The following is a 115,343-nucleotide window of genomic DNA, read 5'->3' as shown; positions in this document are numbered from 1 at the left end:
GACCAGGCCAGCCTCGAACTGCAACGCTCACCGGTACGGCGCATCCTGTGGGCCGACGGCAGCCACCCGGCGCGGGGGCAGAGCGCCGCGAGCCTCGAAGCCGACCTCATCGGCGCGCTCCACCGCGAGGAAATCGCGGTCCTGTTCCAGCCGCAGTTCGACGTCGCCACGGGCGCGCTGTGCGGCGCCGAGGCGCTGGCGCGCTGGGAGCATCCCAAGTTCGGCCGGATCGGCGCGGAGACGCTGTTCGCGATCGCCGAGCGCGGCGACCTCGTGACGCAGATGACCGAGCACGTGGCGACGCTGGCGCTCGATGCGGCCTGCGCCTGGCCCGATACGATGCGCCTTTCGCTCAACGTCACGCCAGAGGACTTCGCCCTCGGCCGCTTTGCAGAGACAATGCGGCGGCTTATCGGCGAGACCCGCTTTTCCGCGCGGCGGCTGACGCTCGAGATCACCGAACGCACGCTGATCTCCGATTTCGACGACTGCGCCGCGGCGATCGAGGACCTCGCGCTCGACGGCGTGCGCGTCGCGCTCGATGACTTCGGCACCGGCTTTTCCAATTTCCGCGCGCTCAAGGCGCTGCCGCTCGATGCGCTCAAGGTCGATCGCTCGCTGGTCCGCGACATTGCCCGCGACCGGCGCGATCGCGCGATCGTCACCGCGATGATAGCGATGGCGCGCGCGCTCGGCATGAGCGTCGTCGCCGAAGGGGTTGAGACCGAAGCCCAGCTTGCCATCCTGCAGGAGGAAGGCTGCGACACCTTCCAGGGCTTCCTGCGCGCCGGGCCGGTTTCGGCCAAGGACATGGCCGCGCTCGCCGAATTCGCCTGAAGCGCTTCAGGCCGCCTTCTTCGCCGCCTTGCGCGCGATCGCCGAGAGCCCCTTGGTCAGCTGCACCAGCCCGTTCAGCCGGCTCTCCGGGTTGCCCCAGGCGCGCTGGATCACGAGCTTGTTGTCGGGCCGCAGCTTGGCAACGCCGTTCAGCCGCTCGACATAGCCGATCAGACCCAGCGGATCGGGGAAGTCGTCGTTGTGGAACGAGACCAGCGCCCCCTTCGCCCCGACGTCGATCTTGGCGATGCGCGCCTCGATCGCCTGGCGCTTGATCTCGATCAGCCGCAGCAGGTTCTGCGTCGGGCCGGGCAGGGGGCCGAAGCGGTCGATCATCTCGGCGGCGAGCGCTTCCACCGCATCCGCCCCTTCGGCATCGTTCATCCGGCGATAGAGCGCCATGCGCACGGCCAGATCCGGCACGTAGTCCTCGGGGATCAGGATCGGCGCGTCGACGGTGATCTGGGGGCTGAGCGTGTCGCGCTCCTTCATCGCCGCAAGGTCGCCCGCCTTGGCCGCGAGGATCGCGTCCTCGAGCATCGACTGGTAGAGTTCGAAGCCCACTTCCTTGATGTGCCCCGATTGCTCGTCGCCCAGGAGGTTGCCCGCGCCGCGCAAGTCGAGGTCGTGGGTCGCGAGCTGGAACCCCGCGCCGAGCGAATCGAGGTCTCCCAGCACCTTCAGCCGCTTCTCGGCGATCTCCGACAGCGCCTGGTCCTCGGGGAACGTCAGGTAGGCGTAAGCGCGTAGCTTGCCGCGCCCGACGCGCCCGCGCAGCTGGTAGAGCTGGGCGAGGCCGAACCGGTCGGCGCGGTGGAGGATGATCGTGTTCGCGCTCGGAATGTCGATGCCGCTCTCGACGATCGTGGTCGAGAGCAGCACCTCGTACTTCTTCTCGTAGAACGCGCCCATGCGGTCCTCGACCTCGGTCGGAGTCATCTGCCCGTGCGCCGTCACGAAGCGGACCTCGGGCACGTTCAGCCGCAGCCATTCCTCCAGCTCGGGCATGTCGGCGATGCGCGGCACGACGATGAAGCTCTGCCCGCCGCGCTGGTGCTCGCGCATCAGCGCCTCGCGCATCACCACGTCGTCCCACGGCATCACGTAGGTGCGCACCGCCAGACGGTCGACCGGCGGGGTCTGGATCGTCGACAGCTCGCGCAGGCCCGACATCGCCATCTGCAGCGTGCGCGGGATCGGCGTCGCGGTCAGCGTCAGGACGTGGACGTCGGCCTTCAGCTCTTTCAGCTTCTCCTTGTGCGTCACGCCGAAGCGCTGCTCCTCGTCGACGATGACGAGGCCGAGCCGCTTGAACTCGACCGACTTCGACAGCAGCGCATGCGTGCCGATGACGATGTCCATCGTCCCGTCGGCAAGGCCCGCCTTGGTCGCCGCCGCTTCCTTGGCCGGCACGAGGCGCGAGAGGCGGCCGATGTTCAATGGGAAGCCGTTGAAGCGCTCGACGAAGCCCGCATAGTGCTGGCGCGCGAGCAGCGTCGTCGGCGCGATCACCGCCACCTGCTTGCCAGCCATCGCCGCGACGAAGGCGGCGCGCAGCGCGACCTCGGTCTTGCCGAAGCCGACGTCGCCGCAGACCAGCCGGTCCATCGGCTTGCCTTCGACCATGTCGCCCAGCACGTCCTCGATCGCACGCTCCTGGTCCTCGGTCTCGTCCCAGGGGAAGCGGTCGACAAAGGGACCGAAGCTGGCCGGATCGGCGGCGAGCACGTCGGCCTGGCGCAGCGCGCGCTGCGCCGCGGTGGCCATCAGCCCGCCCGCCATTTCGAGGATGCGCTCGCGCATCCGCGCCTTGCGCCGCTGCCAGGCCTCGCCACCGAGCTTGTCGAGCGCAACGCCCTCGTTCTCCGCGCCATAGCGCGACAGCACGTCGAGGTTCTCGACCGGGATGTAGAGCTTGTCGCCGCCCGCATATTCGAGCTGGACGCAATCGTGCGGGCTGTCGCCCACGCCCACGGCTTCGAGGCCGAGGTAGCGCCCGATCCCGTGCTCCATGTGGACGACGAGGTCGCCCGGATTGAGCGCCGACAGCTCGGCAAGGAAGGCGTCGGCGTCCTTGCGCTTCTTCTTGCGGCGGACCAGCCGGTCACCAAGGATGTCCTGCTCGGTCAGCAGCTCCAGCTCGGCGTTGGCGAAGCCCTGCTCGAGCGGCAGCACCACTGCGACCGGCTTGCCCTTGGCGGCAAGGCCGAGCGCTTCCTGCCAGCTGTCCGCCAGCGCCAGCGGTCCTTTTCCGGCATCGCCGAGGATCGCGGCGAGCCGCGCGCGCGAACCGTTGGTGTAGGCCGCGACGATCGGCTTCAAACCCCGCGTGCCGAGCGCCGCGAGATGCTTGACCGCCGCTTCGTAGACGTTCGCGCCCTGCGCGCGCTCGGGGGTGAAGTCGCGGCTGCTGGTAAAGCCGAAGTCGACCGTGGTCTTCGACTCCGGCTCGGCGAAGATGGTCGCGCGGTGCACCGGCCAGCCGGCGAGCGCGCGCTCGAACTCGTCGCGGGCGAGGTAGAGCGCATTCTCGCGCAACGGGCGATAGCTCGCGCCGCCGCGGCTCACGCTCTCGATCCGCGCCTGATGGTAGTCGGCGATGTCCGACAGCCGCGAGTCCGCCGCCTTGAGCGCGCCGGCGTCGATCACCACCAGGTCGTCGTCGGCGGACAAGTGGTCGAACAGCGTGACCAGCCGGTCCTCGAACAGCGGCAGCCAGTGCTCCATGCCGGCGAGGCGACGCCCGTCGCTCACCGCCTGGTAGAGCGGGTCGCCGGTCGCATTGGCGCCGAACATCTCGCGATAGCGGCTGCGGAAGCGCTTGATGCTGTCCTCGTCGAGCAGCGCCTCGCTCGCGGGGATCAGCAGGTGCGTCTCGACCGGCTGCACCGAGCGCTGCGTGGCCGGATCGAACAGCCGCAGCGTTTCCAGCTCGTCGCCGAAGAAGTCGAGCCTGAGGCCATGGTCGAGCCCGGTCGGGTAGATGTCGAAGATCGACCCGCGCACGGCATATTCGCCCGCGTCGACCACGGTGTCGGTGCGGGTGTAGCCCTGGCGCTGGAGCAGCGCGATCAGGCTCTCGCGCCCGATCTCCACGCCCGGCGTCAACAGGCGCGTCGATTCGCGGATGCGGAACGGCGTCAGCACGCGCTGCAGCAGCGCGTTGATCGTGGTGACCAGCAACTGCGGCCTGTCCCGCTTGTGCTGCAGCTTCTGCAAGGCCGCGAGCCGGCGCGCGCTGATCGACAGGGCAGGGCTGGCGCGGTCGAAGGGCAGGCAGTCCCACGCCGGGAAGTCGATCACCTCGAGCTCGGGCGCGAAGAAGGCGGCGCTCTCGACGATCGCGCGGGCGGCCCCGTCGTCGGGCGCGACGAACACCGCGCGGCCCTTTGCCGCGCGCGCAAGGTCGGCCAGCACCAGCGGCTGCGCGCCGCGGGCGATCGAGGACAGTATTAGCGGAGTCTTGGCCGAAAGGACCTTGGCGATGTCGGACATTGGTCAGGAAATGCTCGCGCTGTGCGATGGCTCCCGCTTCAGCGCGGGATATCCACGTAATCGAGCTTGCGCATCGCGTCCATCATCGCGCCCTGATACGCCTCCGGAACGGAGATTGTGCCCAGCGCCCAGCCCATGATGTCGACGTCTTCCTCGTCGATCAGCGCCTCGAACCAGGCGACCTGCGCCTCGTCCCAGCCGTCGTGGAAGCGGTCGAAATAGCAGCCGATCATGTAGTCCGCCTCGCGCGTGCCGCGGTGCCAGGCGCGGAATTTCAGGCGGCGAAGACGGTCGGGGTCGATCATGCCGGCGGGTTAGGCCAAGCCGCCCGGCGACTCAAGTGGGGCCATCGGGCAATCGCGGCCCTTGGCAGCGCTCGCGCGTTCCGCCTATGTCCCGCCGATGCGCCCGGACCTGCTCAACCCGCTCTTCGCCGAGACCGGCAGCCTCAAGGGCGTCGGGCCGGGGCTCGCGCGCCCGCTCGACAAGCTGGGCCTCACCCGCGTGCGCGATCTCGCCTATCACCTGCCCGATCGCTTCGTCGCCCGCCGCGCCGTCGCCAATCTCGACGAGGCGAGCGTCGGCGAGCAGATCGTCGTCGCGCTGACGGTGCGCGAACATCGCGGCGCTTCGGGGCGCGGCCCCTATCGCATCCTCGCCGACGACGCGCTCGGCAACGTGGTGGCGCTGGTCTATTTCGGCCGCGCTTCCTACTCGGCCAAGAAGCAGCTCCCCGTCGGCGAGAAGCGCTGGGTGGCGGGACGGCTCGACCAGTTCGGCCAGTTTCTCCAGATCGTCCACCCCGACCATGTCGCCGAGGACGGGGCGGGGCTGATGGGCCAGCTCAACGAACCGGTCTATCCGCTGTCCGAAGGCCTGACGCAGAGCCGCATCCAGGCGCTCGCCCACCAGGCGCTCGGCCTCCTGCCCGAGCTTCCCGAATGGATCGAGCCGGGCCTCCTCGCCAAACAGGGCTGGCCCGCCTGGAAGGACGCGCTCACCGAGTGCCACCGCGCCCTGCATCCTTCGGCGCGCGACCGGCTCGCCTACGACGAACTGCTCGCCAATGCCCTTGCGCTGATGCTGGTGCGCGCGTCCAACCGCCAGCGCAGCGGCACCCCGCTCGTGGGCGACGGCCGCTTGCGCGCGAAGCTGAACCTGCCCTTCGCGCTGACCGGAGCGCAGGCGCGCGCCATCGCCGAGATCGAGGGCGACCTTGCCCAAGGCGCGCCGATGCTCCGCCTGCTGCAGGGCGACGTCGGCTCGGGCAAGACCGCGGTCGCGCTCCACGCGATGTTGATCGCGGTCGAGGCGGGCGCCCAGGCCGCGCTGCTCGCGCCGACCGAAATCCTCGCCCGCCAGCATGCCGAGACGCTGGCGCGGATGGCGGCGGGCACCGGCGTCACCGTGCAACTGCTCACCGGGCGCGACAAGGGCCGTGCGCGCGAATCGATCCTGATGGGGCTGCTCGACGGCTCGATCCAGATCTGCGTCGGCACCCACGCAATCTTCCAGGACGCGGTCGCCTACCGCAACCTCGGACTCGTGGTGATCGACGAGCAGCACCGCTTCGGCGTTGGCCAGCGGCTGATGCTGACGCAGAAGGCGCGCCGCACGCCGCACTGCCTCGCCATGACCGCCACCCCGATCCCGCGCACGCTGACGCTCGCCCAGTATGGCGAGATGGACGTCTCGCGACTGGACGAGATGCCGCCGGGCCGCCAGGCGATCGACACCCGCGTCGTCTCGCAGGAACGGCTCGCCGACGTGATCGACGGGATCGGCCGCCACATCGCCGGTGGCGCGCAGGCCTACTGGGTCTGCCCGATGGTCCGCGAGCAGGAGAGCGAGGACCTCGCCGCGGCCGAGGCGCGCCATGCGATGCTGCGCGAACGCTTCGGCGATACCGTCGAGCTCGTCCACGGCCAGCTCCGGCCCGAGCAGAAGGACGCGGCGATGGAGCGCTTCGCCGGCGGCGAGGCGAAGCTGCTGGTGGCGACCACGGTCATCGAAGTCGGCGTCGATGTTCCCAACGCGACGCTGATGGTGATCGAGCAGGCCGAACGCTTCGGGCTCGCCCAGCTCCACCAGCTGCGCGGCCGCGTCGGGCGCGGCAGCCAGAAGTCCACCTGCCTGCTGCTGCGCGGCGAAGCGCTATCCGAAGTCGGGCGCGAGCGGCTGGCCTTGATGCGCGAGACGCAGGACGGCTTCCGCCTGGCCGAGGAGGACCTGCGCCTGCGCGGCGGCGGCGAACTGCTCGGCACGCGCCAGTCGGGCGATACCCCGTTCCGCGTCGCCGATTTCGAGCAGATCGCCCGCCTGCTGCCGCTCGCGCACGACGATGCGCGCCTGCTGATGGAGCGCGACGGTGGTCTCACCTCGCCGCGCGGAGAGGCGGCGCGGGTGCTGCTCTACCTGTTCGAGCGCGACTGGGGCGTGCAACTGCTGCGCGGCGGCTGATGCGTGCGGGCCGCGTCGCGCGGTGCGCCGTGCATGCGCTCAGCCGATCGCGAAGCGGACCGCCGCCCGGGCCTCGCAAGTCCACGCCGCGCCCATCCGCGCCGCCCGCGCCGGCGGGGCGAAGATCCAGTCGCGATGGGTGTGCGAGCGGTCGCCGAAGATCTCGGCCTCGCGGCTCCAGCGCTCGCCGTCGAAGCGGTAGGGCGTGTATCCCAGCGACGCGACGATCGCGTTCAGCGCCGCTTCGGTGCGGCCGGCCAGCACTTCGCAGATGATCAGCGGCTGGTGCCTGGCGATGAAGCCGCGCGCCCCTTCCAGCACCGCCGGCTCGTGGGTCTCGACATCGACCAGCAGCAGCACCTGCGCGTCCTCGCGCGTCACCAGCCCGCTCTGGTGGTCGAGTGTGGTCACGCCGACCTCGAGCACTTCGCGCGCAGGCCGGAAGCCCGCGACCAGTGAATTGGAGGCATCCGAGCGCGCCGACACATAGAAGTCCGCGGTCCCCGCGCGGTCGCTCACCGCTTCTTCGTGCAGGACATAGGCGACGCCATTGTCCGCAGCGAGCCTGCGGGCCTTGTCCTGCAGCGCGGGCAGCGGCTCGAACGCATGGACGTCGATCGTCTTGCCGAGCCGCGCCGCGAGCGAGGCCGCGATCAGCGGATAGACCCCGATGTTCGAGCCGACGTCGATGAACACCGGCACCGGCTCTGCTTCGCAGAACGCACAGACCACCGTCACGATCTCGGGCTCGAACGCCCCGCCGTTCTTGGATATTGCCGTCACCACGTTCGACGGACGCGCCGATGAAAGATCAAGCTCGATCAGCACTTCGCAACGCTCCCCCGGGTGGTTGCAACGATTGCCAGTACGGGGGAGCGCGCAGCGATTGTCAACGCAGTTCTGACGACGCCTGGCGCCGGTTCAGGCCGCGGCCTTGACCACGCTGGTCCTGGCGGGCGGCAGTTCGCCGGTCTTGGCCTGCGCCATCAGTTCGTTCTTGCGCGCCAGCATCTGGTCGCGCAGCGCGACGAGATCGACGCCCGAGGCCCTGGCTTGCGAGAACATGCCCTCCGAGCGGGCTTCCTCCTCGTGGACGTGGTGCCGGATCTCCTCGGACAGGACCTTGACCTTGGCGTCGAAAAACTCGTCCTGCGGGTCGGTCGCCATGATGTCGTTGATCAGCACCTTGGCGCCGTCGTGCTCGACATAGGCCTCGGTCCAGGTGTCCTGCTCGATCTTGCCCTTGAGCACGGGGTAGAAGATTTCTTCCTCGATGATCGTGTGGATCTTCAGTTCGTTGCAGATCTGGCGCGCCAGATCGGGCTTCTTGGCGTCGGAGGCCGCTTCGAACTTGGTGAACAAGTCTTCGACCTTGCGGTGATCGGCCTTGAGCAGGGCGATCGCATCCGAATAGGCAGGGGTTGTCGGCACGGGGGGTCTCCTGTTCGGGCGGGCGCATGGCAAGCGCCGTTCGCCGTGACAGTGCGCAAGACTGCGCATGGTTCCGAAGTAGCTGACGGGCCAATAAAAAAGCCGCCCCGAAGGGCGGCTTTTCGATACCTGCCGGTATGTAAGTGGTCGGGGAAAGAGGATTCGAACCTCCGGCCCCTGCCTCCCGAAGACAGTGCTCTACCAGGCTGAGCTATTCCCCGACCGATCTGCTGCCGGTCACCCGGCTGCAAGGCAGGCGCGCCCTATACGGGGGCGTTTGCCAGTGTGCAAGCGGGCAGGGCAGAATTTTTGCCAAAGGCCCCGCCCGCCCCGATTTGTCCCGGTTTCACGCCGCCCGGCGCAGCGCAACCGCGGTCGCGCCACCGTCGGTGCGGAAGCGCGACACCAGCGCCTTGAGGTTCTCGGCCTCGCGCGCAAGGTTGTGCGCGGCGGCGTTGCTTTCCTCGACCATCGCCGCGTTCTGCTGCGTCACGCGGTCGAGATCGCCGAAGGCGCGGCCGACATCGTGCAGATCGCGCGCCTGCGCCTGCGCGGCGCTGGCGATGTCGCCGATGGCGCTGCCGATGCTGGTGATCTGGTCGACGATGGTGCGCAGCACCGTGCCCGTCTCGCCCACCAGGGCAACCCCCTGGCTGACCTGCTCGCTCGACACGGTGATCAGGTTCTTGATGGTCTGCGCGGCATCGGCGGTGCGCTGCGCCAGCGCGCGCACCTCGTTGGCGACCACCGCGAAGCCCTTGCCGGCATCGCCGGCGCGCGCGGCCTCGACCCCGGCGTTGAGCGCGAGCAGGTTGGTCTGGAAGGCGATGCCGTCGATCAGGGTGATGATCTGGCCGATCTCGCCCGCCGACTGTTCGATCGCGTTCATCGCGCCGATCGCGCGTTCGACCACTTCGCCGCCGTTGCGGGCATCGGCCTGCGCGGTGCTGATCGAAAGGTTGACCTCGCCCGCGCGGCTGGCGGTCGATTCGATGTCGCCCGTCAGCTTGCGCGTGGCCGAGCTGTTCTGTTCGACCGCGCTCGCCTGCTGCTCGGTCCGGCGCGAGAGATCGTCGGAGGCAACGCGGATTTCGCCGGAGTTGTTGGTGATCTGCATCGCCGTCTCGCTGACCGAGCGGACCAGCCGCGCCAGGTCGGTGGTCGCGGCGTTCAGCGTGGTGCGCAGCGGTTCGTAGGTATCGGGGAATGCCCGGTCGATGCGCGCGGCGAGATCGCCCTGCGCGAGCGCGACCAGCCGTGCCTCGAGCGCGTCGATGACCGATTGTTGTTCGCGTGCGACCCGCTCGCGCTCCCGCTCGCCCGCAGCTGCCATCTCGCTCGCCGCTTGGCGCGCCGCGGCCTGGCGGACCACCTGCATCTCGAGCTGGCTGGCGAGGAACACGAGCGCGCCGCTCTCGATCACGACGATCACGGCGTGGAGCAGCACGCGGGCAAAGTCGCTGCCGTCGGGAAAGACCAGGCTCGGCGCGAGGAAGTTGGTCGCAATATGATGGACCGCGGTCACCGCCGCGGCGACCACGATCGGGCGCCAGTCCGCCAGCATGGCAAGCGTGGCGATCACCGCGAAGAAGATCATGTGCTGGTCGAGCAGCCAGCCGGTCCCCGACCACTGCGCAAGGAACAGCGCAGGGTAGAGCGGCAGCGTCAGGCCGAGCGACACCCGCACCGGCGTGTCGCAGCGGCCCGACATCGCGAACATGGTTGGCAGGACCGAGATCGCCGCCGCGATCACCGCGGGCAGGTAGCCCCCGCCGGCAAGGGCGCGGGCGAGCGCGATGGCGGTGCACAGCCACCCGATCGCCGCCAGCGCGCGGACGCCGCGGCGGCGCAGGTCTTCGAGATCATCCATTCGAGGTATTCCTTGAGGTGACGGACGAGGTCCGAATCCGGTTTCCGCACAGCAGCGATGGCACCGCCAGCAACAGCCATCCGCGCCGCAGCGCGGCAAGGCCGGCGCGCTCGTCGGGCGTGCGCACGATCGCAAGGCCGTTCACGTCCGAGCGGCCGAGGATCGCGACGCCGGTCGATGCGGCGGGCAGTCCCTCGCGCGATGCCGCCGCGGACAGCGGGATCGCCAGCGCGGCGCGCCCGGCAAAGGGATAGGCGATCGCCGCGACCAGGATCGCAAGGCCGAGCCCTGCCTGCACGAAAGCGGCGGGTGCGGCCACAGGCGCCGCCTTTGTGGCAGTGTGACGCACCGGCCGGGAGCCGGAGCGCGCGCGCGGGCGTGGCGGCGTGGCAGGAGGGGCGGGAAGACGGGCGGACATTGCCCGCCTATCCCACTATCCCCTTGATACTTGGACGGTCGTGCGCAGCGGGATTCTACGTAGGGTGGTTGAGCAAGGCGGTTGGCGGGAGGCGGCGACGCGATCCCTCTTCCTAGATCCGGGCAAGGTGCCTAGACTCCGTGGCATGGCAACGCCGATGGCCCGTCCCGATTCCCTGCGCGATCATCCCGAGTGGCAGTACCTCGAGCTCATGCGCAGGATCTGGGAGCATGGCGACGAGCGGGTCGACCGCACCGGCGTCGGCACCCGCTCGGTCTTCGGCGCCCAGTTGCGCTTCGATCTGTCCGACGGGCGGATGCCGCTGCTCACGACCAAGCGGGTCTACTGGAAGACCGCCACGCGCGAATTCCTGTGGTTCCTGACCGGCGACACCAACATCCGCGCGCTCTGTGCGCAGGGGGTGGAAATCTGGACCGACTGGCCGCTCGATCGCTACCGCCGCGAGACCGGCGATCCGATCGAACGCGCGGCCTTCTCGCGCCGCATCGTCGAGGACGCGGACTTCGCCGCGCGCTGGGGCGATCTCGGCCCGGTCTACGGCAAGCAGTGGGTCGACTGGCCGGTCTTCGAGCCGGCCGGGGACGGCCTGTTTCGCCAGCGCGCCACCGGCGTCAACCAGGTCGCGCAGGTGGTCGAGAGCCTGCGCGCCAATCCCGGCGGCCGGCGCCACATCGTCGAAGGCTGGAACGTCGCCGAGCTCGACGCGATGGCGCTGCCGCCGTGCCACAAGACCTACCAGTTCCATGTCGCCGGCAACCGGCTCAACGGGCTGCTCTACCAGCGCAGCTGCGACGTGGCGCTCGGCCTGCCGTTCAACCTGTGGGGCGCGGCGCTGTTCATCCGCATGCTGGCGCAGCAGTGCGACCTCGAACCCGGCGAACTGGTGTGGATGGGGGGCGATACGCACCTCTACCGCAACCACGCCGAACTGGTCGAGCAGCAGCTCGCCCGCGCGCCTGCGGGAGAGCCCCGGCTCGAGCTGATTCGAAGGCCGCCGACGATCTTCGACTACGCCATCGAGGATTTCGTCGTGCACGGCTACGAACCGCAGAAAGCCTTGTCCGCGCCGGTCGCCGTCTAGGACGAGCCCTGATTGACTCGAAAAGCGTCGCGTAATAAAATAACAACACGCTAAAATTTTGCGAGTGTCGGTGCGAGGCGGTTTCTCGCGCGTCCAGCTCGCGGGAGAGTCCATAGATGCGGATTTGCGCAGCATGACCGCGAAGGCGCCCGGCAATCTGCCGCCCCTTTCGCTCCACGTGCCCGAGCCGAAATTCCGGCCCGGCGATGCGGTGGACTATTCGCACATCGCGGTGCCGCCGGCCGGCGCGCAGCCGCGCCCCGACGAGACCTGCGCGGCTGCGGAAACGCACCCGCTGTGCATGGACCTGATCCGCGTGCTGGGCGACGACGATGCCGCGCACGGGCCCTGGGATCCGCGTCTCGACGCCGAAACCCTGCGCCGCATGCTGCGCACGATGGCGCTGACGCGCGCGTTCGACGATCGCATGTACCGCGGCCAGCGCCAGGGCAAGACCAGCTTCTACATGAAGTGCACGGGCGAGGAGGCGACCTCGGTCGCCCCGGCCATGGCGCTCGCGAACGACGACATGGTGTTTCCCAGCTATCGCCAGCAGGGCATCCTGATCGCGCGCGGCTATCCGATGGTCGAGATGATCAACCAGATCTACTCGAACCGCGCCGACAAGCTGAAGGGCCGCCAGCTGCCGATCATGTATTCGGCGCGCGAAGCCTCGTTCTTTACGATCAGCGGCAACCTTGCGACGCAGTACCCGCAGGCCGTCGGCTGGGCGATGGCGAGCGCGATCAAGGGCGACACCCGCATCGCCGCGACCTGGGTGGGCGAAGGCTCGACCGCGGAAGGCGACTTCCACTCGGCGATGACTTTCGCCACCGTCTACAACGCCCCGGTGATCTTCAACGTCGTCAACAACCAGTGGGCGATCTCGAGCTTTTCGGGCTTCGCGGGGGCCGAGCGCACGACCTTTGCCGCGCGCGCCATCGGTTATGGCATGGCCGGCCTGCGCGTCGACGGCAACGATCCGCTCGCGGTCTATGCCGCGACGCAATGGGCCGCCAACCGCGCCCGCGCCAATGGCGGGCCGACGCTGATCGAGCACTTCACCTAGCGCGCCGAAGGGCATTCGACCTCGGACGATCCAGGCCAGTACCGCTCGGCGCAGGAGCGCGACGAGTGGCCGCTGGGCGATCCGATCAACCGCCTCAAGAAGCACCTGATCGCGGCTGGCGAATGGTCGGAGGACAGCCACGCCGCGATGGACCGCGAACTGATGGAGCAGGTCAAGGCCGCCACCAAGGACGCCGAGAAGAACGGCGTGCTCGGCCACGGCCTGCACCATCCCTTCCACACCATGTTCGAGGACGTGTTCGAGGACCTGCCCTGGCACCTCAAGGAACAGAGCGAACAGGCGATCCGCGAGCGGCGGATCAAGTGGCCCGAATGGTCCGAACCGGCGAAGGAGGCATGACCATGATCGAGGAAGCCCCGGTCAGCCTCGCTGACGCTCCCACCCGCCGCCTCAACATGATCGAGGCGATCAACGACGCACTCGACATCATGATGGAGCGCGATCCCAACGTCGTCGTCATGGGCGAGGACGTCGGCTACTTCGGCGGCGTGTTCCGCGCGACGGCCGGCCTGCAGAAGAAGTACGGCAAGACCCGCGTGTTCGACACGCCGATCTCCGAATGCGGCATCATCGGCGTGGCGGTCGGCATGGGCGCCTATGGCCTGCGCCCCGTGCCGGAAATCCAGTTCGCCGACTACATCTACCCCGGGCTCGACCAGCTCGTTTCGGAAGCGGCGCGGCTGCGCTACCGCTCGGCGGGCGAATTCGTCGCGCCGCTGACGGTGCGCTCGCCCTTCGGCGGCGGCATCTTCGGCGGCCAGACCCACAGCCAGAGCCCCGAGGCCCTGTTCACCCACGTGGCGGGCCTCAAGACCGTCGTGCCGTCGACGCCGCACGACGCAAAGGGCCTGCTGATCGCCGCGATCGAGGACAACGATCCGGTGATCTTCTTCGAACCCAAGCGCATCTACAACGGCCCGTTCAACGGCTACTACGACAAGCCGGTCGAGCCGTGGAACAAGCACCCCGACAGCGTGGTGCCCGAAGGCTACTATTCGATCCCGCTGGGCAAGGCGCGGATCGTGCGCCCGGGCCAGGCCTTCACCGTGCTCGCCTATGGCACGATGGTCCACGTCGCCGCCGCGGTCTGCGCCGAGAAGCAAGTCGATGCAGAGATCATCGACCTGCGCACGCTGGTGCCGCTCGACATCGAAACCATCGAGGCGTCCGTGGAAAAGACCGGCAAGTGCCTGATCGTCCACGAGGCGACCCGCACCGGCGGCTTCGGCGCAGAGCTTTCCGCGCTGGTGCAGGAACGCTGCTTCTACCACCTCGAAGCGCCGATCGAGCGCGTGACGGGCTTCGACACGCCCTATCCGCACAGCCTCGAATGGGCATATTTCCCGGGTCCCGTCCGCATCGGCGAGGCCGTCGACCGTTTGATGAAGGCTTGATCGCCATGGGCAAGTTCACGTTCCGCCTGCCGGACATCGGCGAAGGCATCGCCGAGGCCGAAATCGTCGCCTGGCACGTGCAAGTGGGCGACCGCGTCGAGGAAGACGCCCGCGTCGCCGACATGATGACCGACAAGGCCACGGTCGAGATGGAAAGCCCGGTTTCGGGCGTGGTCGTCGAGGTCGCGGGCGAGGTCGGCGATGTCGTCGCGATCGGCTCGCCGCTGGTGGTGATCGAAACCGACGGGGAAGGGGAGGCGAGCGAGGCCGCGCCCGCGCCCGTCGCTGCGCCCGCGCCGAAGGCCGAAGTCGTCGAGCAGCGGATCGAGGCGGAGACGCCCGAACCGCCTGCGCCCGCGACACCCGAACCGTTCGTGTCGAGCGTAGTCGAGACACCGACTGCGCCACCCCCGATCCCGGCTGCTTCGCCATCTCCTGCGCGTGTCTCGACTTCGCTCGACACGAACGGGAAGGGGAAGGGCAGCGCCAAGGTCCTTGCCAGCCCCGCAGTGCGCCAGCGCGCGCACGATCTCGGCATCGACCTGTCCGAAGTGCGCCCGTCCGAGGAAGGCCGCATCCGCCACGCCGATCTCGACCAGTTCCTCGCCTACAGCGCTGCCGGCGGCTACCGTGCGGCCGGCGCCGAGCGCGGCGACGAGGTGATCAAGGTGATCGGCCTGCGCCGTCGCATCGCCGAGAACATGGCCGCTTCCAAGCGCAACATCCCGCATTTCTCCTATGTCGAGGAATGCGACGTGACCGCGCTCGAAGCGATGCGCGAACAGCTCAACGCCCATCGCGGCGACAAGCCCAAGCTGACCATGCTGCCGCTGCTGATCACCGCGTTCTGCCGGCTGCTGCCGCAGTTCCCGATGCTCAATGCGCGCTACGACGACGAAGCCGGCGTGGTCACCCGCTACGGCGCGGTGCACATGGGCATGGCCGCACAAACGCCCGCCGGGCTGATGGTGCCGGTGATCCGCAACGCGCAGAGTCTCAACCTGTGGCAGCTCGCGCGCGAGATTGCGCGCCTTGCCGAAGCCGCGCGCAACGGCACCGCGAAGTCCGAGGAGCTTTCGGGCTCGACCCTGACGGTCACCTCGCTCGGGCCGCTCGGCGGCGTCGCCACGACGCCGGTCATCAACCGCCCCGAAGTCGCGATCATCGGTCCCAACCGGATCATCGAGCGCCCGATGTTCGTGCCCGACGGCATGGGGGGCGAGCGCATCGAGAAGCGCAAGCTGATGAACATCTCGATCAGCTGCGACCACCGCGTGGTCGATGGCTGGGATGCGGCGAGCTTCGTCCAGGCGGTCAAGAAGCTGATCGAGGCGCCGGTCCTGCTGCTCGCCGACTGAGGTTCAGCGAACGATCCCGCGATAGGTCATCTGACCGGCGCCGAGCGCGGCCATCGCGCCCGGCACCCGCCAGCGCACATGGGTGACGTCCTCGCCGGTGGCGGGGCGCAGGCGGCCGTCGCGGGTCCGCACGGACAGCTGATCGAGCGCGCCCCAGGTGCGCCCGCCGTCGACCGAGACCTGCGCGTCCTCGCGTGCGCTGCCCTCGAACGCGATCGCCTGCGGCATCGGGTTGGTCAGGGTGAACTGCTGCGCGCGACTGGCCTGCCAATTGACCACGAACACCACCCGGTCGCCCGGCCGCAGCACGGCCGCGCGTTCGAGCACGCGCGCGACGCGGCCCTCGCCGGCCGGCGCGAAACGTTCGACGAAGACGTCGCTGGCAAGGCGCACGCGCGCGCTTGCGGCATCGGGCGCCCCGACCGGCGCCGCCTTCGCCGCGGCTGCCGTTGCCGTTGCTGCTGCCGCTGCCGCGAGCCCTGCCGCCAGCAGCCCCGCGCTCCTTGTTCTCCGACCGATCGTCCCCGTCGCCGTCCCCGTTGCCGCCATCGCCGTGTCCCCCCGTCGGGCGCGCCCCCCGGCGCGCCGTCCCGGGACGCTGTCACGGCAGCGGTAAAAACAGGGTTAACGTTGCGGAAACCATGTTTTTGCGGTGCTTTTCCGCAAGGGTCGGCGGAGCGGGGGCGGCGTCGCGAAAAATTGTCGTGTCGGTTTATTGACAGGGCACCGTGGCTGCCATAGAGGCGCGGCTCCCAAGCGGAAACGCGGGTGTAGCTCAGTTGGTTAGAGTGCCGGCCTGTCACGCCGGAGGTCGCGGGTTCGAGCCCCGTCACTCGCGCCATTCGCTTCGGGAGATGAAAAGGGGCGCTTGCGGGCGCCTTTTTTTGACGATGAGCGGGTGTAGCTCAGTTGGTTAGAGTGCCGGCCTGTCACGCCGGAGGTCGCGGGTTCGAGCCCCGTCACTCGCGCCATCGTCGAAAACGGAAAAAGGCGCCGTTCGCGGCGCCTTTTTCGTTTGCGGATCCCGAGCGGTCGCTCAGGCAGGGGCGCTCGGGAACGGTCGTTCAGGCGGACCAGCGCCCGGTCTCCATCCAGATCAGGAAACGCCGCAGCGGCAGCAGCCACGCCACGCCGAGCACCAGGTAGATCGCGGTCTGCACCAGCACCGGCAGCTGCCCGATCCAGCCCGACAGCGTCGCCACCAGCACGCCGTAGGCGATGAGGCCGGCAAACAGCGCCAGGATGCCGACCGGCTTGCGCCAGGTAGGCTTTGCGTCCCTGAATTCACCCATGCTCATGCGTCGAACGGTCCATAGAGGCGCGTCGGCGTTACCACGGCGCGCAAGCGGCGGTCATGCGCCTCGAGGGGCAGGCTTTCGACCAGTTGCGCGTCCCAGGCAAGCCCGATCGCGGGCACGGCGGGATGCTCTGCCAGCCAGCGGTCGTAGTGGCCGCCGCCCTGGCCCAGCCGGTGACCTTCCGCGGTGAAGCCGACCAGCGGCACGAACAGCACGTCGGGCGCGACCTCGGCCGCCTGCGCAAAGGGCTGCGCGGTGCCGAACGGACCTTCGCCGAGCAATTCGTCGAGGTGCGGTGAATCCCAGGCGCGGAACGTCATCGGCGCACTGCGCGAGGCGAACCAGGGCAGCGCCACGCGGTGCCCGGCTTCGTGGAAGAAGCGGGCGTAGGACAGCGCCGGGGCCTCGTCGGGCGTGGCGGCGTAGAGCCCGATGGTCGCGCCGTGCGGCAAGATCGGCAGAAGCGGGGCAGGGGGACGCATGAACAGCAGTGCCTTCACCCGGGGGTCGAGCGCGGCGACGTGCGCGCGGCGCGCGGCGCGCAGGGCCTTGCGCAAGTCGGCCTTGCTGTGGGGCATGGGGTCTCCTGCAGAGCCTTCGGGAACCGGGTGGGTGACGGGACCACCATGGGTCGTTTGCTCGGAAAATCCACCGACGCCTCAACGTCAGGTGGGGACCATGTACCCAGGACCCCAATGGAAACAGAGTGGCCTCGGGCAGGGACAGCCCCCGTGGATTGCTTATAGCCTCAGGGATGTTTCAAACGGCTCGTGCCGGGCAGTACCCGTCGCCCTCCGATCTAGGACGCCGGCTCCTGATGCTCAAGGTGCAGCGCCAGTTTTTCGACACGCGCGGCGATCGCCTCGATCCGCGCCATGATCGCCGCGCTCGGGCCGGGCGGCGGCGCGGGCGGCGATACCGGTTCGGGAGCAGGCGGCGGCGGGGCAGGCGGCGGCGGGGGCGCGGCGTCGTGCGCTTCGTGCAGTTCGTCGGCCAGGACCAGCGCGGCGAACAGCAGCATCCGCGGTTCGGACTGGGTATGGGCCCCGATCCGGCGCGCGCGCTCGTCGATCATCCGGCCGAGCATCTCGATGTGGCTTTCCTCGCCGTCGCTGGCCGAGACGGCGAAGTTGCGACCGCCGATCGAGAGAGTGACATTGCTCATCTGGCTATCCGCGCGGGTTCGGAAGATTGGCGAGCAGCAGGTCCAGCTGGCGCAGTTCCTGCGCCACGGTGTCCTTCAGCTTGCGGTGGCGCGAGCGCAGCTCGCCCAGCTCGACCACGGCGGCGCCGCCGTGTTCGGCCTGCTCGACCTTTTCGGCCGCCGCGGCCTCGAGGCGGGACAGGGCCTGTTCGATCCGGTCGAGGGCCGCTTCGAGATCGTGTTCGCTCGCCATGATTCCAACCGCTAGCATAGAGCGACATGGCTTGTAACGCCGATGCGCGCGGCGGCAACCGCGCAGCTGTTGATAAGCGCCAGCGGCGACGGCTGCTGCGGGGCGGCCGCGGGGCTGCCGCGGGGATGTCGCGGTGCGGGCTTGCGAATCGGCTCGCGCATTCGTATGCGCCCGGCCAACGGGAACGTATGCGCCGGCTCGACATGCAGGGGTGATGCCGTCACCCTCGCGACCTTGACGCTTCGGGGTGCGGTCACCAAAGAGGCCGCGCTCCGAATCACCGGTAATGCGCGCGCCTTCGCGCGCTGGAAGGGTTTTCTCAGGTTATGACTCGTGATCCCGCCGCGCTCGGTCCCATGGCCAACGCGATCCGTGCGATCGCCATGGACGCGGTCCAGGCAGCCAACTCCGGCCACCCCGGCATGCCGATGGGCATGGCCGACGTCGCCACGGTGCTCTGGTCGCAGTTCCTGAAGTTCGATCCTTCCGCGCCCAGGTGGTCGGACCGCGATCGCTTCGTGCTCTCGGCCGGCCACGGCTCGATGCTGATCTACGCGCTGCTCCACCTCTCGGGCTACGAAAGCCCGACGATGGAGGACATCCGCAAGTTCCGCCAGATGGGCTCGGTCTGCGCCGGCCACCCGGAGAACTTCCTGATCGACGGCGTCGAATGCACCACCGGCCCGCTCGGCCAGGGCATCGCGATGGCGGTCGGCATGGCGATGGCCGAACGCCACCTCAACGCGCAGTTCGGCGACGAGCTGGTCGACCACAAGACCTGGGTGATCGCCGGCGACGGCTGCCTGATGGAAGGCGTCAACCACGAAGCCATCGGCCTTGCCGGCACGCTGAAGCTCGGCCGCCTCAACGTGCTGTGGGACGACAACAAGATCACCATCGACGGCGACACCTCGCTCTCGACCAGCGAGGACATCCTCGCCCGCTACGCCGCTACCGGCTGGCACACCACCTCGTGCGACGGGCATGACTTCGCCGACATCGCCCGCGCGCTCGCCGAAGCGGCCGCCGATCCGCGTCCGTCGATCGTCGCCTGCCGCACCGTGATCGGCAAGGGCGCGCCCAACAAGCAGGGCGGCCACAGCGTCCACGGCGCGCCGCTGGGCGCCGACGAGATCGCCGCCGCGCGCGAATACCTCGGCTGGACTTCGGCCCCGTTCGAGATCCCCGGGGAGATTCTTGGCCACTGGCGCGCGACGGGTGAAGCCGGCAAGGCCGCCCACGCCGAATGGCAGGCGCGCGCCGCCGCCAGCGACAAGGCCGCCGAGCTTGCCCGCCGCATGGCCGGGGACCTGCCCGCCGACACCGGCTTCGATGCCTATGTCCAGTCGCTGATCGCCAACCCGCCCAAGGTCGCGACCCGCAAGGCGAGCGAGATGGCGCTCGAAGCCTTCACCGCCGCGATCCCCGAGATGGTCGGCGGCTCGGCCGACCTGACGGGCTCGAACCTCACCAAGACCAAGTCGACCCTGCCGTTCGGCCCCGGCAGCTACGACGGGCGCTACGTCTACTACGGCATCCGTGAATTCGGCATGGCCGCGGCGATGAACGGCATGGCGCTGCACGGCGGGATCATCCCCTACGGCGGCACCTTCCTCGTCTTCGCCGACTACTGCCGCAACGCGATCCGCATGTCGGCGCTGCAGCACACCCGCGCGATCTACGTGCTCAGCCACGATTCGATCGGCCTTGGCGAAGACGGCCCGACCCACCAGCCGGTCGAGCACGTGATGAGCCTGCGCATGATCCCGAACCTGCGCGTGTTCCGCCCGGCCGACGCGATCGAGACCGCCGAGGCCTGGGCGCTCGCGCTGGCGGACAAGCACGCCTCCTCGGTGCTCGCGCTGTCGCGCCAGAACCTGCCGCCGGTCCGCTTCGATGCCGAGATGAAGAGCGCCAGGGGCGCCTATCGCCTGGTCAGCGCCCAGGCCGACCGCAAGGTCGTGCTCGTCGCCACCGGTTCGGAAGTGGCGCTCGCCAAGGACGTCGCGGTCGCGCTCGAAGCCAAGGGCATCGGCGCGGACGTGGTTTCGGCCCCGTGCCTCGAACTGTTCGACGGACAGGACGCCGCCTACAAGGCCGACGTGCTACCGGCCGGCGTGCTCAAGGTCTCGATCGAGGCGGGCGTCACCTTCGGCTGGCAGAAGTATGTCGGCGATGGCCTGACCATCGGCCTGGATACCTTCGGCGCATCGGCCCCGGCCGACGTCCTGTTCGATCACTTCGGGTTCAGCGTGGACAAGATCGTCCCGCAGGTCCTCGAACGTCTTTCGTGATTTAAAGGGAGTTTTTGACATGGCGATCAAGGTTGCGATCAACGGTTTCGGACGTATCGGGCGCAACGTCGCGCGCGCCATCCTCGAACGCCCGGAAGCCGGGCTCGAGCTGGTCTCGATCAACGACCTCGCCGACGCCAAGGCCAACGCCCTGCTGTTCAAGCGCGACAGCGTCCACGGCGCCTTCGCCGGCGACGTCTCGGTCGACGGCAACGACCTGATCGTCGATGGCAAGCGCATCCAGGTGACGGCCGAGAAGGATCCGGCCAACCTGCCGCACGCCGCCAACGGCATCGACATCGCGCTTGAATGCACCGGCTTCTTCACCGACCGCGCCGGCGGCCAGAAGCACCTCGACGCGGGCGCCAAGCGCGTGCTGATCTCGGCGCCGGCCAAGGGCGTCGACCTCACCGTCGTCTACGGCGTCAACCACGACAAGCTGACCGGCGACCACCTGATCGTCTCGAACGCCTCGTGCACCACCAACTGCCTCGCCCCGCTCGCCAAGGTCCTGCACGAAGCGATCGGCATCGAGCGCGGCCTGATGACCACGATCCACTCGTACACCAACGACCAGAAGATCCTCGACCAGATCCACAAGGACCCGCGCCGCGCCCGCGCCGCGGCGATGAACATGATCCCGACCAGCACCGGCGCCGCCGTCGCGGTGGGTGAAGTGCTGCCCGACCTCAAGGGCAAACTCGACGGTTCGTCGATCCGCGTGCCGACCCCGAACGTCTCGGTCGTCGACCTGACCTTCACGCCCAAGCGCGACACCAGCGTCGAGGAAGTCAACGGCCTGCTCAAGGCCGCCGCCGAAGGCGCGCTCAAGGGCGTGCTCGGCTACACCGAGGAGCCGCTGGTCTCGATCGACTTCAACCACGATCCGCACTCGTCGACCATCGACAGCCTCGAGACCGCCGTGCTCGAAGGTAAGCTAGTGCGCGTGCTGTCGTGGTACGACAACGAATGGGGCTTCTCGAACCGCATGCTCGATACCGCGGGCGCGATGGCGAAGTTCCTCTAAGCCGCGATGGACGCGGGACATCTCCAGGGCATAGCGCGGCACGATCGGCCGCGCGGTCCCATCGAGACGCTGTCCCGCGTCCAGGTGACCGAAGGCGAGGGCGTCCACGGCGATCTGCGTGGCGCCCTCCGCCCCGGCAAGACCGGAAAACGACAGATCACCGTCATGGAGGCGGAAAGCTGGGCCGCCGCGCTCGCCGATCTCAAGATCGACCTGCCCTGGCATGTGCGCCGCGCTAACCTGCTGGTTTCCGGCCTGCGCCTGCCACGCCAACCCGGCGCGATCATCCGCATCGGCGAGACTTTGCGCATCCGCATCACCTGTGAATGCGACCCGTGCAGCCGCATGGACGAAATTGCCCCCGGCCTGAAAGCCGCGCTGCTGCCCGATTGGCGCGGCGGCGTGTGCGGCAAGGTCATCAGCGATGGCGCCATCGCCATCGGCGACGAAGTGAGGATCGAGACATGAGCTTCAAGACGCTGGACGATATCGGCGATGTGCAGGGCAAGGCCGTGCTGGTCCGCGAAGACCTCAACGTGCCGATGGCCGATGGCCGGGTGACCGACGACACCCGCCTGCGCGCCACCGTCGCGACGCTCAACGAGCTGGCCGACAAGGGCGCCAAGGTGCTCGTCCTCGCCCATTTCGGCCGCCCCAAGGGCCAGCCGTCCGAGGAGTTCTCGCTGAGGAAGCTCGCCGATCCGCTCGCCCACGTGCTCGGCCGCCCGGTCGCCTACATCGACTGGGAGGGCGACAAGGCCGCGGTCGCGGCGCTCGCGCCCGGCAGCATCGCGGTGCTGGAAAACACCCGCTTCTTCGGCGGCGAGGAAAAGAACGATCCCGCCGTGATCGCGCGCTTCGCCGGCCTCGGCGATCTCTACGTCAATGACGCCTTCTCCGCCGCGCACCGCGCGCACGCGTCGACCGAGGGGCTGGCCCGCGCGCTCCCCGCCTATGCCGGTCGCGCCATGGAGGCCGAGCTCAAGGCGCTCGAAAAGGCGCTCGGCGCGCCCGAGCGCCCGGTGGCCGCGGTCGTCGGCGGCGCCAAGGTCTCGACCAAGCTCGATGTGCTCAAGCACCTCGTCAGCAAGGTCGATCACCTGATCATCGGCGGCGGCATGGCCAACACCTTCCTCGCCGCGCGCGGGGTCGATGTCGGCAAGTCGCTGTGCGAGCACGACCTCAAGGCCACCGCCGAGGAGATCCTCGACAATGCCGACAAGGCCGGGTGCACCGTGCACCTGCCCTACGACGTTGTCGTGTCGAAGGAATTCGCCGCCAACCCGGCCTCGTTGCGCACCTGCAACGTCCACGAGGTCGCCGCCGACGAGATGATCCTCGACGTCGGCCGGCAGGCCGTCGAAGCGCTCGGCGACGTGCTCAAGACCTGCCGCACGCTGGTCTGGAACGGCCCGCTCGGCGCCTTCGAGATCGAACCGTTCGACGCCGCCACGGTCGCGCTCGCGCGCACCGCCGCCGCGCTGACCAAGGAAGGCTCGCTGATCTCGGTCGCGGGCGGGGGCGATACCGTCGCCGCATTGAACCACGCGGGCGTCGCAGCGGATTTCTCGTACATCTCGACCGCCGGCGGCGCCTTCCTCGAATGGATGGAAGGCAAGGAACTGCCGGGCGTCGCCGCGCTCGGCTAAAAAATCGATCCATCCGACAGGCGCGTTGTTGCACTGCAACCCGCGCCTGTTTATGGAGCGTTTGCGCATAGGTATGCACGTGGGCGCTTCGGGACCTGCTCGGGCAGGTCCGGCCCAGGTGCGCACCGGCGCCACCGGACCTTCGGTCCGACTTCACTTCCACAGCACGGGAACCGCCATGAACTACGCCGAAATGACCGAGAAGATGGCCGCGGGTAACGGATTCATCGCGGCGCTCGACCAGAGCGGCGGTTCGACGCCCAAGGCGCTCGCCGGATACGGCGTCGCCGCCGATGCGTGGTCGAGCGAAGAGGAAATGTTCGGCCTGATCCACGCCATGCGCAGCCGGATCATCAAGTCGCCCGCCTTCACCGGCGACAAGGTCATCGGCGCGATCCTGTTCGAACGCACCATGGACGGCACCGTCGATGGCAAGGGCGTGCCTGCCGCGCTGATCGAGAAGGGCGTCGTGCCCTTCATCAAGATCGACAAGGGCCTGGAAGACGAAGCGAACGGCGTCCAGCTGATGAAGCCGATGCCCACGCTCGATGCGCTGCTCGAACGCTCGAAGGCGCTCGGCGTCTATGGCACCAAGGAGCGTTCGGTGATCAACTCGGCCAATGCCGAAGGCATCGCCGCGGTGGTCCGGCAGCAGTTCGAAGTCGGCCGCCAGGTGCTTTCGCACGGGATGATGCCGATCATCGAACCCGAAGTGAACATCAAGAGCGAGACCCGCGCCGACTGCGACAAGATCCTGCTCGCCGAGATTCTCAAGGCCCTCGATGAACTGCCCGAAGGCCAGCAGGTCATGCTCAAGCTGTCGCTGCCGATCGTGCCGGGCACGTTCGATCCGCTCGTCTCGCACCCCAAGGTGCTGCGCGTCGTCGCGCTGTCGGGTGGCTACAAGCGCCCCGAGGCCTGCGTCGAGCTGGCGAAGAACACGGGCATCATCGCCAGCTTCAGCCGCGCGCTGCTCGAAGACCTGCGCTTCCAGATGAGCGATGCTGAATTCGACGCCGCGCTCGGCGCGGCGATCGACGAAATCTACACCGGTTCGACGCAGAAGACCGCCGCCGTCGCGGCCTGATGCGGGAAGGGGCAAGGCCCCCTTCCACAAGTTGCCTGAGGATGGAGAAAGGCCGCCCCGCACCCCGCACAACCGGGGGCGGGGCGTCTCCGTTTCTGCCACGGGATGCCGCCATGACCTTTTCCTATCATCGCAGCGTCGCGCCAATGGTCTGGGCGCTGTTCGGCCTCGCGGTTCTCGAAATGCTCGCCGTGCACCTGGTCGTTTCGCTCAAGTGGCCCGTGCTCGCCTGGCCGCTGACGATCCTGACCTTCGTGTCGCTGGTCTGGCTGGTCGGCTGGATCCGCTCTTTCGCGCGACTGCCGCATCGGCTGGAGGGCGACGTGCTGGTCCTGCACATGGGCTCGCTGCGCAAGGTCGAGCTGCGGCTGGACCAGATCGCCGGCATCCGGCGCGATTGGCCCGCGGGCACGCTTGGCGCGCCGGATGTGCGCAAGCTGGTGCCCGTTGCCCATCCCAACCGCATCATCGAAGTCGCCGAAGGGGCGATCGCGGGCAAGCGCCGCCGCCTCGCCATACGCCTCGACGACCCGGCACCCTTCGATGCCGCCATGGCGCAACGCGGAATTGCCGTTTCGGGCTGAGGCGCTGCTGCCTCAGCGATCCGTCCAGCCGAAGTGAAAGCGATAGTCCTGCGCGCGGATCGGCGTGTCGGTGCGGGTCGCGGGCTCGACCGTGTCGAGCATGATGCTGCCGCTGGCCAGCAGCGACTCCTCGCCCAGCACCAGCTTGCGCTCCTGCGGGCGGCCATCCTCGGTGACCACCGCCGAGACGACCACGCGCCCGGCCTGGATGCAGCGCGCGTTCATCGGGCAGCGGCTGTCCTCGATCACTGCCAGCGGACGGACGGTGACCGGTCCCGCCCGGGTCGCTTCGTTCAGCCGGGCAAATCCGTCCGCCCGGACATCGGCGGGAATCGTCGCGCAGGCGGCGAGCGGGAGGGTGGCGAGCAGGGGCAGCAGCGTCTTCATGCCCGCGACAATGGCACGATGCGCTGAACGGTTCCGGAACGGCCGATTGCGCGGGGGCTGCGGGAAGGGTAGGGCGCTCGACCCATGGCCACACCCACCTGCTCGATCTACCTGATCTCGCCGCTCGATGTCTCGGGCGCCTTTGCCGACCAGCTCGCCCGGGCGCTCGATGCCTCCGATCCCGCAGCGCCGGTCGCGGCGTTCCAGTTCCGGGTCAAGGGCCTCGACGAGCACGCGGCGGCGCGGCTGGCCGAACCGCTGCAGCGGATCTGCGCCGATCGCGAGGTGGCGTTCATCGTCAACGATTCGATCGCGCTCGCCAAGCGTCTCGGCGCCGACGGCGTCCATCTCGGCCAGGACGACGGCACCGTCGCCGAAGCGCGCCAGCGGCTCGGGCGCGAGGCGCAGATCGGCGTCACCTGCCACGACAGCCGCCACCTCGCGATGGAAGCGGGCGAGGCGGGGGCCGACTACGTCGCGTTCGGCGCCTTCTTCCCCAGCAGCACCAAGGAGACCAAGCACCGGCCCGAGCCCGAGCTGCTCACCTGGTGGTCGACGCTGTTCGAGCTGCCCTGCGTCGCCATCGGAGGGATCACTGCGGACAATTGCGCAGGGCTGGTGCAGGCCGGCGCCGACTTCCTCGCGGTAAGCCAGGCGGTGTGGGGCGGCGATCCCGCCGAGCGGGTCCGCGGGCTTGCCAAGGCGATCCTTTCCGCCTCGGAGTGAGCCGGGAACCTGTTGTATTGTTATGAGTTTCCGGTCGACACGTCACCGGGATCACCAATGCATCGCTTGTTCTTGAGTACCTGCCTCGCCCTCGCAGCGGGCGCCTGCAACTCGAATGGTTCGCAAATCGGCCCGGGCACAAGCGATAGTCCGACCTCCTCCGAAGCCGCCGCCAGGCGCCCCGCCATCACCGCCGACAGCATGGCCTCGAGCGATCCCGGTCCGGGCCAGCCGCCCGATCCGGCGATGGCCGATGACGTGCCGCGCACAGTGATGAAGGCGCAGGTCATTCTCGAGCGGCTCGGCTTCGCGCCGGGCATCGTCGATGGCGAACTGGGCCTGTCGACGCGCAATGCGCTGCGCGGCTTCCAGGAGGCGAACGGGCTGCCGGTCACCGGCGAGCTCGACGATCCCTCGCAGTCGGTGCTGGCGCGCTGGTCGCAGATCGCGGCCACCCGGCTGGTGACGATCCCCGCGGACTTCGCCGCCGGCCCCTTCGCGCCGCTGCCGCCCGATCCCGAGGCACAGGCGCGGCTGCCGGTGCTGGGCTACGCCTCGCTCGACGAGAAGCTGGCCGAACGCTTCCACACCACCGCCGCGGTGCTCCACGCGCTCAACCCCGCGCCGGCCGGCGGCGCTGCCGCGCCCTTTGCCTCGGGGCAGAAGATCCGCGTGCCCAATGTCGGCGCCGATGCGATTTCCGCGCTCGGCGACCAGGACGAGGACTGGCTGCGCACGCTGGTCGCGCTCGGCGTCGGGACAGACCAGCCGGCGCTCGATCGCGTGGTGGTCAGCCGCGGCGCGGGCACGCTCAGGGGCTATGGCGCCGACGGCAAGCTGCTCGCCGTGTTCACCGTCACCACCGGCTCGAGCCACGATCCGCTGCCGCTCGGCAAGTGGAAGATCAACGGGATCGATCACAATCCCGAGTTCCACTACAATCCCGAGCTGTTCTGGGACGTCTCCGACAAGAAGCCCAAGGTCCTGCTGCCGCCGGGCCCCAACGGGCCGGTCGGCGTGGTCTGGATCGACCTGTCGAAGCCGCACTACGGCATCCACGGCACCCCCGAGCCCGAGACGATCGGCCGCAGCGAGAGCCACGGTTGCGTCCGCCTGACCAACTGGGATGCCGCGCGCCTCGCCCAGATGGTCACCACCGCGACCCGGGTGGAGTTCGTGGCATGACCCGGGCGCGGCCTTGAGCAGCGGGCAGGGCTGGCGCGAAAAGGCGCGGCTGGTCTTGTCCACCGCGGCGGTGACATCGGCGGCGTGGGTGGTGGTCGGCGCCCTGTGGATCGCCCACCGCGATGCGCCCGGCCCGGTCCGGCTGTCGGCGCCCGCCGTCCTGTCCCCCGCCGCCCCCTCTTCTGCCGCCCCGTCCTCTGCTGCCCCGTCCCCCGCCGTCGAGCGGCCCGCCGCGCCGCTGCCGCGCCTCGTCATGCCCGTCGCGGGCGTCGCGCCGGGGCAGCTCGTCGATACCTACGAAGCGCCGCGCGGCGACGGCACGCGCGCGCACCATGCGATCGACATCGCAGCGCCGGTGGGCACGCCGGTGCGCGCCGCGCTCGCCGGGCGGATCGACAAGCTGTTCCTGTCGAAGGACGGGGGCAACACGATCTACATCCGCAGCGTCGACGGCGCGACGATGACCTACTACGCGCACCTTTCGGCCTATGCGCCTGCGCTGGCCGAAGGGCAGCCGGTCGCCGCCGGGCAGGTGATCGGCGCGGTGGGCGCGACCGGCAACGCCGATCCGGCCGCGCCGCACCTGCATTTCGAAGTGCTGCGCACGCGGGCCGGCGCCCCCTGGAACGAAGGTGATCCGGTCGACCCTTACTATTTGCTCAAGAATCTTCCCTAACGCAGCGGTCCATGCCAGAACCCGCCGCGAGGAGGAGCGCGCCCGAATGCCCGATCTGTCACCAAGCCGCGAACTCACGGTCCGGGGCGTGGCCCTCGGAGCGGCACTGACGCTCGTCTTCACCGCGGCCAACGTCTATCTGGGCTTGCGCATCGGATTGACCTTCGCCACCTCGATCCCGGCGGCGGTGATCTCGATGGCGGTGCTGCGGCTCCTGCCCGGCGCCACGATCCAGGAAAACAACATCGTCCAGACGATCGCGAGTTCGGCCGGCACGCTGTCGGCGATCGTGTTCGTCCTGCCCGGGCTGGTCATGGTCGGCTGGTGGAACGGCTTTCCCTACTGGCAGTCGGTGTGCCTGATCGCGATCGGCGGGACGCTCGGCGTGATGTATTCGGTGCCCTTGCGCCGCGCGCTGGTGACCGGCTCCGATCTGCCCTACCCCGAAGGCGTCGCCGCCGCCGAAGTGCTCAAGGTCGGCGCCGGCGTGGGCGGGGTCGAGGAGAACCGCAAGGGCCTCGCCGCGGTCGCCCGCGGCGCCTCGCTCGGCGCGAGCTTCCCGCTCATCGCCAAGACCGGCCTCGTCGCCGAGGAAGCCTCGCTGACGCTGCGGGTGGGCTCGGGCGCGACCTCGCTCGCCGGCGGGCTGTCGCTCGCGCTGGTCGCGGTCGGGCATCTCGTCGGGCTCGCGGTCGGCGTCGCCATGCTGGTCGGCATCGTCGTCAGCTTCGGCCTGCTGCTGCCCGCCTATACCGCCGGCGGGGCGCCCGGCGGGGTCGAGCTTGCCGATTTCGTCGCGCAGGTGTTCCGCCAGAAGGTGCGCTTCATCGGCGCGGGCACGATCGGCATCGCCGCGATCTGGACCTTGCTGCGGGTCATCGGCCCGATCGTCAGGGGCATCGCCGCCTCGATCGCGGCCGGCCGCGCGCGCGCCGATGGCGGCATGGCGAGCCTGCCGCTGACCGAGCGCGACATCCCGATCGGGATCGTCGGGGCCATGATCCTCGCGCTGATGGTGCCGGTCGCGCTGCTGCTCGCCGATTTCGCGGGCGGCGGGCCGATCGCGGACCGGCTCGGCCCGACCATCGCCGCCGCGGTGCTCTACGTCGCCGTCGCCGGGATCGTCATCGCCGCGGTCTGCGGCTACATGGCGGGGCTGATCGGCGCCTCGAACAGCCCGATCTCGGGGGTCGGCATCCTTGCCGTGCTGGGCGTGTCGCTGCTGCTCCTGCTGCTCTACGGGCGCGGCCATTCCCCGGCCGACACCCGCGCGCTAGTCGCCTTCGCGCTGTTCGTCACCGCGATCGTGTTCGGCGTGGCGACGATCTCGAACGACAACCTCCAGGATCTCAAGACCGGCCAGCTGGTCGGCGCGACGCCGTGGCGCCAGCAGGTCGCGCTGATCCTCGGGGTCGTGTTCGGGGCCTCGGTGATCCCGCCGATCCTCGATCTGCTCAACACCACCTTCGGCTTCGAAGGGATGCCCGGCGCGGGCCCCGGCGCGCTGTCGGCGCCGCAGGCGGCGCTGATCTCGGCGATCGCGCAAGGGGTGCTGGGCGGCAATCTCGACTGGGGACTGATCGGCCTCGGCGCAGGCATCGGCGCGGCGGCGATCGTGGCGGACGAGCTGTTGCGCAAGTCGGGCCGCGGCAGCCTGCCGCCGCTCGCGGTCGGCATGGGCATGTACCTGCCGATGCAGGTCACCGCGCTGGTGGTTCTCGGCGCGGTCCTCGGCCATCTCTACAACCGCTGGGCGGCGCGCCAGAAGGACCGCGAATTCGCCGAGCGCATGGGCGTGCTCGCCGCCACCGGGCTGATCGTCGGCGACGGCCTGTTCAACATCGCCTTCGCCGCGCTGGTCGCCGCCACCGACGATCCCGAGGCGCTGTCGTTCGCGGGCGACACCGGCGTTGCGGTGCCGCTCGGCCTCGTCGTGTTCGGGACGATCGTCGCCTTCGCCTACGCCACGATGCAGCGCGATTCGGTGCGCACGGACCACTACTAGGCCGCTTCGGCCAGGCCGCTTTACCGCCGGTTCGTCGCCTGGTTGCGCGGCGCTGCCGCGTCGGCCGGCGCCGTGGCCGGCGCGCCCGGGTCGCCGGGCATCTCGACGTAGGCCGAAGGCGTGCCCGATTTGACGCAGCGCGCGGCAAGCGCAGCGCCGTCCTCGCCCAGCGGGCGCACCGTCGCTGCGCTCTCGAGCGCATAGACGCGCCCTTCGAACGGGCCCGAGGTCATCACCAGCCGGTCGGCGAGCAGCAGGTAGCTGCCGCGCGCGCCGTCGCTCAGGCGATAGCTCGAATCCTGGACCGCCCAGAAATCGTCGGCCGCCAGCCGCACCGGCGGGGCGGTCGCGTCGCCGGGGCGCTCGCAGACCCAGTGGCCGACGATCAGCGTGTGCAGTTCGCCGCCCGGGACCGCGCGGGCCGCGCCCGCCGGAAGCAGCGTCGCGGCAAGGGCCAGCGACAGGACAAGGGCGTGCGACTTCATGACCGCCGTCCGCTAGCACGACGCGCGTGCTTGAAGCAATCGCCGCTAGGCGCTAAGGGCCGCGCTTCCCCATCTCTGGCAGGGTTCTTTCCATCATGAAGATCAGCGGCGTGGACATTCGTCCGGGCAACATCCTGGAATACGAAGGCGGCATCTGGAAGGTCGCCAAGACCCAGCACACCCAGCCCGGCAAGGGCGGCGCGTTCATGCAGGTCGAAATGAAGAACCTGATCGACGGCCGCAAGACCAACGTCCGCTTCCGCAGCGCCGACACCGTCGAGCGCGTGCGGCTCGACACCAAGGACTTCCAGTTCCTCTATGCCGAGGGCGACGACCTCGTGTTCATGGACGTCGAGACCTACGACCAGATCACCCTGCCCAAGGACCTCCTCGGCGGCGCCGACGCCTTCCTCCAGGACGGCATGACCGCCGTGCTCGAAATGTACGACGAGCGCCCGATCTCGGTGCAGTTGCCCGAACAGGTGGAAGCCACCATCGTCGAGGCCGACGCGGTGGTGAAGGGCCAGACCGCTTCGTCGAGCTACAAGCCCGCGATCCTCGACAACGGCGTTCGCGTGATGGTGCCGCCGCACATCGAAAGCGGCACGCGCATCGTCGTCGACGTGTACGAGCGCACCTACGTCGGCAAGGCGGGCTGATCCGCCATGGCGATGTCCGGCCTGATGCGCGTGATGGAGAAGGCTGCCCGCAAGGCCGGGCAGCGTCTCCGTCGGGATTTCGGCGAAGTCGAACACCTCCAGGTCAGCCGCAAGGGGCCGTCCGACTTCGTTTCGAAGGCGGATCAGGCGGCCGAGCGGACGATCTGGGACGAACTGCGCGCGGCGCGCCCCGAATGGGGCTTCCTGATGGAGGAGGCGGGCGAGCTGGCCGGCGATCCCAACAAGCCGCGCTTCATCGTCGATCCACTCGACGGCACCACCAATTTCCTCCACGGCATCCCGCACTTCGCGATCTCGATCGCGGTGCAGGAGCCCAAGCTCGATGGCTCGGGCTGGGGCGAAGTCACCGCCGGGATCGTCTACCAGCCGGTCACCGACGAAAGCTTCTGGGCCGAAAAGAGCCGCGGCGCCTGGTTGCAGGACCGTCGCCTGCGCGTCTCGGCGCGCCGCAACCTCGATGAAGCGGTGATCGGCACCGGCATTCCCTTCGCCAATCGCGGCGACATGGGCGAATGGATCCGCATCTACCAGGAACTGGGGCCGCGCGTCGCCGGGATCCGTCGCTTCGGCGCGGCCTCGCTCGATCTCGCCTGGGTGGCGGCGGGGCGCTTCGACGGGTTCTGGGAATCGGCGCTGCAGCCCTACGACACCGCCGCCGGCTGCCTGCTGGTGCGCGAGGCGGGCGGCTTCGTGTCCGACTTCCGCGGCCGCTCGCTGCCGATCTGCGACGAGACCGTGCTCGCCGGCAACGATGCGCTCCATTCGCGGCTGCACAAGCTGCTGGCCGGCGCGATCAAGGCCGGTTGAACCTTTGCGCGCCGGCGGCTAAGCCGTCGGCGCTGCGTGCCCCTGTGGTGGAATGGTAGACGCGACCGACTCAAAATCGGTTGGAGAGATCCGTGCCAGTTCGAGTCTGGCCAGGGGCACCACCTTCCTGTCCGGCCCGGCCTGTTTGGTCCGGCCTGCCTGATCCGGCCTGCCTTATCCCGCCTGCCTGATCTGCCCTTTCCGATCCCCCCTTTCCGATCCCATTGTTCGCGCCTGTTGCGGGGCCGTCCTGCGCCCCTCCGCAAGGCGGCGCTCTCCACGTTGCGGCGACCTTGCATATGCAAGTTGCAGGGCAGGCCTGTCCTACACGCGCGAAATGGCGTAAGGCACCGCCAACCGTTCTTTCAAGCCGTTGAAGCCAATCGGGATTTCGCGTGTCGCCGGGTGGGCGGCGGGGGCTCGCGATTGTTTCCCTGGACTGTGTAAACCCCGTCAACCTTTCGCGCGTTTTCGAAGCGCGAATCGGGCCTGCGGGTGGGGGCGGGGTCGCTCAGTCCGCCCCGTCCGAGCCCGAGCGGATGGCCGATGCGGCGCGCAGGGCGTGCAGCTCCATCGGCGAAGGACGATAGGGTCCGGCCGCCTCGCGCCGCCTGCGTTCCTCGGCCAGCTGCCTCAGCGCGGCGTCGCGCTGCGCCGGGGTCATCCGCGCCAGCTCGCGCGGGTCGATCTCGATAGCGATCTGCTGGCCCGCCGGGGCCGCAGGCGCGACCGGCGTTAGCGAGGTGTCGATGGTGTCGACCGGGTCGGGGCCGATGTCCATCGTCGCCGAGCCGGGCGGCGGGCCGTGGCGCGCATCGATCAGCGTGCCGTTGCGGCTCGTCGTCACCACGCCCGCGGCGCGGGGCGCGGCGCCCGGTGCGGCCTCGGGCGCGGGGCCGGCCGGGGCAGGGGGCGCGGAAGCGGCGTCGGGGGTGGCGGCGCCATTGGTGAAGATCGCCACGGCGCTCGACAGGACCAGCGTGATCGCGGCGAAGTGGCGATACATCTTCGGCTCGATGCCGAGCAGCGGAGCGGTCTGGGGCATGGCGCGCTCGTGATGAACGCAATGCCTTAACGAGCCGTTCGCCACACGCTCCGTAGATCGCCAATGTGGCGGCAACGGGCGCTTGCGTTCGCATTATGTTCGCATTAGGTGGAGCGGCATGGCCAAACCGAAACGCCGATTTGTCTGCCAGGCCTGCGGCAGCGTGTCGAACCGCTGGCAGGGGCAATGCCCCGATTGCGCGGAATGGAACACGCTCGTCGAAGAAGCGCCCGAAACGGTGTTCTCGGCGCGGCACGACTTGTCGAGCGGCGGGCGCGCGGTGCGCTTCGTCTCGCTCGACGCGCCGGTCGAACTGCCGCAGCGGCGCCGCACCGGTCTTGCCGAATTCGACCGCGCGCTGGGCGGCGGGCTGGTGCCGGGCTCGGCCATCCTGATGGGCGGCGACCCCGGCATCGGCAAGTCGACCCTGCTGCTCCAGGCCTCGGCCAGCATCGCCAATGCCGGGGGCCTGTCGGTCTACATCAGCGGCGAGGAAGCCTCCGACCAGGTCCGCCTGCGCGCCGACCGGCTCGGGCTCGGCAAGGCGCCGATCCGGCTCGCCTCGGCCACCTCGGTGCGCGACATCCTGACCACGCTCGGGACGATGGACCCGCCCGCGCTGCTGGTGATCGATTCGATCCAGACGATGCATTCCGACCAGATCGAGGGCGCGCCCGGCACCGTCAGCCAGGTGCGCGGCTGCGCCTTCGAACTGATCCGCTACGCCAAGGAGAACGGCGTCGCGATGGTCCTCGTCGGCCACGTCACCAAGGACGGCGCCATCGCCGGCCCCCGCGTGCTCGAGCACATGGTCGACGTGGTGATGAGCTTCGAGGGCGAGCGCAGCCACCAGTACCGCATCCTGCGCGCGCTCAAGAACCGCTTCGGCCCGGTGGACGAGATCGGCGTCTTCGCCATGGCCGGGGCGGGGCTCGAGGAAGTCGCCAATCCCTCGATGCTGTTCCTCTCGGGCCGCGAACAGCCGGTCGCCGGCAGCGCGGTGTTCCCCGCGCTCGAAGGCACCCGGCCGGTGCTGGTCGAGATCCAGGCGCTGACCGTCCGCCTTGCGAGCGGCGCCACGCCGCGCCGGGCGGTGGTCGGCTGGGATTCGGGCCGGCTCGCCATGCTGCTGGCGGTGCTCGAATCGCGCTGCGGCCTCTCGTTCTCCTCGGCCGAGGTCTACCTCAACGTCGCCGGCGGCTACCGCCTGACCGACCCGGCGGCCGATCTCGCGGTGGCGGCGGCGCTGGTCTCGGCGCTGTCCGATCGTCCGCTGCCGTCGGGCTGCGCCTGGTTCGGCGAAGTCTCGCTCGCCGGCGAGGTGCGCCCGGTGGCGCATGGCGGCATCCGGCTCAAGGAAGCGGCCAAGCTCGGCTTCACCCGCGCCTACGGGCCCGACAGCCCGGCCGAGAAAGTATCCCATCTGAGCTACGGCGCGCTCAAGCTCCTGCCAAATCTCGTTGACCGGATCATGGCCGGCTCGTAGCAGGCAGGGCAATGACCGGCTTCGATTATGTCGTGCTCCTCGTCGTCGCGATCGGCGCGATCGGCGGCTTCTTCCGCGGTTTCGTCGAGGAGGTGCTGAGCCTCCTCGCCTGGGGCGCCGCCGTCGTCGCGGTGCGCTACCTGCACGCGCCGCTGACTCTCTGGCTCGAGCCGCACCTGTCGACCGAGACCGGCGCCGGCATCCTCGCCTTCGCGCTGCTGATGGTCGGGCCGGTCTTCGCCACCCGGTTCATCGCCCGCCGCATGGGCCAGGCGAGCCGCGGCTCGACGCTCGGTCCGATCGACCGCCTGCTCGGCTTCGGCTTCGGCGCGCTCAAGGCGTTCGTCGTCGTCGTGCTCGGCTTCTCGGTCCTGGTCTTCGGCTACGACGTCGTCTGGGGCGTGTCGGGGCGCCCGGACTGGATCTCGCTCGGCCGGACCTATCCCGTGCTCAACGCCGCCAGCGAGGAGCTGATGACGCTGATCGCCGAGCGGCGCGAAGCGGCGGCGGAGGCGGCCGATCCGTCGGGCGATGCGTCGGGCGATGCGGGCGGCGCTGCGCCCGACAGGCCGCGCCGCAAGCGCCACGCCGCCGATTGAGCGCAGCCTTGGCGCAGCCGCTCTACACCCCCGCGATCCTCGCCGCCGCGACTGGCCTTGCCGCCTTTCCCTGGGACGAGGACCTGCCGCTCGAGGGCGAGGCACGCTCGCGCTCGTGCGGGAGCACGATCCGGCTCGGCCTTGCCACCGACGCCGCGGGGCGGGTCGCCCGGCTCGGGCTGAGGCCCCACGCCTGCGCGGTGGGGCAGGCGGCGGCCCATGTCTTCGCGACGGCCACCCGCGGCCGCGACCGGGCCGAGATCGCCGCCGCCCGCGCCGCGATCGCGGCCTGGCTTGCAGGCGAAGCGCCGCTGCCCGGCTGGCCGGGCATCGCGCTGCTGGAACCTGCGCGCGCCTATCCCGCCCGCCACGGCGCGATCCTTCTTCCTTGGGACGCCGCGCTCGCGGCGCTGCCCTGATCTTCGCGAGGCTTTCGCGACCGGCGCGGCTTCGCTAGAGCAGCCGCGGAAACGGGGAGACAGGACGAGAATGAGCGAACAGCCAAGCGCGCCGAGCGCCAGCGACATCCGGCTGGTCATCGCCGCTTCGAGCGCGGGAACCGTGTTCGAATGGTACGACTTCTTCATCTACGGCACGCTCGGTTCGATCCTGTCGAAGGCGTTCTTCCCGACCGGCAACGCGACGCTGGAAATGCTGCTGTTCTGGCTGGTCTTCGCGGTCGGCTTCGGCTTCCGCCCGTTGGGCGCGGTGCTGTTCGGCTTCCTCGGCGACCGCCTGGGGCGCAAGTACACCTTCCTCGTCACCGTGCTGCTGATGGGCATCGCCACCGCAGGCGTCGGGCTGATCCCCTCGGCGGCGACGATCGGCATGGCGGCGCCGGTGCTGGTGATCGTGCTGCGGATCCTGCAGGGCCTTGCCCTGGGCGGCGAATACGGCGGCGCGGCGGTCTATGTCGCGGAACATTCCGACCCTGCGCGCCGCGGCTTCTACACCAGCTTCATCCAGGCGAGCGTGATGGGCGGCTTCGTCCTCAGCCTCGTCGTCGTGCTGAGCTGCAAGGCGCTGATGAGCGAGCAGACCTGGGCGAGCTGGGGCTGGCGCGTGCCCTTCGTGCTCAGCCTCGCGCTGCTGGCGGTCTCGCTGTGGATGCGGCTCAAGCTGTCCGAAAGCCCGGTGTTCAAGGCGATGAAGGAGGAGGGCGAGCTGGCCGGCAACCCCTTCGTCGAGAGCCTAACCTATCCCGGCAACAAGCGCCGGCTGTTCATCGCGCTGTTCGGCGTCGCCGCGGGCCTGACGGTGATCTGGTACACCGCGATGTTCTCGGGCCTCTCGTTCCTCAAGTCGGCGGTGCGGGTCGACGACACCATGGCCGAGATCCTCGTCGGCGTCGCCTGCGTGATCGGGATGCCCTTCAACCTGCTGTTCGGCCATCTTTCGGACAAGGTCGGGCGCAAGCTGCCGATCGTGCTCGGCTATGTCGCGACGCTGGCGCTGCTGTTCCCGGTGTTCTGGATGATCGGCAACGCCGCCAACCCCGGGCTCGCCGCAAGCGCCAGGGCGGAGCCGGTGGTCGTCTCCGGCCCCGATTGCAGCTACAGCGCCTTCGCCAGCGAGCAGGCGACGCCCTGCGGCAAGCTGCTGGCGGACCTTACCGGATCGGGCGTGCCCTATGCGCTCGCCAGCGGCGGCGCGCTCTCGCTCAAGGCGGGCGACAGGGCGCTGGTGCTCGACGACTATGCCTGGGACGACAAGAAGGCGCGCGCCGCGCAGCTTCAGGCCAAGCTCGGCGCGGCGGGCTATGATTTCACCAAGGTTCGGCCCGACTTCGCCCGCGCGGCGCTGGTCGTGCTCGGGCTGGTGCTGGTGATGGCGCTGTCGGGCGCGACCTACGGCCCGGTCGCCGCGCTGCTGGCCGAGATGTTCCCGCCGCGCATCCGCTACAGCTCGATGTCGATCCCCTATCACATCGGCACCGGCTATTTCGGCGGCTTCCTGCCGTTCATCTCGACGCTGATCGTGGCCAAGACCGGCAATCCCTATGCCGGGCTGTGGTACACATGGATCGTCGTGCTGGTCGCGCTCGTCGTCGCGGCCTGGGGGCTCAAGGGCGGTGCGCCGCGGGACTATGGTGACGACGCTGCCTGATCCTGCTCTCGTTCCGCCGCCGCCCGCGGCGCTGCGGCTGCGGCTCGATGCGGCAGCGCTGGCCGAGAACTGGCGCGCGCTCGCCCGGATGTCGGGCGCCGCGGCCACGGGCGCTGCGGTCAAGGCCGATGCCTATGGGCTCGGCGCCGCGCGGGTGGTCCCGACGCTCGCGGCGGCGGGGTGTCGCGACTGGTTCGTGGCGCACTGGAGCGAAGTCCCCGACGTGATCGCCCACGTGCCGGCCGGGCAGGTCGCGGTGCTGCACGGGCCGCTCAATGCCGCCGACGTGGCCTTCGCGCTGCGGACGGGCGTGCGCCCGGTGCTCAACTCGCTCGAGCAGGTGGCGCGCTGGCACGAGGCGGGTGGCGGGGCGTGCCACGTGATGGTCGACACCGGCATGAACCGGCTGGGGCTGGCGATGGCCGATCTCGGCCATCCGCTGCTGGCGCGGATCGACATCGACCTGGTGCTGAGCCACCTTGCCAGCGCCGACGAGGATACTGCGCAGAACGCGCAGCAACTGGCGCGTTTCGCGCAAGTGCGCAGCGCACTCCCGGGACGTCGCTACAGCCTTGCCAACAGCGCCGGGATCGCGCTCGGCGCCGATTACCATGCCGACCTGACGCGGCCGGGGATCGCGCTCTACGGCGGGATTCCGCGGCGCGATTTCGCAGGCACGATAGGGCAAACCGCGTATCCCGAAGCGGCGGTGGTGCAGGTCCGCGCGCTGCAGCCGGGCGACCGCGTCGGGTACAACGCGACCTTCGTCGCCGACCGTCCGATCCGCGCCGGAATCCTCGCCACCGGATATGCCGACGGTTATCTCCGCTGCTGGTCGAACATCGGAGCATTTTCTTTTCGGGACAAGATCTTGCCCGTGCTCGGACGGGTCTCGATGGATCTCGTCATCGTCGATCTCTCGGCCGCGCCCGAGTGCGGCGAAGGCGACTGGGTGGCGATCGACTATGCGCTTCCCGCGGCGAGCGCGGCAAGCGGGCTGTCGCAATACGAGCTGCTGACCCTGCTCGGCCGCCGGTTTTCCCGTTCCGCAGATTTTAACGCTATTCGCTAACTTTTATTGCGCCGCACATACCGCATCTGCTAATTAGCAGCAAAGGACCCAGCGGGGGCGCACAGAACATGGCACAGCAGGCGAAGAACGGCGAAGCGGTCATCATCAAGAAGTACGCCAACCGCAGGCTCTACAATACCAGCACGTCGAGCTACATCACGCTCGATCACCTCGCCCAGATGGTCAAGGACAACGTTGATTTCCAGGTGATCGACGCCAAGACCGGCGCCGACCTGACGCACACGATCCTCACCCAGATCATCATGGAGGAGGAATCGACCGGCGAGCAGATGCTGCCCACCAACTTCCTGCGCCAGCTGATCTCGATGTACGGCAATTCGATGCAGGCGCTGCTGCCCGGCTACCTCGAGGCCTCGATGGAGCACTTCCGCGAGAACCAGGTCAAGCTGCGCAAGGCGATCGAGGAATCGATCGGCGCCAACCCGCTTGCGCAGATCGCCCAGCGCAACATGGAGATGTTCAAGGCCGCCGCCGCCGCCTTCGTGCCCGGCGCCGCCGGCGCGCGCGAGGAAGCCAAGCCCGCCGGCGATGCCGACGAGCTCGACGCGCTGCGCAAGCAGATGGCCGACATGCAGAAGAAGCTCGACCAGCTGGTGAAGTGAATCTGCAGGTGGAGGGTTCGGGTTCCGGGATTGCCCGAATCCGCGCAGGGCACTAACCCCCGCGCCATGAACAAGCCTACGATCAAGCACGCGCTTCCCGTCACCCGCGAGGAAGATTTCGCCCAGTGGTACCAGGCGGTGATCGCCGAGGCCGAGCTCGCCGAGGAATCGGGCGTGCGCGGCTGCATGGTGATCAAGCCGTGGGGCTATGGCATCTGGGAGCGCATCCAGAAGCTGATGGACGAGCAGATCAAGGCGGCCGGCGTCGAGAACTGCTACTTCCCGCTGTTCATCCCGCTGTCCTACTTCGCCAAGGAAGCTGACCACGTCGAAGGCTTCGCCAAGGAGATGGCGGTCGTCACCCACCATCGCCTGATCGCCGATCCCAAGGGCGGGCTGGTGCCCGACCCCGAAGCGAAGCTGGAAGAGCCGCTGGTCGTCCGCCCGACCTCGGAAACGGTGATCGGCGCGGCGATGGCGCGCTGGGTGCAATCGTGGCGCGACCTGCCGCTGCTGACCAACCAGTGGGCCAACGTGGTGCGCTGGGAAATGCGCACGCGCATGTTCCTGCGCACCAGCGAGTTCCTCTGGCAGGAAGGCCATACCGCGCACGCCGACGAGGCCGACGCCATGGCCGAGACGCTGCGCGCGCTCGAGATGTATCGCGCCTTTGCCGAAGGTCCGCTGGCGCTGCCGGTGATCGCGGGTCCCAAGCCCGAGAACGAGCGGTTCCCCGGCGCGGTCGCGACCTATTCGATCGAGGCGATGATGCAGGACGGCAAGGCGCTGCAGGCGGGCACCTCGCACTACCTTGGCACCGGCTTCGCCGAGGCGGCGGGAATCCGCTACCAGGATAAGGAAGGCCAGCAGACGCTGTGCCACACCACCAGCTGGGGCGTCTCCACCCGGATGATCGGCGGCGTGATCATGACCCATGGCGATGACGACGGCCTGCGCACCCCGCCGCAGGTGGCGCCGCAGCAGATCGTGATCCTGCCGATGCTGCGCGACAACGACGGCGACGACGCGCTGCTCGCCTATTGCGAGGCGCTGCGCGCGGAACTGGCGAAGCTCTCCGCTTTCGGCGAGCGCGTGCGCGTGCTGCTCGACAAGCGGCCGGGCAAGGCGACGCAGAAGCGCTGGGCCTGGGTCAAGAAGGGCGTGCCGTTGATCCTCGAGATCGGCGGGCGCGATGCCGAGGGCGGACAGGTTTCGGTGCTGCGCCGCGACCGCCTGTGGAACGAGGCGGCCAAGGCCAACTTCGTGGGCATGGCGCAGGGCGAATTCGTGGCGATGGCGTCGGCCGAACTCGAGGACATCGAGCGCTCGCTCTACGCCGAAGCCCGCGCGCGTCGCGATGCGCAGATCGAGCGGGGCGTGAGCGACCTTGCCGGCCTTGCCGCCTATTTCGCCGAGGATCGAAAGTTCCCCGGCTGGGTCGAGATCCAGTGGTCGCGCCCGACCGGCGCCGCGCTCGACAAGGTGGTCGAGCAGCTGAAGGCGCTCAAGCTCACCATCCGCAACACCCCGCTCGATGCCGCGCCCGCCGAGGGCACCTGCCCGTTCACCGGCGAGCCTGCGGTCGAGCGCATCCTGGTGGCGCGCGCCTACTGATGACGCGCGGCGCGGCGGCGCGATGGCCGCCGCGCCGCCCGGATCACTGGTCCTTGGCCATTTCCGCCTTGTAGGCATCGACGCTGATCGGGCGGCCGAGGAAATCGGCCACCAGCTCCGCCGCGGGCTTGGCCCCGCCCGGGGCGAGGACGAGGTTGCGATAGCGCTGCGCCGTCGCCTTGTCGCGCAGCCCGTTCCTGGCGAAGGCGGTGAACATGTCGTCGGCGATCACCTTCGACCACTGGTAGGTGTAGTAGATCGCCGAGTAGCCGTTGAGGTGGTCGAAGCTGTCCTGGAATTGCGCGAAGGGGGGCAGCGGCAGCAGGTTGTAGGCGGCATCGAGTTCGCGCGTGCGCGCGCCGAGGTCCGCCGGCGCCTGGCCCTGGTGCAGCCGCAGCGAGATGTTCGACAGGCCGAACTGGCGCATGTCGGCCATGCCGAGGTTGAAGTAGCGCGCCTTGTTCATCTTCTCGACCAGCGGGCGCGGGATGGTGTTGCCCTGCGCATCAACCGCGAAGCGCGCCAGCGTGTCGTAGTCGTAGACCCACTCCTCGAGCATCTGCGAGGGCGCCTCGACGAAATCCCACTCGGTCGAGACGCCGGAAAGGCCCATCCAGCGCGCGCTCTGCCCGCCGAAGATGTGATGGAGCATATGGCCGAATTCGTGGAGGAAGGTTTCGACGTCGTTGTGCTCCATCAGCCCGGTCGCGTGGCCACCGGCCGGCAGGTTCATCACCAGCGCGCCGACCGGCACGACCCGGCCGGCGATGCCGCCGCGCAACGGGATCATGTTGGCGTGGCTGTACTTGCCGTCGCGCGGGTGGCTGTCGAAATAGAACCGGCCGAGCAGCTTGCCGGCTTCGGGGCCGCTCGCCTCGTGGATCTCGTAGGTTTCCACCTTGGGATCCCAGGTCGCGGTCTGCCACGGCGTGATCTTCACGCCGAACAGATCCTCGGTCAGCCGCAGGATGCCGTCGCGCACGTTGTCGTAGGCGAAGTACTTGCGAGCTTCCTGCGTGTCGTAGGCGAAATCGCGCTTTTGCACGATGTTGGTGAGGTAGCTGTTGTCCCAGGGCTGGAACGCGGTCGCGCCCGGCTTCTCGGCCTGCAGGACCGCGAGCTTGCGCGCATAGTCGCGTTCCGCCGCCGGCCGCGCCGCCGAGGCGAGGTCTTCCAGCAGGCCGACAACCTTGTCGGGCGAGCCGAGCATCTTGTCCTCGAGCACCAGCGTTGCGTGGTCCTTGCGCCCGAGCAGCGTCGCCAGTTCCTGCCGCAGGTCGATCAGGGTGCGCAAGTTGGCGTCGTTGGCGGGATAGCCGCGCGTCAGGTAGGCTTCGGACAGCCGCCGGCGCAGCGCTTCGCTGCGAGCATAGGTCATCACCGGGCCGTAGTCGGTATATTCGGTGCCGATCGTCACCTTGCCATCGGCCCCGGGCTTGTGCGCGGCGATGAAATCGGCGGGAAGGCCTTCAAGTTCGGCGGGGTCGGCGCTCACGGTCTTGCGCGATGCCGCGATGGTCTGCTCGAAGGCCGAGCCCGCCTGCGAGATCCTGTCGGCCAGCGCCTGCGCACGGGCGCGCTCCGCCGGCGGCAAGGCGACGCCGCTGCGCTCGAACCCACCGAGGGTGCGGGTCAGCAGCAGCCGGGTGGCGGCATCGGCTTTGCCCGCATCGATCGCCTTCAGGCGGTCGTAGATCGGCCGCGACAGGCTGAGCCGCGTCGCCGCGCCGTTGAGCTTCACTTCGCAGGCCGCCGCCGCATCGCGCCGCGCCGCATCGGCCATGACTTCGCGGTAGAGCGACATCTGGCCGAGCATGCTGAAGATGATCTCGGTAAGATCGTCGTAGGCGCGCAGCGTGGTTTCGATGCCGGCCGGGCCGGTCTCGGCCTCCAGCGCGGACTGCCGCTTCGCCACTTCGCCGAGCGCCCGGTCGCACAGCCCGTTGATCGTGGCGGCATCGCCGGGATTGCCGACGACATCGCCGAGAAACGCATCGGCCGCCGACGGCGTGAGCGTCGCGGCGCAGGCCGGAGCGGCGAGCATGCTGCCGGCAAGCAGCATGGCGGAAAGCGTCTGGCGCATCGGAAATTCTCTCCCCTGTCGGAAAATCCGCGGATGGCCGAGGATAGGCACGCGCAAGGAAGCGCGCAATCGGGCGATGATGGTTTCGAAACAAACCTTGTCCGGCCGGATCGGCGGGCTAAACTGCGGCGATGCAACGCATTCTTTTCCCGATCATCGCGCTCTCGCTCGCCCTGCCGGTTTCGGCGCAAACCGTCTCCGACCCGGCGCAAGGCGTGTCCGAGGCGCGGCTGCGCGCGGACATCGAGCGGCTCGTCGCATTCGGCACGCGCCACACGCTGTCGAGCCAGACCGACCCCCGGCGCGGGATCGGCGCCGCGCGGCGCTGGGCCGAGGCCGAACTGCGCAAGACCGCCAAGGCCTGCGGCAACTGCCTCGAGATCGCGCTGCCCGAAACGACGATCTCGGGCGAGCGGGTGCCCGTGCCGACCCGGTTGGTCGATGTCGTGGCGATCCAGCGCGGGACCGAACGCCCGAACGAGGTGGTCATCGTGCAGGGCCACATCGACAGCCGCGGCTCCGACGTGATGAACGCCACGGTCGATGCGCCGGGCGCCAACGACGACGGTTCGGGCACCGCGCTGGTGCTGGAAGCGGCGCGGGTGCTGTCGCAGCGCAAGTATCCGGCGACGATCGTCTATGCCGTGCTCTCGGGCGAAGAGCAGGGGCTCTATGGCGGCAAGCTGCTGGCCGACTACGCCAAGGCGCAGGGCTGGACGGTGAAGGCGGTGTTCAACAACGACATCGTCGGCGGCTCGACCGGCAGCGACGGCGTGAAGGACGATGCTCACGTGCGCGTGCTGTCCGAAGGGCTGCGCGCGGATTCGACCGAGCCCTTGCGCGCGCAGATGCGGCGCTTCGGGGGCGAGAACGACAGCCCTTCGCGCAACATCGCGCGCTGGCTCGAGAGCCTTGCGGCGCAGGACCCGGGCGGCCTCGCCGTGCGCCAGATCTGGCGCGCCGACCGGATGGGGCGGGGCGGGGACCAGCTGCCGTTCTCGGACAAGGGCTATCCCGCGGTGCGCTTCTCGGTGGCGATCGAGGACTACGAGCATCAGCACCAGGACCTGCGCAGCGAAGGCGGCGTGAAGTTCGGCGACACGATCGACGAGATGGACTTCCCCTACCTCGCCAAGGTCACGCGGCTGAACGTGCGGGGCCTCGCGGCGCTGGCTTCGGCGCCGATGCCGCCGGTGGTGACCGCAAAGGCTGCGGTTTCGACGTGGACCGACCTCGAATGGACGGCCGTGCCGGGCGCCGTGTCCTACACCGTGTGGCGTCGCCGCACCGATGCGCCCGGCTGGACCGAGAAGGTGGCGGAAGGGGTGACCGCCACCACGCTGCGGCTCGAGCACGTGCGCGGCGACGACTGGTTCTTCGGCGTCAGCGCGAAGGCCGCGGGGGGCGCCGAAGGCCCGGTTTCGTCGGCGGTGCCGGGCGGCGGGTTCGGTCCGATCGGCGGTTGATTTCCGGGCTTCGGCGGTTGCCACGCCTGCGGTGAAGGGCCACATTGGGGCGATGGTCAGATCCAAGCTCCCCCCCAAGCAGCCGCAGGGGCTCCCGACGCGCCAGCAGGTGCTCGACTTCATCGCGCAGAGCGCCGAGCCTGCGGGCAAGCGCGAGATTGCCAAGGCGTTCGGCGTGAAGGGGGCCGAGAAGATCGCACTCAAGGCCCTGCTCAAGGACATGGCCGAGGAAGGGCTGATCGACGGCAACCGCAGCGCGTTCCATGCGATGGGCGGGGTGCCCAAGGTGACGGTGCTGCGCATCGTCGAGATCGACGAGGGCGATGTCTACGCCGTGCCCGACACCTGGCAGCCGGACGATGCGAGCCCGCCGCCGCGGCTGCGCATCGTCGAGCCCAGGGGGCGGGCGCGGACCCGCGAAGCCGCGCTCAAGCCCGGCGACCGCGTGCTGGCGCGGACCGAGGAGGCGGGCAGCGGGTGGGTGGCGCATCCGATGAAGAAGCTGGCGCTGCGCGAGGAGCAGCTGCTCGGCGTGATCGAGCTCGACGGAACGGGCAAGGGCTGGCTCGCGCCGGTCGACAAGCGCGTTCGCAATTCGGTGCCGGTCTCGGACCTCGGCGGCGCCGAGGCGGGGCAGCTGGTCCTGGCCGAACCTGCCGGCAAGTCGCCGCGCGCGGGCATGAAGGTGACCGCCGTGCTCGGCGATCCGCTGGCGCCGCGCGCCTTCAGCCTGATCGCGATCCACAAGCACGGCATTCCGTTCAGCTTCGCGCCCGAGGCGGTGGCCGAAGCCGAGCGCGCCGCGCGCTTGCCGTTGAGCGAGGACAAGCGCGAGGACCTGCGCGCGCTGCCGATCGTCGCGATCGACCCCGCCGATGCGCGCGACCACGACGACGCGATCTGGGCCGAGCCCGATGGCGCCGGCGGCTACCGCGCGGTCGTCGCCATCGCCGACGTCTCGTTCTACGTCCGGCCGGGCGGGCAGCTCGACCGTGACGCCCGCAAGCGCGGCAATTCGGTCTATTTCCCCGACCGGGTCGTGCCGATGCTGCCCGAGGTGCTGTCGGCCGACGTCTGCTCGCTCAAGTCGGGGCAGACCCGCGCGGCGATGGCGTGTCACATGACGATCGACGCGCAGGGGCGGATCACCGACTGGCGCTTCACCCGCGCGCTGGTCAACATCGCCGAGGTCATCGCCTACGAGGAAGCGCAGCGGCGGATCGATGCGGGCGAGGCCGCGCCGCACCTCGTCCACCTGTGGGAGGCCTGGCGCCTGCTCGAAAAGGCGCGCGATGCCCGCGATCCGCTGGCGCTCGAGCTGCCCGAGCGGCGGGTCGTGCTCGACGAGCAGGGCCGCATCGCCGAAGTCGCGGTGCGCGAGCGGCTCGATGCGCACCGCGTGGTCGAGGACTTCATGATCGCGGCCAACGTCGCCGCGGCCAAGGCGCTCGAAGCCAAGGTCGCCCCGGTGGTCTATCGCATCCACGAACCGCCGAGCCGCGAAAAGCTCGTCGCGCTCAAGGACTATCTCGCGACGTTCGGGCGCAAGCTGGCGCTGGGACAGGTGATCACGCCGTCGCTGTTCAACCGCATGCTCAAGGACGTGACCGACGAGGCGGAAAAGGCGCTGGTGATGGAGGCGGTGCTGCGCAGCCAGACCCAGGCCTATTACGGCCCGCGCAATGCCGGGCACTTCGGGCTGTCGCTCGGCTCCTATGCGCACTTCACCTCGCCGATCCGGCGCTATTCCGACCTTCTGGTCCATCGCGCGCTGGTCGATGCCTATGGCCTCGAACAGCCGCGCCCGCAGGCCGACGTGCCGCCGACCTCGGGCCTCGCCGACCGCGACCGCGCCGACCTGACCCGCGTGTCGGAGGCGATCAGCGTGGCCGAGCGGCGGGCGATGGAAGCCGAGCGCGAGACGATCGACCGCTATGTTGCCGCCTGGCTTTCGGCGCGGGTGGGCGAGGTGTTCGACACGCGCATCACCGGCGTGCAGAAGTTCGGCCTGTTCGCGACGATCGTGGGGCTGGGCGGGGACGGGCTGGTGCCGATCTCGACCTTGGGCGCCGAGCGCTTCGCCTACGACGAGAAAGCGCAGCGGCTGGTCGGCGAGCAGAGCGGCGAGCAGTTCGCCATCGGCATGATGCTCAAGCTGCGGCTCGCCGAGGCGAACCCGCTTACCGGCGCGCTGAAGTTCGAGCCGGTGGACGTGGAGGAAGGCGTGCGCCGGATCGAACGGCGCGGCGGCCGGATGGAGGCCAGGCCGAAGAAGCAGGGCAACTACATGGCGGGCAAGCGCGGCCGGCCCGGCAACATCCGCCACCAGGGCAAGCGGCGCTAGAAGTCAGGAGACCGCGTCGATGGTTTCGTCGTCGGCGGCGCCCGGCACGATCATCAGCACGCAGGGCAACTGTCCGGCGTGCGCCGCGAAGTGCGAGACGAGCTGGCCCGGGCCGCCCTCGGCTGCCGCGCCGAGCACGAGCGCGGAGACTTCGGGATGCCCTTTCAGGAAGTCCCGCACCACTTGCGGGCCGTCGCCCTGCTGCACGGTGATCGTCGGCATGAGCCCGGATTCGGCGGCAAGCCCGCCGGCGGCGGTGGTCGCCAGCACTTCGGCGCGATCGCGCGCTTCCTGCTCGATCGTCGCCTGAACGCCGCCGAAAGCGACGAATTCCTGGGGCGGGACGAGCGCGAGGATATGCACGGCACCGCCGGTCCGCGCGGCGCGGCGGGCGGCGAAACGCAGCGCGTTCTGCGCCTCGGGCGTTTCGTCCATGATGACGAGGTAGACGCGTTGCTGCGCCATCGAGCTCTCCAACGGGGCCCGGATCGCCCCCTGTTTTTGCGACCATCGGCCTAATTCGTATGCGGGGCAAGTGGCAATGGGGTTGACCCTGCGCGCCTGGGTGGCGAAATGCCGCGACCGGTTGTCGTAACGGCAATGCCCGATGGCGACACCGGATGACACGCAGAACGGAACCGAACCCGCCATGACCGTCCCGATCAAGATGCCTGCTCTGTCCCCGACGATGGAAGAGGGCACGCTCGCCCGCTGGCTCGTCAAGGTCGGAGATACCGTGTCGTCCGGCGACATCATCGCCGAGATCGAGACCGACAAGGCGACGATGGAATTCGAGGCGGTCGACGAAGGCACGGTGGTGTCGATCGACATCGCCGAAGGGACCGAGGGCGTGAAGGTCGGCACCGTGATCGCGACGATCGCGGGCGAGGACGACGAGGCGACGCCCGCTCCCGCTCCGAAGGCCGAAGCCGCGCCTGCGCCTACCTCTGCGCCGGCGGTCAAGGCAGATGTCGCGCCCGCTTCGGCGCCAGCGCCGGCAGCCGCCGCGGCGCCCAAGGGCGACCGCGTGATCGCTTCGCCGCTCGCCAAGCGGATCGCCGCCGACAAGGGCCTCGACCTCGCCGCGATCAAGGGCTCGGGCCCCAATGGTCGCATCGTGAAGGCCGACGTCAGCGGCGCGGCGCCCGCTGCTGCGCCGGCCGCTGCCGCTGCGCCTGCGGCATCCGCGCCCGCTCCGGCCCCTGCCGCCGGCCCTGCTGTCGCTGCTGCCATTCCCGATTTCGGCATTCCCTACGAAGCGTCGAAGCTCAACAACGTGCGCAAGACGATCGCTCGCCGCCTGACCGAGGCGAAGCAGTCGATTCCGCATATCTATCTCACGCTCGACATCCGCCTCGATGCGCTGCTCAAGCTGCGCGGCGAGCTCAACAAGGCGCTCGAGCCGCAGGGCGTGAAGCTCTCGGTCAACGACCTGCTGATCAAGGCGCTGGCCAAGGCGCTGCTGATCGTGCCCAAGTGCAACGTGAGCTTCGCCGGCGACGAACTGCGCACCTACAGCCGCGCCGACATTTCGGTGGCGGTCGCGGCGCCTTCCGGGCTGATCACGCCGATCATCGTCGATGCCGGGGCCAAGTCGGTCTCGGCCATCGCCACCGAGATGAAGGCGCTGGCGGCCAAGGCGCGCGAGGGCAAGCTGCAGCCGCACGAATACCAGGGCGGCACCGCCAGCCTGTCGAACCTGGGCATGTACGGGATCAAGCAGTTCGACGCGGTGATCAATCCGCCGCAGGCGATGATCCTGGCCGTTGGCGCGGGAGAGCAGCGCCCCTACGTGGTCGATGGCGCGCTCGCCGTCGCCACGGTGATGAGCGTGACCGGCAGCTTCGACCACCGCGCGATCGACGGGGCCGATGGCGCCGAACTGATGAGCACGCTCAAGACGCTGATCGAGAACCCGCTCGGCCTGCTCGCCTGAGACTGTCACTTTGAGGAGCGGGCGCGTTGCGTGCCTGCCGCTAGATCATGGGCCGATAAAGAGGGCCTGAAGGAGCATTCGCGTGGCTGACCAATACGACGTCATCGTTCTCGGTTCGGGCCCCGGCGGCTATGTCGCGGCGATCCGCTGCGCGCAGCTCGGCCTCAAGACCGCGATCGTCGAACGCGAGAACCTCGGCGGCATCTGCCTCAACTGGGGTTGCATCCCGACCAAGGCGCTGCTGCGTTCGGCCGAGGTCTATCACCAGATGAAGCACGCCGCCGCCTATGGCCTTGCCGCCGACAACATCCGCGCCGACATCGACGCGGTGGTCAAGCGCTCGCGCGGGGTCGCCAAGCAGCTCAATCAGGGCGTCACGCACCTGATGAAGAAGAACAAGATCGCGGTGCACATGGGCACCGGCGTGCTCAAGAGCGCCAACACGCTCGAGGTGACGGGCGACAAGGGCGTCGAAACGCTGACCGCCAGGCACATCATCGTCGCCACCGGCGCACGCGCGCGCGACCTGCCGTTCGCCAAGGCCGACGGGAACCGCATCTGGACCTACCGCCATGCAATGACGCCGAAGGAAATGCCGAGCAAGCTGCTGGTCATCGGCTCGGGCGCGATCGGCATCGAGTTCGCGAGCTTCTACAACGACATGGGCGCCGAAGTGACCGTGGTCGAGATGATGGACCGCGTGGTGCCCGTGGAAGACGCCGAGGTTTCGGCATTCCTCGAAAAGGCGCTCAAGAAGCAGGGCATGACCGTGCTGACCGGTGCGGGCGTCGAAAGCATCGACGTTTCGGCCACGGGCGTGAAGGCGAAGATCAAGGGCAAGGACGGCAAGGTCAGCGAGGCCGAGTACAGCCACGTGATCGTCGCGGTGGGCATCGTGCCCAACACCGAAGCCATCGGGCTCGAGACGGTGGGCGTGAAGGCCGAGCGCGGGATCATCGCGATCGACGGCTATGGCCGCACCAGTGTGAAGGGCGTCTGGGCGATCGGCGACGTGACCCCGGGACCGTGGCTGGCGCACAAGGCGAGCCACGAAGGCGTGATCGCGGCCGAAGCGATTGCCGCCGAACTCGGCAACAAGGACGTCCACCCGCATCCGATGGACCGGTCCAACATCCCGGGCTGCACCTACTGCCACCCGCAGATCGCCAGCGTCGGCCTGACCGAAGCGAAGGCGAGGGAAGCGGGCTATTCGGTCAAGGTCGGCAGCTTCCCGTTCATCGGCAACGGCAAGGCGATCGCGCTCGGCGAGGCCGAGGGCTTCGTCAAGACGGTGTTCGACGCGAAGACCGGCGAGCTGCTGGGCGCGCACATGATCGGCGCGGAAGTGACCGAGATGATCCAGGGCTTCGTCATCGGCAAGACGCTCGAGACGACCGAGGCCGAACTGATGCACACGGTGTTCCCGCACCCCACGATCAGCGAATCGATGCACGAGAGCGTGCTTGCCGCCTACGGCCGCGCGCTGCACATCTGATCTTTCTCAAGTCATTGATTTCAAAAGGAACGGTCGTCTCTCCGCCGCATTGATTGCGCGAGGAGACGACCTTTCGTGGAATACGAGATCGAAGAAGCGATCAACCCGCGTCCGTGGCAGGACGAGATCGACGAGACCTGCCGCGTACAGGCCCCGCTGCTGCGTTGGCGCCCGGTCCAGCAGAAGCGCGCGATGCTGATCCCCGAGAGCGAAGAAGCCTGACGCCTTAGCCGCGCGACGCGAGATAGACCGCGCGCTGCGCGGCGAACGCGCGCTGGTAGGCGGGGCGTCCTTCGGCGCGTGCGACGTAATCGCGCAGTACCGGATGGCGATCGAGGATGCCCGGCCCCCTGGCCCGGATCAGCACCGATACGAGCATGAGGTCGCCAACGCTGAACGCGCCGTCGATCCATGGCGCAGCGCCGAGGCGGGTGGACAAGGCTGCGAAGCGCTGGTCGATCCGCTGTTCGATCAGGGGGCGCCGCTCGGCGGTCCAGGCCTTGTCGCTTTCGCCGAGCAAGGCGCTTTCCAGTTCGAGGATCGGCGGTTCGAGCGTGTTGAGCGCGGCGAACATCCAGTTGATCGCGCGCGCGCGCGGATGCGGTTGATCGGGCAGCAGGCCCTTTGCCGACTGCGCGAGGTGCAGCACGATCGCCCCGCTTTCGAACAGCACGAGGCCGTCGTCCTCCAGCGTCGGAATCTGTCCGAACGGATTGCGCGCGAGGTGCGCTGGCGCGCGCAGCTCGGCGAAATCGACCAGGCACACCGCGTAATCGAGACCCAGTTCCTCGAGCGCCCAGCGCACCCGCATGTCGCGGGCAAGGCCGCGGCCGCGGTCGGGCGAAGCGCGGAAGGCGGTGATGACGCGGGACATGGGAACACCTCTTGCGGGCAGACATGCGAACGATGCGCGCAGGCCGTCAGGACGGCAATCGCTTTTCACGGGCCTGCACTGCAGCTAGGGCAAGCCGATGTCCTCGACCCACGATGCCATCGTCCTCGGCGCAGGCGCTGCCGGGCTGTTCTGCGCCGCCCAGGCGGGCAAGCGCGGCCGCCGCGTGGTGGTGCTCGATCACGCCGACGAAGTGGGCAAGAAGATCCTGATTTCGGGCGGCGGACGGTGCAATTTCACCAACCTTCATGCCGCGCCCGACCGCTACCTTTCGCAGAACCCGCACTTCGTGCGCTCCGCGCTCGCGCGGTATACGGCGGCGGACTTCCTCGCCCTGGTCGAAAGCCACGGCATTGCCTGGCACGAGAAGACGCTCGGCCAATTGTTCTGCGACGGATCGGCCCGGCAGATCGTGGCCATGTTGCTGGCCGAGTGCGCCGCGGGCGCGGTCGACGTTCGGGTGGGCAGGACGATCGGCGAGGTCGGGCGCAGCGACGATCTCTTCCGGGTCGAGACGGGCCTTGGCGAAACGCTGTCGGCGCCGTCGCTGGTGATCGCGACCGGAGGGCCATCGATCCCCAAGATGGGAGCGACCGGGTTTGCCTACGACCTTGCGCGCAAGTTCGGGCTCAAGGTCGTGCAACCCCGGCCCGCGCTGGTGCCGCTGACGCTGGCGGGCGGCGAAGCGCTGTTCCAGGAGCTCTCGGGCGTTTCGGCCCCGGTCGTCGCCCGCGCGGGCAAGGCCGCGTTCCGCGAAGCGGCGCTGTTCACTCATCGCGGCCTGTCGGGACCGGCGATCCTGCAGGTCTCGTCGTACTGGACCCACGGCGAGCCGGTGTGGATCGACTTCGTTCCCGACCTTTCGGCGGACTGGCTGCTGACCGCCAAGCGCGAACGCCCCCGCATCCAGGCGCGCCGGGCGCTGGCCGAGGTCATGCCCGACCGCCTCGCCGCTGCGCTGGCGGAGGCGGGCGGGTGGCACGGCGAACTCGGCGCGCTGACCGACAAGACCTTGCGCGGCGCACAGCAGCGGCTGGCGCACTGGCAGTTCGTGCCGAGCGGCACCGAAGGGTTTGCGAAGGCCGAGGTGACCGCCGGCGGCATCAGCACCGCGGAGCTTTCCTCGCAGACGATGGAAGCGCGCAAGGTGCCCGGGCTGTTCGCGATCGGCGAAGCGGTCGACGTGACCGGCTGGCTGGGGGGATACAACTTCCAGTGGGCCTGGGCCTCGGCCCACGCCGCCGCGCAGGCGCTTTGACACGACACTGCCGGCCGACATGCGGAACATCGGCGTCACCGGATGCTTGATGCGGTGACGGGCGGCGATCTTCGCCGACCTGTATCCAGGAGTGCAGCGCCATGTCGTTTTCCGCAAAGCTCATACCCGCTGCGATCGCGGCACGGCTGGCTTTCACATCGGCGCGCACAGGGGCGGGCTGGGTGCGCTTCGCGCAATGGGACGCGGTGGCGGTCCACCTTGCCCTCGCTGCGGTTTTCGGCGGCGCGTCGGTGGCGATCGCCCGACGCTAGCCCGACGCTAGCCCGGGGCTGCGGGTCGCGCCGCAAGGCCCCCGCGCGCGGCCGCGGGCCTATTCGTTCGCGGTGATCAGCCGCGTCCATGCATCGAGCAGGAGTTGCTGCTCGGTCGCCTTCTTCGCCTTGGCAATGCCGAGCTCCCTCAGGCAGAGCATGAAATCGCGATCGAAGACCGCCTTGCGATCGGCCCTCGAACACCCGTTAGGGTGCGCGTCCGACCGGAACGCGTGGAAATCGTCGGCGGTCGTGAAATAGACCGGGCCCTGCGGATTGGTCAGGCGAAGGTCGGCGATCGACTGCACCTCGATCTGATTGACGACGATCTTTTCCGCCCGCATCGCGGCATCGAGCGCATTGGCCTTGGCGTTGACCAGAGCATCGGGCCCCGGCACGTCGCGATCGGTCGTCTCGCCGGGCCGGCGCTGGCGTGTGAGCAGCGCGGTCGGTCCGTTGCGCACGACGAAGATCGGGCGTTTGTCCTCCGATCGTTTGCGATCGAGCGCGAGTTCGGCTTCGAACACGGACTGGCGGACGCCGCCGTCGTAATAGGTGCGGCGCTTGCCGCCGTTCGCCGGATCGGAGATCTGGACCTGCTGGTAGAACAGCGGCATCGCCGCACTGGCAAGGACCACGCCGGCAAGGCACTGTTGCGCGTTGCGCAGCCGGTCGGGCGCGAGGCGCAGGTGCGCGACGTCCTCGGCAAAGAGGTCGGTGGCGATCCGCGTCGCGTTGGCGGTGAGGAAGGCGCCGTCGTCCGCCCGGACCACGCCGATGAAGACGCGGCGGGGGAGGACGGGTTTCTTGAGCTCCGGAAACGTGGTTCCCCCGGCGACGGCGAGGTGCACGATCATCGGGCAGATCGCTTCGGCCTGCTGCGCGTCGAGCGGCTGTCCCGACCGGACGGCGCGATCGAGCAGGTCGCGCACGCAGAGCGCATCTTCGAGTTTGGCGCGCAGGCGCGCGATGGCGGCCATTTCACCGGTGACGACCGCAAGCAGTTCGGGATAGCGCCGGACCAGGTCGGCCTCGGTTCCGGGAGCGTAGACGGCGGCGAGGCGGTCATAGTCATCGTCCGCTCCGGCGCCGACGAACAGGGCCTGGAAGGCGCCGGTGCTGATGCCGGTGACCGTACCGAACGGGTAGCGCTTGTCGAACCCCTGCCGGTGCAACTGGGACAGGAAGCCGGCGCCGTAGGCACCCCATTGTCCGCCCCCTGACAGCAGGAGGTCGGCCGGGATCGGCGCGGTATTCGGCAAGGACCAGCCGTCGCGCAACGGCCGCGCGGGCATCGCGTTCGCCTCGACCTTCCGGGCTTCGTCGGCCGAAGCACGCAACGCCTGTTCGAGCGTCAGCGGAAATTGCGCGACGGTGGGCGAAAGGTCGCCGGCTGCCGGTTCAGCAGGGGCGGGCGGCAGCGCGGTTTGCGCGTCCGGCGCGGGACCGACCGGTTCGCCGCGGATCTGCCGCACGTAGCGCGAATTCTGCTGTTGCTGGGCGTAGCCGGTGGCGCCTTCGAGGCCCCTGCACGAAAAGACCAGCGGCCCCGTCGTGCTGCAGCCGGCAAGCGTCGCGCAGAGCGCAAGCAGAAGGCCGCGCGCGATCATCCGACCAGCCCGTAGGTCTTGACCGCGGGGTTCCAGAAGATCGAGCGGCCGAAATCGTCGAGCAGGATTTCGCGCGCGCGGGTCCAGCGTCCGAGCCGCGATGCTGCGTCGTCGGGGCTGCCGAAGTCGGCGTGGACCTTGGCCTGGTCGAGGCCGCCGAGCTTGCCCCAGTGCATCGAATAGGCGATCTCGCCCGCTTCGAGCGCGGCCCGCACCGCGCGGGCGCCGAGGGGCAGGACTTGGGCAAGGCCCCGCAGGCCCATCACCGCATCCGGCGGCAATGGCTGGCCCGACTTGTCGGGATGCGCGGCGGCCTTGTTGCAGATGAAGGGGGAGAGGCCGTCGATCTCGATCACGGCGGTTTCGGGGAAGCGGGTGAACGCCAGCGTGCCCTTCGCCTTGCTGACGAAGCGCACCGTGAAGATGAAGGTGCCGGACAGGGGGGCGACGACATCGCAGAGGGCCGGCAGCGCCCGGGGCAGGTCGGCGCGATCGATGGCGAACGAGGCGTTGTAAAGCGAACCGGGGATGCCGCCGGTCAGCGCATCGGAATCGTGCAACTCGCCCCAAGTCTGCTTCGGCCAGAGCTTCCCGTCGGGGCCGAACGACCCGGTGGCGCGGTAGAAGTCGAAGGCGGAGGGATGATTTTCGAGCAGTGCGCGGATCAGCGGCTCGGCCGGGTCTGCCGCGCGGCCACCGGGCGCCGCGGCCGCTCCGGCGATGGCCTGCGCGGCGGAGCGGGGGCCGTGGCCGAACAGGTTTGAGGCCATGCGCACGATGGCTTCGCCCGCGATCGGCGCCTTGTCGACGTTCGGCGCGCCCGGGACGCGGCCCTTGGCGCCTTCGAGGTACAGCGTGTGCAGCGCGTGCGCGCCGAATGGCGCATGGGGATCGATGGTCAGTTCGTAGAATACCGGCGTTTCGCGGCGGCCGAGCTCCCTTGCGAGCGCCTTGAACTTGCCGCGCGCCATGGCCTCGAGCATGTCCGGCGTCAAAGGCCGATCGACCCGGTATCGCGAAAAGCGTTCGAGCGGCGCGAGTTCGATGGCGACGCCGGCAACGATGCCCATCGCCCCGAGATGGACGAGCGCCGCTTCGAACAGTTCGGTATCGCGCCGCAGTTCCGGCACGACCCCGCCCCTGGCGAGCGCGCGCAGCCCGCTTCGCGACAGCACCGGAGCGCCCTTGCGTTCGAGCCACCAGTGCTTGTCCGGGCCGGTGACGAGGTGGATGCCCACGATCATGTCCTGGGTGCCACCGTAGCCGAGGCGCGAGCCGTGGGTCGACGTTGCCGCCGCACCGGCGACGGTCGGTCCGAGGAAGCTGCCGCTGGTCGGCAGGCTGAGTCCGCGCGGCTCGGCCCAGTTGACGATTTCGCGCCCGCGCGTGCCTCCACCGGCGATGGCGAGGCGCTCGGCCGGGATCCTGCAGCGCTTGGCGCGATGGGCCGGCGGCAGCGACCCCACGAAGGACAGCCCCTCGCACATCAGCTGCGCCATCGGCGTCCCGGTCAGCGGGGCGAAGCTCCAGGCGCTGCCGACCATGCCGGCGGCGAAGGGCTTTCCCGGCTCGTACGGGACGCCCGGCACGAACACCGGCCTGGCGATGCGTTCGGCGATGTGGCGCAGATAACCCTGCAGCACCGGCGCGACCAGGCCGAGGCGCTCGAGCGGCGAATGCTCCTCGAGGTCGGCGAGATGGACGCGCCCGACCTCGACGATCCCGGTGGGCAAGTCGCCATTGGCGAAGTCCGTCCCGCCGATCGCCGCAACCTCGGGCAAAGTTACGGTCATGTGATAGTTCGACCACCACGCGAAGGATTCATAGGAAATATTCGGCATGATCCGCGCCCCCCCGCACCGATGCATGGTGTCTATTTGGCAGGCGGTGGTCAAATGGAAATTAAGCACTGCAAGAAACGAAGGATCGTCCGCTGCTTGCTTCGTTAATTCTTTGTTTTTCGTGGTTCAACGCCGGTGCCGGGGATGCGAACGGCATCGCCTAAACACATTCCCGTCACCGTGGCGCCGCCCCGTCAGACGGCCGCGCCGGCTTGCGGCTGCAAGGTCTCGCGGGCCTTGCCGACCATGACCGCAATCTCGTCGAGCAGGGCGAGGCGCTGCTTCTTCAGGGTCTCGAGGCGGCTGTCGGACGCGGCGTCGGCGCCCGCCTCGATGTGCTGGATCTGCGCCGCCAGTTCATCATAGCTCCGGTTGAGCCGGAGGAAGTGCGGGCTCTCGGTCTTGAGCTTCCGCAGGACGTCGGCGTCGCCGGCGAATTCGAGCAGAAGATCGCGTGAAACGTGGCTCATGGGCAAGGCTCCTCATCGGCTGGTGTCGGCTCGTGCAGGTCGTTGCGTCCCCGTTCGTGCCGTGCCGGGCGAGGATGGCGCGCTGCAGGCAGGCTGCCATTGTCGTGGATCAGTATTGCTGCCCCGGGCGGAGCACCGCCTGCTGGCTTGCAACCGTATTTGAGGTTAGGCTCCGCCGCTCATGGAGGATCCCGTTCCGATACCCGATGCTGCGGAGGACGGCGCGCGTTTCGCCGGGTCGGTCTTCGTCAGCTATTCGCGCCCGGACCGGGCCCGCGCGGCGCAGGTCGTCGCGTTGCTGGAAGCGGCCGGATGCAAGGTCTGGTGGGATGGCCGGATCGAGGGAGGGCAGGCCTTCCTGCCCGAGATCGAAGCCGCGCTGACTTCGGCCGATGTCGTCGTGGTGCTGTGGTCGGCGACGGCGGTCGCATCGCATTGGGTCCGCGACGAAGCGGAGCAGGGGCGCGCGCGAGGCTGCCTGGTTCCGTTGGGGCTCGACGGAACCGAACCGCCGCTGGGATTTCGCCAGGTCCAGGTGATCGACATCGCCCGGTGGCGCGGGCGGAGCGATGAAGCCGAAGGCCGGGCCATCCTGCGCGCGGTTTCCGCGCGCCGCGGGGAGGGCGCGCCGTCCCCGGTTGCCGCACCTGTCCGCGCGAGCCGCCGCAAGGTTCTCGTCGGGGCAGGCGCGGGCGCGGTGGCGCTGGGCGTCGCCGGAACCGCGGCCGCGCTGTGGCAGGGACTTCTGGGCGCGCCCGGCAGGGCCAATGCCAACTCGATTGCGGTGATGCCGTTCCAGAACCTTTCCGACGACAAGTCGCAGGCGTGGTTTTCGGACGGGCTGTCGGAGGAGCTTCGCGCGGTGCTCGCGCGCAATCCCCGTCTCCACGTGGCCGCGCCGACATCAACGGTCAGCCTGCGCGGCGCGGGCGACGACGCGATCGCGATCGCCGCCAAGCTGGGCGTGGCGAATGTCCTGCGCGGAAGCGTACAACGGGCTGGCTCCACCGTGCGGATCACCGCCGAGCTGGTGCGCGGCAGCGACGCCATGGTGCGCTGGGCCGAGCGCTTCGACCGGAAGCTTGCGGACGTATTCGCCTTGCAGACGGAGATTGCCGAAACGGTCGCCGTGGCGCTCGTCGCCGAAGTGGCGGGCGATGCGGTTGCCCGCGAGAGCGCGTCGGCCCAGCGCAACATCGGCGGCACCACGAACGTCGCCGCGCACGATGCCTACCTGCGCGGCCGTGCCTTCTTCGAGCTTTCCGCCGGCGAGCAGACCGACCGCGCCGCGCTGGCGCAGTTCGATGCCGCGATTGCCGGAGACCCCGATTACGCGCAGGCCCACGCGATGCGCTCGGCTATGCTCGCTGCCATTGCCAATGCGACCGGCGATACGGCAGCGGTCCGCGGGCTGTATGCATCGGCGATCGAGGCGGGCCGCAAGGCGATCGCCCTGGCGCCCGATCTTGCACAAGGACACCTGTCGCTGGGTTATGCGCTCAACAACGGCGAACTCGCCACCGCCGAGGCGCTTCCGTTCTACCGCCGCGCCCGCGATCTTGCGCCGGGGGACGCGGACGTGCTGCGCGCGGCAGCGACCTACTTCGCCTTTGCCGGCGATCACGCCACCGCAGCGCCGCTGGTCGATCGTGCCGCCGAACTCGACCCGCTCAATGCGCGGGTGTTCCGGACCGCGGGTTATGTCGCCTATGCCGTGCGCGATTTCGATCTGACCGTGCGACATATGCGAAAGGCGCTGGGCCTCAACAACAGGCTGGCGACCGCCCATTTCACGGTCGGAAATGCCTTCCTCGCCAAGGGCGACGCTGACACCGCCTTGCGCGAGTACGACCAGGAAGTGACGCCTTTGTTCGCGCTGACCGGTGCGGCGATCGCGCAGTTCAGGCTGGGGCGGAGCGAGCAGGCGAAGACGGCCTTTGCCCGGCTCGAAACGGAATTCGGCAAGAACAGCCTGTACCAGCAGGCGCAGGTGCTGGCGCAATGGGGCGACCGCAAGGCAGCGCTGGACCGGTTGGGCGACGCGCGTGCGGCGAAGGACTCCGGGCTGTTGCTGGCGCCGACCGACTGGATGCTCGACCCCTTGCGCAAAGAAGGTGGCTTTGACCGCTTGCTATCCGGGCTCACTGCGCGATAGTTTCGTGTTGCCGCTGTGGCAAAGGGGGAAATCACATGAAGAAGATTGCACTGGGAATCGCGTGCATCGGAGCGTTTGCTCTCTCCGGCTGCAACAAAACCGCCGAGGAAGCTGCGCCCACCGAAGCGGCCGCCTCGCCCGAGGCTTCGGAAGAAGCCAGCGCCGCGCCGTCCGAAGACGCCGCCGCCGCTGCCGCCGCCTCGGAAGGCGCCGCGGACACCGGCAACCCGGTTCCGCCCAAGGTCAACTGAAAGTAAACGCCGACTGGGTCGGGCGATCAATGAGCGGAAGTTCCGCCGATCGTCTCATTGATCCAGTCGGCGAATTTCGCCACCCGGGTATAGCGGCTGGGCAGGCCGTTTGCGCCGCAGGCGCCCCGGCTGACGATCCCGATCACGGTCGGAATGGTCTTGCCCTCATCTACCTCGTAGATCCGGCGGCCCGCCACGATCGTCCCGTCATAGGAAATGAGGGGACCGCCGCTATCCCCATGGCAAGCCTGCTGGCCGCTGGTGCCGGCAGCGCACAGGATCGAGTCCTTGCGATCGTCGAGAAACTGGGTCTGTTGCGTGCAGGCGGCGGCACTCTTCAGCTCCAGGCGGGCAATGTTGAGCACTGGCGATGCGCGCCCTCCGATCGGCGTCGTCCATCCCCAGCCCGTGACATAGACCGGCGCGCCATCGACGATCGGTCGTTCCGTGATGCCGGCCGGATCCAGCCGGATCATGCGGATCTTTCCCGGCGCGCCGAGCACGATCGGATGAAGGTAATCTATCTTCACCAGGGCGATATCATAGGCGAACGCGGACTTCGCATCGCCGGAATACTTCCCGTAGGGCTTCGTATCGATGATCCGGTACGCCAACCCTTCGGCTTTCGTCATGTCGGTCATTCCGAGGCGGACGGTATAGCCCGCCTCCTTGATGTCGATCGGGATGGGCTTGCTATCGTTGTCGGTCATCGAGTCGATCAGGCAGTGGGCCGCCGTGAGGATCCACCCTGTTGCGACCAGGCTTCCGCCGCACAGTACCCGGTCGCTTCCTGACAGCGAGCGCCCGGCGACATTGGCTGGGCGCTCGATCAGGGCCTGCCATGGCGCGCCGCCCTGGGGCACGGGGGCCCCGCCGATGGCGCCCGCGCAAACCTCTGACGGAAACGCTTCGTACAGCCGCCCGCGAAAGGCGAGCTCGGTCGCGCAGTCAATCTTGGCCGGGTGAACGCTGTCGTAGGCGAGTTCCAGCCGGTCGGTTTCAGGCTCGTAGTTTTCGTCGACTTCGGGAGCGGGAAGGCCGGGATCGCTGATCTGCAATTGGTCGAGTTTCATGCAAGCTCGTCCGACGCCGTGTTTGCAGGCCGATAGCAGCAAGGTCTGGACCTGGACGGGATCGCGGGGACCACCCTCTGCGCGATCGAACAAGTCCGCCGCCTGGAGGCATCGCTCGGGCGAGAACCGGCCACAGGCGCGCGCGGCGAACAGGCGGAGGCGGGCGAGATCCCGGCCCGGACCGTTGGTCGATGCGGCATTATCGATCAGCTCCGCCCCGGCGTTGCAGGAGAGCATGTCGTCGCGCAGGCAGCCAAGCTCGTAAAAGCGGAGCGCGGTTTCGTGGTCTCGGATGGGCAGATCCGCGTCGGCGTAGATGTCGCCGAGGTCACCGCAGCTTCTGCCGTCGGTCGTGGCGTCGTGGCAGTCGGCTTCAAGTTCATCCCTGTCGCGGACATCGTGGCCGATCCCGCAGCGGAGCGTTTCGGCAGCGCAGGAGCGCGCGATGGCCTGTCCGGCGATCCGGAAGTCGGGCGGGCCGGCCCGGCTGTCCAATGCGATCCGGCCTGCTGCAAAGCACGCCTCCGCAAGCCCGCCGTCGCACGTGGCGAGTAGCCAGCGTCGCGCTTCTCCCGCTTCGTTCGGCGATCCACCGCTGGTGGCGACTTGCGCGAAGCCATTGCAGGAATCGGACGCCTTGCCGGAACAGGCCTTCCGCAGCAGTGCGAGCGCCCGCGCTCGGTCCTGCCGCACGCCGTCGCCCGCTGCCAGCCAGAGGCCCCAATCCGCGCAGGCGAGGCTGCCCGATTGCTCGCATGTCCTCCTCGCAATCTTGAGCGCGCGGCTGCGCGCGGCCTGCGTTCCGCGCGCGTGCAGACTGTGCGCCCAATAGGCGCAGGCGGGGCTCTGACCCCCCTCGCAAGCCAACCGCGCGGCATCGTCGGCGATGACCTTGTCGTCCGGCAGGACCAGTTCAGAGAACCGCCAGCATGCGCTGTTGCGTCCGAGCCGGCACGCATCGAGATAGAGTAGGCGAGCGACGGCCGGCGCCTCGACCGAGCGGCCGTCGACCGTTTGCGCCATGAATTCGCAAGCCGCCGCGTCGCCTTTCCGGCAGGCGCTGTCGTCGACCATCATCTGGCCGTCGCGATCGAACACAAGCACCTCGGGAGATGCTGTTTCGGGCATTGGCGCGGCCGCCAGCCTCGCCGGAAGGCAGAGGAAGACGAACAGGAGCAGGGCCCCGAGCCATTTCGACGGGATCGGTGTCACGATGCAGCCTCTCTCGCTGGTCTCGTGGACACGATGGCGCATGATTCGCGCGGCGCTGTCAAGGCTCCGCGTGGGGCGTGGCCTGCGACCTCTTCCCTTGCGCAAGGTCCGGATTCGAGCAGCGCAGGCGAACCACCGCCGGGGGCGCGGCGCCGCCATGTTCCCGGCGCAAGCGATTCCGATTGTGTAAGTGCAGGTCAAATCGTGCGCCGGATTGCGGCAATCCGGCAGAGACGGTGCCGGCCTCGGCCGGTGTCCCAAAATAATACATAAATAAAACAGCTTCTTATTGCATTTCCTTAACGTTAGTTAGTGGCGGCTGCGTGCATCTCCTTATGTGTCATGTGTGAATTAATCGTCATTATAACGAAATAGGCGGCACCTAACCGGACAACGTCGACGGCCTTTCGGTCGCCGTACTTGGGGCGTGGGGGCGCGTCGTTCTGTAATGGTCAGGAAGCCGGTTGTCCTGCTGCAGGAAGCCGACGTCACGCGACGTCGGATGATGGAGTTCAACCTCGAGGTGGAGGGGTTCGCGGTCGTTGCGCCGCGCGACCTGCCCGAACTCGAACGCCGCGTCTGCGATGCGGACATCGATCTGGCTGTGCTCAACTGGGATGGCGCCGATCGCCAGGTCCTCAACGCGCTTCAGGCGCTGAAGTCGGCGCAGGCGGCGCGCTATGTCCCGCTGCTGGTGATCGGTGGCCCGGTGTCCGAGGAGGATCGGCTGGTCGCCTACGAGGCCGGCGTCGACGACATCATGGTCAGTCCGTTTTCGGTCGCCGAGCTTCTGGCGCGCATCCGGGCGATCCTGCGCCGCACGTCGCCCGAGCTCGGCGGGCGCATCGTTCGCGCGGCGGGGCTTGCGCTCGACGTCGACAGCGGTCGCGTGACCCGCGACGGCAAGGACGTGCGGCTGAGCCAGACCGAGTTCCGCATCCTGCAGTACCTCATGGAACACGTCGGCAAAGTGCGCACGCGCGAGCAGATCCGCGCTGCGGTGTGGGAAAAGCCGGGCCAGGTCGAGATCCGGGCGATCGACGTGCGGATCACGCGGTTGCGGCGACAGCTGCGGATCGCCGGCGGCAGCGAGCTGATCCGCACCATACGGTCGATCGGCTATGTCCTGACCGACGAGCAGCCCCGCGTGCAATGGGAACGCGCGGCGGCCGATGCCGTGCTCTCCGGGGTGTGATCCCGCGCGACGTGCTCAGCTGACCAGGCGGCCGATCGTGTCGCGGTCGAGCGTGCCGGTCGGAGCAATTCCGCTGGCGCTCTGATAGGCGCGCACCGCGTCCGACAGCACGGCGGGATCGTCGGCATCGTCGGCGCGGCCAAGAAAGCCGAGGGCGACCAGCTTCATCGCGATCCGCCGCATCGTGGCGCTGTCGGTCTGTGGCTGTCCGGAAAGCGCGAGGTCTGCCGGTGCCGGGCCCGCCGCTGCAGGCGCAGGCGCAGACGCGGGCGAAGCAGGCGAGCGGAGCGACGGCGCAGCGACCGGCTCTGCCGCTCCGACGCCGGTATCGCTGGTGTCCTCGCTTGCCGCGCGCGCTGCCTCGCCGATCGAGACGCTGGCGGTTGCGGGCACGCGCGCAGCGGACGGGGACGCAGGTTGTTCGGGCGCGCGCAGTGCCTCCTCGGGCCACCCCGCGGCGTCATCGCTCTGGTCGTGACGCGCCTGCTTCGTCGCCTGGTCGAGCAGCGGCGAGGCCGCCGTCGCCGCCTGCGCAGCGGCATGGGATGGCGGGAGCAGCACCCAGGCCGATGCGACCGTGGCGAGGTGCAGGGCCCGGTTCAGGCGAAGGACCCGTCGACCGGGCAGGCGAACGGCCGTGCTCAATTGCCGCCGAAAGTGCCGGTCGCGGTCACGGTGCCGGTGTTCGTGCCCGAGATCGTGTTGCCATTGATCGAGTTCTGATCGCCGGTGATCTGGTTGTACACGCAGTAGCCGCAGGAGCTGATCGAGCGGTACATCGTGGTGACCGACTTGCCGATGGTTTCCTGCTGGGCGTTGACGCCTTCGGTCTGGTGGAGCTGGGCCGACGCGAGGGCGCGGGCCGAACCGCCGTTGTAGCCGAGCGTGCCCCATGCGGCGGCGGATTCGCCGGCGATGGCGGGGCTGGCGAAGGCGCTGGCGAGCAGCGTGGCCGAAGCGGCGACAGCCGCGAACTTGCGAAGCTTCATGTGCATGGCTCCTGGTACTGACGCTCAGCCCTTGGGCTTGGTGTTGATGGCGAGGCCCGACTGCAGGCCGGTCGCGGTGATGGTGACGGTGCCGGTGGCGCTCGATTGCTCGCCGTTGATCGTCCCGGTCGAGCTGACCGAGCCGGAATTGCTGGCGTTCATCTTGAGGTTCGAGATCGACACGGTCACCGTCCCGCCGTTCTCGCCGGCGCCGCCGGCCAGGGCCTGGCGGGGATCGTAGCTGACGATCGCACCCTGCGAGACGAGGCTGATGGCGTTGCCCGACCCGCTGAGGATCTCGGGATTGTTGATGCTGCCGTTGAGCACGACGTTGCCGTTGTTGATCGCGGTCAGCGTCGCTTCGTCGTCCGCGACGATCTGCGCCTGGGCCGGAAGCGCGGACAAGACGCCCCACAGTGCAGTGGCGATGGCGATGGCGCGAGGCCAGACGAATCGTTCGAGAGCCATGGGTCGTCTCCGGCGGGGCATGAAGAAAAGCATACAGAAATGTCTTAACAACGAAAAGGAGGGGCGCAGGGCCCCTCCTTCCCATTTTGCAACGGATGCCGTTTTCGGGCGATCCGAACGCTGTCTTACTTGGTGAACAGCGAGAAGGCCTGCGAGGCCGACGCACCGATCGCAGCAGCCGAAACGCTGTTGCTGACGCCACCGTCGATCTGCGGAGCGGTGAGCGTCGAACCGACGTTCACGTTCGCATAGTTGACCGACAGGATCGCCGGAGCAGCCGAGTTGATCGTGTTGGCGATCGAGCTGCCACCGCCCGAGTAGTCGTTGACCGAGAACGACATCGAGGCCGACGAACCGATACCGGCGACGCTGATCGAGTTGTTGGCGCCGTCGGCGCCGATCTGGGCCGCAGCGATGTCGGTGTTGTTGATCACGGCTGGCATGAGACCGTCGGCAACGCTGTCGACGGTGATCGGGGTGGCGCCGGTGGGGTCGGTCAGGTCGGCGCCGTTCAGCGACGTGATCGTGAAGGTGTCGCTGCTGGTGAAGGCGCCGTCGTCGCCGACGACGGTGTTGAAGTTGGCGACGTTCGAGACGTCACCGCCGTAGACGGTGGTCGAGTACGAAACGCCGGCCGACGAACCGATGGCCGACGAAGAGGCCGAGTTCGAGTTGGTGCCGTCGATCATGTTGGCCGAAAGGCTCGCCGGGGCGAGGGCGGTCGGGTCGGTCAGATCGCTGAAGTCGGCGGTCGGGCCGGCGACGATGACGTTCGACTGGTTGCCCGAGAACACGGTCAGGCCAGCGGCGGCGTTGCCGGTCGGGTCGAGGCCGTCGCTGTTCACGCCGAAGTTGAACGTGGCGGTTTCCGAACCGTCGAGGATCATCGTCGAGGCGCCAAGGCTGGCCGACGAACCGATGGCGGCGGCGCTGACCGAGTTGCTGTTGCCGCCCATGTCGGCGGTGCTGATGTTGGTGGAGTTGCTGACCAGGCCAACCGCGGTGTCGCCGTCGGTGTTCAGGATCAGGTTGTTCTGCGCCTTGATGTCGACGCCGCCGATCGTGTAGTTCGAAACCTGCTCACCACCGAGCACGGTGACCGAGGCGTTGACCGAGCCCGAAGCGCCCAGCGCAACGCGCGAGATGCTGTTGCTGGTGCCGTTGGCGATCGAGGCGTCGCTGATTTCGCCGAAGTTCTGGACGTTGCCGAACGAGTTGGCGCTGACCTGAGTGTTGTCGCCGTTGCCGACGATCTGGGCGGTCAGGCTGCTGTCGGTCGAACTGGTGACGGTGAACGAAGCACCGGCGCTGGCGCCGAGCGCGGTGGCCGAGATCGAGTTCTTCTGGCCATCGGTGATGATCGCGCCAGCGGTGCCGTCGGTGGCGGTGGCCGAGTTCATGATCACGTTGGCGGTGCTGTCGGCGCTGCCGTTCTGCGAGGTCACCGAAAGCGGCGCGGCGGCGTTGTCGATCGTCCACGTGTCGGCGACCTGCGCCTGGGCGGCGGTGCTCGCGAGCAGAGCGGTCGCGCCGAGCAGCGCGAACTTCATCTTGTTGATGTTGGTCACGTTAATACCCCTATTGTTCTTGGTAAAAACCCCGTTCCTAGCCCCGTAGGTACTAGCACGTGCCCATTGGCCGCCTTCCTTGAAACAACGGTGACTCAATGGAGAATCGGGCGTTCTATTTGCTTAATAATTCTGAAACTTTCTCGGCCCGAAATTTACCAAGATATTGAAATTTAGGGTATTTATCGATCTGCGCTCCGGTCTGTCCCGGCGCCTTGCGGTCCTTGCTCAGGGCTTAACACTGGGCGCCTGCGGCGGCAGCGCGGGCGTTTCCGGAGCCTTTTCGGGCGCGGGAAGGGGCAATTGTGTAGGGGCAGGCACGGTTGCCTGCGGAGTCGCCATCGTCTGCGGTACCGGGGTGCTGCCCTTGCCCGACCTGCTGCCCGCACCCTGCTTTTCGTACTGCTCGACTTCCTTCTGGTTGATCGCGCGGTGATAGCCCTTGAGCGTCTCGACCATCCGGCGGCACTGGTCGGGCACGATCGGCATCGCGGCAAGGACGTCGGCCACCGACAGCGCGACGACGTCGCGGGTGGCTTCCTGCAGGCGCTGCTGGTCGCTGAAGCCGAGCGTGCCGGTCACCAGCGTGCCGTTGCCGCCGCCGACGATCCGCGCGATGCCGAGCCCGCCCGAGCGGTAGTAGATCTGGCGGTTGAGCGAACTGATCGCCATCGTCATGCGGTCGCCCGGCCGGTACATTTCGGCCGAGACCTCGAGCGAGGCGCCACGAACGTCGTAGTACGGTCCGATCCCGCCGACGCGAATGTCCATCGATGGGCCGCCGATGAAGTCGAGCGCGGTGAAGGCGGTCGAGATGATGAAGTTCGGCGCGCGGCTCTGCTGGGCCTGGGCCAGCGATTGTTCGAGGCCCGGGCCACCGAACTGGCGCAAGGCGCGCTCGGTGTTGAGCTCGTAGTAGTTCATCGCGAGCCCGCCGGCGCGGATCACCGATTCGGCAGCCCAGATCGCGGCAGTGCCCTGGGGCAGGAACGAGCCGGTGGCGCCCTCGTAGCCATAGGAGGTCTTTCCGGTGCCGTCCGAATGCACCGCAATGCCGAAGCGGATCTTGTTGAGCACATGGCTGTCGCGCATGCAGGTCAGCGCCTTGACGATCTCCTCGCTCGGCAGGCTCTGCTGCGGCGGCGGGGCTTCGGTCACCTTGATCCGGTTGCGCCCGGTCAGGGGAATGCCGCAACCGGCCAGCGACACAAGCGCGAGGCCGGCCATGGCGAAGCGAAGCGCGCGCAGTACAGGCTTGCCATCGCGGGCAGGGGTGCCGACGGGAGATGCTGTCAGGGTCATGGGGATCCGTCTGTCTGGCCGGCGCCAAGTCATCTCGGCGGCGGGAACCTATCCGCGCAATTGGGCGATTGTATTGCAGTTACATGACGTATTGGTGGCGAACCGTCGTGACAACGGTGGACCACGATCAGGCTGGCTTCCGCTTGTCCGCCAACCGCACCGAGCACGAGCCGAGATACGTGTTCTTGAGGTCGAACGTCGCGAGGTCGGCAGCTGTCGTAACGAACAACTGCGCGGTTTCCTTCGCGGCATCGACATCCGAGACGATCAGCAGCTTCGACAGCCCGCCGTCCATCGGCATGGTCAACTCCACCCGCTCGGGCCACAGGTCGATCACCCGATCGAAGCGGCCGAGCGTTCCGCTGGTCACGCCCGAAGGATCGGCCACGATGCGCGTGCGCGGATCGACCGGATCGGCCGGCTCGGTCGCGTCGGGCGGCGGCGTGGTGCGCGTGGCGATCGGGGGCAGGCGCAGGACAAGCTCGCCGAACCGGTCGAAGGTAATCTCGCTGCGATCTTGCTGCTTGAGCGGATCGAGATTGGTCGCGTGGCCGAGCTGGCAGGTCAGCACCCGGTCCGGCAGGCGTGCGGGCGCGTCCGCGGCGAGCGAACTGCCGGCCGACGCGAGGAAAAGAAGCAGCGGCGCCAAGGCCCTGCCGGTCATGCGTTTCGTGCTATCGTTCATCAGCGTCATCCCGTCGCGGCGGGCGCTAGCGGGATTGCATGACTATTGCGTGACGCAATGGCGACGGGACTGTCCGGAAACTGTCGCAATCGACTTCTAGCGCAACCGCATGGACGGGTCCCGAAACAGGAATCGGCGCTTTGCCGCGCTCTTGCTTGCGTTTCTCCCGTTGCTGTCGGCGCCGTCCGCCGTCCGCGCGCAGGATCTTCCGATCCCGAGTGCCGATTCGGCACAGGCCGGAGACGAAGCCGATCGTCGCTGCCTGACCCTGGCGATTGCCTACGAGGCCGGCAACGAGCCGCTGGCCGGGCGCGAGGCGGTGGCCGAAGTGGTGCTCAACCGGCTTGCGCATCCCGCCTTCCCGAAGTCGGTCTGCGGCGTCGTGTTCCAGGGCTGGCGGCGCGCGACCGGGTGCCAGTTCACCTTCACCTGCGACGGGGCGCTGCGTCGCCGGCTGCTTCCCCAGACCCTTGCCGCCGCGCGCGCGGTGGCCGACGCGGCCTTGTCGGGTAGGTTGCCGCACCGCGTCCCGGGAGCGCTCAATTACCACGCCGACTACGTCCGGCCCTACTGGGCCCCGACCCTCGACCGCGTGGCAAAGCTCGGCGCACACATCTTCTACCGCCCGCTGCAAGGGGGCGTGCCGGTGTCGGGCAAGGATCGGGACTGGTCGCAGGACGAGCCCGACCAGGAGCTCGTCGCTCGCGTTCTCGGGCTTGGCGAAGCGGCGCGATACGCGGCGGCGACGCCGGCGCGCCAGGTGGGCACGCCTTCGGGCGACTCGAAAACTTTCGCGCCCTGGGGGCTCACGCTGGTCCGATAAAGGGGGGCAGGCTGCCGCTGCGCGGCGTCGATCCGGCCGGACCTTTCAGCGTCCCCAGAGCGGAATGTAGGGGTGGCTGCGCTTGCCCGTCAGGGTGACGACCTGGACGCGTTCGGCCCGGGCATCGCCGGAACCGCGCGCGGTCACGCGGATCATCACGTTGCGATCCTTCCATATATCCGGATCGTCGAGCGCGATTGCGACCCGCTGTCCGGCAAGTTCGCGGCGGCGCTGGATGATTTCGGGCGAATCGTCCCGCCCGTCGACCATTGCCCGGATCGCGATCGGATTGGCGAACCGGCTGTCGAAGGCCGCCGAGCCGCCATCGACGGTGGCGACTTTCGCGATCCTCTCGACCAGCGCCGGCGTGAAGCCGCGGACGTCGCCGAGCTCCTCGACGGTCCGCGGGCCGTCGTTGCGCGCCGAGAGTCCGCGCGGATTGTAGTACTCGCTCTCCACGCCGTTGTCCTGCGTCTGGTCGTCCTGGTCGACCCAGTCCGCGAACGATGCGGCGGCAATGGCGCGCTGCGTTTCGGGAACACCGAAGGCTTCGAGCAGCCAGCCCATGTTCTCGCCGTCCATGCGGTTGAGCATGACCTTGCCGCGCTCGTCCTCGACGACGATATCGAGCGGGACGCCGTGGAAGCTCACGTGCTCGACGCGGCCGTCGATGGCCCACTTGGTGCCGACGCCCTCGCCGGTGAGGCCCGAAAGCGCGATCTGCAGCCCGGCGTCGGCGGCGGCGCCGAGCCGCGCGGCTTCGGTGTCGGCCGTCAGGGTCTCGATCCTGCTCGCGGTCGACTGGATCATGGTCGCCGCGATCGCCGCCATGATGCCGATCCCGGCCACGACCGCGACCATGGCATAGCCGCGATCGCGCCCGCCGGGACCGATGCGGCGGCGCGTCCTCACGGAATGCGGCCCTTGGTCTTGAACGGCTCGAGCGTGCTGATCTTGGCCCGCATCTCCTCGGTGATCGCGCTCAGGTCGTCGGGCGAGCGCAGGACATGCGGCTTGATCAGCACGATGAGTTCGGTCCTGCGCTGGGTGTTCGACGTGCTGCCGAACAGCAGGCTGCCAAGGACCGGGATGCGCGACAGGATCGGCAGCCCGGACTTGTCGAAGCTCTGCGAATTGCGGAACAGACCGCCCAGCGCGATCACCTGGCCGTCCTGGACGGCGACCGTGGTGGAGATCTTGCGGGTCGAGATCGTCGGCGAGTCGATGTCGGACGTCTTGGTCGAGTTGACGTCGCTCACCTCCTGCGCGACGTCGAGCAGCACCGACCCGCTCGCGTTGACCCGCGGGGTGATCTTGAGGATCACGCCGGTGTCGCGGTATTCGATCGCATTGACCACCGGAGCGTTCGAGCCGATCGTGCTTTGCGAGCTTTGCGTCTGGACCGGCACCTGGTCGCCGACCTGGAGCGCGGCGGTCTGGTTGTTGAGCACGAGCAGCTTCGGCGCCGAGACGACGCGGACGTTGGTGCGGGATTCGAGCGCGTTCAGCGTTGCCGAGATGTCGTTGTTGTTCGAGTAGAAGTACGAGAAACCGGGAACGATCCGGGTCGGGTCGACGCTGTCGGTGCTCTTGGTCAGGGCGAAGTTGGAATCCCCGGCCTGGAAGTTCCACTGAACACCGTAGCGCAGATCGTCGTTGAGCCCGACCTCGGTGATGGCAGCCTCGATCATGACCTGCATCGGCGCGACATCAAGGCGGCGCAACGCGTCTTCGACGATGCTGTAGTCGTGGTTCGAGCCGTAGATGACCACGGCATTGTTGATGTCGTCGGACGAGACGCGCACGCGAAGCTGGCTCGGATTGCCCGAACCGCCGTCGTTTCCTGCAAGGCCCACCGGGCGACGGGGTCCGGTCACGTTCTGCCCCGGGGCCGGGGCATCGATCCCGTCGCCTCGCGATTGCGTGCGATTGACTCCGTCACCGCCCTGGACGTCGGAGCCGTCGCTGTCGCCGCTGCCGCCCCCACCAAAGCCGAAGGTGCTGTTAAGCGTCTTGACCAGGTCCTTGGCGCGGCCGTTCTGGACGCGATAGACGAAGAGCCGGGGCTCGTTGTTGGTCCCCTCGCGATCGAGCACTTCGACCCAGCGGCGCACGTCCTCGAGATACTGGCGCTGGGCGCTGATCGCGATGACTCCGTTGAGCTTGTCCATGCCGATCAGGCGGACCATGCCGCGCGTCGGCGCGTCGGGCGCATTGATCAGCCGCTCGAGCTCGGGGACGATCAGCCGGCTGTCGGTGCGCTGCGGGACATAGAGCGCGAAGGACATCGAGCGCAGCCAGTTGACGTCGAACTGGGCGATGATCTCGTGCGCCGCCTTGCGCTGGGCCGCGGTGCCGGCAAGGACGAGGGCGTTGCGCCCCTCGTCGACCTGCTGGACCGCACCGGGCACCACGCTGTCCATGAGCTTGCGCAGTTCGGCCGCGTTCGCGAACTGGAGGACGATCGTCTCGGTGCCGAAACCCCGGTCCGGCAGGAACGAGGTTCCCTCCGCGCTCGCCTGGGCAACAGTCATGATGCGATAGCCCGACCCCTGCCAGACCATCGCCAGGTTGGCCTTCTTCAACGAGGCCTCGAACAGTTCCAGCAGCTGCGTGCGATTGACCGGTCCGGGCGTGGAGAGCCCGACGTCCACGTCACCGTCGACGCTGACCGAGTAAGGGATGCCGAGAGTGTCGCCGAGGACAATGCGGGCGAGCGTGCGCACGTCGGCGCTCGGAATGTTGAATTCGATGTTGCCCTTCGGCGGCTGGCGCGTGGGCGAGCGCGGCGCGGTTGGCGGGGGGGCTTCGCCCCCGACGATGGTGGTCTCGACCCCATCGATCCGCGCGGCCGGCGCAGGCGCCGGGGGAAGCGGCTTTGCCCGCTCGACAGGCTGCACTTCGCCGGCAGGAGCAGCGGCCGTCGCCGACTGCTGCGCGATGAGGAGCGCCAGCGTGAAGGCGACGGTAAGAATGGGGGGCTTGCTGGTCACTGGTCGCTCTCGCTGCTGTCGCTGTCGCCATCCTGCGCCGCTGCCTTGGCGCCGAATGCTGCGGTTATCGTCTTGCCGTCCTTGCGGAACCTGGCTGCGTCCTGATCGATGGCGAGGAGCCGCCAGCCTTGCCAGCTTTGCCCCGGCGCCATCCGGACGATGCGTCGTTCCGGCGTCCGCAGCAGCAGCGTACGGCGCCCGCCGGTGCGCATCGCGCCGAGCACGAATGCGCCGCCGACCGGGCCTTCGGGCACGGCCGCGCCTGCTTCGTCGCCCGATGGCGTCGCGCCCACCAGCCGGGTAGGACTGAACAGCGACGCGCGGTCGGCGAGCGACGGCGCGGGAAGATCGGCGATATCGGGCAACCGCCAGTCCGGGGCGCGACCGGCACCATTGTCGGGCGGTACGTCGTTCGGCAGCGGGAGCGCGAGTTGCAGGCCGGCGGCGACCGCCAGCACGGCGGCGCAAGCAGCCGGCAGCCCTGCGCGATTGCCGCGGTCAGGGATTAAGGAAAGGAGCTGAAGCTTCAAGTCTGACATCGATGACATCCGATTTCGCGTTTCCGAGCGCTTCGTCGGCGATGATCGTCATCGCATCGACCGCAACCGCGGGGCGCATCTGGTTCACAAGCTCGAGCAGGCGGGGAAGCTGGCCGTGCGGCATGCGCGCATCGACCGCTGCATGGGCGCCATCGGTCTCTCCGGGAATGCCTTCCGAGGCCTTGACGTCGCCGCCTGTCGCAATCACCGCCGCCTCGATCCTGGCTCTGAGCATCTCGTTGGCTTCGTCCGCGTCGGGCGCCACCATGAAGCGCCGCCGCATTTCGGTCTGCTGCGCCTCGGCTTCGTGCTGGAGCACGCCGACCGCGGCAATCCTGCGTTCGTTGGCGTGGAACACCTGCGCCAGCATCTGCCTCTGCCGGTCGCGGGACGAAAAGCCTTCGATGATCGGAGTGACCAGCAGCGCCAGCACGCCCGCCACCGCGACGACGAGGATCAGGACCGCGACGAGCCGGCGCTCGCGCGTCGACATCTGTCTCATCGATTGCCTCCCTGTCGCAACTGCGCGCTGAGGTCGAAGGGCTTGCCCGCCTGGGTGACCGCGATCGTCTCGGCGCGGTTGGCGCGGACCGCGACGAAGGCGCCCGACTGCTTGAAGGCCGCCACCACGTTCGTTCCCTGTCCGGCGAAGCCCGAGACCCGCAACTTCTCCCCATCCCACTCCATGCGCTGGACCCATGCCGCATCGGGGACGGATGCATAAAGTGCCGCCAGCACGCGCAGCGGTAGATGCTTGCGCCTGCGTGCATCGAGCGCTTCGACCATCTGCGCGTTGCCGTGCAACCGGTCCTCGATGCGCCGGACCACCATCAGGGCGGGGTCCTGCGCATCGACGAGTGCCTGCAGGTGATCGACCTGCTGCCGGTCGCGCAGGATGGCGATGCCCACATTCGCGAGCACGAGGATCGCGACAAGGCTCCACCAGAAGCGCCGCGCCTGCGAGCGCGGAGGAAGCAGGCCCGCAGCCCGCATCGCCGGGGCAAGATCGAACGAAAGCGTTTGCTCGTCGTCAGCCAGCGGGCCGAGACGGCCTACGGTTATCCCCGCAGCCAGCAGGGCGGTTGCGATTTCGGATGCATCCTTGCGGGTCATCGCCCCGACACGCACCGCGATCGTGTCCGGCTGCGGGCCGGGGCCGGCAATGGCAACTCCGGTGACGATCGTGTCGCGCTCCAGCGGCATGATCCGGTCGAGATCGAGATCGACCAGCGCGACAAGATCGCGCAGCGCCATGCGCGGCAGCACGATGTGTCGCACGAGGCACATTTCGGCGGGCACGATGACGACGTCCGCCGATGGATCGCTGGCGACGACGACCCGGTCGCGCTCCACCCGGTGCCAGGCGGTCAGGCTTTCGCTGCGCACCCACTGTCGCGGGAGCATCGCCGTCAGCTCGTCGATCCACCAGCGCCAGCCTGCCCGCGCATAGCCGGCAAGGGTGGTCATATCGGACTGCAGCAGGTCGGACAGGTTCACGTATCCGCTCCGCAATTTCGGTCGCTCGGGCAGGGGGCGGTCTGTCCCGACAGGATCTTGACCATCATGGTCGGCCAGGTGCGGCCGTCGCCGGCAGGAAAGCCGATCCTCAGCCGCACGAGCTTGGGCAGGTCGCGCCGGCCCGACCAGCCCACCTGCCACATGTCGCGGCGGGTGATCCGGTCCTTGCCGAAATAGTCGATCTGGATCCAGTCGACATCACGGACCAGCGCCACGTCCTTCCAGCCGTCGTTGATCCCCATCTGCGGATCGATGCCCGACAGGGTCGGCGCGGAATAGAGCGTCAGCACGCGCCTCGGCGAAAGCGCGATGCGATACTGCTGCAACATGTGCGGCCCTTGCGAGTCCACCGGCGGGGCAACGAAGGTCAGCTCGCGCGCCGAGCCGTAGAAGACGAGCGTGTCGCCGAACCCTTGTGCTTCGTTGAGCGCATGGGTCTGCTCGATCCGCCGGCGCAGCAGCGTCTGCGCCTGCACGATCTCGAACGTGCGGGCATCGCGCTCGGTCCCGGTGCGATCGAGCCGCGTCTCGAGGTCGATCACCGCGAGCACCAGGCTCGAGACGAGGCCGAAGACGAACAGGCTGACCAGCGCCTCGACCAGCGTGAAGCCGCGCCGGTCCTCCCGGCCAGCCCGGCCAGCCCGGACTTGGGGCAGGGTGCTCGTCACGACGAGCCCTTCATGCCATCGAGCCGGGCGAGCACGACGCCCGATCGCGCGTCGGTAATCGTGACCCGCACTTCGCGCAAGGTGAGGCCGCCGTCGTTCTCGCCGTTCCAGTTCTGGATCGACACCGCCCACGACAATGCGCCATCGCGCCCGCGTGCGGCAATCGGCGCGACCGGGCTGTCGACGGTGCTGGCTGCAAGAACCGATCGCGCCAGCAGCAGCGCTGCGCGCTGGTCGCCCGACCGCGCCGCCGCACCGCCCATCTGCCAGACGGTCTCGAACACGACGCCCGCCATGATCGCCACGATCGCGAGGGCAATCAGGGCCTCGACCATCAGGAACCCTGCGCCTGCGCGGTGGGACGCGATTGGGCGGCGGTCAGGCATCGCCGGGCCTCGCGTCGCGGACGATGCCGTTGTCGCCTTCGATCACGTAGAGCGTCGGACCCTGCGGCGCATCGAGGCGGACCTGGCCGGCAAGGACAGTGCCGTCGGGGTAGAACAGGATCTGTGCAGGACGCATCGCAACGGTGATCCGTCCTTCGGCGCCGAGCGGAAAGCGGCCGTCGTCATTCACGACGAGGGCCGCGCCGCGGTCCGTGGCGGCCAGCACACTGGGCTCGCCCCGGCGCTGCGCGGCGGCGCGCGCGGCGGAGACCGCTGCCGCCACCTGGCCCCGCGCATGGCGCAGGGCGATCGCGTCGCGCGCCCGCTCGATCGAGGGGTAGGCCAGCCCGGCGACCAGGGCGACGATCGCGAGCACGACCAGCGCCTCGATCAGCGTGAAGCCGTGTTCGTGGCGCTTGCCGCCGATGGAGGAGTACGGGCGCACGGCGGGGCTTACCAGTTGCCGAGGTCCTTGGACTCGCCATCGCCGCCTTCGGCATTGTCCGAGCCGTAGGTGTAGATGTCGATCTCGCCGTGCTTTCCGGGGTTGGCGTAGCGGTAGGGCTGGCCCCAGGGATCGGTCAACGCCGAGGCGTTGGGCAGGTAGGGACCGCGCCAGTTGGTCATGCCCTGCGGCTGCGTGACCAGCGCATTGAGGCCCTCCTGCGTGGTCGGGTAGCGACCGGCATCGAGCCGCAGCAGCTTCATTGCCGCGTCGACGTTCTTGACCTGCACCTGCGCGGTCTCGCTCTTCGAGCTCGACAGGTACTTGATCACCTGCGGCCCGACGATCGCATAGAGCAACCCCAGGATCGCGAGCACCACCAGCAGTTCGAGCAGGGTGAAGCCATTGGCCTTCTTCATGTTGTCTTCGGTCATTGTGCCACTGCCAGATCGTTGAAGCCGAGAATTGCCGCCATGATCGAGGCGACCATAGCCGCGACCATGACGCCGAGGGAGACCACGATCGCGGGAGTCGCGATCGCGATGGCGCGTTCGAGACGCACCTTGACGTCGCGGTCGAGCACCGTGGCGAGGCGGCCGAGCATCGGTCCGAGTTGCGATGTCTCTTCGCCGGTGCGGATGAAGCTGAGCGCCATCGGACCCAGCACGCGCCGCTCGGCAAGCGGTGTCGTCAGCCCGCCGCCCTGGCGGACGAGGTCGGCGACTTCGCCGACGCCGGCATTCATGAAGCGGTTCTCGATCGTCCGTCGCGCCAGCACCAGCGCCGCCGGAAGCGGCACGCCTCCATCGATGAGCGCGCCGAGGGTGCGGGCAAAGCGCACGGATTCGATGTTGCGGACGAGCGTGCCCAGTTGCGGCACGTCGAGGACGATCCGGTCGAGCGTGGCGCGGGTCGCGGGCTGGCCGAGCGCGGTGCGGATGGCAAAGAATCCGGCGCCCACGACGGCGAGGAGGACGAGGCCGTTGTCGCGGACAAAGCGGCTAAGACCCATCACTGCGCGCGACGCCGCCGGCAGCTTGCCGGGCGGAGCGGACGCGAACAGCGGCTCGAACTGCGGCACGACGAACAGCAGCATCAGCAGGATCACGCCGAGCGCGATCGCGGTAAGCGCGATCGGATACGTCATGGCCGAGGCGATCATGCGGCGCTGCTCGTCGGCCTGCTCCAGCATCTGGGCAAGGCGCGCCATGGCCTGGCCGAGTTGGCCGTTCGCCTCGCCCGCCTCGGCGAGCGCGGGCGCAAGGCCCGGAAACAGCGACCCTTGCGCGCTGAGCGCCGCCGACAGCGGCGCGCCTTCGCGAACCGCGGCCAGCACTTCGGCGAGCCGCGGCTGCAGCGCGGGGTCGGAAACGTTGTCGACCGCAATCGCCAGCGCACGGTCCAGCGGAAGCCCGGCCTGGAGCAGGACGCCCAGTTCGGCGAAGAAGTTCGTCGCAAGGCGCCGCGCCTTGCCGTCGGCGCGCCTGCCCGACCGGGCCGCAGCCGCCTTGCCCTTGAGCTCGACGACTTCGATCGGCTTCATCCCGCTTTTGCGCAGCGCGGCGACCGCGGCGTCGCGCAGGGCTGCCTCGATCTGGCCGGCGACTTGCGCGCCGGACCGGTCGAGCGCGCGGTAGCGAAACGTCGTCACGCGCCTCAGTCCTCGCTCGAAACGCGCAAGACTTCCTCGAGCGTGGTCAGGCCGCGGCGCGCCTTGTCGACGCCATCGCTGCGCAACGTGCCGAAGCCGGCCTTCGCGGCCGCCTGCGCGATCTTGCGCGTGTCGGCGCGATGGAGGATGAGCTGCGACAGATCGGCGTCGATGCGGATGAACTCGAACACCGCCATCCGGCCCGAATAGCCGCTGTTGCGACACTCCGGGCAGCCGACGGGGCGGTAGAACGTGCGCCAGCCATCCTCGCCATCGCCCTTGGCGACGCCGAGACGCGCAAGCACCGACTTGTCCGCCTTGAACGGCTCGCGGCAGTGCGGGCACAGCCGGCGCACGAGGCGCTGGGCGAGCACGCCGGTCAGCACGCTCGAGAGCAGGAAGGGTTCGACGCCCATGTCGAGCAGGCGCGTGACCGCGCCCGCGGCCGTGTTGGTGTGCAGCGTGGAAAGGATCATGTGCCCGGTCAGCGCCGCCTGGACCGCGATCTGCGCGGTTTCGGTGTCGCGGATCTCGCCGACCATCATCACGTCGGGGTCCTGGCGGAGGAACGAGCGCAGCGCCGAGGAAAAGGTGTAGCCGATGGTCGGGTTGACCTGGCTCTGCACGACGCCGGGCAGCCGGTATTCGATCGGGTCCTCGATCGTGGTCAGCTTGCGCTCGTGCGAGTTGAGATGGGCGAGCGCTGCATAGAGCGTGGTCGTCTTGCCCGATCCGGTAGGACCGGTGACCAGCATGATGCCGTGCGGCTGCGACAGCGCATCGAGGAATTGTGCTTCAAGATCAGCGTCGAAGCCCAATGTCTTGGGATCCAGCGCGAGGTTCGACTTGTCGAGAATGCGCATGACGACGCTCTCGCCATGGATCGAGGGCGCGGTCGCGACGCGCAAGTCGATCTCGTGCCCGCGCACGGTCAGGCGCAGGCGGCCATCCTGCGGCAGACGGCGTTCGGCGATATTGAGGTTCGCCATGACCTTGATGCGGCTGACGATCGGGGCGCGCATCGCGGCGGGCTTCGGGCTCATCTCGCGCAGGACGCCGTCGATGCGGAAGCGGACCGCGAGGCGATCGTCGGTCGGCTCGAGATGGATGTCCGACGCCTTGGCGTCGACCGCATCGGCGATAAGCCGGTTGACCGCGCGAATGACCGGGGCGTCGCTGACCAGGTCCTTGAGGTGTTCGAGATCGGCTTCGTCGACCTCGTCCTCGACACCCTCTTCGGTTTCGGTGCGGTAGAGCCGGTCGATCGCGGCATCGATGTCTCCCCCGCGCGCGATCGTGCGCAGGACCGGACAGCCGGCGGCAAACCCGATCCCCGCCACCGCCTCGTCGTCGAGCGGGTTGGCCATCGCCACGCGCAGGTAGCTGCCGTCGAACGACAGGGGCACGATCCTGCGGTCGCGCAGGAACGCGGTCGAGACGTCGGCAATCGCCGGCGCGGCATCGGGGAAGTGCACGGCATCGATCAGGGGGAGGCCGGTCGCGCGCCCGAGGGCCTGCGCCAGTGCATCTTCCGAGACCAGGCCCAGCCGCGTTGCGACCTTGTCGAGCGTCTCTCCGGTTTCGGTCTCGACCAGGATGGCGCGCGACAGCGCCTCGTCCGACAGCGAGGCCTCGCGCCGCAGCACGTCCGCCAGCCCGGAGCTTGCAGGCGCGGGTGATGCCTTGGCGGCATCGGCGTGATCGGCAAGCGGTGGCATTTCGTCCGTGGACCCAAGACAGCGAGCGGGATGCCGTCATGCGGCCCCTCCGGCGCCCGTTTATGCGCAGGATGTGACAAATTGATTTCTAATTCGCGTCGCGCCTCGCTGCGACGATGTGCAGGAAATTAATTGTATTTCTCCCGATTCCAAAAGCTTGCGACCCTGTTTTGTGCGTTGCGGCGAGGCTGGTGGGGCATGGCAAAGCAAACTCGTCTCAAAAATTTCACATTGAACGACCAATGCCGCCGGGGAGGAATCATAAGGCATTTCTTCCATGTGGCGGGGCGATGTTCACCAAAGTTAATATCAAGCCGGGTAATGGCCTTCTGGTTCTCGGCGTTGCAGCGGCGGCTGCTTCGCTGACGCCCTGCTCGCGCGCTCTTGCCCAGGAGCAGGCCGGCGGCAGCTTCAACGTGGATTCGATCGAGGTGGTGGGGGCGACCGTGCTCAGCCCGACCGAGATCGAGGACATTGTCTATCGGTTCACCGGAGAAGGCCGCACGGCGGCGGACATCGAGGCGGCGCGCAAGGCGCTGCAGGATGCGTACGCCGCGAAGGGGTTTGAAGCCGTCGTCGTGGATATCCCGGCGCAGGACGAAGCCTACCAGCGCGCCGGCATCGTGCAGATCCGCGTGGCCGAAGCGCCGGTGGGCGAAGTCCGGGTCGCTGGCGCGAAGCATCATTCGGTCGAGGCGCTGCGCGAGCAGCTTCCCGCGGTGCAGCCGGGCAAGCCGTTGAACCTCAAGGACCTGCAGACCCAGTTGGTGCAGGCGAACCGGATTCCCGATCGGCAGGTCCAGCCGAGCTTCCGCCCGAGCAAGACCGATGGTGCGATCGATGTCGAACTGAAGGTCAAGGACCAGCTCCCGCTGCACGGGAGCCTCGAACTGGGCAACGACAACAGTCCGAACACCCGCCCGCTCAGGTTGGCGGCCTCGCTGCGTTACACCAACCTCTGGGGTGCCGGGCACACCGTTTCCGGCTCGTACATCGTGACGCCGCAGGACCGGTCGCAGACCGAGGTCTTTTCCGGCTCCTACAACGCGCCGATCCTCGGTTCGCCTTGGTCGGTGGTGGTGTTCGGCTACAAGTCGAACAGCAACATCGCCGCGCTCGGCGGGACCCAGGTTCTCGGCAACGGCTGGCAGGTCGGCGCCCGCGCGATCTATCGGATCTCGGGCGAGCGCACCGACCAGTCGTTTTCGGTCGGGTTCGACTACAAGGATTTCAAGCAGGACATCCTCATCGCGGGCAAGGTCGCGAGCCAGTCGCCGATCCGCTACATTCCCGCGGTTCTCGGCTATTCGTGGTCCTACGTCGGCGACAAGTCGCAGATCGACGTCAACGTCAACGGAACCTTCGGCCTGCGTGTCGTCAAGCGGCTGGAGCCCTGCGCCTTCCAGGACAAGGACGGCAAGTGCATTCCCGAGGACCAGTTCACGCTCAAGGACTACAACGCGTTCGAGAACTTCGCGCACCTGAACGTGGATTTCACCGGGACGCAGTTGATCGCCGACGACACCAGCCTGATCGTCAAGCTGGCCGGTCAGTATGCCGATAGCCACCTCGTCTCGAACGAGCAGTTCGCGATCGGTGGCGAGACCACGGTGCGGGGCTACTTCCAGTCGGAATCGGTCGGCGATCGCGGCATCGCCGCGTCGCTGCAACTCGACGGTCCCTCGCTCGCGACATCGTTGCCCGATTTTGTCGGCGAACTGCGGCCCTTCGTTTTCCTCGACAGCGGCATTGTCAGCCTGATCGACCCGCTGTCGGACCAGGAGTCGACATTCCGGCTCGCCGGCGTCGGCGGGGGCATCCGCTTCCGCTTGTTCAAACATCTCTCGGGCGGCGTCACCGTTGGCGTCCCGCTCATCAGTCGATCGGACTCCCGCCGTGGGGACGCGCGGGTCACATTCTCAGCCAGGGGCGAATTCTGATGGCCAAGACAAACTTCGGGCGCGAACGCCGGGTTCTCAAGAACCTCGTTGCCTTGCTGTGCCTGGTGCTCGCAGGGATCGCGACGCCAGCCTCGGCCTGGTGGAACAAGGACTGGACCTACCGCAAGGCGGTGACGGTCGACACCACGACGACCGGCGCCAACGTCAGCGGCCCGATCGGGCGCTCGCTGGTGCTGATCCGCCTGCACAACGGCAACTTCACCTTCACCGACTCGCTCGAGAACGGCGCCGACCTGCGCTTCGTCGATACCGACGACAAGACGCCGATGGCCTATCACATCGAGAGCTTCGACCCCAAGTCGGGCGTCGCCACGGTCTGGGTTTCGGTGCCCGTCCTCAACGGTGGCGAGAAGAAGCAGATCTGGCTCTACTTCGGCAACCAGAACGCGCCGGTCGGCGAAGACGCCAAGGGCAGCTTCGATCCCGACTACACGGCGGTCTATCACTTCGGCGAGAAGCCCGGCGAGGCGAGCAAGGATTCGACCGCCAACGGCAACAACGCAACCAACGCGCCCGCCGGCGTCGAGGACAGCGCGATCATCGGCCACGGCGCGCACTTCGTCGGCCAGGGCGGCGTGACGATCGAGCCCAATCCGTCGCTGGCGATGACCGCCGGCGCGCCGTTCAGCTTCACCGCCTGGATCAAGGCCGAGCAGCTTTCGGGCGAGCAGCAGATCCTTGCCCGCGGGCCGCTGGTCATCGGCATTTCGAACGGCATGCCGTTCGTGGCGCTCGGCGGCGCGCGCGCCGCGGCGAGCGCGCCGGTCAAGCAGAACGACTGGACCCACCTCGGCGTCGTTGCCGACGGCCAGACCGTGAAGATCTACGTCAACGGCGTGGAAGCCGGCGCTGCCTCGGCTGCGCTGCCGGCCATCGACGGTCCGATCACGCTGGGCGGCAACTTCGTCGGCGCCCTCGACGAAGTGCGGCTGTCGAAGACCGCCCGCCCGGCCACGATGATGATGGCGATGGCCAATTCCGAAGGGCCGTCGAACAAGATGGTCGCCGTGTCGGAAAGCGCCGAGAAGGCCGGCGGCAGCGCCAACGTCATCGGCTTCATCGTCAGCAAGCTGGAGCCGGTCGACGCCGTGATCATCGCGCTGTGCATGATCCTGCTCGGCCTCGCGATCTGGCTGATGGTGGCCAAGGTCCGCTACCTGAACGCGGCCGAGAAGGCGAACAAGCAGTTCTTCAAGCGCTTCGGCGAAATGCACGAGAACCTCGTGCCCGTCGCGGACGTCGCCGGGGTCACGCCCCAGGAAGCCGGCTACATCGCCAAGTCCTCGCCGATCGCGCGCCTCTACAACATCGGCATCGAGGAACTCGACGTCCGCCGCAAGGCGCTCGGCACCCGCCCGCTGTCGGGCGAAGCCGTCGAGGCGATGCGCGCGGCGGTCGACGCGCAGTTCGTCGAAGAGAACCAGAAGCTCGACAAGATGATGGTGATCCTGACCATCGCGATCTCGGGCGGTCCGTTCATCGGCCTGCTCGGCACGGTGATCGGCGTGATGACCGTGTTCGGCGGCGTGGCGATGGCGGGCGACGTGAACGTGAACGCGATTGCGCCGGGTATCGCCGCCGCGCTGCTCGCCACGATCGCCGGCCTTGCCTGCGCCATTCCGTCGCTGTTCGGCTACAACTACCTCAACGGCCGGATCAGCGCGCTCGCCGACCAGATGCGCGTCTTCATCGACCGCCTGATCACCCGCCTCGCCGAAATGCAGGCCGATGCCGCCGAGCTGCGGCAGGCTGCCGAATAAGGAGCGCGGGACATGCAGGTAGGTGGCGGCCGCAAGGCCTACGACGACATCAACATTACCCCGATGCTCGACCTCGCGTACGTGCTGCTGGTGATCTTCATCCTGATGGCGACGGCCTCGGTGCAGGGCATCAAGGTCGATCTGCCCAAGGCCAGTTCGGCCAAGAGCCTCGTCCAGCCCAAGACCATAGCCCTGACCGTGAACGATCAGGGCCAGGTGTTCATGGACGCCTTCCCGGTCACGCTGCCCGATCTCGAAACGCGCCTGCGCAATGCCAAGGCGTCGAATCCGGACGTGCCGATCGTGCTCAAGGGCGATACCACGACGCAATACGGCAAGGTGATGGAAGTGCTCGACCTTTGCCGTCGGCTCGACCTTTCCAAGGTCGGCCTCGTCACCGGCAAGCCCGGCGCCTGACGGACCTGTCGTGGCTTCCGCCTCCTCATCAGCGCCGCCTCCGGCTTCGGGTGACGGCTTCGATCCCGATGCCAAGCCGCCGGTGCTCAACCGGCTGCTGCCGGTGGTCGCGGTGGTGCTCCTCGCGCTCGCGGCGTGGTGGCTCTACGGCCAGATCACGGCGACCGGGACCGTAAAGGTCGACAACGAGCCGCCGGCGATCAAGGCGGAGATGTTGCCGCCGCCGCCCCCGCCGCCGCCACCTCCGCCGCCGCCGGACCAGCCTCCGCCGGACAAGCAGCCCGATCCCAACCCGGCGCCCGCTCCCGAGCCTGCACCGGCGCCCGATCAGCCTGCGCCGATGAAGATCGACGGGCCCGCACAAGCCGGCACCGACGCGTTCGGCATGAGTTCGGGCAAGGGCGGCGGCATGGGTTCGGTCGGCGGGACGGGAACCTGCGTCGGCCCCACCTGCGGTGGCGGCGGCGCCCCGATCGCGACCGGCTTCTACACCCGCTATCTCTCGGGTGCGTTGCAGGACCGCATCCAGGACAACGACAAGGTCAACCGCCAGATATTCACCGCCGATTTCTCGGTCTGGATCAACGGGGCAGGGCAGGTCACCAAGGCCGAACTGCTGCGTTCGAGCGGCAATTCCAAACGTGACCAGGTCCTCCTCGCCATTCTCGAAAGCGTGCGGGGGCTCGATGCGCCGCCTGCCGCGCTCCGTTTTCCCCAAAAGATCACCGTGAGGGGCAGCCGTGGCTTCTGACCCCGCTGCCCGTGCCCCGAGGGGCGCCATGACAAACCGGAGTATTCCGATGCGTAGCACGCTTCACCGTTCCACCGCCCTGGCGCTTTCCATTGCCGGTCTGTTTGCCGCCGTGCCGGCGATCGCGCAGACCGATGCCGCCGCCAGCGCCGCGCAGCCCGCCGCCGCGGCCGCGCCGTCGCCTGATGCGATGACGAACCTCATTCGACTGCTCGTCGCCAAGGGCACGTTGACCCAGGCCGACGGGGATGCGCTTCTTGCCCAGGCGCAGAGCGAAGCCGTCGCCGCCCGCGCCGCGCTGATCCCGCCGCCTCCGCCGCCGCCGCCTGCCGGCGCCGTTCGCGTCGCGCATGTGCCCGAGACGGTCCGTGCCCAGATCCGCGACGAGATCCGCCAGGAAATCATGGCGCAGGCCGCGACCGAAGGCTGGGTGACGAAGGGCCAGGCCGCGCCGGAATGGACGCGCAAGGTTCGCCTGTTCGGTGACGTGCGCGTCCGCTCGCAATCGGACCTCTACTCGAAGCTGAACTCCGACCAGATCATCGACATCGGCCGCCTCAACGGCAATGGCCCGGTCGATCTGGCGCAGCTCTCAAGCTACGACTTCCTCAATTCGCGCAAGGATCGGGTCAACCGGCTGCGCTTGCGCGCACGTCTCGGGATCGAGGCGAACGTACTCGAAGGCGTGACGGTCGGCGCGCAACTCGGCACCGGCGACGACAACAGCCCGATCTCGGAAAACGTCAGCCTGGCCGGCGGCTTCGCCAAGCGCGACGTGTGGCTGGACACCGCCTTCCTGCGCATCGAGCCGACGCGCTGGGCGCGCCTGACCTTCGGGCGCTTCGACAACCCGTTCAGCTCGACCGACATCCTCTACGACAACGACTTGCGCTTCGACGGCGTTGCCGCGCGCGTTGCCTATGATGGCGTGACCGGCGAAGGCTCCAGCGTGAGCCTCACGGGCGGCGCGTTCCCGATCGACAATGGCGCGTCGAACTATCCGGCCAACTCGACCACCAAGCTCAACTATCCCAGCAAGTGGCTGTTCGCCGGTGAGCTCGCCTACCGGGGCGACGTGACCGACGACATCTCGGTCCGGGCGAGCGCCGGCTTCCACAGCTTCAAGAACGTGCAGGGGCGGCTGTCCGAGCCTTGCAACCTCGACACGGGCAACTTCTGCTCGACCGACGGGTTGACCCCGACCAGCCTGCGCAAGGGCAACACGGTCTTCACGATCCGCAATCTCGTTGCGAACTCGACCGGAGTCTATCCGCAGCTGTTCGGCCTGAAGTTCGACTACGACATCCTCGACCTCAATCTTTCCACGCGGGTCAAGATTTCGGACGAGGTCGGCGCGCGTCTGTCGGGCAACTACATCAAGAACCTGGGCTTCAAGAAGAAGGACATCTGTTCGGGTCTCTACGACAGCGACAAGGCGTTCCTTGTCGAGCCGTTCAACAACTACGGCAACGACGGCAACGCCAACCGTCACGTCTGCACCAAGACGAACCCGACCAGCTTCATCGGCGGCGATACGGCGTGGCTGGTCAACGCGCGGATCGGGCACGACCAGGTCGACAAGCAGGGCTCGTGGTCGGCCTTCGCCGAGTATCGCTATGTCGAAAGCGACGCCGTGCTCGATGCCTTCACCGACAGCGATTTCCACCTCGGCGGGACCAACGCCAAGGGCTACATCCTCGGCGGCGAATACGGGCTGCGCGATGGACTCGCCATCGGTGCGCGCTGGCTGAGCTCCAACGAGATCGCCGGCGAGAAGCTGGCGATCGACGTGCTGCAGATCGACCTGCGCGCGCGCTTCTGACCTTACGCTTGTTCATCAGGGACCACGTCATGCTCGTTCGTCAGGGTCACACGGCGCGCCGTCGCTACCGGCTTCTCGCCAGCGCCAGCGCAGGCGTGCTCGGGCTCTTCGTCACCGTGGCGCCGGCCGACGCGCAGATGGCGCGTCTGCGCGGCGCCGTGGGCGCAGCGCCGGTGGTGACGACGACCCCGACGAGCACCGCGGTTCCGCTGCGCGGCCAGCGCATGCAGGATGCCCTGGCGGCGCAGGCCGCCAACCGCGCCACGGTCCAGTCGATGAAGACCATGGTCACCGCAGCGCGGAGCGCCGCGCTGGCGGCCGTCCGGGTCAAGCCGACCGATGGCCTGTCAACGCACGGCCTCGATCCGGCGGTGACCAAGCCGGTTCTCGCGGCCGACGACAGCACCGGTCTTGCCACCTGGCAGGGCGCGGACCTGCCGACGCAAAGCGTGGACGGCGGCAAGTACACGGTCACGATCAAGCAGACCGACTCCCGTGCCCTGCTGTCGTGGAACAGCTTCAACGTCGGCGCGGACACGACGCTGCATTTCGACCAGACCGTCGGCGGCAAGGCCCAGACCAGCTGGGTGGTCCTCAACCGGGTGGTCGATCCCAAGGCTTCTCCGACCACGATCCTCGGCCAGATCAAGGCCGATGGCACGGTGCTGATCCTGAACCGCGCCGGGGTGATCTTCGGCGAGGGGGCACAGGTCAACACCCACTCCCTGCTGGCGAGCAGCCTCGAGATCGGCAACTACGCCAAGGACGCGCCTGACGCCGCCGATCCCGGCAACAGCTTCCGCGGCCTGACGATCAAGGAGCGCAACGCCGCCTATCTCGAGAACGGCCTGCTCGGCCCCGCCGCGACGACCAACAAGTTCGCGACGATGATCACCTCGGCGCTGGCCGGGACCGGGACCTATTCGCTGAGCAACCCGTCGGCCGCGTTTTCGACCCAGGTCGAGGGCAATGTCGTTGTCGACCGCGGGGCGAGCATCAACGCCTCGGGCGGCGGCTTCGTCATCCTGACGGCGCCCAACGTTTCGAACGACGGCACGATCACGGCGCCCGAGGGGCAGGTCAGCCTTCAGGCAGGCCGCGCGATCAGCTACACGATCTCGACCGGCGACGCGAACGGCGTCGATCCCGACATTCGCGGCCTGCTGCTGCGTTCGACGACCGAGACCGGCGGGATCGCCGTCAACTCCGGTCTGATCGAGGTCAAGCGCGGCTATATCTCGCTCGGCGCGGACCTGACCGGCACCGTTACCAACAGCGGCCTGCTGACGTCGACGACCAGCGTTTCGCGCAATGGCGCGATTTCGCTGACCGCGGGCCATGTGGTGATCGCGGCAGGGGAGGATCCCGCGCACGCGGGCGGGATCGCGATCCTCGAGGACGACAACGGCGAAACGCTCCCGCAAGGGACGGCGGGCAGCCCTCCCAATTTCAAGACGTCGCGGATCGACATCGGCGGAATGTACGTGTCGCCGACCGTCGTCGGCGTCCAGGCGGGCCTGCTCGGCCCGGCGCAGGTCGATTTCGGCGCCAACTCGCTGCTGCTGGCGCCATCGGCCAACGTCTCGATCGGCGGCCGCGCGTCGCAGGCCTGGGATCCGCAGGTCTACCTCGGCCAGGGCCACGCCGCGCTCGACGGCGACATCACGGTGGCCGCCGGTGCGATCATCGATGTCTCCGGTGTCAAGGACGTCGCGGTCTCCTCTTCGCGCAACACGGTTCAGATCTCTCCGCTGAAGGGGAACGAACTGCGCGACACGCCCAATTACCGCGACGTAAAGACCGACGGATCGTTCACGCTGAACGGCAAGACGGTCTATCTCGACCCGCGCAAGAGCGGGGTGCGCGCCGACGGCGTGAAGTGGATCGGTTCGCCGCTGATCGAAGCCGGCTCCGCTGTCAGCCAGATCGGGGTCACCGCTGCCGAGCTGATGTCGAAGGGCGGCACGGTGACCTTCGCGGTCAAGATCGTGGATGGCGCCGTCGACCCCTCGACTGCGCCCAAGGTCGATATCGCGAAGGGCGCAACGGTCGATTTCTCGGGCGGCTGGGTCCGTTACGATGCCGGTTGGGTGCGCGAGAGCCGCCTGATCCGGGCCGACGGAACGCTCGTTCCCATTTCCGAGGCCGATCCGAACGGCGACTACGTCGGCATTGCCGACAGCTATGACGTGACCCAGTCGCGGGTCGGGAAGACGGAGACCTTCTCGAACCGCGCGCTCAACGGTTCGCGCTTCGAGGCGGCCTATGACGAAGGGCACGATGCCGGCGGCATGGTCGTTCGCGCATCGACCGGCACCATCGACGCCACTCTCCACGGCGATGCCTTCGCCGGGGCGCAGCAGCTTTCGGGCAGCGCGCTCGGTTCGGCTACGTCGACGATCGCCCGCGATCCGCGCAAGCTTCAGGGCACCGCGCGCGAACTGCCTTCGGGCGGATTCCTGCGGGTCGGGTCGTTCAGCGGCGCCAGCGGCATCGGTCTTGGCGGCGACATCATGGTCCGGGCCGAGGGCGCAAGTCCGCTGGCGGTCGATCCCGGCAGCTTCGTGCTCAGCGACAAGCAGCTGTCCGCCGCCGGTCTTTCGGCGCTGACGCTCCAGACCAGCGGCAAGGTCACGCTCGCATCGGGCTCGAACCTCGTGCTCGCCAATGGCGGGGCGCTCACCATCGATGCAGGCCGCACGATCACCCTCGGGGGCGACGTCACCGCGCACGGCGGCACGATCTCGGCCCGGACCTACGAGCTTGGCGGCATCGTCCTCCAGTCGTCGATCGCGTCGCTGGGTTCGGCGTTCTCGGCTGCGGACGATATCAAGGACACCTACGCCATCGGCGAAGCGCTGCCCGATGCGTTCGACGTCGTGGTCGACGGGACGCTCGACGTCTCTGGCCTGTGGAGCAACGATCTTCTGGCAGCCGGTGGCCTGCCGGTCGGCAATGCCTATGTCGATGGCGGTTCGATCACGCTGGCGGTCGCGCCGAAGGTGCTGGTGGCGCTCGGCTCGAGCTTTGCTTCCGCGACCGATGCGGCCGACCTCACCGGCGACCTGCTGATCAACAAGGGCGCTCTGCTCAACGTTTCGTCGGGCGGCTACGTGAATGCCAGCGGAGCGCTGTCGCTCGACGCGAAGGGGGGCAACGTCACGTTGCTCAACGAGACGGTCTACGCCTCCTTGTCGCGAACCGATCCGTTTCTCGACGCGACGAGCTCGTCGGATCTTTCGATCGGTGGCGAAAACCAGTCCGTCACCTTCAAGCCCTACGACAACGGCGAGGTCGGCAAGACCGTGCGTTCTGCGCTCGCGCCGTCGGTGCAGCGCTCGGTCATCCGTTTCGACGCTTCGAACTTCAAGGGGTTCAGCTTCGGTGGCGGTGGCAAGTTCACCCTCGTTGCGCCGGACATCGCGCTGGGCGGTGCCAAGACCACCGATAGCGCATGGCTCGGTCTCGACTTCCTGCAGAAGACCGGCTTCGGCGCGCTCGACCTCACGGCATGGAAGAGCCGAAACTTCACGGATCTGTTCGACAACGGCGTGAAGGGCGTTTCGGCGTTCCTCGACACGACCACCTTCACCATCCACGATGGCGAAACGCTGAACCTGACGCAGGCCCTGATGCCGAGCGTGCTCGATCCGGCGCAGGCGGCGAAGCTTGCCGGTCTCGCCACCGGCGCCGATGTCACTGCGGTCGTGAGCGCGGCGGTGCCGCAGGAAGCATGGGACCAGCGCGCAGCCAGCCTGACGCTGGGCGGGCTGACCGAACTCGACGTGGAGCAGGGCGGCCGGATCATTGCCGGCAGCGCGCGTGCCGACGGCTCGATTGCCGAAGTCGGGGGCGCGTCGCTGACCGTCGCCAAGCTGTTCAACGACGGTGACATTCGCCTGCTGGGCGGGTCCATCCTCCAGCGCAGCGTCGTGCCGGAGGTGCTCTACTCGAACGCCATCGGCGTGCAGGATCCGGCGAACGGCGGAACCGGGCTGGATGCGGTCCTCGGCCAGTCCTCGATCGTCGACGGGCACGTGCAGTACCGTGGCAATGCGCGATCGGTCGCCGATCCGTCGCTGACCAACAACCAGCTGTTCTCGTTGGCGGGCCGGGACAAGACCGTCTACTTCCTCGGCAAGCTAGACGCAGCGACGGGCCTGCGCTTCGGCGCGCAGAGCACCACGGACCTGTCCGGCGGGGTCGTGCTCAATCCGCGGTCCGCGGTTCTGGCCGGCGGACGCCGGCTGGTGACGGGCACGCTCTATGGCGGCGGTTCGATCAAGACCAGCGCGTCGTACCTCGACAGCAGTTCGAAGCTGTTTTCCTCGCCCGCCTATGGCGCCGGCCGCACGCAGGTGATCAAGGCGGGCGCTGCGCTCGACTATGCGCAAGCCCGGCTCGGTCTCCGTCTCCAGGCCGACGCCGGAGCGACCATCGACATCAGCGGCGCCGCGGCGGACCTCGACGTTCAGACCGGACCGTCGAGCTATGCGCTCACGCCCCAGTGGAGCAATGGCGGCACGCTGTCGGTCCTCGCCGGAGGCTCGATCGCAGGCGCGACCATCGACGCCGACGGCGGAGCCAGCGCCGCCGAAGGTGGCGTGCTCGAATGGCTGACGCCGACGCTGGTGCAAAGCTACGGCGATGGCGCGTCGACGCTCAACGTCCTTGCCGCCGACCAGATCGCGCAGTCCGGCTTCGATACGCTCGTCGCCCGGCGGACGCTGGGGCTCACCGGCGGGGTCACGCTGAAGCTCGGCAAGGCGCTGATCCTCTCCTCGGCGGATGCGCCGAGCGCCTCTCCGCAGGAGCGCGATTTCCAGTCCGGCGTCGTGCTCCAGTCGAATGGCGATGCACGGATCGAGGCCCCCTACATCCGGCTTTCCAGCCGGGCGCAGACGGTTCCCAACTCGCTTTCGACCACGGCGCAGAGCGGCTCGATCACTTTCGCCGCGAACAATATCGACCTTGTCGGCGCCATTCGCTTCGTCGTGCCGGGGACGGCGGCCGACGGCGCTTCGCCGGCCGGAACGGTGAACCTCAAGGCGGTGGGCGACATCCGGCTGACCGGCGTCGCGCCTGCAATCGCCAACACCGCGCGGCAGATCGGCCTTACCGGCGCGGTCGTCTCGAACGGCGACCTGTCGTTCACCGCGCGCCAGATCTACGCGACGACGGGCACCGGCAATCTCCAGCAGCTGATCGAGGATCGCCGCAACGGGACCTCCAATTCGGCAGCGCTTCCCTACCTCGTCGCATCGCTCGGGAAGGGCGGGACCGTCTCGTTCGCATCGAATGGGGGCGCGGTGCCGGATTCGCCGCTTTCGGCCGGCAGCTGGGTCCGGGTCCTGGGCGCCAACATCCACCAGGATGGCGTGCTGCGCGCGCCGCTGGGCCTGCTCGAGATCGGCTCGAGCAACGGCCAGATCATCCCCGGCACGCTTATCCTCGCTCCGGCGACCGAGAACGTCGTGTTCGGCAAGGGCAGCGTAACGTCGGTGAGCGGTGCAGGGCTCAAGGTTCCCTACGGCCAGACCACCGACCTTACCGAATACTATTTCACCCCCAGCACCACGACCGCGCTGACGGCTGCGCCCACTGGCGAGTTGCTGCTCGCGGGCAAGACCATCGACGTGCAGTCGGGCGCCAAGATCGACGGCCAGGGCGGCGGCGACATCTTCGCCTACGAGTTCGTCTCGGGAACCGGCGGTTCGCGCGACGTGCTGTCCCGGTTCAACAGCGATACCTTCTCGTCCAACGACGGCTTCCAGTATGCCGACGGCCGCCAGGTCTATGCGATCCTGCCCGTCAGCAAGGCGGGCGAGATCGCGGATTACGATCCGCTCTACGCGCAGGATTACGGCGCCGGTGGTGGCGATCTCTATGGCCTCAATGCCGGGCGGACGGTGTGGCTCGATGCCGCGCCCGGGGTCGAGGCAGGCGAATACCTGCTCCTTCCCGCGCATTACGCTTTGCTCCCGGGCGCGCTCCGCCTGGTCGAGAACACCAGCGCCGCGGCGCCTTATGCCGGTGCCTCGGCCACCTTGCGCGATGGCAGCACGGTCGTCGGCGGCAGCTATGCGACCGCGGGCACGGGCCTGCGCGAATCCGCCCGCCGCTCGTTCACCGTGCAGAGTTCGGACACGTTCCTCGATTATGCCAAGATCACGGTAACCTCCGGCACGACCACGTTCGACAAGCTGGCCGACAAGCAGGGCCTCGCATCGCCGCGCTCGCCGCTCGACGCTGCCCGCTTCGTCATCACGCCCGGCGCGTCCTTCACCGTCAACGGGACGTTCGAGGTCGACGCCGCCGAAGGTGGCCGCGGCGCGCAGTTCGACATTGCGGCCAATGCCATTGCCATTCGCGATGCCGCTGCGGGCTCGGGCGATACCGGCGTGCTCACCCTTTCGGCGGCCACGCTGTCGAACCTCGATGCTGAAAGCCTGCTCATCGGCGGCGTGCGTCGCGAGAATGCGAACGGGACGACGACCATCGGCGTCGTGGCGCATGACCTTACGGTTGGCGGCGATGTCTCGCTCGCGCTGCCGGAACTGATCCTTGCGGTTGGCGGCGAAAATTCGAACCTGACGGTTGCTGGAGGCGCGTCGCTGGTCGCGACCGGCAAGCTCGCGGACCAGAACGCCGCAGCGTACACCGTCGGCTACTCCGAGGGCAGTCAGCCGGCGAGCGGTGCGGACAACACCGGCATCGGCTCGCTGCTCCGGGTGGCCAACGGCACCGAGCGGCTGGTCAACCGCAGCTACGATCCGCTTCTCGACGGCAGTGCCGCGCTTCCCTCGACACTGACGGTCGGCGCGGGCGTGAAGCTCGCCGGGGACACCATCGCCTTCGATTCCACGCGCGCGGTGAAGTTCACGAGCGGAATCACGATCGATGCCGATGCGGTGAGCCTGACCAGCTCGTCGGTCTCGTTCGGCGCCAACGGCCTTGCCTCGGATATCGCGGGCCAGCTCGCCGGGGCAAAGCAGCTGACCCTGCGTTCGGCGAACCTGATCAAGCTCGGCTCGACCCTTCCGGCCTCGTTCAACAATCTCGTCATCGACGGCCCCGGCCTGGGGGCGAGCGAGGGCGATGCGACGATCAATGCGACGTCGGTGACGTTCCGCAACACCGGCGACCAGTTCGCGGGATGCGGGAGCGTCAGCAGCGCCAGCTGCAATCTCTCGGCCAAGCTCACGGTCGCGGCCGACACCATTTCGTTCGGCTCGGGCCGGGTCGGGCTGGTCGGCTACAAGGGCGGGGTTTCGCTCTCCGCAGCGAAGGGTATCTCGGTCCAGGGCCAGGGTGCCCTCGTCATCGACGAGACCGGAGCCGCCTCGGGTGTTTCGCTCGACATCCGCGCGCCGTTCATCGCCGATCGGTCCCTCAGCAACGCCGCCGATCTCAAGAGCGGCGGCGCCGACTATTCGTTCCTGACCACCGGCGCCGTCACGATCGATGGCACCGGGCTGACCGGCACGATCGAGGACAAGGCGGTCTCCGCCGGGTCGATCATCAGCTTCGGCAGCGAGGACAAGGCCGTCAGCGCGCTGACGATCAAGAACGCCGACGTCCGTGCCAGCGCGGGCGTCATCAACGCCTTCTCGCGCGGGACGATCGCGGTCAGCGGCGACAGCACTCTGTCCGCGCCGGGCTTCCAGACCAAGATCGGAACCGCCGAGGATGGCCTGATCGCGACCGCCGGTTCGGGGTCGATCAACCTCAAGTCCATCGACGGCTCGATCACCTTCGGCAGCGCCACTTCGCTGGTGGTCGACACGGGGCTCGGCAACGCCGGCAGCCTGACCTTGCTTGCGTCGCACGGCGACGTGGTGCTGGCAGGGACCCTGAATGCCGGCATCGGCACCAAGGAACGCGGCGCCTCGCTGACGATCGCGGCCGACCGCCTGCTGGGCGACCAGGGCAAGGCATTCTCGCTCGGCGAGTTCGTCACGTCTGCCGGCAACCGCTTCGAGGGCGATCTCGCGATCCACGTCGGCAGCGGCGACCTCGCGCTCGGCAAGAGCCAGACCATGCGCGCGGCAAGCGTCCTGCTCGCGACGGATTCGGGGCAGATCCGCATCGACGGGACGATCGACACCCGCGGCGACGATGTCTCGAAGCTCAAGATGACCGATGCAGCCTATACCGCCTCGCGGGTCAACGGCGGCGACATCTCGCTGTTCGGGGCCGACGGGGTGACCCTGGGCGGGCAATCGGTCCTCCAGACCGGCACCAGTGGCTATGCTGCGCAGGATTCGCGCCAGGCGCACGCGGGCAACGTGACCATCGGCATCACGTCGGACGCCGCCAACATTTCGATCGCCCAGGGTGCGCTGATCGACGTCGGGGCGAAGAACACGTCGGCGCGGCTGGTTGCGCAGACGGTCAAGGATCCCGAAACCCTCAACCAGTCGGTCGCCTATCGTTCGGTCGACGGCGATCTCGGCGGCGCCATCATCTTCCGGGCGCCGCTCGTCTCGGGGACGGTGTCGGCCGATCTCGACGGGACGATCAAGGGCGCCTCGTCGCTCACGATCGATGCCTTCAAGCGCTTCGATCTCGATGCGCTGGCGGCATCGGGCACGTTCGGCGGCATCACCAAGGCCGCCGACGGCAGCATCCATCTCGACGCCGGGGCCACCGGAGCCCGGCCGAACTTCCTCGCGAGCATCGGTGTCGATGGATCCTTGCCCGACTTCATCCGCAACTTCTCGGTTGCGCTCAAGAACGGCAAGACGCTCGACGGCTATCGCCTGAGGCCCGAGGCCGAGCTGGTCTCGGCCAACGACATTGTCCTCGATTCGAACATCAACCTCGGTGCGGGCCAGATCAAGGACGTCGACGGCGCACTGGCCGCCGGACTGCTCAAGGTCTCGCCGCTCGGTCCCGATGCCGCCGGCAACCCGCGCTACGAGGTCGTTTCCGGCAAGGAGGCGGAACTCTTCGCGCGCTATGTCGACATGACGTTCCGGGTCGGCGGCGCCGTGACCGGCGAAGCCGGGATCTTTTCGCTGCGGAGCGCAGGCAACCTTCAGATCACGCGCAGCATCAGCGACGGCTTCTTCGCGTTCCACGACCGGACCGACGCCGACTACCTGAGCTACCAGTTGGGCGGCGGCGACCGGGTCTATCACCCCGGCGTGCTGGTCGATTGCGCCGATGGCAGCACCTGCGACTATGGTCTGCCGTCGTACAGCGAGTACCTGCAGACGGGCAAGCGACCCTCGGACGACGAGATCGTGCACATCGACCTGACGTCGGGCCTGCAGGGCGGGCAATCCACGCCGGTGTTCATCAATTCGCCGTACAGCGCATCGGCCAACAGCGTCGCCGCGAACGGAACCGGCAACGGCATCGGGATCGGCGAGCTGTTCCCGCTCGTCGATGGCAAGGCGGTCAGCTCTTCGGACATCCGCCTGGTCGCGGGTTCGAACCTCGCATCCGCCGATCCGACGGGTCTCGACCGCAGCGCCAAGGGGTCGGTGACGATCGCTGGCGAGCAGTCATACCGGGTCGTCGCTAAGGCGGGCAAGGCGACGCTCGGCGATACGCTGCAACTCGGGTTCGACGATGGTTCGGGGACCTTGCTGTTCGCCAACGCCAACAAGTTCCTTACCGGCGACTTCAACGACTACGTCGACAGCGCCACGGCGGGCGACTATTTCACCCGGCTCGACTGGGGCAAGGGCACCGCGCTGTCCGACGAGACGCGCCAGGCCGCGCTGACCTACTTCGCCGGACACAAGTTCATCACCCGGGGCGGCGAGATCGTCGGCGTCTATGCATCGCTCGATGAAGTCACCCAGTTCCTGTCGGGCAAGGTCGGCAGCGATTACGTCAAGCTCAACACCGATATCGACATCGAGAAGGGTACGCCGGTCAGTTACGACCAGAAGCGGGTCTACTTCCGGCCCGTGGTTCGCACCGGCGACGGCAACATCTCGATTGCCGCTGCAACCGATGTCGACCTGGTCGGCAGCGGTGCGATGACCTATCGCGACGAGTTCGGCGCTTCGCGCGACAGCAGCGGCGAACTCTACGGCCAGCAGCCCGATGCCGCGCAGGTCGGCGGGTCCGCTGTCTATACCGCAGGCGTGCGGCTGCCCAAGCTGGGCTCGATCGACACGAGCGCCATCGGCAGCGAGAAGGTCAACTACATTCCTTCGCCCCAGGGGCTGCTCGATCATGCGCCGGCGGTCACCGGCAAGGGCGGCGACGTGACAATCGAGGCGGGCCGCGATGTGATCGGCCGGCGCGACGTGTGGAGCGAAAGCTACCTCGGCTCCGCCGCCGACATCGAATCGGACCTTCCGGGATACGAAGCGGGCGTCGCCACGCTCGATCCCACGCGGGTCGGCTCGGCCAGCCAGCGCTGGCGCGTGGGCTCGATCGGGCTCGACAGCTCGATCGGCGTCGTCGCGCAACTGTTCACCTCGGGCGTCGGCGCCCTCGCAGGCGGCGACGTGACGATCCGCGCCGCGCGCGACATCGGCGATCTCACCGTCGCGCTCGACAATTCCGTCGTCACCGACCGCACCGCCAACGGTGCGCGCGTGCTGGTCACCTCGGCATCGGGCAACCTGCGCATGGACGCCGGCCGCGATCTGCTCGGCGGACAGGTCGATGTCGCCTCGGGTATCGGGCTGATCTCGGCCGGACGCTCGGTCGCGGCGGCGGGCGAAACGCTGACCACCGGCTCCTACGACAACGAAAGCGACATTCCCGACACGCGCAACCTGCTGCGTCTGCGCGTGGCGGATGCGACCATTGCGCTGACCGCCCGCAGCGGGGTCGACCTCGGCGGGATCGGCGCGCTCGGCGCCGAGCGGGCCGAGGGCGAAATCAACCGCACGCTCAACTCGGCCGGGTTCTTCAGCCCGATCGCCGGGGTGTCGATCGACACCATCGGCCAGATCGACCTGACCAACAACCGCAAGGAGATGCGCGTCCCGTTCGTCGACATCGGGACGTCGCAGTCGGTGTCCTCGTTCCTGTTCGGCTATGTCCTTCCGCCCTCGCTCGCCCTGCATTCGCTGAGCTCGGACCTCGTCTTCGGCAACAGCTACCCGGGAATCCTCTATCCGAGCAAATTCGGCCAGCTCTCGCTGGTCGCGGGCGGCGACCTCTCGTCGTTCGCTCTCGCGATGAGCGATGCCAATCCTTCCGACCTGCCCGGCGCCTTCACCGTGGCCAGCTTCAGCGGCAGCGCGCGCAGCCTGTTCCGCAACAGCGGGCTGGGCTTCACGTTCGGCGGCACCTACGGCGCGATCGACGACCCGACGCTGCGGCTCTACCATGACCGCTCGATCACCCATGCCGACGACACCCGTCCGGCTGAGGTATACGCCGGCGGTTCGATCACCGATGTCCAGCTGGTGCTCGCCAAGGCGGCGCGGGTGAATGCGGGCGGCGATATCGTAAACCTGGCATTCGAAGGCCAGAACCTGCGCAGCTCGGATATCACGAGCATCATCGCCGGGGGCGACATCACCGCGACCACCAGCGTGCCGGGCCTCGATACCGCCTTCGCCGGCCGCCCTTACGTCAACGTGACCAACTTCATCCTCGGCGGACCGGGGAGTCTGGTCGTCCAGGCCGGGCGCGACCTCGGACCGTTCCTCAATTCGGCGACGGTCAACGGCGTGAACTACGCAGGCGGCATCCGCACCATCGGCAACGAGGCCAACCCCTGGCTGGGGACGACCGGGGCCGACATCACCGCCCTGTTCGGCGTCGCGCACGGAGCGAACTACGCCGGTCTGGCGAGCACCTATCTCGATCCTGCGAACCTCGCCAAGCTCGACGGCGATCTCTTCGTGCAGAACGTCGACGCTGCGGGCAACCGCACGCCCGATCGCGCGAAGCCGATCTACGCGGCCAAGCTCGCGCTGTGGCTCAAGGCGAACGCGCCCGAGCTCTACGCCAGCGTCTTCGCCGACCTCGGCACGAGCGCCAGCGATGCGCAGGTCTCGGCCGCGGCCTACGGCCGCATGGCCGAGCTCTACCAGGCCTTCACCAACGGCTTGTCGGCCGAGCGGCAGCACCAGTTCCTGATCCGCGAGGTCTACTTTGGCGAAATCGCCGCGCCGGCGGACCCGAACGGGCCGTCGTACCAGCAATATGTCCGCGGCTATCGCGCGATCCAGACGCTGTTCCCGGCCGAAGCGGGCTATACCGACAACCTCTCGACCTTCGAGACCGATCCGAGCACGGTCAGCACCGATCACCCGCTGGGCGAGCCGACCAAGAAGCTGGTCGACGGCGAACCGGCGGTCGCGACCCGTGTCCTGACCGGCAACGTCGACTTGCGCCTGGCGACGATCCAGACCGCGCGCGGCGGTTCGATCGACATCCTGGGGCCCGGCGGCGACTTCATCGCCGGGTCGGTCGTGCGCACGTCCGAGCAGGCGGCGCGCAAGACGACGCCGTACAGCGGCACCGGCCTGTTCAACCTGCGCAACGGCTTTGCCTCCAGCATCGTGCCGATCGGCATCTCGTCGATCCCGATCGGCTACGAAGGCGTGCTGTCGCTGCGCGGCGGGGCGATCCGCAGCTTCACCGACGGCGACTTCCGCCTCAACCAGAGCCGCCTGTTCTCGCTGAGCGGCGGGGACATCACGATGTGGTCCTCGAACGGCGACCTCAACGCCGGGCAGGGGCCGAAGACCGCCTCGAACTTCCCGCCGATCGTGCTGCGCTTCTTCCCCGACGGCTTTGCCGAAGTCGACACCGCAGGCTCGGTCGCCGGCGCGGGCATCGCCGCCTTCCGTCCCTCGCTCGACATCGAGCCGTCGCGGATCACGCTGCTGGCGCCGGTCGGCACGGTCGATGCGGGCGACGCCGGCGTGCGCGCCTCGGGCGACGTGTTCGTCGCCGCCGCGCGGGTCGCCAATGCCGACAACTTCAAGGTCGGCGGCGTCTCGGTCGGCGTGCCGACGGCAGCAGTGGTGGCGGCTCCGGCCGTCCCGGCGAGCGCTACCGCAGCCGCCACGGCGACCGCGGCGCAGGCCGGCGCGCAGAAGAACGCCGAAGCCGGGGATCGCCAGTCGATCATCCGCGTCGACGTCCTCGGCTACATCGGCAGCGACGCCGAGCCGTGCCCCTCGGGCAAGCGCGATGCCAACGGCAAGTGCGAGAAGTGACGCAACCTTTCTGCTGTCGAAGGAATAGGGTGATGCTTCGTAAGGTGACCGCAAGTTCGCTGGTGGCCGGCCTGCTGGTCGCGCTCGCCGGATCAGCCGACGCGCAGACTGCCGTCGCCTCCCCGCCCGCGCCCGCGGCGGCGGCCCAGCAGGGCCTGGGCGGGCCGCTGGTGCCGGGGATCTGCCTGCTCGCGCGCGAAGCGGTGATCGCCAACAGCAAGGTCGGCGTCTTTGCCACGGCGCGTATCCGGCAGCTCGCCGCCGAAGCGCAGGCGGAGGTCGATGGCGAACGCAAGGCGCTCGAGAGCGAGGCGGCCGCGCTGCAGGCGCAGTCGGCCAAGCTCACGCCCGAACAGCGCGCCGCGCAGCAGAAGGCGTTGTCGGAGAAGTTCGCGCCGATCCAGGCCAAGGCCTCGTTGCGTGGGCGAGAGATCGAACGCACCCGCGCCAAGGCAGTCGAAGCCATTTCGGTGCAGGCGCAGCCGATCATCGCCGCCGTCTACAAGGAGCGGGGCTGCGGCCTGCTGCTCGATCGCAACACGGTGCTCGGCGGCAACTACGGCAACGACCTGACCGCCGCGGTGGTCAAGGGGCTCGATGCCCGGCTGACCACGCTCGATATCCGCCGCGAAACGCTGCCCGCAGCCCCGGCAAAGCCCTGATCGATCGCTCACCCGCCAAGGGTGGCGCACCGGCATGATGGAACGGGCGGGGCCGCAAGCTCCGCCCGCTTTTCATGGGTCCGATTTTTATATGACTCTGCAAATTCGTGCCGCGCAGCCCGGGCTGCCGGTCGGCAACGGTTTAGCGGCGGAATCCCTTTGCCGGGCAGCCTGCGCGCGAAACATTCCGCACAAAAGTGTCATCGCCGAAAAATAGAGGGAGGCGCGGGGACGAATCAGGTTTCACCGAAAGTCTGCGCCGGGTTTGCCGGCCATGCTCAGGTAACTGAAATATCTCCGCAATGTTCCCGCATGTCGGGGGCGGAAGAACGGATCAATTCCACGTCGTGTGCTCGTCCTTGAAATCAGGGGGCGGGATAAAAACAGAGCCGTTTTGAAAGGGGTATCTAATGAACAAGTTCCAGAAGTCGCAGCTGCTTCTCGCCACGAGCCTGCTCGGTTCGATGGCCGGCGCTGCGCAGGCCCAGGTGGTCTATCCGAGCGCCGAGCTCCACGGCATGGGTGCGTCGTCGATCGCGACGATCATGCCGCGCGAAATGAACTGCATCGGCACCGGCGGTGTTGCCGACGCCAGCGGCAACCTCGTCAACCTGACCTCGTCGGGCGTCGAGCTCAAGGACAACAGCGGCAACGCGATCACCAAGGCCAACATCAAGGCCGGTGACAACAACGGCAACGTGACCGTCCGCAAGTGGGGCGCCTACGCCGGTAGCGACGCTGCCTTCGACTGCGCTGCCAAGTCGATCCAGCCGGGCTTCGCCGGTGCGTACGTTTCGACCGGTTCGGGCGGCGGCAAGTCGGCCTGGGCCGCGATCAACGCCGGCACCTTCTTCACCGGCGCTTCGGGCAAGATCTTCCCGAGCGCGTTCGGCACGCTGTGGGGCAACCCGCACTTCGTGATGTCGGACTCGCCGATCTCGAGCGGCAACCTCTCGTCGTTCAACACCGCTTCGGCCACCAAGAAGGCCGGCGCCGCGATCCAGTTCCCGCTTTACGTGCTGCCCGTCGCGCTGATCTACAACCCGGTCTACGGTGCGAAGGTCGACGCCAGCGGCAACCCCGTGCTCGACGCCAGCGGCAACCCGATCCAGTACAAGTTCAACGTCGGCCAGCCGGTCACCTTCAACGGCATCGCCACTGGCGGTCTGCGCATGTCGAAGAAGCTCTACTGCAGCGTCTTCAACGGCTACGTCACCAACTTCAACGATCCGCTGTTCACCGCGCTGAACACCAAGGTCGTCAACAAGAAGACCACCGCGGTTTCGCTGATGGACGCCGCTGACTCGACCACCCGCTGGAACAACGACGGCGTTCCGATCCGTCTGGTCGGCCGTCTCGACAAGTCGGGCACGACCGACATCTTCACGCGCCACCTGGCTGCCGCTTGCTCGTCGGTGCTCCCCACCGGCAAGGCCAACAAGTACACCCAGGCCGCTGAAGCCCTGCCGTACTCGACCGCTTCGGGCATCGACCTGACCTCGGTCCGTTCGGACTCGCCGTACAAGCCGACCACCACCGACACCCTCTCGGGCACCGCCGACATGATCAGCGGCGCTTACTGGAGCGGTTCGGCTCTGGTCGAAACGATCGGTACCGAAACCATCGGCAAGTTCACCGTCGCGGATGGTTCGAGCCGCCTCGAGAGCTACATCAAGGCTGCTCCCGACAAGGGTTCGGCTTCGGACAGCACGGTCAAGCTGAACGGCCGCCTTGGCTACGTCGGCGCCGACTTCGTCGCTCCGTCGACCGGTCTGTTCATGCACGCCGCTGCGCTCGAAGTTGCCGACACCAACGCTTCGAAGAAGCCGCTGTGGGCCATGCCGACCGCTGCTGACGCGCAGGCTGCTTTCGGCACCAAGATCCTTCCGCCGGAAGCCGACAAGGGCGGCAAGTACACCGCTTCGGGCACCTTCAAGCGCACCAACCCGCTCGACTGGTACCTCGCTCTGTACGACGGTGACTCGACCCTCGCCAACCCGGTTGTCGGCTACCCGATCACCGGCACCACCCAGTTCGTTTCGGGCACCTGCTTCGCCAAGCCGGAAGTCCGCAACGCGCTGACCTTCATGCTCACCACCCTGTTCGGTCAGACCAAGCTTGACTCGACGGGCGGCAAGGTCTCGACCGAAACCTTCACGGGCGTCAAGGCTGCCAAGCTCGGCATCCGTCCGCAGGCCGGTCTGGCTCCGCTGCCGAAGGCCTGGACGGTGGCGATCACCGAAACCTTCCTGAAGCGTTCGAAGATGAAGTCGTCGACCGGTTCGCTGCTGTCGGACCTCAACCTCTACATCCAGAACGGCGTGCCCACCAAGGGCGGTCTGGCCAAGCTCAAGGGCAAGACCACGCTTGCTGCTTCGGACCTGCCGGCGAACGGCGAGACCGCGGTCAAGGACACCAAGGGCAAGTCGGTGGCCTTCGCCGAAGGTACCTCGAACTCGACCTGCACCGCCGGTCTGGGTCTCTGATCCAACGAACTTCTTCGGAAGTTCGACCTGATGAACGGCCCCGGAGCAATCCGGGGCCGTTTTTTCGTGCGCGCATCGCGCGTTGCCGATGTCCTGACGGGCGTTCCTCTCGGCGCAAGCGCGGCCTCGGTCGGTTCCGCCCGCCGGTACTGTCAGGGCCGCTGCCGCACCCCGACAGGCATCGCGGATCGTTTCCGGCGGTCGTGCGTTCGGTCACCAGGACCGATCGCTCCCGCCGTTTCGGCGAGGCTTTTCCGGGGGCGGCGAATAACCAAAGACACTCCAAATTGGATCTTTCGTTGTTCGGGCGCTCGCTCCAATCAAGTCATTGAATAGAAAATCAAAATGCTCCGTTTCGGGGGCTGCGGGCGAGAATGTTACGATCACGCCCGAATATTCTCGAACTCTATCTCTGAAATGTCACAAGCGTTCAATAACGACGGAAATCGGAGACCGCTCGGGCCGCGAGAGTCTTTCGGTGCTGCTTGTCGGCGCGAAAATCGGGCCTGGACGTCCGGGGGGAAGACTTGCTTTCCAAGGAGTGTCCGATGAACTTTCGTAAGATGAACCTTCTGGCGGCGACCGCCATGGTCGGCTCGTTCGTGTCCGCATCCGCGGCGCAGGCGCAGGTGACCTATCCGCAGGCCGAACTGCACGCGATGGGCGCCTCGTCGATCGCCGTGATCCTGCCGCGCGAGCTGAACTGCGTCGGCCCCGACGGCGTCACCAACAAGACCGGCAAGAACGACGGTTCGGCCAGCACCGTCAGCGAAGGCGTCTACGTCGGCACCGACGGCTCGTTCGACTGCGCGGTGCGCTCGATCCAGCCCAACATCGGCGGCGAATACGTCTCGACCGGTTCGGGCGCCGGCAAGACCGCCTGGCGCAACATCAACGCCTCGGCCTTCTTCACCGGCCAGACCGGCGCGATCTTCCCGTCGGCGTTCGGCACCGTCTGGGCCAACCCGCACTTCGTGATGTCGGATTCGCCGATCTCGTCATCGGACCTCACCACCTACAACGGCAACGCCGCGACCAAGAAGACGGGCGCGGCGATCCAGTTCCCGCTCTACGTCCTGCCCGTCGCGATCGCCTACAGCCCCACCTACGGCTACAAGGTCGCCGAAAAGCAGAACCTCAACTTCAGCATCGCCCAGCCCACCTCGGTCGGCGGCGTGCGCGTCGGCGGCCTGCGCCTGTCGAAGAGCGTCTATTGCGGCATCTTCAACGGCTACATCACCAACTGGAACGATTCGCGCATCGAAGCGCTCAACACCAAGGTCGTCGGCGGCAAGACCACCGCGGTCTCGCTGCGCAACCAGTTTGACGACCCCGTCCGCTGGCAGGTCGATGGCGTTCCCATCCGCCTCGTCGGTCGTCTCGACAAGTCGGGCACCACCGACATCTTCACCCGCCACCTGTCGGCGGCCTGCAACGGCGGGATCATGGGCGCCGGCAAGGCCAACAAGTACCTCAATGCCTCCGAAGCGCTGCCCTACAGCACCGCCTCGAACGTCGACCTGACCTCGTTCCGCGCCGACACGCCCTACAAGCCGAGCGGGACCGGCTTCGCCGGCACGGCCGACATGATCAGCGGCGCGGTGTTCACCGGTTCGGTGATCGACAGCAGCAAGGGCTCGGAAGCCGCCGGCAAGTTCATGGTCGCCGACGGTTCGGGCAAGGTCGCCTCGGCGATCAACCTGCGCCCCGACCGCGCTTCGGCGAGCGATGCCAACGTCCTGCTCAACGGCAAGGTCGGGTACATCGGCGCCGACTTCGTCCGCCCGTCGGCCGGGCAGACGCTCCACGCCGCCGCGCTCGAGCAGGGGCTTTCCGCCTCGACCCTCAAGCCGGTGTTCCGCATGCCCAACGCTGTCGGGGCCACCGCCGCCTTCGGCACCAAGATCGTGCCCCCCGAATCCGACGCCAGCGGCAAGTACGTCAAGGGCGCGGGCAAGTTCAGCCGCTCGAACCCGCTCGACTGGTACGACGCGCTCTATTCGGGTGACACTTCGCTGGCGAACCCGACCGTCGGCTACCCGATCACCGGCACCACCCAGTTCGTCTCGGGCACCTGCTTCGCCAGCCCCGCGACGCGCAACGCGCTGGTGACCTTCCTCAACGCAACGCTCGGCTGGATCCGGACCGACGCTGCCGGCAACCCGGTCTCGGCGAACCTGTTCACCGGCACGACCAATGCCAACAAGGGCCTGAAGGCGCAGATGGGCCTTGCCCCGCTGCCGACCTCCTGGCGCGTCGCGATCCGCGAGACCTTCCTCAAGCGCTCGGCACAGAAGGCGCTCGACGGCACCGGGCTCGGCGCGCGCAAGCTCTATATCCAGAACGGCCTTCCGACCGAAGCCGGTGTCGCGGCGGGCAAGCCCGTCCTCACCGAGGCCGACCTGCCGACCAACGGCACCAAGACCGTCGGCGGCCGGACCACCTATCCCGAGGCTGCGCCGAACCCGGACTGCACCGCGGGCGCGGGTCTCTGATCGCCCATCCTCGATGACGCGAGCGGCCCCGGAGCGATCCGGGGCCGTTTTCGTTTGCCCTCCTTTGGGGGCGCCGATCCGCGCTCGCCCCGCGGGGCCGCGCCTGCCCCGAAAAAGTTTCGCGGCGCCGACGTTAGGGAATGCTGGAAAATGCCCCGGAGAGGCGGATTCCCTCGAGGTCAGTTGCGCCCCGCCACCTTTTCTGTGCCGATTTTCGTGGTATTCAATGCGCAATTAAACGTCACGGCCCGCGAGGCCGGTGCGAGCAGGAGAGCCACAATGGATCTGGAATTCAGCGCCGAGGAAATCGCGTTCCGCGACGAGGTTCGGGCCTTCATCGCCGAGAACTATCCCGCCGAACTGCGCGGCAAGCAGGACGAGGGCGACGACCTCACCAAGGAGGACTTCCTCTCCTGGCACCGCGTCCTCGCGAAGAAGGGCTGGATCGCGCCCGCCTGGCCGGTCGAATACGGCGGCCCGGGCTGGACCGCGACGCAGCGCTACATCTGGTCGGAGGAAACCGCGCGCGCCGACTGCATCCGCATCATGCCGTTCGGCATCACCATGGTCGGCCCGGTGATCTACACCTTCGGCACGCCTGAGCAGAAGGCACGCTTCCTGCCCCGCATCCTGTCGGGCGAGGACTGGTGGTGCCAGGGCTATTCCGAGCCCGGCGCGGGTTCGGACCTTGCCTCGCTGCGCACCCGCGCGGTGCTGTCCGACGATGGCACGCACTACATCGTCAACGGCCAGAAGACCTGGACGACGATGGCGCAGCATGCCGACTGGGGCTTCTTCCTCGTCCGCACCAATCCCGACGCCAAGCAGCAGGAAGGCATCAGCTTCCTGCTGATCGACATGAAGTCGCCCGGCATCACGGTGCGCCCGATCATCACGCTGGGTGGCGAGCACGAGGTCAACGAAGTGTTCCTCGAGGACGTCAAGGTGCCGGTCGAGAACCGCATCTACGAGGAGAACAAGGGCTGGACCTGCGCCAAGTTCCTGCTGGCGCACGAGCGCGCAGGGATCGCCGGCGTCGCCGCCTCGAAGCGCGGCATCGAAAAGATCCGCGACATCGCGATGACCGAGATGGACGGCGAGAAGCCGCTGCTCGCCAATCCGTTCTATCGCCGCAAGGTGGCCGAGCTGGAGATGGACCTGACCGCGCTCGAGTTCACCGAGCTGCGCACGCTCGCCAACGAAGCATCGGGCAAGGGCTCGGGCGCGGAAGCGAACGTGCTCAAGATCAAGGGCTCGGAAATTCAGCAGCGCATCACCGAACTGGTGCTCGAGGCGGCCGGCCACTACGGCGCCCCCTATTTCCGCGGCTTCGGCGAGGGCGACAACGAGCATCCGATCGGTCCGGAGTGGGCCAACCGTGCGGCGCCGAGCTACTACAACATGCGCAAGACGACGATCTACGGCGGTTCGAACGAAGTGCAGCGCAACATTATCGCGAAGATGGTCCTCGGCCTCTGAGCTGAACGCTACAAGCAGAGACCGGACGAGAGGATAGGACTGAATGGACCTGAGCTTTACCGAAACGCAGGACATGCTGCGTGAAACGCTGGCGCGTTTTCTGGCCGATACTTACGACTTCGAGGCGCGCAAGAAGATGCTGACGCGCCCCGAAGGCCGTGATCCCGGAATCTGGAAGGCGCTCGCGACCGACCTCGGCATTCTTTCGGCTCCGTTCGCCGAAGAGCACGGCGGGATGGGCGGGGGAACCATCGAGAACATGATCGTGATGGAGGAACTGGGCAAGGTCATCGCGATCGAGCCCTATCTCCAGACCGCGGTGATCGGCGGCAATGCGCTGAAGTACGCCGGCGGCGCGCAGGCCGAGGCGCTGATCCCGCAGATCATCGCGGGCGATGCGATCATCGCCTTCGCCTATGCCGAGCCGCGCGGGCGCTACGACCTTGCCCGGATCGAGACGACCGCGCGCAAGGATGGCGCAGGCTTCGTGCTCAACGGTCACAAGGCGGTGGTCTACGCCGCCCCTTGGGCAACCCACTTGCTCGTCACCGCGCGGACCGGCGGTTCGGGGGCGGAGCGCGACGGGGTGGAGCTGTTCCTCGTCGACGCCAAGGCAGCGGGCATCACCCGTCGCGACTATCCGACCGTCGACGGTTTCATGGCGAGCGAGGTCTACTTCGAGAACGTCGCGCTGGGCGGCGACGCCTTGCTGGCGGGCGGTCTCGACCTGATCGAACGGCTGGTCGACGACGCGACGATGGCCGTCTGCGCCGAAGGCCAGGGCGCCGGTCGTCGCCTGCACGAGCTGACGCTCGCCTATACCAAGGAGCGCAAGCAGTTCGGCCAGCCGATCGGCAAGTTCCAGGCGCTCCAGTTCCGCCTCGCCGACATGATGGTCGAAGCCGAGCAGATCGAATCTATGGTCCTGATGGGCACGCTCAAGCTCGACCTGCCGGCGGAAGAGCGCAAGGCCGCGGTCAGCCTGGCCAAGGCCAAGGTCGCGCGCTCGCTCAAGTTCATCGGCCAGAATGCGGTCCAGACCCATGGCGGCATCGGCATCACCATGGAGCTGGCGGCGGGGCACTACTTCAAGCGGACCACGATGATCGAGAACCAGTTCGGTAGCCCCGATCACCATCTCGGCCGTTACGAAGCCCTGACCCTGCCGGCCTGAACAAGGTGGCGACAGCCTACATCGTCGATGCCGTGCGCACCCCGCGCGGCATCGGCAAGCCGGGCAAGGGCGCGCTCGCGCACCTGCATCCGCAGGATCTCGGCGCCACGGTGTTGCGTGCGCTCCGCGACCGCAACGACCTCGATACCGCGCGGGTGGACGACATCATCTGGTCGTGCAGCCAGCAACGCGGCAAGCAGGGCGGGGACCTCGGCCGGCTGTCCGCGCTCTGGGCCGGGTACGACGTCAGGGCGAGCGGCATGACGCTCGACCGTTTCTGCGGCGGCGGGATCACCTCGGTAAGCCTCGCCGCAGGCCAGATCATGGCCGGTTTCGAGGATGTCGTGATTGCCGGCGGCACCGAGATGATGAGCCATCACCAGGAGGCCGACGGCTGGGAGCAGGGCACCCCCTATGCCACGCTCGGCCGCGCGCGCGGAAACTACGCCTTGTACGACGACCATCCGATCTCGGCGGTGGGGGTCGCGGCCGACGCGATCGCCGGGATGGAAGGGATCGCGCGGGCCGACCTGGAGGCACTGGGTGTCGAAAGCCAGCGCCGCGCCAAGCGCGCGATCGATGCCGGCCTGTTCGACCGCAGCGTGGTCCCGGTGTTCGACCGCGACGGTGCATTGGCTCTCGATCACGACGAGTACCCGCGGCCGGAAACGACGGCGCAGGCGCTCGCTGCGCTGAAGCCTGCCTTCGTCGCGATGGAGCAGGTCGCAGCCGCGCCCGACGGCACCACCATGCGGCAGATGATAGAACGCAAGTATCCGGACCTGCGATGGGAGCCGGTGCACCATGTCGGCACGAGTTCGGGCGTGGTCGACGGCGCGGCGGCGCTGCTCCTCGCCAGCGAAGCCGGCCTTGCCGCGCATGGCTGGACGCCGCGTGCGCGGGTGGTCACGGCCGTCAACGAAGGCGACTGCCCGACCCTGATCCTCAACGCTCCGGTGCCCGCGGCGCGGAAGGCGCTGGCGCGCGCAGGGCTTGGCGTGGCGGACATCGACCTGTGGGAGATCAACGAGGCCTTCGCGGTCGTCACCGAAAAGGCGATCCGCGATCTCGGGCTCGATCGGGACAAGGTCAACGTCAACGGCGGCGCGATCGCGCTCGGGCATCCGATCGGCGCGACGGGCGCGATCCTCATCGGAACGGCGCTCGACGAACTCGAACGCCGCGGCGGACGCTACGCGCTCGTCACCATGTGCGCCTTCGGGGGCATGGCCCCGGCGATCATCATCGAGCGGGTCTAGCTCAGCGCGAGCGCCAGGGTAAGCAGCCCCAGACCGACCGAAAGCCTGCGCCGCAACCGCAACCAGCCGGCCGGCATGGCGAGGTTGCGCGCAAGGCGGAGATCGACCAACGGGCTCGCCAGCAGTGCGCACCCCAGGACCACGAGCGACGGCCCGGGCCAGGTCAGGCCGAAGCACCAGGGCATCATCGCGCCCAGCGCGATCAGGCTCGGCGCCACCGCGACGAGATGGTCGCTCCAGCGGGGCCGGGCCGCAAGCACTGCCTGCACCCACCAGATGCCGCCCAAAAAGGTGAAGATCAAAGCGGCATAGATGCAGCCCGCGGCGATGGCGGACCAATGCAGCGATTGGCTGTGCGAGGCCGCCAGCGCGATGATCTGGGGCAGCAGTCCCGCTGCGCCCAGCCATTGCGCCGGCTTGCCGAGCGGTGCGCTCATGCCGATGCGCGATCGACGCCGATGCCGATGCCGCTCGCCCGGCCGGGCGCGCTGCGATGGTCCCGCATGGTTTCGATCATCGCGGCGCCAAGCGCATCGCCCGAGAGCCAGGCGTTTTCGACCCTCGGTCCGATGAGCCAGTCTCCGCACGCTCCGAGTCCCAGGGCCGGGCTCCACAAGTAGCGCTTCGCGGCATTGCCGGACCGGGCGTAGCGCCAGCGGTGCGCGACCGCGTGAAGCGGCTCGGGCAGGCTGGCGCCGATCGCAAGCCCGAACTGTTCGAGCAGGAGCGGGGCGACCTCCGCCGGTTCGCGCTCGAGGAACTGCTTGCTCCAGTTCGTGTCGGCCTGGACGATCCACGCCTCGGGCCCGCTGCGGCCGGGCTTTGCATTGTTGCGCGCGGCCCAGCCGATGGCGCCGGCATTCCGGATCACCGGAGGCGCGGCGATCGGCTCGGGCAGAACGTACATGCCTGCCCAGCACGGTTGCGACGGGCAGGACGCGGCGACGCGGCCGAACGTGAAGTCGCACATGCCGAGCAGCGCAGCGGCCTGTTCCGCCGGGAGCGCGACCACCGCCTGGTCGAACGGCCCGACGGTGTCCTCCTCGAGCCGGATATGCCAGCCATCGAGCTTGCGCACCATCGCACGGACGAGGCGGCCCTGCAGCACGTCGTGCTTGCCGGCGATGTGGCGGGGAAGGGCGCTCATTCCGGGTCGGGCGACCCAGGCGTGCTCGCCGGCCTCGGGCCAGCGGCTGACGATCCCTTCGGCGGCCCAGTGCGCCACGCGGCTCAGGAAGCGGTCGTCGCGCGCGGTGAAGTACTGCGCGCCGTGGTCGAACGCCGCCTCACCGAGCGCGGTCTCGACGCGGCGCGTGGACATGCGCCCGCCCGGCGCACGCCCCTTGTCGACGAGGGTGACCTGGGCGCCGGCCGCGGCAAGCGCGTCGGCGCAGGCAAGGCCGGCCATGCCGGCCCCGACGATGACGATACGCGGTGCCACGAAGCGTTCCCGTCGAGCCGGTCAGGGTCGGCCCATGAGGCTCAGGACTTCGCGGCGGCTGCGCGGATCGTCGAGGAAGACCCCGAGCATGCGGCTGGTGACCATGTTCACGCCGTGGGTTCGCACACCGCGCCCGGTCATGCAGCCATGCTGCGCCTCGATCACGACCGCGACGCCGCGCGGGTCGAGATGATCCTGGATGCACTGCGCCACTTCCGCCGTCAGGCGCTCCTGGACCTGCAGGCGCTGCGCGAAACCGTGCAGGACGCGGGCGAGCTTCGAGATGCCGACCACGCGGTCCTTGGGCAGGTAGGCAATCGACGCCGTGCCGGTGATCGGCGCCATGTGATGTTCGCAGTGCGACTGGAACGGGATGTCGCGCAGCAGCACGACCTCGTCATACCCGCCGACCTCCTCGAAGGTGCGCGACAGGTGCAGGCCCGGATCCATCGCATAGCCGCTGCAGTACTCGCGCCATGCGCGGGCTACGCGCTTGGGCGTGTCGAGCAGCCCTTCGCGCTGGACGTCGTCGCCCGACCATTCGATCAAGGTACGCACCGCCGCGAGCACGTGCTCGGGTACCGGGATCTTGCCGTCTTCGAGGATGTCGTGCTCGTGATCGTCACCGACGGGGCAAAGGTTCCGCACCATCACGTTCATAGGTCTGGCTTTCGCTGCTGATGGGGTTGGGATGGCAGTGCGCCCGGCCCGCCGATACCTGCACAAAGGGGAACAGCCCTTGCAAACAGGGGTGCGGGGAAGACATTGGACTTATTGAACAGAAGCGTTATGAGAGCGTGGCATGCCGATAGCAGACATGATCGAAGCGGGGTCTGTCGCCGCCGTCATCAGCAACCCGCGGTTGCCGGACAACCCGATTGTTGCCTGTAACGAGGCGTTCTGTCGGCTCACGGGATACTCGCGCGAGGAAATCGTCGGACGCAATTGCCGCTTTTTGCGCGGCAGCGACACCGAGCCCGAGCTTGCCCAGCAGTTGCGCGACAATATCCACCTGCGCCAGCCGGTGATGGTCGAGATCCTCAACTACAAGAAGGACGGCACGCCGTTCCGCAATGCGGTGATGGTCGCGCCGATCTTCGACGCCGAGGGCGAGGTCGAGTATTTCCTGGGGTCGCAGGTCGAGGTGGTCGAGGACAACACGCCGCCGGTGCGACGCCAGGCCGCGCTCGACAAGATCGGCGCGCTGACCGGCCGCCAGCGCGAGATCCTGCTGATGATGGCGGGCGGCAAGCTCAACAAGCAGATCGCGTGGGAGCTGTCGCTGAGCGAGCGCACGATCAAGATGCACCGCGCCGCGATGTTCAAGGCGCTCGGCGTCCGCACCAGCGCCGACGCGATCCGCGTCGCGGTCGAAGCCGGCCTCTGACCGCTCGCTGGCGGACAAGGCCGGCAGCGCCTTCCGCCTAGAGGTCGAGCACGCCTTCCGGGACCGGATCGAGGTAGAGCCTTGCGACATCCTCGCTCCGCCGCGACAGCGTGGCACGCTGGTTGACGTAGCCCTTGTCGGTGATTTCGCCGCCGTCGATCGAAGGCGGCTCGCGCAGCACGATCGCCCGCTTGACCTTGCGCGACGAGCCGCCGGCCGTGGCGTTGTGGGCGCGCAGCTTGTCGGCGATGCGTTCGGCCACGATCGCCAGCGCATCGGCGCCGGGCACTTCGGCCGCGACATCGGCCAGCGCTGCGGCAGAGGGCCAGGCGAGAATGCCGATATGCGGCTTGTCCTGCCCTGCCACCACGATATCCTGGACATAGGGCGCACAGGCCGCGATCAGGTCCGGCCGCAAGGTGCCGACCGACACCCACGTGCCGCTGTCGAGCTTGAAGTCCTCGGTGATCCGGCCATCGAAGACCAGCCCCTGCGAAGGGTCCTCGGGGTCGACGAAACGTGCCGCATCGCCCAGCTTGTAATACCCTTCCTCGTCGAACGCCTCGGCGCTCCTCACGGGATCGTTGTGATAGCCGCTGGTCACGGTCGGGCCCTTGACGCGCACTTCCATCTTGTCGCCGCTCGGCACGAGCTTGAGCGTGGTGCCGGGCAGCGGCAGCCCGATCAGGCCGACCCGCTCGGTCGCCCAGTGCACCACGGTGATCCCCTGCGTTTCGGTGGCGCCGTACATCGTCGTCATCGGAATGCGGTGGCCGGTTTCGGCAATCGCCAGCGCCTGCATCCGTTCGTTGACGTCGCTCGACAGCGTCGCGCCGCCGTAGCCCATGTAGATCAGGTTCCTGAAGAACGACTTGCGCAGCTTTTCGTCCTTCTCCATCGCTTCGGCGAGCATGGCGAAGGCGATCGGCGCGGAACCGAAGACCAGCGGGGAGACCTCGTAGAGGTTCTTGATCGTCGTCTCGAACATGCCCGGTATCGGCTTGCCCTCGTCGAGATAGAGCGTTCCGCCGGCGTGGAGGTTGCCGTTGAAGGCGATGTTCCCGGCCGAGATATGGCTCCACGGCATCCACTCGAGCGATTGCGGCGGTTCACGCTCCTCGCCGTCGTCGACGCGCAGCCCTTCGGAGGCGGCGACGACGTGGGTCATCATGCCGTGCGTCTGCGGCACGCACTTGGGCATGCCGGTCGATCCCGAGGTGAACAGGTACTTGCCGACGCTCGCATGCGCGACCTTGTCGAGCGCTTCGCCGACGGCCGCGGTCGGCTCAGTGGCGGCGAGATCGGCGAACGCCAGGGTGTCGTTGCCGCCATCGACTGTCACGACCACGAGTCCGGGATCGAGCTGGCGCAAGGTGTCGATGGCCCTGGCGTACTGGGTCGAATCCTGGGCGAAGACGATCCGGGCCTTCAGCGTCGCGAAGGCGTGCTTCAGCTTGGCGTGATCGCTCGACAGGAGGCTGTGCGCGGGGCTGATCGGCGAGACCGGAACCCCGGCGGTGTAGCCGCCGAGCATCAGCAGCGCGTGCTCGACCGAGTTCGCCGACAGGATCAGCACGCAGTCGTCCGCGCCAAGGCCCCGGTCGAGCAGCCCCTGGGCGATGCCGTCGACCAGGCGCTTGGCTTCGCCGTAGGTGACGCCGCGCCAGGGTCCGTGCCCGGGCTCGCGCTGCATCAGGAAGCCGCGGTCGGGATGTTCGGCGGCGCGCGCCGCGAACATGTGGCCGATCGAGCGGGCCGGCTCGGCCAGCGCATGGTTCGAGCGGATCAGGATCGAGCCGTCCGCGCGGCGCTCGACGTGGACGTCGGGACCCTTCTGCGGCAACGGCTTGAACGGAACGCTCAGGATGTTGCGGGTTGCCTCCAGCGTCGCTGTCACCGATCCTCTCCTCGATTGCTTGCGGCTGTTCACCGTTGTCCGCTTTGCTCGTGTATCAGCTGATAAAAGTCAATTGCTTGATCGATTAACAAGTTTGCGTCACGCTCTTCCTTCATCGGGAGAGACAACCATGGAAGATCTCGTCTTGCGGCAGGACCACGACGGCTGGACGCTGCTCACCCTCAATCGGCCGGACAAGCTCAACGCCTTGACGGTCGAGGTTTTTCGCGCCTTGCGCGGCCACGTCGAAGCGCTTCGCGACGACGACGGCGTGCGGTGCGTGGTCCTGCGCGGTGCGGGCAAGTGCTTCTCGGCGGGGCACGACCTCGGCGACATCGCGGCGGGGGAAGCCGTGCCCTCGCGCGGGTGGCACAGCGAAACCTTGCGCATGCTCGAACGCTTGCCGCAGCCGGTGATCGCCGCGGTGCACGGCCACTGCTACACCGGCGCGCTCGAAGTGGCGCTGGCCTGCGATTTCATCGTCGCGGCGGACACCGCGCGCTTTGGCGACACCCATGCCAAGTGGGCGCTCACCCCGATATGGGGAATGAGCCAGCGTCTGCCGCGTCGTGTCGGCGTGGCGACCGCCAAGCGGCTGATGTTTACCGCCGACATGATCGACGCCGCGCAGGCCGAGCGCATCGGCCTTGCCGAATACGTCGTCCCGCTCGCATCCTTCGATGCCGAGATCGCCTCGCTCGCGGCACGCATCGCGGCGCAGTCCGGCTTCTCCCATCGCGCCAACAAGCGGCTGCTGGCCGCCACCGACGGGCTCCCGCTCGATGCCGGCCTGCAATGGGAAGTGCTCGAGAACGAGGGGCACGGCCCGGACTTTGCCGAGCGCGTCGCCGCCTTCACCGCGCGCAAGGGCTGACCGTCCCTGCCGCGGCGTTCAGTGCGCGGCCGACATGTCCGCCTTGCCCTGCGGTTTCGGCGCCAGCCAGATCAGCATCGCCGCGAACAGGAAGATGCCCGCGCTGCCGAGGAAGATGCGGTCGGTGGCGAGCGTCACCGCCTCGACCTCGACCAGCCGGTCGAGCGCGAGGCGGCCCGCTTGGCCGGGAAGGGCCGAAAGCACCCGGTCGGGATGGATCACGTTGACCAGCTCGGCGCGCTCGATCCGCGTCTGCGTCTCCCACACGGTCTGCACGATCGAGGTCGCGAACGCGCCGGACAGCGTGCGCAGGAAGTTCTGGATGCCGGCTGCCGAGGCGGTCTGCTCGGGCCGCACCGAACCGAGCGCGAGCAGGGTGGTGCCGATGAAGAAGAACGGCATCCCGAACCCTTGGAGGAACTGCGGCAGGGCCAGCGTGAAGAAGTCGATCTGGGTCACCCACCCGGTGCGCAGCAGCGAGACGAGGCCCAGCCAGAGAACCCCGCAACTCACCAGCAGGCGCGTGTCCACCCGGTTGCTGAGGCCCGCCGCGACCGGCGACATCAGCACCGCCAGAACGCCGATGAACGCCGTGGCATAGCCCGACCAGGTCGCGGTATAGCCGAGGTTGGTCTGCAGGAAGAGCGGGATCAGCACGACCGAGGAAAAGAACCCCGCGTAGGTCGTGCTCTGCGCCACGACGCCCACCGTGAACCCGCGCTGGCGAAACACCGACAAGTCGATGATCGGGTTCTTTTCGGTCAGCTCCCAGATCAGGAACGCGACGAAGACGACCGCGGCAATGATCGCGAGCGCGACGATGAAGCTGCTCGCGAACCAGTCGACCTCGCGTCCCTTGTCGAGCATGATCTGCAACGCGCCGACCCAGATCACCAGCAGGACAAGCCCGACATAGTCGACCGGCTTGCGCTCGGCCGGCGTCTCGTAGCGGCGCAGGAGTTGCCACGAGAGACCTGCGCAGACCGCAACGACCGGCAGGTTGATGAAGAAGATCCAGTGCCACGACCAGCTGTCCGAGATCGTGCCGCCCAGGATCGGTCCCGCGATCGGCGCGACGACGGTCGTCATGCTCCACAGGCCCAGCGCCATCGGCGCCCGCTCGGGCGGAAAGATCCGCAGCATCAGCGTCTGCGACATCGGCATGATCGGCGCGCCGCTGAAGCCCTGGAAAACCCGGAACAGGATCAGCGCCTCGAGGCTTCGCGACAGGCCGCAGAGCAGCGAGAACAGCCCGAACCCGAGGACCGACAGCATGAACACCCGCACCGCGCCGAAGCGCGCGGCGAGCCAGCCGGAGAGCGGCACGCAGATCGCCTCGGCCACCGAGTAGGACGTGATCGCCCATGTCCCCTGCGTCGGCGCGACGGCCAGGCTGCCCGAGATGTGCGGCACCGAGACGTTGGCGATGGTGATGTCGAGCACCACCATGAAGTTGGCGAACGCGAGGGCGAAGCCGCCGAGCGCGAGCCGTGCGCCTTTCAGGGGTTGCGCGCCCGTCGCGAGGTTCATCACCGGCCCTTCGTGTCGATCGTCGCGGTCATCGAAAGCCCCACGCGCAGCGGATGGGCCTTGAGCTGCTGCGGATCGAGCGCGATGCGCACGGGCACGCGCTGCACCACCTTGATCCAGTTTCCGGTGGCGTTCTGCGCCGGGATCACCGCCAGCGAAGATCCGGTGCCGCCCGACAGGCCGACCACCCGGCCGGTGAACACCACGTCGTCGCCGTAGAGGTCCGAGACGAGTTCGGCGGTCTGCCCGGGACGGACGGTGCGCAGCTGTCCTTCCTTGAAGTTCGCATCGACGTAGGCCTGGCCGACGGGCACGATGGTCATCAGCGTCGCACCGGCGGCGACGCGCTGCCCGACCTGGACCGCGCGGCTCGTCACCACCCCGTCGACCGGGGCGCGGACCACGGTGCGCGCAAGGTCGAGCCGCGCCTTGTCGAGCCGCGCCTTCGCCGCCAGGACCTCGGGGTTGGTCGCTTCGGTCGTGCCTTCGATCAGCGCGGCGTTGGCGCCTTCCTGTCCCTGGGCCGACCCGCGCGCCGCTTGCGCCTGGGCAAGGCCTGCGCGGGCGGCGGCAAGCGCGCCGTTCGCCGAGGCGAAGGCGTTGCGGGCGCTGCTCAGCTCCTCGCCCGAGACCGCGCCGTCCTTGGCCAGCGACTCCCGGCGCGTGAGGTCGATCCTCGCCCGCTCGAGGTCGGCCGCAGCGATCGAGACTTGCGCCTGCATCTTCTGGATGTCGGCCGAACGCTCGCTGACCTGGTTGCCCAGCGCGCGCGCCGTCGCGAAGGTCTGGCGCACGCGGCGCAGCGCCTGCGCATAGTCCGCTTCGGCCTGCGCCAGCGCGATGCGGGCGTCGCTGTCGTCGATCACGACGAGGATGTCGCCCTTGCGCACGCTCTGGGTGTCGGACACGGCGACGGCCTTCACCGTTCCGCCGACCTGGGGCGTGACTTGCGCCGTCTCCGCCCCGACGTAGGCATTGTCGGTCTCGACATAGCGCCCGCCGGTCAGCCAGCGGTAGCCGAGGAACAGCGCCGCCAGCAGCGCAAGGACGGCGCCGAAGACGATGAACGCGCGCTTGCGGCGGCTCGTCGCGGCTTCGTCGCGAAGGGTTTCCGCCTCGCTGTGGAGCGTTTGGGATTCGATATCAGCCATAAAGACCTCGGCAGGACATGGTTCAGGCAGGAGTGAAGCCGCCGCCAAGCGCG

At 68.3% G+C, this 115,343-nt stretch carries 94 protein-coding genes, 4 tRNA genes and 1 pseudogene (2 of these 99 cut by a window edge); 53 read left to right on the top strand and 46 right to left on the bottom strand.

The window, feature by feature from the left end:
* A protein-coding gene (locus K3A85_RS11505) for a GGDEF domain-containing phosphodiesterase (RefSeq protein ID WP_225206642.1) crosses the window boundary here: on the top strand, window positions 1–837 show its 3' portion. 450 nt of this gene lie to the left of the window's left edge; the window shows 837 of its 1,287 coding nt (coding positions 451–1,287); its start codon lies beyond the left edge, outside the window; its stop codon occupies window positions 835–837.
* A 6-nt stretch (window positions 838–843) separates the two neighbouring features.
* Here the strand turns inward: K3A85_RS11505 and mfd are convergent, their stop codons facing one another.
* On the bottom strand, window positions 844–4,332 hold the full coding sequence (mfd, locus tag K3A85_RS11500; RefSeq protein ID WP_225206641.1) for a transcription-repair coupling factor: 3,489 nt from the start codon (window positions 4,330–4,332) through the stop codon (window positions 844–846).
* Window positions 4,333–4,370: 38 nt separating this feature from the next.
* Window positions 4,371–4,637, bottom strand: coding sequence for an FAD assembly factor SdhE (locus K3A85_RS11495; protein WP_225206640.1), 267 nt, complete (start codon window positions 4,635–4,637; stop codon window positions 4,371–4,373).
* A 97-nt stretch (window positions 4,638–4,734) separates the two neighbouring features.
* Here K3A85_RS11495 and recG point away from each other — a divergent pair, with 97 nt between their 5' ends.
* Window positions 4,735–6,792: an ATP-dependent DNA helicase RecG gene (gene recG / locus K3A85_RS11490; protein ID WP_225206752.1), complete on the top strand. Its 2,058-nt coding sequence runs from the start codon at window positions 4,735–4,737 to the stop codon at window positions 6,790–6,792.
* 39 nt (window positions 6,793–6,831) lie between these two features.
* Here the strand turns inward: recG and K3A85_RS11485 are convergent, their stop codons facing one another.
* The 5 genes from K3A85_RS11485 to K3A85_RS11465 form a co-directional block, all read right to left on the bottom strand.
* Entirely contained in the window at window positions 6,832–7,620 is a 789-nt protein-coding gene (locus tag K3A85_RS11485; protein WP_225206639.1) for an FkbM family methyltransferase, read from the bottom strand.
* 93 nt (window positions 7,621–7,713) lie between these two features.
* Window positions 7,714–8,223 (bottom strand): hemerythrin domain-containing protein, encoded by a 510-nt coding sequence (locus K3A85_RS11480; RefSeq protein WP_225206638.1) that lies wholly within the window; start codon window positions 8,221–8,223, stop codon window positions 7,714–7,716.
* 144 nt (window positions 8,224–8,367) lie between these two features.
* Window positions 8,368–8,444, bottom strand: a tRNA-Pro gene (locus K3A85_RS11475).
* Window positions 8,445–8,569: 125 nt separating this feature from the next.
* Window positions 8,570–10,093 (bottom strand): methyl-accepting chemotaxis protein, encoded by a 1,524-nt coding sequence (locus K3A85_RS11470; protein WP_225206637.1) that lies wholly within the window; start codon window positions 10,091–10,093, stop codon window positions 8,570–8,572.
* On the bottom strand, window positions 10,086–10,412 hold the full coding sequence (locus tag K3A85_RS11465; protein WP_225206636.1) for a hypothetical protein: 327 nt from the start codon (window positions 10,410–10,412) through the stop codon (window positions 10,086–10,088). Before K3A85_RS11465 ends, K3A85_RS11470 begins: the two co-directional genes overlap by 8 nt.
* A 244-nt stretch (window positions 10,413–10,656) precedes the next feature.
* Between K3A85_RS11465 and thyA the strand changes: the two genes are divergently transcribed.
* The 4 genes and pseudogenes from thyA to K3A85_RS11445 all read left to right on the top strand — a co-directional run bounded on the left by thyA (window position 10,657) and on the right by K3A85_RS11445 (window position 15,455).
* The gene (gene thyA / locus K3A85_RS11460; RefSeq protein ID WP_225206635.1) at window positions 10,657–11,613 is read left to right on the top strand and encodes a thymidylate synthase; all 957 of its coding nucleotides are present in this window, start codon (window positions 10,657–10,659) and stop codon (window positions 11,611–11,613) included.
* 133 nt (window positions 11,614–11,746) lie between these two features.
* Window positions 11,747–13,042, top strand: a pseudogene (locus K3A85_RS11455) (thiamine pyrophosphate-dependent enzyme).
* A gap of 2 nt (window positions 13,043–13,044) precedes the next feature.
* On the top strand, window positions 13,045–14,097 hold the full coding sequence (locus tag K3A85_RS11450) for an alpha-ketoacid dehydrogenase subunit beta (protein WP_225206634.1): 1,053 nt from the start codon (window positions 13,045–13,047) through the stop codon (window positions 14,095–14,097).
* Between the two features lie 5 nt (window positions 14,098–14,102).
* Window positions 14,103–15,455, top strand: coding sequence for a dihydrolipoamide acetyltransferase family protein (locus K3A85_RS11445; RefSeq protein ID WP_225206633.1), 1,353 nt, complete (start codon window positions 14,103–14,105; stop codon window positions 15,453–15,455).
* 3 nt (window positions 15,456–15,458) lie between these two features.
* Here K3A85_RS11445 and K3A85_RS11440 read toward each other — a convergent pair whose 3' ends face one another.
* Window positions 15,459–16,004 (bottom strand): hypothetical protein, encoded by a 546-nt coding sequence (locus tag K3A85_RS11440; RefSeq protein WP_225206632.1) that lies wholly within the window; start codon window positions 16,002–16,004, stop codon window positions 15,459–15,461.
* 215 nt (window positions 16,005–16,219) lie between these two features.
* On the opposite strand from K3A85_RS11440, the gene K3A85_RS11435 reads away from it, so the two are divergent.
* Together K3A85_RS11435 and K3A85_RS11430 are read left to right on the top strand one after the other, a co-directional pair.
* Window positions 16,220–16,296, top strand: a tRNA-Asp gene (locus K3A85_RS11435).
* A 53-nt stretch (window positions 16,297–16,349) separates the two neighbouring features.
* Window positions 16,350–16,426: transfer RNA gene (locus K3A85_RS11430), tRNA-Asp, on the top strand.
* A 93-nt stretch (window positions 16,427–16,519) separates the two neighbouring features.
* Here the strand turns inward: K3A85_RS11430 and K3A85_RS11425 are convergent.
* The 4 genes from K3A85_RS11425 to K3A85_RS11410 all read right to left on the bottom strand — a co-directional run bounded on the left by K3A85_RS11425 (window position 16,520) and on the right by K3A85_RS11410 (window position 18,150).
* The gene (locus K3A85_RS11425; RefSeq protein ID WP_404822922.1) at window positions 16,520–16,753 is read right to left on the bottom strand and encodes a DUF2842 domain-containing protein; all 234 of its coding nucleotides are present in this window, start codon (window positions 16,751–16,753) and stop codon (window positions 16,520–16,522) included.
* The gene (locus K3A85_RS11420; RefSeq protein WP_225206631.1) at window positions 16,750–17,331 is read right to left on the bottom strand and encodes a 5-formyltetrahydrofolate cyclo-ligase; all 582 of its coding nucleotides are present in this window, start codon (window positions 17,329–17,331) and stop codon (window positions 16,750–16,752) included. The genes K3A85_RS11425 and K3A85_RS11420 overlap by 4 nt, the downstream gene beginning before the upstream one ends.
* A 221-nt stretch (window positions 17,332–17,552) precedes the next feature.
* The gene (locus K3A85_RS11415; protein WP_225206630.1) at window positions 17,553–17,918 is read right to left on the bottom strand and encodes a cell division protein ZapA; all 366 of its coding nucleotides are present in this window, start codon (window positions 17,916–17,918) and stop codon (window positions 17,553–17,555) included.
* Window positions 17,919–17,922: 4 nt separating this feature from the next.
* The gene (locus K3A85_RS11410) at window positions 17,923–18,150 is read right to left on the bottom strand and encodes a hypothetical protein (RefSeq protein ID WP_225206629.1); all 228 of its coding nucleotides are present in this window, start codon (window positions 18,148–18,150) and stop codon (window positions 17,923–17,925) included.
* A gap of 326 nt (window positions 18,151–18,476) precedes the next feature.
* Between K3A85_RS11410 and tkt the strand changes: the two genes are divergently transcribed.
* From tkt to K3A85_RS11380, 6 genes are all read left to right on the top strand, one after another.
* On the top strand, window positions 18,477–20,444 hold the full coding sequence (gene tkt / locus K3A85_RS11405; protein ID WP_225206628.1) for a transketolase: 1,968 nt from the start codon (window positions 18,477–18,479) through the stop codon (window positions 20,442–20,444).
* 19 nt (window positions 20,445–20,463) lie between these two features.
* Entirely contained in the window at window positions 20,464–21,471 is a 1,008-nt protein-coding gene (gene gap / locus K3A85_RS11400) for a type I glyceraldehyde-3-phosphate dehydrogenase (protein WP_225206627.1), read from the top strand.
* Window positions 21,472–21,477: 6 nt separating this feature from the next.
* Window positions 21,478–21,939: an MOSC domain-containing protein gene (locus K3A85_RS11395; RefSeq protein ID WP_225206626.1), complete on the top strand. Its 462-nt coding sequence runs from the start codon at window positions 21,478–21,480 to the stop codon at window positions 21,937–21,939.
* Window positions 21,936–23,120, top strand: a complete 1,185-nt coding sequence (locus K3A85_RS11390; protein ID WP_225206625.1) for a phosphoglycerate kinase — start codon at window positions 21,936–21,938, stop codon at window positions 23,118–23,120. The genes K3A85_RS11395 and K3A85_RS11390 overlap by 4 nt, the downstream gene beginning before the upstream one ends.
* 178 nt (window positions 23,121–23,298) lie before the next feature.
* The gene (locus K3A85_RS11385; protein WP_225206624.1) at window positions 23,299–24,207 is read left to right on the top strand and encodes a fructose bisphosphate aldolase; all 909 of its coding nucleotides are present in this window, start codon (window positions 23,299–23,301) and stop codon (window positions 24,205–24,207) included.
* A gap of 113 nt (window positions 24,208–24,320) precedes the next feature.
* Window positions 24,321–24,791 (top strand): hypothetical protein, encoded by a 471-nt coding sequence (locus K3A85_RS11380; protein ID WP_225206623.1) that lies wholly within the window; start codon window positions 24,321–24,323, stop codon window positions 24,789–24,791.
* A 12-nt stretch (window positions 24,792–24,803) separates the two neighbouring features.
* On the opposite strand, the gene K3A85_RS11375 is transcribed toward K3A85_RS11380, so the two are convergent.
* Window positions 24,804–25,178 (bottom strand): hypothetical protein, encoded by a 375-nt coding sequence (locus tag K3A85_RS11375; protein ID WP_225206622.1) that lies wholly within the window; start codon window positions 25,176–25,178, stop codon window positions 24,804–24,806.
* Between the two features lie 84 nt (window positions 25,179–25,262).
* Here K3A85_RS11375 and thiE point away from each other — a divergent pair, with 84 nt between their 5' ends.
* From thiE to K3A85_RS11355, 4 genes are all read left to right on the top strand, one after another.
* Complete coding sequence (gene thiE / locus K3A85_RS11370; RefSeq protein WP_225206621.1) at window positions 25,263–25,904, top strand: thiamine phosphate synthase; 642 nt, start codon at window positions 25,263–25,265, stop codon at window positions 25,902–25,904.
* Between the two features lie 201 nt (window positions 25,905–26,105).
* Window positions 26,106–27,089, top strand: coding sequence for a L,D-transpeptidase family protein (locus K3A85_RS11365; protein ID WP_225206620.1), 984 nt, complete (start codon window positions 26,106–26,108; stop codon window positions 27,087–27,089).
* A 13-nt stretch (window positions 27,090–27,102) separates the two neighbouring features.
* Window positions 27,103–27,765 carry a M23 family metallopeptidase gene (locus tag K3A85_RS11360; RefSeq protein ID WP_225206619.1) on the top strand — a complete coding sequence of 221 codons (663 nt, stop codon included), beginning with the start codon at window positions 27,103–27,105 and terminating at the stop codon, window positions 27,763–27,765.
* A gap of 46 nt (window positions 27,766–27,811) precedes the next feature.
* Window positions 27,812–29,770: an OPT family oligopeptide transporter gene (locus K3A85_RS11355; RefSeq protein WP_225206618.1), complete on the top strand. Its 1,959-nt coding sequence runs from the start codon at window positions 27,812–27,814 to the stop codon at window positions 29,768–29,770.
* A 20-nt stretch (window positions 29,771–29,790) separates the two neighbouring features.
* Here the strand turns inward: K3A85_RS11355 and K3A85_RS11350 are convergent, their stop codons facing one another.
* A complete protein-coding gene (locus tag K3A85_RS11350) occupies window positions 29,791–30,255 on the bottom strand; it encodes a hypothetical protein (protein WP_225206617.1) in 465 nt (154 codons plus the stop codon).
* A gap of 95 nt (window positions 30,256–30,350) precedes the next feature.
* On the opposite strand from K3A85_RS11350, the gene efp reads away from it, so the two are divergent.
* The 3 genes from efp (at window position 30,351) to K3A85_RS11335 (ending at window position 31,864) form a co-directional block, all read left to right on the top strand.
* The gene (gene efp, locus K3A85_RS11345; RefSeq protein ID WP_225206616.1) at window positions 30,351–30,914 is read left to right on the top strand and encodes an elongation factor P; all 564 of its coding nucleotides are present in this window, start codon (window positions 30,351–30,353) and stop codon (window positions 30,912–30,914) included.
* A gap of 6 nt (window positions 30,915–30,920) precedes the next feature.
* A complete protein-coding gene (locus tag K3A85_RS11340) occupies window positions 30,921–31,742 on the top strand; it encodes an inositol monophosphatase family protein (protein WP_225206615.1) in 822 nt (273 codons plus the stop codon).
* Between the two features lie 38 nt (window positions 31,743–31,780).
* Window positions 31,781–31,864, top strand: a tRNA-Leu gene (locus tag K3A85_RS11335).
* Window positions 31,865–32,253: 389 nt separating this feature from the next.
* Here the strand turns inward: K3A85_RS11335 and K3A85_RS11330 are convergent.
* Window positions 32,254–32,787: a hypothetical protein gene (locus K3A85_RS11330; RefSeq protein ID WP_225206614.1), complete on the bottom strand. Its 534-nt coding sequence runs from the start codon at window positions 32,785–32,787 to the stop codon at window positions 32,254–32,256.
* 118 nt (window positions 32,788–32,905) lie between these two features.
* Here K3A85_RS11330 and radA point away from each other — a divergent pair, with 118 nt between their 5' ends.
* The 7 genes from radA (at window position 32,906) to K3A85_RS11295 (ending at window position 40,287) form a co-directional block, all read left to right on the top strand.
* Window positions 32,906–34,273, top strand: coding sequence for a DNA repair protein RadA (gene radA / locus K3A85_RS11325; RefSeq protein WP_225206613.1), 1,368 nt, complete (start codon window positions 32,906–32,908; stop codon window positions 34,271–34,273).
* An 11-nt stretch (window positions 34,274–34,284) separates the two neighbouring features.
* Complete coding sequence (locus K3A85_RS11320) at window positions 34,285–34,872, top strand: CvpA family protein (RefSeq protein WP_225206612.1); 588 nt, start codon at window positions 34,285–34,287, stop codon at window positions 34,870–34,872.
* Window positions 34,869–35,291: an iron-sulfur cluster assembly scaffold protein gene (locus tag K3A85_RS11315; protein WP_225206611.1), complete on the top strand. Its 423-nt coding sequence runs from the start codon at window positions 34,869–34,871 to the stop codon at window positions 35,289–35,291. The genes K3A85_RS11320 and K3A85_RS11315 overlap by 4 nt, the downstream gene beginning before the upstream one ends.
* A gap of 70 nt (window positions 35,292–35,361) precedes the next feature.
* Window positions 35,362–36,978, top strand: a complete 1,617-nt coding sequence (locus tag K3A85_RS11310; protein ID WP_225206610.1) for an MFS transporter — start codon at window positions 35,362–35,364, stop codon at window positions 36,976–36,978.
* Entirely contained in the window at window positions 36,959–38,050 is a 1,092-nt protein-coding gene (gene alr / locus K3A85_RS11305) for an alanine racemase (RefSeq protein WP_404822928.1), read from the top strand. Before K3A85_RS11310 ends, alr begins: the two co-directional genes overlap by 20 nt.
* A gap of 68 nt (window positions 38,051–38,118) precedes the next feature.
* Complete coding sequence (phaR, locus tag K3A85_RS11300) at window positions 38,119–38,673, top strand: polyhydroxyalkanoate synthesis repressor PhaR (RefSeq protein ID WP_225206608.1); 555 nt, start codon at window positions 38,119–38,121, stop codon at window positions 38,671–38,673.
* A 66-nt stretch (window positions 38,674–38,739) separates the two neighbouring features.
* Window positions 38,740–40,287, top strand: a complete 1,548-nt coding sequence (locus K3A85_RS11295; protein ID WP_225206607.1) for an aminoacyl--tRNA ligase-related protein — start codon at window positions 38,740–38,742, stop codon at window positions 40,285–40,287.
* Window positions 40,288–40,330: 43 nt separating this feature from the next.
* Here the strand turns inward: K3A85_RS11295 and K3A85_RS11290 are convergent, their stop codons facing one another.
* A complete protein-coding gene (locus K3A85_RS11290) occupies window positions 40,331–42,370 on the bottom strand; it encodes a M3 family metallopeptidase (protein ID WP_225206606.1) in 2,040 nt (679 codons plus the stop codon).
* Window positions 42,371–42,501: 131 nt separating this feature from the next.
* On the opposite strand from K3A85_RS11290, the gene K3A85_RS11285 reads away from it, so the two are divergent.
* Window positions 42,502–43,836: a M20/M25/M40 family metallo-hydrolase gene (locus K3A85_RS11285; RefSeq protein WP_225206605.1), complete on the top strand. Its 1,335-nt coding sequence runs from the start codon at window positions 42,502–42,504 to the stop codon at window positions 43,834–43,836.
* Window positions 43,837–43,888: 52 nt separating this feature from the next.
* Window positions 43,889–46,180: a ribonuclease R family protein gene (locus tag K3A85_RS11280; protein ID WP_225206604.1), complete on the top strand. Its 2,292-nt coding sequence runs from the start codon at window positions 43,889–43,891 to the stop codon at window positions 46,178–46,180.
* 3 nt (window positions 46,181–46,183) lie between these two features.
* Here K3A85_RS11280 and K3A85_RS11275 read toward each other — a convergent pair whose 3' ends face one another.
* Window positions 46,184–46,645, bottom strand: a complete 462-nt coding sequence (locus K3A85_RS11275) for a universal stress protein (RefSeq protein WP_225206603.1) — start codon at window positions 46,643–46,645, stop codon at window positions 46,184–46,186.
* Between the two features lie 184 nt (window positions 46,646–46,829).
* Between K3A85_RS11275 and K3A85_RS11270 the strand changes: the two genes are divergently transcribed.
* The 3 genes from K3A85_RS11270 (at window position 46,830) to K3A85_RS11260 (ending at window position 49,833) form a co-directional block, all read left to right on the top strand.
* Window positions 46,830–48,116, top strand: coding sequence for a pyruvate dehydrogenase complex dihydrolipoamide acetyltransferase (locus K3A85_RS11270; protein WP_225206750.1), 1,287 nt, complete (start codon window positions 46,830–46,832; stop codon window positions 48,114–48,116).
* 82 nt (window positions 48,117–48,198) lie between these two features.
* A complete protein-coding gene (gene lpdA, locus K3A85_RS11265; RefSeq protein WP_225206602.1) occupies window positions 48,199–49,611 on the top strand; it encodes a dihydrolipoyl dehydrogenase in 1,413 nt (470 codons plus the stop codon).
* Between the two features lie 75 nt (window positions 49,612–49,686).
* Entirely contained in the window at window positions 49,687–49,833 is a 147-nt protein-coding gene (locus K3A85_RS11260; protein WP_225206601.1) for a hypothetical protein, read from the top strand.
* Between the two features lie 4 nt (window positions 49,834–49,837).
* Here K3A85_RS11260 and K3A85_RS11255 read toward each other — a convergent pair whose 3' ends face one another.
* Window positions 49,838–50,485 (bottom strand): glutathione S-transferase family protein, encoded by a 648-nt coding sequence (locus tag K3A85_RS11255; protein ID WP_225206600.1) that lies wholly within the window; start codon window positions 50,483–50,485, stop codon window positions 49,838–49,840.
* Between the two features lie 97 nt (window positions 50,486–50,582).
* Between K3A85_RS11255 and K3A85_RS11250 the strand changes: the two genes are divergently transcribed.
* Window positions 50,583–51,761 carry a BaiN/RdsA family NAD(P)/FAD-dependent oxidoreductase gene (locus K3A85_RS11250; protein WP_225206599.1) on the top strand — a complete coding sequence of 393 codons (1,179 nt, stop codon included), beginning with the start codon at window positions 50,583–50,585 and terminating at the stop codon, window positions 51,759–51,761.
* A gap of 101 nt (window positions 51,762–51,862) precedes the next feature.
* The gene (locus K3A85_RS11245) at window positions 51,863–52,033 is read left to right on the top strand and encodes a hypothetical protein (RefSeq protein WP_225206598.1); all 171 of its coding nucleotides are present in this window, start codon (window positions 51,863–51,865) and stop codon (window positions 52,031–52,033) included.
* A 59-nt stretch (window positions 52,034–52,092) separates the two neighbouring features.
* On the opposite strand, the gene K3A85_RS11240 is transcribed toward K3A85_RS11245, so the two are convergent.
* The 3 genes from K3A85_RS11240 to K3A85_RS11230 form a co-directional block, all read right to left on the bottom strand.
* Window positions 52,093–53,643 (bottom strand): patatin-like phospholipase family protein, encoded by a 1,551-nt coding sequence (locus K3A85_RS11240; protein ID WP_225206597.1) that lies wholly within the window; start codon window positions 53,641–53,643, stop codon window positions 52,093–52,095.
* Window positions 53,640–55,484: an FAD-binding protein gene (locus tag K3A85_RS11235; protein WP_225206596.1), complete on the bottom strand. Its 1,845-nt coding sequence runs from the start codon at window positions 55,482–55,484 to the stop codon at window positions 53,640–53,642. Before K3A85_RS11235 ends, K3A85_RS11240 begins: the two co-directional genes overlap by 4 nt.
* Before the next feature lie 194 nt (window positions 55,485–55,678).
* A complete protein-coding gene (locus K3A85_RS11230; protein ID WP_225206595.1) occupies window positions 55,679–55,954 on the bottom strand; it encodes a YdcH family protein in 276 nt (91 codons plus the stop codon).
* Between the two features lie 181 nt (window positions 55,955–56,135).
* Here K3A85_RS11230 and K3A85_RS11225 point away from each other — a divergent pair, with 181 nt between their 5' ends.
* The gene (locus tag K3A85_RS11225; RefSeq protein ID WP_225206594.1) at window positions 56,136–58,109 is read left to right on the top strand and encodes a TIR domain-containing protein; all 1,974 of its coding nucleotides are present in this window, start codon (window positions 56,136–56,138) and stop codon (window positions 58,107–58,109) included.
* 35 nt (window positions 58,110–58,144) lie between these two features.
* Window positions 58,145–58,360 carry a hypothetical protein gene (locus tag K3A85_RS11220; protein WP_225206593.1) on the top strand — a complete coding sequence of 72 codons (216 nt, stop codon included), beginning with the start codon at window positions 58,145–58,147 and terminating at the stop codon, window positions 58,358–58,360.
* Window positions 58,361–58,386: 26 nt separating this feature from the next.
* On the opposite strand, the gene K3A85_RS11215 is transcribed toward K3A85_RS11220, so the two are convergent.
* Complete coding sequence (locus K3A85_RS11215; RefSeq protein ID WP_225206592.1) at window positions 58,387–60,687, bottom strand: trypsin-like serine protease; 2,301 nt, start codon at window positions 60,685–60,687, stop codon at window positions 58,387–58,389.
* Between the two features lie 406 nt (window positions 60,688–61,093).
* Here K3A85_RS11215 and K3A85_RS11210 point away from each other — a divergent pair, with 406 nt between their 5' ends.
* On the top strand, window positions 61,094–61,840 hold the full coding sequence (locus K3A85_RS11210; RefSeq protein ID WP_225206591.1) for a response regulator transcription factor: 747 nt from the start codon (window positions 61,094–61,096) through the stop codon (window positions 61,838–61,840).
* Between the two features lie 15 nt (window positions 61,841–61,855).
* On the opposite strand, the gene K3A85_RS11205 is transcribed toward K3A85_RS11210, so the two are convergent.
* The 6 genes from K3A85_RS11205 to K3A85_RS11180 form a co-directional block, all read right to left on the bottom strand.
* Window positions 61,856–62,485, bottom strand: coding sequence for a peptidoglycan-binding domain-containing protein (locus K3A85_RS11205; RefSeq protein ID WP_225206590.1), 630 nt, complete (start codon window positions 62,483–62,485; stop codon window positions 61,856–61,858).
* The gene (locus tag K3A85_RS11200; RefSeq protein WP_225206589.1) at window positions 62,482–62,829 is read right to left on the bottom strand and encodes a hypothetical protein; all 348 of its coding nucleotides are present in this window, start codon (window positions 62,827–62,829) and stop codon (window positions 62,482–62,484) included. Before K3A85_RS11200 ends, K3A85_RS11205 begins: the two co-directional genes overlap by 4 nt.
* Window positions 62,830–62,853: 24 nt before the next feature.
* The gene (locus K3A85_RS11195) at window positions 62,854–63,297 is read right to left on the bottom strand and encodes a hypothetical protein (RefSeq protein ID WP_225206588.1); all 444 of its coding nucleotides are present in this window, start codon (window positions 63,295–63,297) and stop codon (window positions 62,854–62,856) included.
* A 125-nt stretch (window positions 63,298–63,422) separates the two neighbouring features.
* On the bottom strand, window positions 63,423–64,865 hold the full coding sequence (locus K3A85_RS11190) for a beta strand repeat-containing protein (protein ID WP_225206587.1): 1,443 nt from the start codon (window positions 64,863–64,865) through the stop codon (window positions 63,423–63,425).
* 228 nt (window positions 64,866–65,093) lie between these two features.
* Window positions 65,094–66,167, bottom strand: coding sequence for a hypothetical protein (locus tag K3A85_RS11185; protein WP_225206586.1), 1,074 nt, complete (start codon window positions 66,165–66,167; stop codon window positions 65,094–65,096).
* Window positions 66,168–66,294: 127 nt separating this feature from the next.
* Window positions 66,295–66,852 (bottom strand): hypothetical protein, encoded by a 558-nt coding sequence (locus K3A85_RS11180; protein ID WP_225206585.1) that lies wholly within the window; start codon window positions 66,850–66,852, stop codon window positions 66,295–66,297.
* 169 nt (window positions 66,853–67,021) lie between these two features.
* Here K3A85_RS11180 and K3A85_RS11175 point away from each other — a divergent pair, with 169 nt between their 5' ends.
* On the top strand, window positions 67,022–67,675 hold the full coding sequence (locus K3A85_RS11175; RefSeq protein WP_225206584.1) for a cell wall hydrolase: 654 nt from the start codon (window positions 67,022–67,024) through the stop codon (window positions 67,673–67,675).
* Between the two features lie 45 nt (window positions 67,676–67,720).
* Here K3A85_RS11175 and K3A85_RS11170 read toward each other — a convergent pair whose 3' ends face one another.
* The 11 genes from K3A85_RS11170 to K3A85_RS11120 are packed head-to-tail and all read right to left on the bottom strand — an operon-like array spanning window position 67,721 to window position 77,593.
* Window positions 67,721–68,587, bottom strand: coding sequence for a type II secretion system minor pseudopilin (locus tag K3A85_RS11170; RefSeq protein WP_225206583.1), 867 nt, complete (start codon window positions 68,585–68,587; stop codon window positions 67,721–67,723).
* Window positions 68,584–70,668, bottom strand: coding sequence for a type II secretion system secretin GspD (gspD, locus tag K3A85_RS11165; RefSeq protein ID WP_225206582.1), 2,085 nt, complete (start codon window positions 70,666–70,668; stop codon window positions 68,584–68,586). The genes K3A85_RS11170 and gspD overlap by 4 nt, the downstream gene beginning before the upstream one ends.
* Window positions 70,665–71,126: a hypothetical protein gene (locus K3A85_RS11160; protein ID WP_225206581.1), complete on the bottom strand. Its 462-nt coding sequence runs from the start codon at window positions 71,124–71,126 to the stop codon at window positions 70,665–70,667. The genes gspD and K3A85_RS11160 overlap by 4 nt, the downstream gene beginning before the upstream one ends.
* A 40-nt stretch (window positions 71,127–71,166) precedes the next feature.
* Window positions 71,167–71,709 (bottom strand): type II secretion system protein GspM, encoded by a 543-nt coding sequence (gene gspM / locus K3A85_RS11155; protein WP_225206580.1) that lies wholly within the window; start codon window positions 71,707–71,709, stop codon window positions 71,167–71,169.
* Window positions 71,706–72,704 (bottom strand): PilN domain-containing protein, encoded by a 999-nt coding sequence (locus K3A85_RS11150; protein ID WP_225206579.1) that lies wholly within the window; start codon window positions 72,702–72,704, stop codon window positions 71,706–71,708. Before K3A85_RS11150 ends, gspM begins: the two co-directional genes overlap by 4 nt.
* Complete coding sequence (locus K3A85_RS11145; protein WP_225206578.1) at window positions 72,701–73,393, bottom strand: PulJ/GspJ family protein; 693 nt, start codon at window positions 73,391–73,393, stop codon at window positions 72,701–72,703. Before K3A85_RS11145 ends, K3A85_RS11150 begins: the two co-directional genes overlap by 4 nt.
* The gene (locus K3A85_RS11140; RefSeq protein ID WP_225206577.1) at window positions 73,390–73,728 is read right to left on the bottom strand and encodes a hypothetical protein; all 339 of its coding nucleotides are present in this window, start codon (window positions 73,726–73,728) and stop codon (window positions 73,390–73,392) included. Before K3A85_RS11140 ends, K3A85_RS11145 begins: the two co-directional genes overlap by 4 nt.
* A 43-nt stretch (window positions 73,729–73,771) precedes the next feature.
* On the bottom strand, window positions 73,772–74,224 hold the full coding sequence (locus K3A85_RS11135) for a prepilin-type N-terminal cleavage/methylation domain-containing protein (RefSeq protein ID WP_225206576.1): 453 nt from the start codon (window positions 74,222–74,224) through the stop codon (window positions 73,772–73,774).
* Window positions 74,225–74,232: 8 nt separating this feature from the next.
* Entirely contained in the window at window positions 74,233–74,658 is a 426-nt protein-coding gene (gspG, locus tag K3A85_RS11130) for a type II secretion system major pseudopilin GspG (protein WP_225206575.1), read from the bottom strand.
* Window positions 74,655–75,875 carry a type II secretion system F family protein gene (locus K3A85_RS11125; protein ID WP_225206574.1) on the bottom strand — a complete coding sequence of 407 codons (1,221 nt, stop codon included), beginning with the start codon at window positions 75,873–75,875 and terminating at the stop codon, window positions 74,655–74,657. Before K3A85_RS11125 ends, gspG begins: the two co-directional genes overlap by 4 nt.
* Window positions 75,876–75,880: 5 nt before the next feature.
* The gene (locus K3A85_RS11120; protein ID WP_225206573.1) at window positions 75,881–77,593 is read right to left on the bottom strand and encodes a GspE/PulE family protein; all 1,713 of its coding nucleotides are present in this window, start codon (window positions 77,591–77,593) and stop codon (window positions 75,881–75,883) included.
* Between the two features lie 290 nt (window positions 77,594–77,883).
* On the opposite strand from K3A85_RS11120, the gene K3A85_RS11115 reads away from it, so the two are divergent.
* The 12 genes from K3A85_RS11115 to K3A85_RS11055 all read left to right on the top strand — a co-directional run bounded on the left by K3A85_RS11115 (window position 77,884) and on the right by K3A85_RS11055 (window position 107,010).
* Window positions 77,884–79,533 (top strand): ShlB/FhaC/HecB family hemolysin secretion/activation protein, encoded by a 1,650-nt coding sequence (locus tag K3A85_RS11115; RefSeq protein ID WP_225206572.1) that lies wholly within the window; start codon window positions 77,884–77,886, stop codon window positions 79,531–79,533.
* Window positions 79,533–81,314: a DUF2341 domain-containing protein gene (locus tag K3A85_RS11110; RefSeq protein WP_225206571.1), complete on the top strand. Its 1,782-nt coding sequence runs from the start codon at window positions 79,533–79,535 to the stop codon at window positions 81,312–81,314. The genes K3A85_RS11115 and K3A85_RS11110 overlap by 1 nt, the downstream gene beginning before the upstream one ends.
* Before the next feature lie 12 nt (window positions 81,315–81,326).
* On the top strand, window positions 81,327–81,731 hold the full coding sequence (locus K3A85_RS11105; protein ID WP_225206570.1) for an ExbD/TolR family protein: 405 nt from the start codon (window positions 81,327–81,329) through the stop codon (window positions 81,729–81,731).
* Window positions 81,732–81,741: 10 nt separating this feature from the next.
* On the top strand, window positions 81,742–82,482 hold the full coding sequence (locus K3A85_RS18140; RefSeq protein ID WP_318248083.1) for a TonB C-terminal domain-containing protein: 741 nt from the start codon (window positions 81,742–81,744) through the stop codon (window positions 82,480–82,482).
* Between the two features lie 49 nt (window positions 82,483–82,531).
* Complete coding sequence (locus K3A85_RS11090) at window positions 82,532–84,304, top strand: putative porin (protein ID WP_225206569.1); 1,773 nt, start codon at window positions 82,532–82,534, stop codon at window positions 84,302–84,304.
* A 29-nt stretch (window positions 84,305–84,333) separates the two neighbouring features.
* Window positions 84,334–97,455 (top strand): filamentous haemagglutinin family protein, encoded by a 13,122-nt coding sequence (locus tag K3A85_RS11085; RefSeq protein WP_225206568.1) that lies wholly within the window; start codon window positions 84,334–84,336, stop codon window positions 97,453–97,455.
* Window positions 97,456–97,487: 32 nt separating this feature from the next.
* Entirely contained in the window at window positions 97,488–98,117 is a 630-nt protein-coding gene (locus K3A85_RS11080) for an OmpH family outer membrane protein (protein ID WP_225206567.1), read from the top strand.
* A 410-nt stretch (window positions 98,118–98,527) separates the two neighbouring features.
* Entirely contained in the window at window positions 98,528–100,603 is a 2,076-nt protein-coding gene (locus tag K3A85_RS11075) for a substrate-binding domain-containing protein (RefSeq protein WP_225206566.1), read from the top strand.
* 548 nt (window positions 100,604–101,151) lie between these two features.
* Complete coding sequence (locus tag K3A85_RS11070) at window positions 101,152–103,098, top strand: substrate-binding domain-containing protein (RefSeq protein ID WP_225206565.1); 1,947 nt, start codon at window positions 101,152–101,154, stop codon at window positions 103,096–103,098.
* A gap of 279 nt (window positions 103,099–103,377) precedes the next feature.
* The gene (locus K3A85_RS11065) at window positions 103,378–104,577 is read left to right on the top strand and encodes an acyl-CoA dehydrogenase family protein (RefSeq protein ID WP_225206564.1); all 1,200 of its coding nucleotides are present in this window, start codon (window positions 103,378–103,380) and stop codon (window positions 104,575–104,577) included.
* A 43-nt stretch (window positions 104,578–104,620) separates the two neighbouring features.
* A complete protein-coding gene (locus K3A85_RS11060; RefSeq protein WP_225206563.1) occupies window positions 104,621–105,751 on the top strand; it encodes an acyl-CoA dehydrogenase family protein in 1,131 nt (376 codons plus the stop codon).
* A gap of 5 nt (window positions 105,752–105,756) precedes the next feature.
* A complete protein-coding gene (locus tag K3A85_RS11055) occupies window positions 105,757–107,010 on the top strand; it encodes an acetyl-CoA C-acetyltransferase (protein ID WP_225206562.1) in 1,254 nt (417 codons plus the stop codon).
* Here K3A85_RS11055 and K3A85_RS11050 read toward each other — a convergent pair.
* From K3A85_RS11050 to folE, 3 genes are read right to left on the bottom strand one after another with little or no spacing between them, the layout of a single operon-like run.
* The gene (locus K3A85_RS11050) at window positions 107,007–107,447 is read right to left on the bottom strand and encodes a DUF3429 domain-containing protein (protein ID WP_225206561.1); all 441 of its coding nucleotides are present in this window, start codon (window positions 107,445–107,447) and stop codon (window positions 107,007–107,009) included. The genes K3A85_RS11055 and K3A85_RS11050 overlap by 4 nt on opposite strands.
* On the bottom strand, window positions 107,444–108,451 hold the full coding sequence (locus K3A85_RS11045) for an NAD(P)/FAD-dependent oxidoreductase (protein ID WP_225206560.1): 1,008 nt from the start codon (window positions 108,449–108,451) through the stop codon (window positions 107,444–107,446). Before K3A85_RS11045 ends, K3A85_RS11050 begins: the two co-directional genes overlap by 4 nt.
* A gap of 21 nt (window positions 108,452–108,472) precedes the next feature.
* The gene (gene folE / locus K3A85_RS11040; RefSeq protein WP_404822927.1) at window positions 108,473–109,102 is read right to left on the bottom strand and encodes a GTP cyclohydrolase I FolE; all 630 of its coding nucleotides are present in this window, start codon (window positions 109,100–109,102) and stop codon (window positions 108,473–108,475) included.
* Between the two features lie 151 nt (window positions 109,103–109,253).
* Between folE and K3A85_RS11035 the strand changes: the two genes are divergently transcribed.
* Complete coding sequence (locus K3A85_RS11035; RefSeq protein WP_225206558.1) at window positions 109,254–109,838, top strand: helix-turn-helix domain-containing protein; 585 nt, start codon at window positions 109,254–109,256, stop codon at window positions 109,836–109,838.
* A gap of 37 nt (window positions 109,839–109,875) precedes the next feature.
* Here the strand turns inward: K3A85_RS11035 and K3A85_RS11030 are convergent, their stop codons facing one another.
* Window positions 109,876–111,735 (bottom strand): AMP-binding protein, encoded by a 1,860-nt coding sequence (locus K3A85_RS11030; protein ID WP_225206557.1) that lies wholly within the window; start codon window positions 111,733–111,735, stop codon window positions 109,876–109,878.
* Window positions 111,736–111,865: 130 nt separating this feature from the next.
* On the opposite strand from K3A85_RS11030, the gene K3A85_RS11025 reads away from it, so the two are divergent.
* Complete coding sequence (locus K3A85_RS11025) at window positions 111,866–112,609, top strand: enoyl-CoA hydratase/isomerase family protein (RefSeq protein WP_225206556.1); 744 nt, start codon at window positions 111,866–111,868, stop codon at window positions 112,607–112,609.
* 18 nt (window positions 112,610–112,627) lie between these two features.
* On the opposite strand, the gene K3A85_RS11020 is transcribed toward K3A85_RS11025, so the two are convergent.
* The 3 genes in view from K3A85_RS11020 to K3A85_RS11010 are tightly spaced (at most 22 nt apart) and all read right to left on the bottom strand, a layout consistent with a single transcriptional unit that may run on beyond the window.
* A complete protein-coding gene (locus K3A85_RS11020; RefSeq protein WP_225206555.1) occupies window positions 112,628–114,139 on the bottom strand; it encodes a DHA2 family efflux MFS transporter permease subunit in 1,512 nt (503 codons plus the stop codon).
* On the bottom strand, window positions 114,139–115,290 hold the full coding sequence (locus K3A85_RS11015; RefSeq protein ID WP_225206554.1) for an HlyD family secretion protein: 1,152 nt from the start codon (window positions 115,288–115,290) through the stop codon (window positions 114,139–114,141). The genes K3A85_RS11020 and K3A85_RS11015 overlap by 1 nt, the downstream gene beginning before the upstream one ends.
* Window positions 115,291–115,312: 22 nt before the next feature.
* Window positions 115,313–115,343: the 3' portion of an efflux transporter outer membrane subunit gene (locus tag K3A85_RS11010; protein ID WP_225206553.1), read on the bottom strand. Its footprint extends 1,412 nt past the window's final position; 31 of the gene's 1,443 nt are visible here — the last part of the coding sequence; its start codon lies off the right edge, out of view; it ends in the stop codon at window positions 115,313–115,315.

The organism is Novosphingobium huizhouense, from assembly GCF_020179475.1.
Taxonomy (GTDB): domain Bacteria; phylum Pseudomonadota; class Alphaproteobacteria; order Sphingomonadales; family Sphingomonadaceae; genus Novosphingobium; species Novosphingobium huizhouense.
This window is presented reverse-complemented; position numbering and strand designations above follow the sequence as displayed.

Coding starts and splice junctions, on each gene's coding strand:
- recG (WP_225206752.1), top strand. CDS start 4,735: ATGCGCCCGGACCTGCTCAACCCGCTCTTCGCCGAGACCGGCAGCCTC.
- K3A85_RS11340 (WP_225206615.1), top strand. CDS start 30,921: ATGGCGATGTCCGGCCTGATGCGCGTGATGGAGAAGGCTGCCCGCAAG.
- K3A85_RS11495 (WP_225206640.1), bottom strand. CDS start 4,637: ATGATCGACCCCGACCGTCTTCGCCGCCTGAAATTCCGCGCCTGGCAC.
- K3A85_RS11020 (WP_225206555.1), bottom strand. CDS start 114,139: ATGAACCTCGCGACGGGCGCGCAACCCCTGAAAGGCGCACGGCTCGCG.
- K3A85_RS11210 (WP_225206591.1), top strand. CDS start 61,094: ATGGTCAGGAAGCCGGTTGTCCTGCTGCAGGAAGCCGACGTCACGCGA.
- K3A85_RS11075 (WP_225206566.1), top strand. CDS start 98,528: ATGAACAAGTTCCAGAAGTCGCAGCTGCTTCTCGCCACGAGCCTGCTC.
- K3A85_RS11115 (WP_225206572.1), top strand. CDS start 77,884: ATGTTCACCAAAGTTAATATCAAGCCGGGTAATGGCCTTCTGGTTCTC.
- K3A85_RS11275 (WP_225206603.1), bottom strand. CDS start 46,645: ATGGCGCAGCAACGCGTCTACCTCGTCATCATGGACGAAACGCCCGAG.
- K3A85_RS11270 (WP_225206750.1), top strand. CDS start 46,830: ATGACCGTCCCGATCAAGATGCCTGCTCTGTCCCCGACGATGGAAGAG.
- K3A85_RS11295 (WP_225206607.1), top strand. CDS start 38,740: ATGAACAAGCCTACGATCAAGCACGCGCTTCCCGTCACCCGCGAGGAA.
- K3A85_RS11470 (WP_225206637.1), bottom strand. CDS start 10,093: ATGGATGATCTCGAAGACCTGCGCCGCCGCGGCGTCCGCGCGCTGGCG.
- K3A85_RS11255 (WP_225206600.1), bottom strand. CDS start 50,485: ATGTCCCGCGTCATCACCGCCTTCCGCGCTTCGCCCGACCGCGGCCGC.
- K3A85_RS11240 (WP_225206597.1), bottom strand. CDS start 53,643: ATGATCGCGCGCGGCCTTCTGCTTGCGCTCTGCGCGACGCTTGCCGGC.
- K3A85_RS11320 (WP_225206612.1), top strand. CDS start 34,285: ATGACCGGCTTCGATTATGTCGTGCTCCTCGTCGTCGCGATCGGCGCG.
- K3A85_RS11420 (WP_225206631.1), bottom strand. CDS start 17,331: ATGCCCCACAGCAAGGCCGACTTGCGCAAGGCCCTGCGCGCCGCGCGC.
- K3A85_RS11310 (WP_225206610.1), top strand. CDS start 35,362: ATGAGCGAACAGCCAAGCGCGCCGAGCGCCAGCGACATCCGGCTGGTC.
- phaR (WP_225206608.1), top strand. CDS start 38,119: ATGGCACAGCAGGCGAAGAACGGCGAAGCGGTCATCATCAAGAAGTAC.
- K3A85_RS11180 (WP_225206585.1), bottom strand. CDS start 66,852: ATGAACGATAGCACGAAACGCATGACCGGCAGGGCCTTGGCGCCGCTG.
- K3A85_RS11445 (WP_225206633.1), top strand. CDS start 14,103: ATGGGCAAGTTCACGTTCCGCCTGCCGGACATCGGCGAAGGCATCGCC.
- tkt (WP_225206628.1), top strand. CDS start 18,477: ATGACTCGTGATCCCGCCGCGCTCGGTCCCATGGCCAACGCGATCCGT.
- K3A85_RS11330 (WP_225206614.1), bottom strand. CDS start 32,787: ATGCCCCAGACCGCTCCGCTGCTCGGCATCGAGCCGAAGATGTATCGC.
- thiE (WP_225206621.1), top strand. CDS start 25,263: ATGGCCACACCCACCTGCTCGATCTACCTGATCTCGCCGCTCGATGTC.
- gspM (WP_225206580.1), bottom strand. CDS start 71,709: ATGAGACAGATGTCGACGCGCGAGCGCCGGCTCGTCGCGGTCCTGATC.
- K3A85_RS11220 (WP_225206593.1), top strand. CDS start 58,145: ATGAAGAAGATTGCACTGGGAATCGCGTGCATCGGAGCGTTTGCTCTC.
- gspG (WP_225206575.1), bottom strand. CDS start 74,658: ATGACCGAAGACAACATGAAGAAGGCCAATGGCTTCACCCTGCTCGAA.
- K3A85_RS11200 (WP_225206589.1), bottom strand. CDS start 62,829: ATGAAGCTTCGCAAGTTCGCGGCTGTCGCCGCTTCGGCCACGCTGCTC.
- K3A85_RS11245 (WP_225206598.1), top strand. CDS start 51,863: ATGTCGTTTTCCGCAAAGCTCATACCCGCTGCGATCGCGGCACGGCTG.
- radA (WP_225206613.1), top strand. CDS start 32,906: ATGGCCAAACCGAAACGCCGATTTGTCTGCCAGGCCTGCGGCAGCGTG.
- K3A85_RS11350 (WP_225206617.1), bottom strand. CDS start 30,255: ATGAAGTCGCACGCCCTTGTCCTGTCGCTGGCCCTTGCCGCGACGCTG.
- mfd (WP_225206641.1), bottom strand. CDS start 4,332: ATGTCCGACATCGCCAAGGTCCTTTCGGCCAAGACTCCGCTAATACTG.
- K3A85_RS11425 (WP_404822922.1), bottom strand. CDS start 16,753: ATGAGCATGGGTGAATTCAGGGACGCAAAGCCTACCTGGCGCAAGCCG.
- K3A85_RS11395 (WP_225206626.1), top strand. CDS start 21,478: ATGGACGCGGGACATCTCCAGGGCATAGCGCGGCACGATCGGCCGCGC.
- K3A85_RS11060 (WP_225206563.1), top strand. CDS start 104,621: ATGGACCTGAGCTTTACCGAAACGCAGGACATGCTGCGTGAAACGCTG.
- K3A85_RS11410 (WP_225206629.1), bottom strand. CDS start 18,150: ATGGCGAGCGAACACGATCTCGAAGCGGCCCTCGACCGGATCGAACAG.
- K3A85_RS11355 (WP_225206618.1), top strand. CDS start 27,812: ATGCCCGATCTGTCACCAAGCCGCGAACTCACGGTCCGGGGCGTGGCC.
- K3A85_RS11065 (WP_225206564.1), top strand. CDS start 103,378: ATGGATCTGGAATTCAGCGCCGAGGAAATCGCGTTCCGCGACGAGGTT.
- K3A85_RS11250 (WP_225206599.1), top strand. CDS start 50,583: ATGTCCTCGACCCACGATGCCATCGTCCTCGGCGCAGGCGCTGCCGGG.
- K3A85_RS11215 (WP_225206592.1), bottom strand. CDS start 60,687: ATGCGCCATCGTGTCCACGAGACCAGCGAGAGAGGCTGCATCGTGACA.
- K3A85_RS11380 (WP_225206623.1), top strand. CDS start 24,321: ATGACCTTTTCCTATCATCGCAGCGTCGCGCCAATGGTCTGGGCGCTG.
- K3A85_RS11140 (WP_225206577.1), bottom strand. CDS start 73,728: ATGGTCGAGGCCCTGATTGCCCTCGCGATCGTGGCGATCATGGCGGGC.
- K3A85_RS11090 (WP_225206569.1), top strand. CDS start 82,532: ATGCGTAGCACGCTTCACCGTTCCACCGCCCTGGCGCTTTCCATTGCC.
- K3A85_RS11450 (WP_225206634.1), top strand. CDS start 13,045: ATGATCGAGGAAGCCCCGGTCAGCCTCGCTGACGCTCCCACCCGCCGC.
- K3A85_RS11110 (WP_225206571.1), top strand. CDS start 79,533: ATGGCCAAGACAAACTTCGGGCGCGAACGCCGGGTTCTCAAGAACCTC.
- K3A85_RS11415 (WP_225206630.1), bottom strand. CDS start 17,918: ATGAGCAATGTCACTCTCTCGATCGGCGGTCGCAACTTCGCCGTCTCG.
- K3A85_RS11285 (WP_225206605.1), top strand. CDS start 42,502: ATGCAACGCATTCTTTTCCCGATCATCGCGCTCTCGCTCGCCCTGCCG.
- K3A85_RS11185 (WP_225206586.1), bottom strand. CDS start 66,167: ATGACCCTGACAGCATCTCCCGTCGGCACCCCTGCCCGCGATGGCAAG.
- K3A85_RS11230 (WP_225206595.1), bottom strand. CDS start 55,954: ATGAGCCACGTTTCACGCGATCTTCTGCTCGAATTCGCCGGCGACGCC.
- folE (WP_404822927.1), bottom strand. CDS start 109,102: ATGGTGCGGAACCTTTGCCCCGTCGGTGACGATCACGAGCACGACATC.
- K3A85_RS11025 (WP_225206556.1), top strand. CDS start 111,866: ATGGAAGATCTCGTCTTGCGGCAGGACCACGACGGCTGGACGCTGCTC.
- K3A85_RS11105 (WP_225206570.1), top strand. CDS start 81,327: ATGCAGGTAGGTGGCGGCCGCAAGGCCTACGACGACATCAACATTACC.
- K3A85_RS11070 (WP_225206565.1), top strand. CDS start 101,152: ATGAACTTTCGTAAGATGAACCTTCTGGCGGCGACCGCCATGGTCGGC.
- K3A85_RS11120 (WP_225206573.1), bottom strand. CDS start 77,593: ATGCCACCGCTTGCCGATCACGCCGATGCCGCCAAGGCATCACCCGCG.
- K3A85_RS11280 (WP_225206604.1), top strand. CDS start 43,889: ATGGTCAGATCCAAGCTCCCCCCCAAGCAGCCGCAGGGGCTCCCGACG.
- K3A85_RS11290 (WP_225206606.1), bottom strand. CDS start 42,370: ATGCGCCAGACGCTTTCCGCCATGCTGCTTGCCGGCAGCATGCTCGCC.
- K3A85_RS11375 (WP_225206622.1), bottom strand. CDS start 25,178: ATGAAGACGCTGCTGCCCCTGCTCGCCACCCTCCCGCTCGCCGCCTGC.
- K3A85_RS11440 (WP_225206632.1), bottom strand. CDS start 16,004: ATGGCGGCAACGGGGACGGCGACGGGGACGATCGGTCGGAGAACAAGG.
- thyA (WP_225206635.1), top strand. CDS start 10,657: ATGGCAACGCCGATGGCCCGTCCCGATTCCCTGCGCGATCATCCCGAG.
- K3A85_RS11015 (WP_225206554.1), bottom strand. CDS start 115,290: ATGGCTGATATCGAATCCCAAACGCTCCACAGCGAGGCGGAAACCCTT.
- gap (WP_225206627.1), top strand. CDS start 20,464: ATGGCGATCAAGGTTGCGATCAACGGTTTCGGACGTATCGGGCGCAAC.
- alr (WP_404822928.1), top strand. CDS start 36,959: ATGGTGACGACGCTGCCTGATCCTGCTCTCGTTCCGCCGCCGCCCGCG.
- K3A85_RS11195 (WP_225206588.1), bottom strand. CDS start 63,297: ATGGCTCTCGAACGATTCGTCTGGCCTCGCGCCATCGCCATCGCCACT.
- K3A85_RS11035 (WP_225206558.1), top strand. CDS start 109,254: ATGCCGATAGCAGACATGATCGAAGCGGGGTCTGTCGCCGCCGTCATC.
- K3A85_RS11080 (WP_225206567.1), top strand. CDS start 97,488: ATGCTTCGTAAGGTGACCGCAAGTTCGCTGGTGGCCGGCCTGCTGGTC.
- K3A85_RS11365 (WP_225206620.1), top strand. CDS start 26,106: ATGGCCTCGAGCGATCCCGGTCCGGGCCAGCCGCCCGATCCGGCGATG.
- K3A85_RS11235 (WP_225206596.1), bottom strand. CDS start 55,484: ATGCCGAATATTTCCTATGAATCCTTCGCGTGGTGGTCGAACTATCAC.
- K3A85_RS11050 (WP_225206561.1), bottom strand. CDS start 107,447: ATGAGCGCACCGCTCGGCAAGCCGGCGCAATGGCTGGGCGCAGCGGGA.
- K3A85_RS11390 (WP_225206625.1), top strand. CDS start 21,936: ATGAGCTTCAAGACGCTGGACGATATCGGCGATGTGCAGGGCAAGGCC.
- K3A85_RS11085 (WP_225206568.1), top strand. CDS start 84,334: ATGCTCGTTCGTCAGGGTCACACGGCGCGCCGTCGCTACCGGCTTCTC.
- efp (WP_225206616.1), top strand. CDS start 30,351: ATGAAGATCAGCGGCGTGGACATTCGTCCGGGCAACATCCTGGAATAC.
- K3A85_RS11385 (WP_225206624.1), top strand. CDS start 23,299: ATGAACTACGCCGAAATGACCGAGAAGATGGCCGCGGGTAACGGATTC.
- K3A85_RS11225 (WP_225206594.1), top strand. CDS start 56,136: ATGGAGGATCCCGTTCCGATACCCGATGCTGCGGAGGACGGCGCGCGT.